The organism is Halobacillus litoralis, assembly GCF_009856445.1.
In the GTDB taxonomy this organism is placed as follows: domain Bacteria; phylum Bacillota; class Bacilli; order Bacillales; family Halobacillaceae; genus Halobacillus; species Halobacillus litoralis.
The window spans coordinates 57,266-172,608 of record NZ_WMFA01000002.1 but is presented as its reverse complement, the minus strand read 5'-3'; the positions used below and the strand labels follow the sequence as shown (position 1 = coordinate 172,608).

Annotated in this window: 113 protein-coding genes and 2 tRNA genes (2 of these 115 running past the window's edge); 38 read left to right on the top strand and 77 right to left on the bottom strand. The window is 43.7% G+C overall.

The window, feature by feature from the left end:
- Both GLW00_RS05980 and GLW00_RS05975 read right to left on the bottom strand, forming a co-directional pair.
- Positions 1 to 1,714: the 5' portion of a hypothetical protein gene (locus GLW00_RS05980; protein ID WP_160912203.1), read on the bottom strand. The gene continues 1,709 nt to the left of window position 1, outside the view; only the first 1,714 of its 3,423 coding nucleotides appear in the window; it begins with the start codon at positions 1,712 to 1,714; its stop codon lies off the left edge, out of view.
- Between the two features lie 231 nt (positions 1,715 to 1,945).
- Complete coding sequence (locus GLW00_RS05975; protein ID WP_160912201.1) at positions 1,946 to 2,833, bottom strand: TIGR01777 family oxidoreductase; 888 nt, start codon at positions 2,831 to 2,833, stop codon at positions 1,946 to 1,948.
- Between the two features lie 205 nt (positions 2,834 to 3,038).
- On the opposite strand from GLW00_RS05975, the gene GLW00_RS05970 reads away from it, so the two are divergent.
- Positions 3,039 to 3,497, top strand: a complete 459-nt coding sequence (locus tag GLW00_RS05970) for a LytTR family DNA-binding domain-containing protein (protein ID WP_160912199.1) — start codon at positions 3,039 to 3,041, stop codon at positions 3,495 to 3,497.
- Positions 3,494 to 3,907: a DUF3021 domain-containing protein gene (locus tag GLW00_RS05965; protein WP_160912197.1), complete on the top strand. Its 414-nt coding sequence runs from the start codon at positions 3,494 to 3,496 to the stop codon at positions 3,905 to 3,907. Before GLW00_RS05970 ends, GLW00_RS05965 begins: the two co-directional genes overlap by 4 nt.
- A 47-nt stretch (positions 3,908 to 3,954) precedes the next feature.
- Here GLW00_RS05965 and GLW00_RS05960 read toward each other — a convergent pair whose 3' ends face one another.
- From GLW00_RS05960 to GLW00_RS05945, 4 genes are all read right to left on the bottom strand, one after another.
- A complete protein-coding gene (locus tag GLW00_RS05960; protein ID WP_160912195.1) occupies positions 3,955 to 4,608 on the bottom strand; it encodes a lysozyme family protein in 654 nt (217 codons plus the stop codon).
- A gap of 150 nt (positions 4,609 to 4,758) precedes the next feature.
- Positions 4,759 to 5,937 carry a type III PLP-dependent enzyme gene (locus tag GLW00_RS05955; protein ID WP_160912193.1) on the bottom strand — a complete coding sequence of 393 codons (1,179 nt, stop codon included), beginning with the start codon at positions 5,935 to 5,937 and terminating at the stop codon, positions 4,759 to 4,761.
- 22 nt (positions 5,938 to 5,959) lie between these two features.
- On the bottom strand, positions 5,960 to 7,885 hold the full coding sequence (locus GLW00_RS05950) for an IucA/IucC family protein (protein WP_335808447.1): 1,926 nt from the start codon (positions 7,883 to 7,885) through the stop codon (positions 5,960 to 5,962).
- A complete protein-coding gene (locus GLW00_RS05945) occupies positions 7,866 to 9,698 on the bottom strand; it encodes an IucA/IucC family protein (protein ID WP_160912191.1) in 1,833 nt (610 codons plus the stop codon). The genes GLW00_RS05950 and GLW00_RS05945 overlap by 20 nt, the downstream gene beginning before the upstream one ends.
- Positions 9,699 to 9,910: 212 nt before the next feature.
- Here GLW00_RS05945 and GLW00_RS05940 point away from each other — a divergent pair, with 212 nt between their 5' ends.
- On the top strand, positions 9,911 to 10,654 hold the full coding sequence (locus GLW00_RS05940) for an IucA/IucC family C-terminal-domain containing protein (protein WP_160912189.1): 744 nt from the start codon (positions 9,911 to 9,913) through the stop codon (positions 10,652 to 10,654).
- 135 nt (positions 10,655 to 10,789) lie between these two features.
- On the opposite strand, the gene GLW00_RS05935 is transcribed toward GLW00_RS05940, so the two are convergent.
- From GLW00_RS05935 to GLW00_RS05920, 4 genes are all read right to left on the bottom strand, one after another.
- Complete coding sequence (locus GLW00_RS05935) at positions 10,790 to 11,938, bottom strand: mannitol-1-phosphate 5-dehydrogenase (protein ID WP_160912187.1); 1,149 nt, start codon at positions 11,936 to 11,938, stop codon at positions 10,790 to 10,792.
- Position 11,939: 1 nt separating this feature from the next.
- Entirely contained in the window at positions 11,940 to 12,377 is a 438-nt protein-coding gene (locus tag GLW00_RS05930; RefSeq protein WP_160912185.1) for a PTS mannitol transporter subunit IIA, read from the bottom strand.
- A gap of 13 nt (positions 12,378 to 12,390) precedes the next feature.
- Positions 12,391 to 14,484, bottom strand: coding sequence for a BglG family transcription antiterminator (locus GLW00_RS05925; protein WP_160912183.1), 2,094 nt, complete (start codon positions 14,482 to 14,484; stop codon positions 12,391 to 12,393).
- Between the two features lie 408 nt (positions 14,485 to 14,892).
- Positions 14,893 to 16,368 (bottom strand): PTS mannitol transporter subunit IIBC, encoded by a 1,476-nt coding sequence (locus GLW00_RS05920; RefSeq protein ID WP_160912181.1) that lies wholly within the window; start codon positions 16,366 to 16,368, stop codon positions 14,893 to 14,895.
- 212 nt (positions 16,369 to 16,580) lie between these two features.
- Between GLW00_RS05920 and GLW00_RS05915 the strand changes: the two genes are divergently transcribed.
- Together GLW00_RS05915 and GLW00_RS05910 are read left to right on the top strand one after the other, a co-directional pair.
- Positions 16,581 to 18,215, top strand: coding sequence for an acetolactate synthase large subunit (locus tag GLW00_RS05915; RefSeq protein WP_160912179.1), 1,635 nt, complete (start codon positions 16,581 to 16,583; stop codon positions 18,213 to 18,215).
- 9 nt (positions 18,216 to 18,224) lie between these two features.
- Positions 18,225 to 19,658: an aldehyde dehydrogenase family protein gene (locus GLW00_RS05910; protein WP_160912177.1), complete on the top strand. Its 1,434-nt coding sequence runs from the start codon at positions 18,225 to 18,227 to the stop codon at positions 19,656 to 19,658.
- A 37-nt stretch (positions 19,659 to 19,695) separates the two neighbouring features.
- On the opposite strand, the gene GLW00_RS05905 is transcribed toward GLW00_RS05910, so the two are convergent.
- The 3 genes from GLW00_RS05905 to GLW00_RS05895 all read right to left on the bottom strand — a co-directional run bounded on the left by GLW00_RS05905 (position 19,696) and on the right by GLW00_RS05895 (position 22,878).
- Positions 19,696 to 21,006 carry a Glu/Leu/Phe/Val family dehydrogenase gene (locus tag GLW00_RS05905; protein ID WP_272482806.1) on the bottom strand — a complete coding sequence of 437 codons (1,311 nt, stop codon included), beginning with the start codon at positions 21,004 to 21,006 and terminating at the stop codon, positions 19,696 to 19,698.
- Positions 21,007 to 21,089: 83 nt separating this feature from the next.
- On the bottom strand, positions 21,090 to 22,064 hold the full coding sequence (locus GLW00_RS05900) for a cation diffusion facilitator family transporter (RefSeq protein WP_160912175.1): 975 nt from the start codon (positions 22,062 to 22,064) through the stop codon (positions 21,090 to 21,092).
- A gap of 187 nt (positions 22,065 to 22,251) precedes the next feature.
- Complete coding sequence (locus GLW00_RS05895; protein ID WP_160912173.1) at positions 22,252 to 22,878, bottom strand: FMN-dependent NADH-azoreductase; 627 nt, start codon at positions 22,876 to 22,878, stop codon at positions 22,252 to 22,254.
- Positions 22,879 to 23,177: 299 nt separating this feature from the next.
- Here GLW00_RS05895 and GLW00_RS05890 point away from each other — a divergent pair, with 299 nt between their 5' ends.
- On the top strand, positions 23,178 to 23,363 hold the full coding sequence (locus GLW00_RS05890) for a YjzC family protein (protein ID WP_160912171.1): 186 nt from the start codon (positions 23,178 to 23,180) through the stop codon (positions 23,361 to 23,363).
- A 58-nt stretch (positions 23,364 to 23,421) separates the two neighbouring features.
- On the opposite strand, the gene GLW00_RS05885 is transcribed toward GLW00_RS05890, so the two are convergent.
- Both GLW00_RS05885 and GLW00_RS05880 read right to left on the bottom strand, forming a co-directional pair.
- Positions 23,422 to 23,646, bottom strand: coding sequence for a hypothetical protein (locus GLW00_RS05885; protein ID WP_160912169.1), 225 nt, complete (start codon positions 23,644 to 23,646; stop codon positions 23,422 to 23,424).
- Positions 23,647 to 23,746: 100 nt separating this feature from the next.
- Positions 23,747 to 24,724: an aminoglycoside phosphotransferase family protein gene (locus GLW00_RS05880; protein WP_160912168.1), complete on the bottom strand. Its 978-nt coding sequence runs from the start codon at positions 24,722 to 24,724 to the stop codon at positions 23,747 to 23,749.
- Positions 24,725 to 24,936: 212 nt separating this feature from the next.
- Between GLW00_RS05880 and GLW00_RS05875 the strand changes: the two genes are divergently transcribed.
- Genes GLW00_RS05875 through GLW00_RS05860 form a run of 4 tightly spaced genes read left to right on the top strand, consistent with a single transcriptional unit; the run spans position 24,937 to position 29,486 of the window.
- A complete protein-coding gene (locus GLW00_RS05875) occupies positions 24,937 to 26,172 on the top strand; it encodes a Zn-dependent hydrolase (protein WP_160912166.1) in 1,236 nt (411 codons plus the stop codon).
- A 15-nt stretch (positions 26,173 to 26,187) separates the two neighbouring features.
- A complete protein-coding gene (locus tag GLW00_RS05870; RefSeq protein ID WP_160912164.1) occupies positions 26,188 to 27,798 on the top strand; it encodes an amidohydrolase in 1,611 nt (536 codons plus the stop codon).
- Positions 27,795 to 28,016: a DUF3311 domain-containing protein gene (locus GLW00_RS05865; protein WP_160912162.1), complete on the top strand. Its 222-nt coding sequence runs from the start codon at positions 27,795 to 27,797 to the stop codon at positions 28,014 to 28,016. Before GLW00_RS05870 ends, GLW00_RS05865 begins: the two co-directional genes overlap by 4 nt.
- Positions 28,017 to 29,486 (top strand): sodium:solute symporter family protein, encoded by a 1,470-nt coding sequence (locus GLW00_RS05860; RefSeq protein WP_160912160.1) that lies wholly within the window; start codon positions 28,017 to 28,019, stop codon positions 29,484 to 29,486.
- 302 nt (positions 29,487 to 29,788) lie between these two features.
- Here the strand turns inward: GLW00_RS05860 and GLW00_RS20645 are convergent, their stop codons facing one another.
- From GLW00_RS20645 to GLW00_RS05840, 4 genes are all read right to left on the bottom strand, one after another.
- The gene (locus GLW00_RS20645) at positions 29,789 to 30,139 is read right to left on the bottom strand and encodes a histidine phosphatase family protein (protein ID WP_237417452.1); all 351 of its coding nucleotides are present in this window, start codon (positions 30,137 to 30,139) and stop codon (positions 29,789 to 29,791) included.
- Positions 30,096 to 30,527, bottom strand: coding sequence for a hypothetical protein (locus tag GLW00_RS05850; protein WP_160912159.1), 432 nt, complete (start codon positions 30,525 to 30,527; stop codon positions 30,096 to 30,098). The genes GLW00_RS20645 and GLW00_RS05850 overlap by 44 nt, the downstream gene beginning before the upstream one ends.
- Positions 30,528 to 30,660: 133 nt before the next feature.
- Positions 30,661 to 32,127 (bottom strand): sodium/pantothenate symporter, encoded by a 1,467-nt coding sequence (panF, locus tag GLW00_RS05845; protein ID WP_160912157.1) that lies wholly within the window; start codon positions 32,125 to 32,127, stop codon positions 30,661 to 30,663.
- Positions 32,124 to 32,405, bottom strand: a complete 282-nt coding sequence (locus GLW00_RS05840) for a YhdT family protein (protein WP_237417451.1) — start codon at positions 32,403 to 32,405, stop codon at positions 32,124 to 32,126. The genes panF and GLW00_RS05840 overlap by 4 nt, the downstream gene beginning before the upstream one ends.
- Before the next feature lie 878 nt (positions 32,406 to 33,283).
- Here GLW00_RS05840 and GLW00_RS05835 point away from each other — a divergent pair.
- Positions 33,284 to 33,586, top strand: coding sequence for a hypothetical protein (locus GLW00_RS05835; protein WP_160912155.1), 303 nt, complete (start codon positions 33,284 to 33,286; stop codon positions 33,584 to 33,586).
- A gap of 193 nt (positions 33,587 to 33,779) precedes the next feature.
- Here the strand turns inward: GLW00_RS05835 and GLW00_RS05830 are convergent, their stop codons facing one another.
- The 8 genes from GLW00_RS05830 to GLW00_RS05795 form a co-directional block, all read right to left on the bottom strand.
- Entirely contained in the window at positions 33,780 to 34,307 is a 528-nt protein-coding gene (locus tag GLW00_RS05830) for a GNAT family N-acetyltransferase (protein ID WP_160912153.1), read from the bottom strand.
- A gap of 60 nt (positions 34,308 to 34,367) precedes the next feature.
- On the bottom strand, positions 34,368 to 34,754 hold the full coding sequence (locus tag GLW00_RS05825; protein ID WP_160912151.1) for a VOC family protein: 387 nt from the start codon (positions 34,752 to 34,754) through the stop codon (positions 34,368 to 34,370).
- Positions 34,755 to 34,803: 49 nt separating this feature from the next.
- A complete protein-coding gene (locus GLW00_RS05820) occupies positions 34,804 to 35,430 on the bottom strand; it encodes an HAD family hydrolase (protein WP_237417450.1) in 627 nt (208 codons plus the stop codon).
- Positions 35,427 to 35,870, bottom strand: coding sequence for a GNAT family N-acetyltransferase (locus GLW00_RS05815; protein ID WP_160912150.1), 444 nt, complete (start codon positions 35,868 to 35,870; stop codon positions 35,427 to 35,429). The genes GLW00_RS05820 and GLW00_RS05815 overlap by 4 nt, the downstream gene beginning before the upstream one ends.
- A gap of 3 nt (positions 35,871 to 35,873) precedes the next feature.
- Positions 35,874 to 36,299 (bottom strand): DUF1801 domain-containing protein, encoded by a 426-nt coding sequence (locus tag GLW00_RS05810; RefSeq protein WP_160912148.1) that lies wholly within the window; start codon positions 36,297 to 36,299, stop codon positions 35,874 to 35,876.
- Between the two features lie 112 nt (positions 36,300 to 36,411).
- Positions 36,412 to 37,953 (bottom strand): methyl-accepting chemotaxis protein, encoded by a 1,542-nt coding sequence (locus tag GLW00_RS05805; protein ID WP_160912146.1) that lies wholly within the window; start codon positions 37,951 to 37,953, stop codon positions 36,412 to 36,414.
- A 133-nt stretch (positions 37,954 to 38,086) separates the two neighbouring features.
- Positions 38,087 to 39,229 (bottom strand): D-alanyl-D-alanine carboxypeptidase family protein, encoded by a 1,143-nt coding sequence (locus GLW00_RS05800; protein ID WP_237417449.1) that lies wholly within the window; start codon positions 39,227 to 39,229, stop codon positions 38,087 to 38,089.
- Between the two features lie 300 nt (positions 39,230 to 39,529).
- Positions 39,530 to 40,693 (bottom strand): iron-containing alcohol dehydrogenase, encoded by a 1,164-nt coding sequence (locus GLW00_RS05795; protein WP_160912144.1) that lies wholly within the window; start codon positions 40,691 to 40,693, stop codon positions 39,530 to 39,532.
- Between the two features lie 175 nt (positions 40,694 to 40,868).
- On the opposite strand from GLW00_RS05795, the gene GLW00_RS05790 reads away from it, so the two are divergent.
- A complete protein-coding gene (locus GLW00_RS05790; RefSeq protein ID WP_160912142.1) occupies positions 40,869 to 41,678 on the top strand; it encodes an alpha/beta fold hydrolase in 810 nt (269 codons plus the stop codon).
- A gap of 241 nt (positions 41,679 to 41,919) precedes the next feature.
- Here GLW00_RS05790 and ilvA read toward each other — a convergent pair whose 3' ends face one another.
- From ilvA to ilvE, 9 genes are all read right to left on the bottom strand, one after another.
- A complete protein-coding gene (gene ilvA / locus GLW00_RS05785; RefSeq protein WP_146813939.1) occupies positions 41,920 to 42,879 on the bottom strand; it encodes a threonine ammonia-lyase in 960 nt (319 codons plus the stop codon).
- 14 nt (positions 42,880 to 42,893) lie between these two features.
- Complete coding sequence (gene leuD / locus GLW00_RS05780; protein ID WP_160912140.1) at positions 42,894 to 43,499, bottom strand: 3-isopropylmalate dehydratase small subunit; 606 nt, start codon at positions 43,497 to 43,499, stop codon at positions 42,894 to 42,896.
- Positions 43,500 to 43,503: 4 nt separating this feature from the next.
- Positions 43,504 to 44,916, bottom strand: coding sequence for a 3-isopropylmalate dehydratase large subunit (gene leuC / locus GLW00_RS05775; RefSeq protein WP_160912139.1), 1,413 nt, complete (start codon positions 44,914 to 44,916; stop codon positions 43,504 to 43,506).
- A gap of 21 nt (positions 44,917 to 44,937) precedes the next feature.
- Complete coding sequence (leuB, locus tag GLW00_RS05770) at positions 44,938 to 46,044, bottom strand: 3-isopropylmalate dehydrogenase (RefSeq protein WP_160912137.1); 1,107 nt, start codon at positions 46,042 to 46,044, stop codon at positions 44,938 to 44,940.
- A gap of 16 nt (positions 46,045 to 46,060) precedes the next feature.
- The gene (locus GLW00_RS05765; protein ID WP_160912135.1) at positions 46,061 to 47,605 is read right to left on the bottom strand and encodes a 2-isopropylmalate synthase; all 1,545 of its coding nucleotides are present in this window, start codon (positions 47,603 to 47,605) and stop codon (positions 46,061 to 46,063) included.
- Positions 47,592 to 48,623, bottom strand: a complete 1,032-nt coding sequence (ilvC, locus tag GLW00_RS05760; RefSeq protein WP_160912133.1) for a ketol-acid reductoisomerase — start codon at positions 48,621 to 48,623, stop codon at positions 47,592 to 47,594. Before ilvC ends, GLW00_RS05765 begins: the two co-directional genes overlap by 14 nt.
- A gap of 24 nt (positions 48,624 to 48,647) precedes the next feature.
- On the bottom strand, positions 48,648 to 49,169 hold the full coding sequence (gene ilvN, locus GLW00_RS05755) for an acetolactate synthase small subunit (RefSeq protein ID WP_089654003.1): 522 nt from the start codon (positions 49,167 to 49,169) through the stop codon (positions 48,648 to 48,650).
- Entirely contained in the window at positions 49,166 to 50,881 is a 1,716-nt protein-coding gene (gene ilvB / locus GLW00_RS05750; protein ID WP_160912131.1) for a biosynthetic-type acetolactate synthase large subunit, read from the bottom strand. The genes ilvN and ilvB overlap by 4 nt, the downstream gene beginning before the upstream one ends.
- Before the next feature lie 459 nt (positions 50,882 to 51,340).
- Positions 51,341 to 52,243: a branched-chain-amino-acid transaminase gene (ilvE, locus tag GLW00_RS05745; protein WP_160912129.1), complete on the bottom strand. Its 903-nt coding sequence runs from the start codon at positions 52,241 to 52,243 to the stop codon at positions 51,341 to 51,343.
- Positions 52,244 to 52,751: 508 nt separating this feature from the next.
- Between ilvE and GLW00_RS05740 the strand changes: the two genes are divergently transcribed.
- Positions 52,752 to 52,877 carry a YjcZ family sporulation protein gene (locus GLW00_RS05740; RefSeq protein WP_160913727.1) on the top strand — a complete coding sequence of 42 codons (126 nt, stop codon included), beginning with the start codon at positions 52,752 to 52,754 and terminating at the stop codon, positions 52,875 to 52,877.
- Positions 52,878 to 53,072: 195 nt separating this feature from the next.
- On the opposite strand, the gene GLW00_RS05735 is transcribed toward GLW00_RS05740, so the two are convergent.
- The 3 genes from GLW00_RS05735 to GLW00_RS05725 form a co-directional block, all read right to left on the bottom strand.
- Complete coding sequence (locus GLW00_RS05735; RefSeq protein ID WP_160912127.1) at positions 53,073 to 53,411, bottom strand: hypothetical protein; 339 nt, start codon at positions 53,409 to 53,411, stop codon at positions 53,073 to 53,075.
- A complete protein-coding gene (locus tag GLW00_RS05730; RefSeq protein WP_160912125.1) occupies positions 53,395 to 53,580 on the bottom strand; it encodes a hypothetical protein in 186 nt (61 codons plus the stop codon). The genes GLW00_RS05735 and GLW00_RS05730 overlap by 17 nt, the downstream gene beginning before the upstream one ends.
- 871 nt (positions 53,581 to 54,451) lie before the next feature.
- Positions 54,452 to 54,691 carry a ferredoxin family protein gene (locus GLW00_RS05725; protein ID WP_160912123.1) on the bottom strand — a complete coding sequence of 80 codons (240 nt, stop codon included), beginning with the start codon at positions 54,689 to 54,691 and terminating at the stop codon, positions 54,452 to 54,454.
- Positions 54,692 to 54,982: 291 nt separating this feature from the next.
- Between GLW00_RS05725 and GLW00_RS05720 the strand changes: the two genes are divergently transcribed.
- From GLW00_RS05720 to GLW00_RS05710, 3 genes are all read left to right on the top strand, one after another.
- Positions 54,983 to 55,837 (top strand): thermonuclease family protein, encoded by an 855-nt coding sequence (locus GLW00_RS05720; RefSeq protein ID WP_160912121.1) that lies wholly within the window; start codon positions 54,983 to 54,985, stop codon positions 55,835 to 55,837.
- 240 nt (positions 55,838 to 56,077) lie between these two features.
- Positions 56,078 to 57,091, top strand: a complete 1,014-nt coding sequence (locus GLW00_RS05715; protein WP_160912119.1) for a TAXI family TRAP transporter solute-binding subunit — start codon at positions 56,078 to 56,080, stop codon at positions 57,089 to 57,091.
- 63 nt (positions 57,092 to 57,154) lie between these two features.
- A complete protein-coding gene (locus GLW00_RS05710; protein WP_160912116.1) occupies positions 57,155 to 59,125 on the top strand; it encodes a TRAP transporter permease in 1,971 nt (656 codons plus the stop codon).
- Between the two features lie 15 nt (positions 59,126 to 59,140).
- Here GLW00_RS05710 and GLW00_RS05705 read toward each other — a convergent pair whose 3' ends face one another.
- Complete coding sequence (locus tag GLW00_RS05705; protein WP_160912114.1) at positions 59,141 to 60,049, bottom strand: EamA family transporter; 909 nt, start codon at positions 60,047 to 60,049, stop codon at positions 59,141 to 59,143.
- Positions 60,050 to 60,588: 539 nt separating this feature from the next.
- On the opposite strand from GLW00_RS05705, the gene GLW00_RS05700 reads away from it, so the two are divergent.
- Together GLW00_RS05700 and GLW00_RS05695 are read left to right on the top strand one after the other, a co-directional pair.
- Positions 60,589 to 62,271: a serine hydrolase domain-containing protein gene (locus GLW00_RS05700; protein ID WP_237417448.1), complete on the top strand. Its 1,683-nt coding sequence runs from the start codon at positions 60,589 to 60,591 to the stop codon at positions 62,269 to 62,271.
- Between the two features lie 327 nt (positions 62,272 to 62,598).
- Positions 62,599 to 62,754, top strand: a complete 156-nt coding sequence (locus GLW00_RS05695) for a nucleoside triphosphate pyrophosphohydrolase family protein (RefSeq protein ID WP_160912110.1) — start codon at positions 62,599 to 62,601, stop codon at positions 62,752 to 62,754.
- Between the two features lie 43 nt (positions 62,755 to 62,797).
- Here GLW00_RS05695 and GLW00_RS05690 read toward each other — a convergent pair whose 3' ends face one another.
- Positions 62,798 to 63,277, bottom strand: coding sequence for a site-2 protease family protein (locus GLW00_RS05690; RefSeq protein WP_160912108.1), 480 nt, complete (start codon positions 63,275 to 63,277; stop codon positions 62,798 to 62,800).
- 309 nt (positions 63,278 to 63,586) lie between these two features.
- On the opposite strand from GLW00_RS05690, the gene rlmN reads away from it, so the two are divergent.
- On the top strand, positions 63,587 to 64,672 hold the full coding sequence (gene rlmN, locus GLW00_RS05685) for a dual-specificity RNA methyltransferase RlmN (protein ID WP_160912106.1): 1,086 nt from the start codon (positions 63,587 to 63,589) through the stop codon (positions 64,670 to 64,672).
- A gap of 213 nt (positions 64,673 to 64,885) precedes the next feature.
- Positions 64,886 to 65,314 (top strand): excalibur calcium-binding domain-containing protein, encoded by a 429-nt coding sequence (locus GLW00_RS05680; RefSeq protein ID WP_160912104.1) that lies wholly within the window; start codon positions 64,886 to 64,888, stop codon positions 65,312 to 65,314.
- 254 nt (positions 65,315 to 65,568) lie between these two features.
- Here GLW00_RS05680 and GLW00_RS05675 read toward each other — a convergent pair whose 3' ends face one another.
- From GLW00_RS05675 to ccmA, 3 genes are read right to left on the bottom strand one after another with little or no spacing between them, the layout of a single operon-like run.
- Positions 65,569 to 66,228, bottom strand: coding sequence for a TetR/AcrR family transcriptional regulator (locus tag GLW00_RS05675; protein ID WP_160912102.1), 660 nt, complete (start codon positions 66,226 to 66,228; stop codon positions 65,569 to 65,571).
- Between the two features lie 32 nt (positions 66,229 to 66,260).
- The gene (locus tag GLW00_RS05670) at positions 66,261 to 67,271 is read right to left on the bottom strand and encodes an ABC transporter permease (RefSeq protein WP_160912100.1); all 1,011 of its coding nucleotides are present in this window, start codon (positions 67,269 to 67,271) and stop codon (positions 66,261 to 66,263) included.
- On the bottom strand, positions 67,268 to 67,981 hold the full coding sequence (gene ccmA / locus GLW00_RS05665) for a heme ABC exporter ATP-binding protein CcmA (protein WP_160913725.1): 714 nt from the start codon (positions 67,979 to 67,981) through the stop codon (positions 67,268 to 67,270). The genes GLW00_RS05670 and ccmA overlap by 4 nt, the downstream gene beginning before the upstream one ends.
- A 508-nt stretch (positions 67,982 to 68,489) precedes the next feature.
- Between ccmA and GLW00_RS05660 the strand changes: the two genes are divergently transcribed.
- Both GLW00_RS05660 and GLW00_RS20925 read left to right on the top strand, forming a co-directional pair.
- Positions 68,490 to 68,978 (top strand): DedA family protein, encoded by a 489-nt coding sequence (locus GLW00_RS05660; RefSeq protein ID WP_237417447.1) that lies wholly within the window; start codon positions 68,490 to 68,492, stop codon positions 68,976 to 68,978.
- A gap of 151 nt (positions 68,979 to 69,129) precedes the next feature.
- Positions 69,130 to 69,417 carry an undecaprenyl-diphosphate phosphatase gene (locus GLW00_RS20925; RefSeq protein ID WP_369126782.1) on the top strand — a complete coding sequence of 96 codons (288 nt, stop codon included), beginning with the start codon at positions 69,130 to 69,132 and terminating at the stop codon, positions 69,415 to 69,417.
- Here the strand turns inward: GLW00_RS20925 and GLW00_RS05650 are convergent.
- From GLW00_RS05650 to GLW00_RS05600, 11 genes are all read right to left on the bottom strand, one after another.
- Positions 69,374 to 69,628 (bottom strand): phage holin family protein, encoded by a 255-nt coding sequence (locus tag GLW00_RS05650; protein WP_160912096.1) that lies wholly within the window; start codon positions 69,626 to 69,628, stop codon positions 69,374 to 69,376. The two genes, GLW00_RS20925 and GLW00_RS05650, sit on opposite strands and share 44 nt — an antisense overlap.
- A gap of 119 nt (positions 69,629 to 69,747) precedes the next feature.
- Positions 69,748 to 70,881, bottom strand: a complete 1,134-nt coding sequence (gene ald, locus GLW00_RS05645) for an alanine dehydrogenase (protein ID WP_160912094.1) — start codon at positions 70,879 to 70,881, stop codon at positions 69,748 to 69,750.
- A 21-nt stretch (positions 70,882 to 70,902) separates the two neighbouring features.
- Complete coding sequence (locus GLW00_RS05640) at positions 70,903 to 72,243, bottom strand: aspartate aminotransferase family protein (protein ID WP_160912092.1); 1,341 nt, start codon at positions 72,241 to 72,243, stop codon at positions 70,903 to 70,905.
- Between the two features lie 274 nt (positions 72,244 to 72,517).
- On the bottom strand, positions 72,518 to 74,104 hold the full coding sequence (locus tag GLW00_RS05635) for a PucR family transcriptional regulator (protein ID WP_160912090.1): 1,587 nt from the start codon (positions 74,102 to 74,104) through the stop codon (positions 72,518 to 72,520).
- Between the two features lie 729 nt (positions 74,105 to 74,833).
- Complete coding sequence (locus GLW00_RS05630; RefSeq protein WP_160912088.1) at positions 74,834 to 75,070, bottom strand: hypothetical protein; 237 nt, start codon at positions 75,068 to 75,070, stop codon at positions 74,834 to 74,836.
- A gap of 15 nt (positions 75,071 to 75,085) precedes the next feature.
- Positions 75,086 to 76,579 carry an NCS1 family transporter gene (locus GLW00_RS05625; protein ID WP_160912086.1) on the bottom strand — a complete coding sequence of 498 codons (1,494 nt, stop codon included), beginning with the start codon at positions 76,577 to 76,579 and terminating at the stop codon, positions 75,086 to 75,088.
- A gap of 93 nt (positions 76,580 to 76,672) precedes the next feature.
- A complete protein-coding gene (hydA, locus tag GLW00_RS05620) occupies positions 76,673 to 78,088 on the bottom strand; it encodes a dihydropyrimidinase (RefSeq protein WP_160912084.1) in 1,416 nt (471 codons plus the stop codon).
- Between the two features lie 19 nt (positions 78,089 to 78,107).
- Positions 78,108 to 79,394, bottom strand: a complete 1,287-nt coding sequence (gene preA, locus GLW00_RS05615) for an NAD-dependent dihydropyrimidine dehydrogenase subunit PreA (RefSeq protein ID WP_160912082.1) — start codon at positions 79,392 to 79,394, stop codon at positions 78,108 to 78,110.
- Positions 79,382 to 80,791 carry an NAD(P)-dependent oxidoreductase gene (locus GLW00_RS05610; protein WP_160912080.1) on the bottom strand — a complete coding sequence of 470 codons (1,410 nt, stop codon included), beginning with the start codon at positions 80,789 to 80,791 and terminating at the stop codon, positions 79,382 to 79,384. The genes preA and GLW00_RS05610 overlap by 13 nt, the downstream gene beginning before the upstream one ends.
- A gap of 130 nt (positions 80,792 to 80,921) precedes the next feature.
- Entirely contained in the window at positions 80,922 to 81,812 is an 891-nt protein-coding gene (locus tag GLW00_RS05605; protein WP_160912079.1) for a nitrilase-related carbon-nitrogen hydrolase, read from the bottom strand.
- Between the two features lie 288 nt (positions 81,813 to 82,100).
- Positions 82,101 to 83,573 (bottom strand): CoA-acylating methylmalonate-semialdehyde dehydrogenase, encoded by a 1,473-nt coding sequence (locus GLW00_RS05600; RefSeq protein ID WP_160912077.1) that lies wholly within the window; start codon positions 83,571 to 83,573, stop codon positions 82,101 to 82,103.
- A 226-nt stretch (positions 83,574 to 83,799) separates the two neighbouring features.
- Between GLW00_RS05600 and GLW00_RS05595 the strand changes: the two genes are divergently transcribed.
- On the top strand, positions 83,800 to 84,663 hold the full coding sequence (locus tag GLW00_RS05595) for an SDR family oxidoreductase (RefSeq protein WP_160912075.1): 864 nt from the start codon (positions 83,800 to 83,802) through the stop codon (positions 84,661 to 84,663).
- A 70-nt stretch (positions 84,664 to 84,733) separates the two neighbouring features.
- Here the strand turns inward: GLW00_RS05595 and GLW00_RS05590 are convergent, their stop codons facing one another.
- A complete protein-coding gene (locus tag GLW00_RS05590) occupies positions 84,734 to 85,414 on the bottom strand; it encodes a DUF4352 domain-containing protein (RefSeq protein ID WP_160912073.1) in 681 nt (226 codons plus the stop codon).
- Between the two features lie 55 nt (positions 85,415 to 85,469).
- Positions 85,470 to 86,837, bottom strand: coding sequence for an alkaline phosphatase (locus GLW00_RS05585; protein WP_160913723.1), 1,368 nt, complete (start codon positions 86,835 to 86,837; stop codon positions 85,470 to 85,472).
- Between the two features lie 220 nt (positions 86,838 to 87,057).
- Between GLW00_RS05585 and GLW00_RS05580 the strand changes: the two genes are divergently transcribed.
- Together GLW00_RS05580 and GLW00_RS05575 are read left to right on the top strand one after the other, a co-directional pair.
- A complete protein-coding gene (locus GLW00_RS05580) occupies positions 87,058 to 87,546 on the top strand; it encodes a hypothetical protein (RefSeq protein WP_160912071.1) in 489 nt (162 codons plus the stop codon).
- A 115-nt stretch (positions 87,547 to 87,661) separates the two neighbouring features.
- On the top strand, positions 87,662 to 88,324 hold the full coding sequence (locus GLW00_RS05575; protein ID WP_160912069.1) for a DUF3889 domain-containing protein: 663 nt from the start codon (positions 87,662 to 87,664) through the stop codon (positions 88,322 to 88,324).
- A 137-nt stretch (positions 88,325 to 88,461) separates the two neighbouring features.
- Here GLW00_RS05575 and GLW00_RS05570 read toward each other — a convergent pair.
- A tRNA-Val gene (locus GLW00_RS05570) sits at positions 88,462 to 88,534 on the bottom strand.
- 172 nt (positions 88,535 to 88,706) lie between these two features.
- On the opposite strand from GLW00_RS05570, the gene GLW00_RS05565 reads away from it, so the two are divergent.
- Positions 88,707 to 90,026: a DUF2254 domain-containing protein gene (locus GLW00_RS05565; protein ID WP_160912067.1), complete on the top strand. Its 1,320-nt coding sequence runs from the start codon at positions 88,707 to 88,709 to the stop codon at positions 90,024 to 90,026.
- Between the two features lie 129 nt (positions 90,027 to 90,155).
- On the opposite strand, the gene GLW00_RS05560 is transcribed toward GLW00_RS05565, so the two are convergent.
- Positions 90,156 to 90,228 (bottom strand) — tRNA-Val (locus tag GLW00_RS05560).
- Between the two features lie 538 nt (positions 90,229 to 90,766).
- Here GLW00_RS05560 and GLW00_RS05555 point away from each other — a divergent pair.
- The 4 genes from GLW00_RS05555 (at position 90,767) to GLW00_RS05540 (ending at position 93,256) form a co-directional block, all read left to right on the top strand.
- Positions 90,767 to 91,495: an alpha/beta hydrolase gene (locus tag GLW00_RS05555; protein ID WP_160912065.1), complete on the top strand. Its 729-nt coding sequence runs from the start codon at positions 90,767 to 90,769 to the stop codon at positions 91,493 to 91,495.
- A gap of 31 nt (positions 91,496 to 91,526) precedes the next feature.
- Complete coding sequence (locus GLW00_RS05550) at positions 91,527 to 92,042, top strand: 2'-5' RNA ligase family protein (protein WP_160912063.1); 516 nt, start codon at positions 91,527 to 91,529, stop codon at positions 92,040 to 92,042.
- A gap of 6 nt (positions 92,043 to 92,048) precedes the next feature.
- Positions 92,049 to 92,471, top strand: coding sequence for a GNAT family N-acetyltransferase (locus tag GLW00_RS05545; protein WP_160912061.1), 423 nt, complete (start codon positions 92,049 to 92,051; stop codon positions 92,469 to 92,471).
- A gap of 107 nt (positions 92,472 to 92,578) precedes the next feature.
- Entirely contained in the window at positions 92,579 to 93,256 is a 678-nt protein-coding gene (locus tag GLW00_RS05540) for a DUF421 domain-containing protein (RefSeq protein ID WP_160912060.1), read from the top strand.
- On the opposite strand, the gene GLW00_RS05535 is transcribed toward GLW00_RS05540, so the two are convergent.
- The 5 genes from GLW00_RS05535 to GLW00_RS05515 all read right to left on the bottom strand — a co-directional run bounded on the left by GLW00_RS05535 (position 93,243) and on the right by GLW00_RS05515 (position 95,335).
- Positions 93,243 to 94,142: an MBL fold metallo-hydrolase gene (locus tag GLW00_RS05535; RefSeq protein WP_160912058.1), complete on the bottom strand. Its 900-nt coding sequence runs from the start codon at positions 94,140 to 94,142 to the stop codon at positions 93,243 to 93,245. The two genes, GLW00_RS05540 and GLW00_RS05535, sit on opposite strands and share 14 nt — an antisense overlap.
- A gap of 22 nt (positions 94,143 to 94,164) precedes the next feature.
- Entirely contained in the window at positions 94,165 to 94,464 is a 300-nt protein-coding gene (locus GLW00_RS05530; RefSeq protein ID WP_160912056.1) for a hypothetical protein, read from the bottom strand.
- A gap of 35 nt (positions 94,465 to 94,499) precedes the next feature.
- Positions 94,500 to 94,715 (bottom strand): hypothetical protein, encoded by a 216-nt coding sequence (locus GLW00_RS05525; RefSeq protein WP_160912054.1) that lies wholly within the window; start codon positions 94,713 to 94,715, stop codon positions 94,500 to 94,502.
- Positions 94,712 to 95,041, bottom strand: coding sequence for a DUF1360 domain-containing protein (locus GLW00_RS05520; RefSeq protein WP_237417445.1), 330 nt, complete (start codon positions 95,039 to 95,041; stop codon positions 94,712 to 94,714). Before GLW00_RS05520 ends, GLW00_RS05525 begins: the two co-directional genes overlap by 4 nt.
- A gap of 63 nt (positions 95,042 to 95,104) precedes the next feature.
- Positions 95,105 to 95,335 (bottom strand): hypothetical protein, encoded by a 231-nt coding sequence (locus GLW00_RS05515; RefSeq protein ID WP_160912052.1) that lies wholly within the window; start codon positions 95,333 to 95,335, stop codon positions 95,105 to 95,107.
- Positions 95,336 to 95,526: 191 nt separating this feature from the next.
- Between GLW00_RS05515 and GLW00_RS05510 the strand changes: the two genes are divergently transcribed.
- The gene (locus tag GLW00_RS05510; RefSeq protein ID WP_160912051.1) at positions 95,527 to 96,024 is read left to right on the top strand and encodes a CotY/CotZ family spore coat protein; all 498 of its coding nucleotides are present in this window, start codon (positions 95,527 to 95,529) and stop codon (positions 96,022 to 96,024) included.
- Positions 96,025 to 96,070: 46 nt separating this feature from the next.
- On the opposite strand, the gene GLW00_RS05505 is transcribed toward GLW00_RS05510, so the two are convergent.
- Entirely contained in the window at positions 96,071 to 96,613 is a 543-nt protein-coding gene (locus GLW00_RS05505; protein ID WP_160912049.1) for a CotO family spore coat protein, read from the bottom strand.
- A 182-nt stretch (positions 96,614 to 96,795) separates the two neighbouring features.
- Here GLW00_RS05505 and GLW00_RS05500 point away from each other — a divergent pair, with 182 nt between their 5' ends.
- Positions 96,796 to 97,806 carry an EAL domain-containing protein gene (locus GLW00_RS05500; RefSeq protein ID WP_160912047.1) on the top strand — a complete coding sequence of 337 codons (1,011 nt, stop codon included), beginning with the start codon at positions 96,796 to 96,798 and terminating at the stop codon, positions 97,804 to 97,806.
- Between the two features lie 54 nt (positions 97,807 to 97,860).
- Here GLW00_RS05500 and fabI read toward each other — a convergent pair whose 3' ends face one another.
- From fabI to mgtE, 3 genes are all read right to left on the bottom strand, one after another.
- Complete coding sequence (gene fabI / locus GLW00_RS05495; protein WP_160912045.1) at positions 97,861 to 98,640, bottom strand: enoyl-ACP reductase FabI; 780 nt, start codon at positions 98,638 to 98,640, stop codon at positions 97,861 to 97,863.
- A gap of 242 nt (positions 98,641 to 98,882) precedes the next feature.
- Entirely contained in the window at positions 98,883 to 100,745 is a 1,863-nt protein-coding gene (locus GLW00_RS05490; protein WP_160912043.1) for a monovalent cation:proton antiporter family protein, read from the bottom strand.
- Positions 100,746 to 100,760: 15 nt separating this feature from the next.
- Positions 100,761 to 102,125: a magnesium transporter gene (mgtE, locus tag GLW00_RS05485; RefSeq protein ID WP_160912041.1), complete on the bottom strand. Its 1,365-nt coding sequence runs from the start codon at positions 102,123 to 102,125 to the stop codon at positions 100,761 to 100,763.
- A 263-nt stretch (positions 102,126 to 102,388) separates the two neighbouring features.
- Here mgtE and prpE point away from each other — a divergent pair, with 263 nt between their 5' ends.
- Positions 102,389 to 103,120: a bis(5'-nucleosyl)-tetraphosphatase PrpE gene (gene prpE / locus GLW00_RS05480; protein ID WP_160912039.1), complete on the top strand. Its 732-nt coding sequence runs from the start codon at positions 102,389 to 102,391 to the stop codon at positions 103,118 to 103,120.
- 58 nt (positions 103,121 to 103,178) lie between these two features.
- On the opposite strand, the gene GLW00_RS05475 is transcribed toward prpE, so the two are convergent.
- From GLW00_RS05475 to yjbM, 3 genes are read right to left on the bottom strand one after another with little or no spacing between them, the layout of a single operon-like run.
- Positions 103,179 to 104,030 carry an RluA family pseudouridine synthase gene (locus GLW00_RS05475; RefSeq protein ID WP_326314714.1) on the bottom strand — a complete coding sequence of 284 codons (852 nt, stop codon included), beginning with the start codon at positions 104,028 to 104,030 and terminating at the stop codon, positions 103,179 to 103,181.
- 19 nt (positions 104,031 to 104,049) lie between these two features.
- On the bottom strand, positions 104,050 to 104,856 hold the full coding sequence (locus GLW00_RS05470; RefSeq protein ID WP_160912035.1) for an NAD kinase: 807 nt from the start codon (positions 104,854 to 104,856) through the stop codon (positions 104,050 to 104,052).
- Between the two features lie 16 nt (positions 104,857 to 104,872).
- Positions 104,873 to 105,511: a GTP diphosphokinase gene (yjbM, locus tag GLW00_RS05465; protein ID WP_160913719.1), complete on the bottom strand. Its 639-nt coding sequence runs from the start codon at positions 105,509 to 105,511 to the stop codon at positions 104,873 to 104,875.
- 133 nt (positions 105,512 to 105,644) lie between these two features.
- Here yjbM and GLW00_RS05460 point away from each other — a divergent pair, with 133 nt between their 5' ends.
- From GLW00_RS05460 to GLW00_RS20460, 4 genes are all read left to right on the top strand, one after another.
- On the top strand, positions 105,645 to 106,229 hold the full coding sequence (locus GLW00_RS05460) for a CYTH domain-containing protein (RefSeq protein ID WP_160912034.1): 585 nt from the start codon (positions 105,645 to 105,647) through the stop codon (positions 106,227 to 106,229).
- A gap of 54 nt (positions 106,230 to 106,283) precedes the next feature.
- On the top strand, positions 106,284 to 106,682 hold the full coding sequence (locus GLW00_RS05455; RefSeq protein ID WP_160912032.1) for a globin domain-containing protein: 399 nt from the start codon (positions 106,284 to 106,286) through the stop codon (positions 106,680 to 106,682).
- Positions 106,679 to 107,566 (top strand): ClpXP adapter SpxH family protein, encoded by an 888-nt coding sequence (locus GLW00_RS05450; RefSeq protein WP_160912030.1) that lies wholly within the window; start codon positions 106,679 to 106,681, stop codon positions 107,564 to 107,566. The genes GLW00_RS05455 and GLW00_RS05450 overlap by 4 nt, the downstream gene beginning before the upstream one ends.
- A 93-nt stretch (positions 107,567 to 107,659) precedes the next feature.
- Positions 107,660 to 107,836, top strand: coding sequence for a hypothetical protein (locus GLW00_RS20460; protein WP_500683504.1), 177 nt, complete (start codon positions 107,660 to 107,662; stop codon positions 107,834 to 107,836).
- 38 nt (positions 107,837 to 107,874) lie between these two features.
- On the opposite strand, the gene pepF is transcribed toward GLW00_RS20460, so the two are convergent.
- The 3 genes from pepF to mecA all read right to left on the bottom strand — a co-directional run bounded on the left by pepF (position 107,875) and on the right by mecA (position 111,753).
- Positions 107,875 to 109,683, bottom strand: a complete 1,809-nt coding sequence (gene pepF, locus GLW00_RS05445) for an oligoendopeptidase F (protein ID WP_160912028.1) — start codon at positions 109,681 to 109,683, stop codon at positions 107,875 to 107,877.
- A gap of 65 nt (positions 109,684 to 109,748) precedes the next feature.
- On the bottom strand, positions 109,749 to 110,912 hold the full coding sequence (locus GLW00_RS05440) for a competence protein CoiA (RefSeq protein WP_160912026.1): 1,164 nt from the start codon (positions 110,910 to 110,912) through the stop codon (positions 109,749 to 109,751).
- Positions 110,913 to 111,054: 142 nt separating this feature from the next.
- Positions 111,055 to 111,753: an adaptor protein MecA gene (gene mecA, locus GLW00_RS05435; RefSeq protein ID WP_160912024.1), complete on the bottom strand. Its 699-nt coding sequence runs from the start codon at positions 111,751 to 111,753 to the stop codon at positions 111,055 to 111,057.
- Between the two features lie 295 nt (positions 111,754 to 112,048).
- Between mecA and GLW00_RS05430 the strand changes: the two genes are divergently transcribed.
- Entirely contained in the window at positions 112,049 to 112,714 is a 666-nt protein-coding gene (locus GLW00_RS05430; RefSeq protein WP_160912023.1) for a TerC family protein, read from the top strand.
- An 85-nt stretch (positions 112,715 to 112,799) separates the two neighbouring features.
- Here GLW00_RS05430 and spxA read toward each other — a convergent pair whose 3' ends face one another.
- The 3 genes from spxA to GLW00_RS05415 form a co-directional block, all read right to left on the bottom strand.
- A complete protein-coding gene (gene spxA / locus GLW00_RS05425) occupies positions 112,800 to 113,195 on the bottom strand; it encodes a transcriptional regulator SpxA (protein ID WP_160912021.1) in 396 nt (131 codons plus the stop codon).
- 286 nt (positions 113,196 to 113,481) lie between these two features.
- Entirely contained in the window at positions 113,482 to 114,069 is a 588-nt protein-coding gene (locus tag GLW00_RS05420; protein ID WP_160912019.1) for a GNAT family N-acetyltransferase, read from the bottom strand.
- 825 nt (positions 114,070 to 114,894) lie between these two features.
- Positions 114,895 to 115,343 carry the 3' portion of a putative glycoside hydrolase gene (locus GLW00_RS05415; RefSeq protein ID WP_160912017.1) on the bottom strand. The gene runs 772 nt beyond the window's last position, so 449 of the gene's 1,221 nt are visible here — the last part of the coding sequence; the start codon falls outside the window, past its right edge; the stop codon is at positions 114,895 to 114,897.

The following is a 115,343-nucleotide window of genomic DNA, read 5'->3' as shown; positions in this document are numbered from 1 at the left end:
CGATATGGAATGAAATGGAATAGCCTTCACTGTAGGCAGGCACCCATTCGAGTAACTTTTGATAAAAAATGACGGAAGCAGCTACCAATCCAGATGGATGCACCCAGACAGCCGTACGAGTCATATCGGCATGTGGGGAGCTCTTTTTCACAAAATAAGCAAGCAGACTGAAAATAAGCAGCATGACCGCACTATACCCGTACTGCAGATCATAAAGGGCGAAGTATAAACACCCCGTCAGGACGAATAAAGACGTATAAAAACTGCTATCCTTCACTGCATGCAGCCACTTGATTTTCGTCCAGATTCCTACATATAAAAACAGGAGAGAAGCGGCTGTAAATAGGAAAAAGAACAAAGGTCCCGTCTGACTTAAATCCCACAGCTGAGCCGCAGATACAAAAAAGAACACAGGTGCTAAATACGTGAAAATCACATGATTCGTCACATTCGATAAGACAAGATAGTTGATCATGATGACAATATAGGCGAGTAGCAGTAGCCATGAACTGGTCTGCTCCTTGATCAAGATGCTTTCATAAGTAATATAGATGAAAGCCAAAAATGAAACGATCCCGCTCGTCAAACGGAATACCTTTTCAATGAATGTATGGTGTCTAAAAGCATATGCGAATCCGAGGTAAAGCAGGCCGACAACCGCATACACAAGAGAATTGATGGCATACAACGGCGTATTCTCGACAAGCTGGTAGACGGCATACACGAGCATCACAGAAAAGACAAACTGATATTCTTTCGTTTTATAAACAAAAACCATCGCCATATAGACACTGGCGGTTAATAACAGGTTGAAACTGTAAAACACTTCGTTTTCATAGAAAAACAGCATCAACGAGGTTGAGATCACGAGATTCAATTGGGCGAAAAATGGCACCTCCTTGAGGAATAACTGGAGGTAACTCCTACTTTTCAACTGAATATAGACGACAAGCAAACCGGCATTATACAACATTAATCCAAGATAAAAAGCATCCAATGATAACGGGAGTGTTCCAAGCATGAAACCTACCGAAAGCGATAGAAACAAGAGCGAAATCCATACATAAAGACGCGAACGATGGACAAACGCATGCCTCACGTATAAAGGGAGCGGAATCGCCGTCCCCATTAAACCGAGCAGGTACCTTCCTTCGCCATTCAAGGATAAATAGGTACCGAAGAGCTCAAAGTAACCGATAGCTACAATCACGATGGGAATGAGCAGACTTCCAAGTGTTAAAAATGCGAAAGCTGTCTGTTTGATCTTCAAGAAACGGCCGGTTCCATAGCTTAAAGCGAAAAAAAACAGCGATACGCACGAGATTGAAACGACCTTCGTAGCCGCTCCCAGCTGATCCCACTGGCTCGTCGCAACGATCAAACCTGTAATAAGCAGGATGGAAACACCTAAGATCAACGTCCACGTGATGTTCCGTTCGCGGATTTGTTCCGGTGAGCGTTCTTTTTTCTTTTTGACAGGTTTGGGTTTCGGTGCTGGTTTCGACTTTTTCTTCTGGGCTGGAGCTGAGTCTAGTTGATCCTCTTGTTTAATGAACGACTGCTTTCTATCTATCGATTCATAGTCTGCGAGATACGCGCCCTGCGCCTGCAGAAGTTTCTTGTATTCTTGATCTGTTATGTACCCATTTTCCTTCAGATGATTCAATTGCTCTCTGAATACCCTCTGTTTCTCTTCCTTTGATAAGGCGGCCATTTCTTTCCCCTCCCAACTACTCCTTTTGTGTAATTTTACACCTAAAAAATATTTCTTGCAACATTTTCCATTAAACTCACTTCCATAAAAGAAGCCAATCAAAAAAAAGAAGGCTGCTCATTACAGAGCAACCACTGCCTTCTTTCGGCACATATATCCATAAGCTATACTTCCATTTTATGTAACTCCATTGTAACATATTTAAAATATTCTCCCAGGACTTTTGATCGTTTATTTCCTTAAGATTTCTTCCAACGTAGATTCAAGAGTTGGATATTGGAACGTGAAACCTGATTCCTCTAATCTTGCAGGTATCACCCATCTGCTCTTCAATACGAGCTCCGATTCTGTCCGAATAAGGGCTGAACCTATCTCGAGCATCCATTTAGGTGCTGGTAAACCGAAAGACCGGTTCGACCTTTCACGGAGCAGACGCATGAGTTCTTCATTGGAGACAGGGTTTGGTGCGGCGCAATTGAATACACCCTCTAACTGTTTGTTATCTTCTATAAACAAACACACCCGATGCAGGTCTTCCACATGAATCCAGCTAAACATTTGCTTTCCGGAACCTTGGGGCCCGCCAAGTCCGAACTTCACTAAATTTTCGTATGGGGTCATCACTCCTCCATGCTTTCCTAAGACAATGGCTGTTCGAAGGGCTACTTTTCTCGTTCCGGGTGTGGGTAAGGCGAAGAAGTTGTCTTCCCAATTCGTAGCCACATTCACCGAAAAGCCGGTTCCGATCTCTCCATCTTCCTCCGTCATCGGTTTGTCATCCGCATGCCGATAAATGGTGGCCGTACTTGAGTTCAGCCAAACTTCCGGGGGAACAGAACATTTCTGGACAGCTTCCCCAAGGATATTCGTCGTCACCACTCTGGAAATCATAATTTCATTTTTATTATTTGTGTTATATCGGCAATTGACGGATTTTCCGGCAAGGTTTATAAGCAGGTCTGCCCCTTCAAGTGCCTCTACAATCCCTTTTTGATCCTGCCATTGAATGTTCCCATTGCCTCTCGAGATGACATGGACTTCATAGCCGAGATCCTCGAATCTTTTTTGAAAATACTCTCCTATAAAACCAGTTCCTCCAGCTAGAATTACTTTTTTCACGGCGCAAAACTCCCTTTTATACTTAAACTCATCTTAAGACCATTCTACGGAATTCATCTATACTTGTACAATTTTCCATCACAGGTGACTCCGCCGATCACACCACTCACCTTCCCCCTTCTGCCACATACCTTTCTTTTCATGACAGAAATCACATGCACATCTATACTATCAATAGAAAGACAGACGGGAGGTTAAAGGGTTAATGAAATTAATCGTAGATATCAATGACACGTACGAAGAAACAAAAGTGACCGTAGAGTGTAAAAAAGTGGATCCATCCGTTAGAAAAATACTCGATGTTTTGGAGGAAGAAAAACATGATTTAGTAATTGGTTATAAAGAAGACCGGCAGCACCTTCTTAAACCGCGGGACGTTGAGTATTTCTACACAGAAAAAGAAACCGTCTACGCCTCTCACACAAAAGGAAAGTACAGAATAAGAGAAAAGCTTTATGAGCTGCACGAATCTCTACCATCCGACCAGTTTATCCGCCTATCGAAATCAACCATTGCCAACCTATATAAAATCAGTCATTTTGAGCCTTCCTTTCACGGAACACTGGTCGTTCATTTTCAGTCAGGCAACAAAGAATTTGCATCCAGGCATTATGTAAAAGAAATCAAAAACATCTTAAAAATGAACAGGAGGAAAGAAAAATGAGAACGTTTTTATTTAGAAGCATGATCGGCATCTTCTTCGGGGCATTTCTTGCGATTATGATGACTTATGCTGTCATTTGGTTCGGGGATGTGGAAACACTCGCTGCAGAAGGGTTCATTCGAAACTCGCTCGGGAGCATGTTCTGCGGCTGGTTCTTCTCCGTCACGCCTTTATATTTTGAAATCACAACGCTCAAACTGTGGCAGCAAACGCTCTTACATTTCATCACGGTCTCTCTGCTTTATTTCATCATCAGCTTCGGCATCGGATGGATTTCATTTCAAATGACCACAGCTATGATCTCCATCCTTGCGTTCTTGATCATCTATCTCTTAATCTGGATTGGATTCTATCTATATTTCAGGTCCGAATCCAGGAAATTGAATGAAGAACTGAATCATATCGAATAAAAAAGCGCCTCGAACCTATCAAAGGTTCAAGGCGTTTTTTTACGGAATCAGGAAGAGGTCGCAAGCAGGTCGCCATCTTCTTCATAGTGGTCAAGCACAGCATCTACGTAATAAATATCTCCATAACAGGCGTCGTATTGTTCCGCTTCCTCTCGGATGCAGCTGTATTTGCCTGTATGTTTTAATTCCTCATATTTCTTAGATGAAAATTCAATGACCAGTTCCTGCGTATATTCGCCACCATTCTTTTTTACAAAATCAATGAACCCTGCACCAAAATTGTACGACTGCAGAGCAAGTTTCACATCTCCGTCAGCGCGTTCCAATGTTTTTGCGAAATAGGCCACTCCCTGCTCGATGGACGTTTCAGGATCTTCAATACAGCCTACTTCCCCACAATGAGATTCAGATGCCTGCATCGGGTCGTCCCCCCGTCCACCAGACTCCTGCGTCATCAAAGCCAACAGGATATCCTTGTATTCCCTGATGCCTTCCTGTTCCGCATATGTTGCCATTTCATCTTCATACTGCAGCACCTGCTGTGGCAGATCCGGTTCCTTTGCCTCTTCCGTCGTCCAGCTGCTCATGATTCCATCTCCAAGCTGACTTTTCATTGTGAAAAATACGAGTCCGAGCAGAAAGAGAGGGAGAAGAAAGGCTCCCCACGAGCGTCCTGTGTTTCTATGACTCTTCTTATTCATCCTTCTCCCCCTCCCTTCGACTAGATTCTATTTATATCTTACCATTTCCTGATAGAATTAACTTTCCATAAGCATTCCATAGAGCCGATTGCGGCAAGCGCTCTCCCATTCTTTTTTTGAAAATCAAAAAACCGCCACGAAATGTGACGGCTATTTCTTTTCATCCAAATAGATAAATTCCGGTGTGGGATGACTTAAAAATTCATGATGCGAAATCGTCCACGCATACGCACCAGCATAATCAAAAATCACAACATCTCCTGCTCTTAGTTCCTCCACATGTTCCCTTCTCACTAGAACATCATTAGGCGTACATAGCTCTCCGGCAATCGTCACTTCTGCCTCTTTCACCCCCGGTCTTTCATAAGGAGCCTCCCATTCTTCAACCGGATGAATGCGGAAGGGGTGATTCATTTTCCAGGCAGCAGGCAGCCGGAGATGATGCGATCCCCCACGAATGAGGGCAAAATGCTGATCATGGTTCGCTTTTACATCGATGACTTCGGTTACGTACGAACCAGCCGCAGACGTCATGAATCTCCCAAGTTCCAGCACCAAAGCAAGCCCGTCCATTCGGGGTTCCAATTTATGAAGTCCTGTGGCGAACGTGTCCCAATCAAAAGGTTCTTCCGGGTTCCAATAATTGATGCCGATGCCTCCACCAATATCGACCGTACGGATGCTCAATCCAAAACGTGTCCTCCAACTCTTCGCTTTTTCCAAGCACATAGAAACAAATTGCACATGGGCCTGAGCTTTCAGATTGTTGGACATGGCATGGAAATGGAACCCGTCAATACTCACATGATTCATCTCCAGCGCTTTTTGAATGATCAGCGGCACCTCACGTTCATCCACACCAAATTGAGTCGGGACGCCGGACATCATATGATGACTTTCCGGAACATCACGACTCAAATTGACACGAATCAGTATCGGAGTGATGACACCTTTTTGGTTGGATAACCATTCGATACGGTTCAAATCATGGAAACTTTCAACGTTAATGGCTTCCACTCCTGCATCAATCGCTTCCTCTATCTCCTCCTGTTTTTTTGCGGGAGCGCCGAAGAGCATAGGTTTTTGATGGGGCACCTTCTGCAGCTCGCCTCCTGAAGCGACTTCAAATCCGTCGACCATCGTAGCGAGAGTTCCGAGAATACGCGGATCCGGATTCGCTTTTACTGCATAAAAAAGCCGGCAAAAACCCGGAAGACTGTTTTTCAATGTTTCCACATGCTTCCGTAACTGACCTAAATCATAAACATAGGCACATACGGGGCCGTCTTGTTTACGCTTTTTATTTTCTATATATTGTTCAATTCTCATCACTGCATCCTCACATTTCCTTTTAAGCTAAAGGATTCGGCACTTCCGTGTAAGCATCCCCTTTACTATTGCTCAACCTCATTTGAGTCAATGACTTATGCATGACCGTCGGCTGGAATAAAAAGGTTCGATCTTCGGCCACTTGGGTGGCCAGATCCTTCACTCGGGACAGCCGATCCAACTCTTCCTTTACCACTCTTTTCACTTCTAACCAAAAGGTTTCTTCCGCTAATCCTGAATATCGAACGAGCTGACGGATGATTTCTCCCAAATGGTTTTGAAATACGGTGTAATACAACTTATTATGCATCGAAGAACGATCGTTCGTCACACTCACTGAATCAGCGGCAAACTTCGGACGAATCCCTTGTTTCCGAAGACGTTCCGGATAAACTCTCGTTCCTCCCCAGTCCCGGAAAAAAAAGCGGGTTAAACGACCATTCCTGAACACAGGAACACTGTTCTGCAGATGCCCTTCCAACGCAACGCCATACTTCACCATCATTGTCATATAGCCGGGGAGGACCTTTTGAATATAATGACAGAAAAACTCCTTGGACGCTTCGTTCCGACTAAGGTGATGCTTCTTCTGAAATTCCTTGACAAGCTCATGAAGAATCGTCAGGCCACTAACTGGAGATTGCGCATACAAGCTCATCCCTGCAACCGCTACTTCCCCATCTTCCAGGTGTGGATGAAGAGATTCACGGATTAACGTCGTCAAATTACGGCTTTTCAACTGCTCCTCAGATCGGAAAGCCGCCCCGCCCCATTCATTTAAGGGGACAAAAGAACCCAAGAGAGGTTCCCTATCTTTGATTTCCTGAATCATTTTTGAAAATACAGTGGAATTCATCGCTGTCTGAGTCGAGATCGAACGGACGGTAGATGTCATCTGGCTGTTTACCGCAAGCTTCAATACTGGTGCTTCATTCTTTCTGGGAGCCACCGTCCGGAACGATGAAGTCGCCTCTGCATTCATCGGCTTTGAAGATAACAGGACCACTTCTCCTTCTTTAATTTCCTTTTGATAAATATCAGGGATGGCATGTTCGAACTGCCAGGGATGAACAGGTAAAATCGTGTATAAATCCTCCACGTATCCACGATCCTTTAGCTCCTTTTTCCCTTCTTCAGATGCTTCAGGAAAACTGGCTTCGAACGATGTACCTGTACTCAACACCAATGGTTTTTTCACGGCAGCCATACGGATAGGAAACGTCTGATGAAACTCCGGGGAATAACGAAAAGTATCTTCATAAGTCAACCCAAGTTTCGTCTTAGCCCCAGGATGAAGATGGTGCCCTTCAACAACGAGCTGCTCGAAAAACAGATGGGCTTCTTCCCCTTTTTCCAACACGTATTCAATGGACGTTCCCACATCAAGGCTCACCGCTTCCCTTCGGACCGTCTGTTTCCATTCCTCATAAAAAGTGAGGGCCAGCGCAAGATTTGCGGTGCCATTATTTAACTCCTCGACAAAGGTTTCAAGATTGGAGTAATCTTTTTTGTTAAACAATAGAAACAAAAGCTCTGTAGCAGAAGATACAGGACGAACCCGCTTGGCCTCCATAAGCAAAGGCACATCCACTTCGACAAAGCGGAATGCCGATCGATTCAAAACAGGGAACAAGATTTTATTCCCCTGTTTTTCCACCATCAAATGGGGTTGCTCTTTATCCCGCTTAGCATCTCCACCTTCATTCATTTTTCTAGACAAAGAGGAACCTTTCTCATCCGACATAACAGCATCCGAATAAACCTCATCAATGTTCTCACGAATAATGGAATTCGCGAGCTTTAACAGGAGGCTTTTTCTTGCTTCGTCCCGGCACCCCCAGAAACGCTCGGCATGAGCAGGATGCGCACTCTTTAAGAATTGATAAACCTTGTCCTCTTCTTTATGCAGGCCAAGGTCTTTCATACGCTCAGTTAAGGGCAGAATCACTCTGTGTCACCTCTTTTCGCCTGGCAAAAGGATGAGGGATTTCCACATATAGATTGTCAGTATATTGGTCTGACAAACGCATTTTCACCAAGGCCTTCATTTTCGTCGGTTTCGTAAGAATTTCCTCTTTATCAAGCAGAGCTTCCGCATGAATTTGTTCATCCTCTTTCATTTGTTCATAAGTTTCGTGGATGACCTGCTCGACTTTCCTCCACATTTTTTCTTCCTTTACAGAAGTTCGTCTGGCAAGTGCGACGATGATCTCTCCTAAATGATTATGGAAAAGCGCATGCGAGAAAACATCCAATAACTCAGACCGATCTTTTGTCAGTAAATTCGTGCTTGGATCGATCGGTTGTTGATCAAAGTACTGCTCTAAGCGTTCGTTCATGATACGGATGCCTCCGTAATCACGAAGTACCGCCTTTTTGGGTGTTCCTTTTTCAAAAATGACGACACAGTTCTGCAGGTGGGCCTCCATGCTGATGCCATATTTTGTAATTAACTGAAGCACACCCGGCAGTACTGTCTTCGCATAATCATAGATGAACGCATCAGGGGAAGAATAGGCACCCGCCGCTTCTTCAACAATCAGCTTGCCTGAAAATGGAGAAGGCGCCAGTAAAGATGCGGCTGGCAGCGCTACTTCATCCCGCCCCATACCTTTCTCCGGGTTTTCTCGCAAAATTGCCGCCGCATTTTTTTGAAGGAAATCCCTGTCTTCTTCCCGGGCGGGCTTATAGTGAATACCGACATCCTCCCCCATGACAGAGAGAGAACGTGACAACCCCTCATCACGATCGAAGATGGTTTGCAAGAGTCGGGATAGTGTCGGTCCATTCTTTGTTGATGCCGCTGAAACAGTCCGGACCGCGCTTGTCATCTGGACATTGACCGCTGTCTTAATGTGATGCTTAGCGCGATCATTGAGAGGTGCAAGCGACCGGAATGAAATCAGCGCGGATGTCGGAAGCGTGACTTCATTAAGCAGAAGAAGTAATTTTCCTTCTATATCTTCCTTATAATAGGTTGTGATGGTATGTTCCCACTGCCATGGGTGAATCGGAATAATTTCATAATCATCAGCCACTAAATCATGAGTTTCACAAACGTTTTGAAAAGCTTTTTTCAACGGTGGGTATTCCTCCAAAAGGATGGACTTTGTGCTCTCACCATTTTTTGATGTCATGTGATAACGGTCTTTATGAACGAGCAGGGGCAGCACGTTCGGTTTGCCTTCCCATTCCGGAGCATACCGGGTGACATCCTCAGGTGTCAGGCCCATTCTTGTTCGGCTGCATGGGTGAATGGTATGCCCCTGGATGACCCACTGCTCGAAAAAAGTCAGCGGGCTCTTTTGAGAAGCTGCATAAGAAAGTGCATCTTCTGCCAGGTTTTCGATTTGTTTTCTTCTATGCTCCGCAACTGTAAAAGCCAGCGCCAGGTTCGTCACACTGTTGAGAATTTCTCTATAAAAATCAGATCGATCATTTCCCGGGAAAAGCAGTTCTAAGCAAGTTTCGGACTTATCGACCAAGGCTTGATTTCCCTCTCGATTCACAAACTGGAGGTCTCCATCAATATCAATGTGTTGAAATATGTAAAGATTGGAAACAGGTACGTGAAGTTCTCCATCGTTAACGGAAAGAACTAAAGTATTTCCATGGTTCTTCCACTCGTGAGGCACGACACGCTCCCGAAAAACCGCTTGAATCAACTGATGTAAAGTAAGGGTATCCGCTTCTTTCAATTTTTCTAAAAAGGTTATTTCGTAACCAGGTAATTTTCTTTGTAGAAGTTTCATGACTTCCATGAAGTTCACCTCCGTGGAGGAATGATGTAGTATTGTAAATCCTCCTATTCCCTAAAACAGTGAATCATAATCGGACTTACTCGCGTTCATAACCTTAGCTTACTCCTAAGTCCATGTCCATTATGCTATTGAAGTTGTTGTAAGATTGGTTTTATTTTATAATTGAAAACAGTTATCAGCAAAAATAAAGCTTACTAACGGGAGACATCGATATGAAACGAGTATTTGAACAAATTCAGAACGATCATCGCATCTTTGTTGGTTCTGAGTACAAGGACCGTTCTCATTACAAAGTCGATGAGCTCATAAAAAATAAAAAAATGATGAAAGAGTTGCTTGATATACAAAAAGGTCGGCTGGATGCCCCTAACCTGGCCATCACTGGCCTTTTGTTTGGAAAAATGTATTCCGTCCTCACCATGGGGTTGTTTGAAACGATGATCAACCATGGAATAGTGATTGATGCAAGCCCGGAAAATATCAGCATTGAAATGAGAGAAAAAAACGTAATGAATTACATGATCGACGATTCGGCTGTTCACAAAATCGCGGACTTGTCGGAAGACAAAATAAAAGAATATGTACACACTTTCATTACTCAGCACCTGCAGCCATTGTTCCAAACCGTTGCTCAAGTGTCCAAATGCAAAACGACACATATGCGTTCCATTGTCTCTCACAACCTTCATCAACGAAAATATGCGATTATGAAAGACCAGGAAGACGAATGGACAGAAACGGTGTTCCGCTGGTTCACTACCCATGAACTGTTCGAGGAAAACCACAGGAACCCTCTTCATTTCAAATTCCGATTCTATCAGGCGGCGAATGGAAAAGAAACTTATGTCCGACGGCACTGCTGCATGAAATATATGCTTCATGACGCTGACAAATCCAAATGTTGCCCTACCTGTCCCCTCATCCCCGATGAAGAACGGGACGACCGGATCAAATAAAGCCCGAGCCAACAGCTCAGGGCTTTATTTTCTTTGCAGAGAACCTGTGTATTAATTGGGATAATATGTAAGACCTGGTACACCAAAATATGTAAGAAAAAAACTCCCCACAGAGTTATCTGTAGGGAGTTTGTTTTATTCGTTCATCTCTTTGTACTTTCCATCTACCAATTGGACTAAACGATGATCTTGGCTTAGTTCAGAAATATCCTGAAAAGCATATCCAGGTCCATTCTCCTGGACTTTATCCTGCAGCTCTTTAGCTTCAGGATCTGCTTCATTTCTGTAGCTCAATGCTGCAGCAATAACTTCTACTAAATGGTTCGGATCCTTTTTCAGCCGCTCTAAATATTCTAAAGCCGGCTGTACAAGACGGTCTTTAGGCCCCAGCTTACGAATCGGACCACGACCAACACGTGTTACTTCGTCTGACAAATCCGGATTCAAGAAACGTTTGATGATTTGTTCTATATAGCCTCCATGCTGGTCCTTGCCGAATCCATACTTCTCGATAAGTACGGCACCTGTTTCACTCAATGCGCCTTCAACCTTTTCCTTAACCCTTTGATCATCCATCGCGTCTTTAATCGTCGAATGACCATAATAGCTTCCAAGATAGGCTGCTGCTGCATGACCTGTATTGACCGTGAACAATTTCCGCTCAATGTATGGTGTCAGGTCCTCCACATAGGTGATCCCTTCCACTTTAGGCTGTGTGCCTTTTATTGTGGGAGTTTCAACCACCCATTCATAATACGGTTCCACTTTAACTGTCAAAGGATCTTCATTGTGCTGATCCGGAACGATCCTGTCAACGGCTGCATTCGGAAATCCGATTGAATCTTCCAATTGATTATGGAAGGATTCATCCATGTTTTCCATGACATGCTGCTTCAGTACTTCAGACCCCCCGATCATGTTTTCGCAAGCAATGACGTTCAAGGGGCCCGCTTGATCCTCCATGCGCTTTTCTAACCCTTCTGCCAGCAGCCTTGAAATGACCGGAAGAATGTTAGGTCCAACCGCGGTCGTGACAAAATCAGCTTGAGTGATAGCTTTCACAACCTCTTGTGGCTGTTTTATACTATTCAAACCACTGACATTCCTAACCTCAATCTCAGAATCGTCTCCGGCCAGTTTCACTTGATACTGATTACGTTCATTCAATAAATGAATCAGCGTTTCATTCACATCAACAAAAACGGTCTCGTAACCAGACTGATCAAGAAGCGCACCGATGAACCCTCGTCCTATATTCCCTGCTCCGAAGTGAACAGCTTTCATCTTACTCCACCTCGCTGAACGTCTGAAGAACTTCTTCCTTCGTTTCTGCTTGAATGAGCTTTTCAACATTTTCTTCCTCTGAACATACAATAGCGATTTGAGAAAGGATTTCCAAATGTTCATTTCCTTTTCCTGCAATACCAATCAGCAGCTTTACGATGTTTCCGTCTCCGAAATCGACGCCTTCTGGTACCGTGACGACAGAAATTCCTGTCTCATTGACGGATTTCTTCGCATCTTCTGTACCGTGTGGAATCGCTACGAAGTTCCCCATGAAAGTGGAAGTGATTTCCTCCCGTTTCAGCATTTCTTCGATGTAAGCCTTATCTACATAGCCTTGTTCATTCAGAATGCCGCCTACATAGCGGATGGCTTCTTCTTTCGTTGACAAGCTCTTGTTCAACTCGATGTTCTCTTTTTTCAAAATGTTTGTAGACATTATAAAAACTCCCTTATTCTTTAGATTTTAAAAATGTGTAAAGTTTATTAGCTATATAATGGAGGATGTTCTCCTCATTTTCGGATTCTAAAATCGTGGTACACTCTGCATCTTCTATAATCAGAGAACTTATGAAGCTAAGCGTTTCCAACCCTTCCTGACTCGGAGCTTCAGGAGCGATCATAAGCAGCATTGTTTTAATGGGCATCTCTTCTCCGTCCATCCCCAGAACTTTCAGTGGTTCCCTCAAAATATGAACAGAAAAGGAAGGTTGTTCAATGGAAGAGCTACGTGCGTGATACAACGCAAGTCTTGTGTCCGGGATACCCAATCCACCCGCTTTTTCCCTTTCCAATAAATGGTTGACGATAGGATTTACTTCTATAACGGTTCCATTTTCTTTCAAAAGGTGAACCGCCTCATCAAGTGCACTTTCCACATGGGCAGCTCCTATATTTGTTACAAGAAGGTGGTCAAGAACTTTTCCAATGTTACTGGCATAGCGTTCATAAGCCCTTACTTTATCTTTAATGACCTGTAGCGACTCTTTATTTTCGTTCGGCTGAGTCTCCACCGGTTTTTTCAATTGTTTCGTCACACGCACTCTTCTGATCGCATGCTCGATTTTGTGAATGTCCTTCTGAGGTAAAACAGGACTTACCTGGACATACGACTCTACGTCAGCAAGAGGAATGGTCGAAACGATTAAGTCATATTGAGAAATATCCATTCCCTTCAGATCAAATAAAGAGTGATGTTCAATCTGTTCAATTTCGTTAAACTTCTTTTGAAGCTTAGCGGCCAGTATTTTCGCCGTTCCAATTCCACTTGAACAAACCACGAGTACATGGATTCCAGCCACGCCTTCCATGTTTAAAAGTGCAGATGCAAAATGCATGACGACAAAAGCGGTTTCTTCACGCGGAAAATGCAATTCTGGAAAGACTTCCTGTATCGATTTTTGGACTTCCTCAAACAAGACCGGGTAATCTTCCTCCATTTGATCAGTAAATGAATTTTCAATTTCCATGTTATGCTGCAATCGGTAAACGCTAGGTTTCAGATGAACAACCAGGTCATTCATTAATCGATCATATTTGTTGAAATCCATCCCTACACGCCGTGAGACCTTAGCAATCAGCTGTTTCGCCTTAAAAGCAATGCTCATACTTGATTCTTCAAGCAAAGAATCACGGTTGTATCTCGCCTTCGCCCCCATCAAATGCATCGTAATATATCCTGTCTCAGCTTCTGGTATGGAAAGTTGAAACTCTCCAGCCAGTTGAGCAATCAAACCTTCTGCAAAAGAATATTCCTTGGTAGAGCGAAGCTTTTCCAACTGCGTATCATCAATGTGAATCTTTTCCCCCTGCTGCATGCGTTCAATCGCTAAAGCAAGGTGGACAACTAATGCAATATAAGCGCTATCAGCCAGAGGATACGATAAATCATTGCGCAACTCATCGACATGGTATTCAATCAGAGCCAGGGTTTCTTTATTTACGATATCCAGCATCTGCGCAGATAAAGAATCTTCAACCGCTTGATTCCCTCCCTGGATGTTCTGTCTGACCATGGAGAAAAAATCCAGCTCGTTCATATGAGTCATAATCAACTGACTGATGGCTTCTCGTATGCCTGACTCTTCCCCGATTACTTCGACGCCATACCCTCTTTTTCGTACAAGCTTCAGCTGAAAGTCCTTGAGGTAATCTTCAATTTTATCGAGGTCGTGACTGACGGTGGCTACCGTGACACCGAGATCATTTGCTATTGCTACAAGCTTGACAGGTTCCCGGGTTTCCAAGAGCTTCGACAAAATCAAGACATGACGTTCCTCAGGCGTATAATCCACGGAAGCCTGCTTGCTTAACTCCAGCCTCAGTGCATTCTTCTTATCTACAGAACCTTTTACCAAAAGAACGCCCCCGGACTCTTTCCTGAGCGACATGTCTCTTTCGGCAAGAAGGTCCTCAATCCCCTTTAGATCCCGATGAACTGTTCTTGTGCTGATATCCAGCTCTTCGGCTAATTGTTTCAAAGTCACTTGATTTTCCTGGTCCAGCAGGCGATCTATAATTTTTCTTTCACGACCTGTTACATACATCTCCGATCCACCTCCTTCAAGGACAAGATTTAATAACTATTGTTTCTATATCTCCATCATAGGTTGCGTCGTAAGGGTTTTCAATGATTAGAAAAGTCATCTTCGTCACAACCGATGTGACAAAATTTAAAAACCTATTAAAAATGGCACTATTTAGGTAATCAACGTCCGTGGCATGTATCCATGGTTATTGAACATTTATCGGTGGGTTTCATGCATTTATCAGTGACTGTTGGTTAGTTATCGGTGACTTTCCTACGTTTATCAGCGGGTTATTGACATTTATCGGTGACTTCGACATTTGAAAATACCCTTTGAACTCTTATTAGCGATTTCAGGACTATTTTAAAAGTTCAAACCTTGAAACAGAACCTAAAGGCCTGATCATGCGATCAGGCCTTTGTCATTTTATTCAGACTTAAGTTCGTTCACGAGTTCATCATACTTCGGACTGTTCAGGAAATTATCAACAGAGATGTGGTGAGCATTTGGTACCCTTTGTACGGCACGTTCCGTCAAATCCTTGTGGGTGATTACGATATCCACATCACTTGGCAGATCATTGATTGCCATGTTCGTGACATCAATTTGAATGCCGGCTTTCTTGAATTTGTTTTTCAAGAGAGATGCACCCATGGCACTGGATCCCATTCCCGCATCACAAGCAAAAATGATTTTATCAACATTGCTGCGGTCTACAGATGGAACGACCTCTGTTTTTCTATCCGAAACCCCTGCCGTTGCCTCTTCTTTTTGTTCTTCCTGTTGAGAATTCAACTGACCGGAAACAGAGCTTTTCTTTCCTTTCATCTGTTCCATCTTCGCTGTAGCTTCGTTCAAATCTTCTTCCTCATCGTTCTTACTGAATTTAAGAATCAAGGAAGCGACGATGAATGATGCCAGTGTCGCAAGCAGAACACCTGCAATTACACCAAGGTGATCGCCTCTGGCGGTCAATGGCATAAGCGCGACAATACTTCCTGGGGATGGAGTCGCCGTCAAACCGACACCGAAAGCTACGAATGTTGTTGTTCCAGTTACACCACCGGCAATAGCCGCTAAAATCAAGGCCGGCTTCGACAAGATATATGGGAAATAAATTTCATGAATACCACCAAAGAAGTGAATGATGGCAGCCCCTGGAGCAGTCTGGCGGGAAATCCCTTTTCCAAAGATACTGAAGGCCAGAAGAATTCCTAATCCAGGACCCGGGTTTGTTTCAAGTAAGAATAGAATTGATTTTCCTAATTCCTGTGTCTGATCCACAGCAATAGGACTTAGAATTCCGTGGTTAATCGCATTGTTTAAGAATAAAATTTTCGCTGGTTCTATGAAAATGTTAACAAGCGGCAGTAAACCCGCATTGACTAATGCTTCAACGGCAGAACCTAAGATGTTCGTCAGTCCTGACATAATCGGCCCGATTACATAATAGCCGATCATCGCAAGAATTGCTCCAACAATTCCAGCAGAGAAGTTGTTTATAAGCATTTCAAATCCGGACTTGATTTTACCTTCAAAAAGTTTATCCACCCATTTGATCGCAAGACCACCAAGTGGACCAATCAACATCGCACCAAGGAACATCGGAATGTCCGCACCTACGATGACCCCCATCGTAGCAGTCGCACCGACGACACCACCGCGAAGTCCGTGAACCAATCGTCCACCTGTAAAACCGATCAATAATGGCAGCAAGTAAGTGATCATCGGACCGACCATTTCTGCTAAATCTTCATTAGGAAGGTATCCATCTGGAATAAATAAAGCCGTGATTATACCCCAGGCAATAAATGCTCCGATGTTCGGCATGATCATTCCGCTCAAAAAGCTTCCGAACCGCTGAACACGTGCTCTTGCACCTGTTTGTTTTTTCTCACTCATGAGAGTTCCTCCTCGTCTCGTTTGTTCTCTTTTTCTGTACTTTTATGATAAAGCGGTTACACCCCTGTTCTCAAGACAATCTAAATGCAGCTTTGTCAAAGGAGACATGACAAATCTAAAATAACCAATTCATCCCTTGTCAAATCAGGATTCTTTTTTCTCATAAGTTGACTCGTCCTTACGCAAAATAAGAGCGACAAGGAGGAAAAAACATGAACGTTGCACAACTTTTGATCAAATGCTTGGAAAACGAAGGGGTCGAATATATCTTTGGTGTGCCAGGAGAAGAAAACATCGATGTTATGGATGCCCTTCTGGACTCTTCTATCGAATTCATTACAACACGTCACGAAACGAGCGCAGCTTTTATGGCGGGCACCTACGGCAGGTTGACAGGTAAGCCCGGCGTTTGCCTGGCCACGCTTGGCCCTGGGGCAACGAACCTTTTGACTGGTGTGGCGAACGCAAATATGGATCATTGTCCATTGATTGCAATTACTGGTCAGGCGGGGTTGAATCGTCAACACAAAATCTCCCATCAATACTACGATCTTGTCGACATCTACGCACCTGTAACCAAATGGAATGCACAGATTAAAACAGGTGAAATCGTCCCTGAAGTCGTGAGAAAAGCGTATCAGCTGGCGATACAGGAAAAACCAGGAGCGACACATATTGATCTACCTGAAGATGTGGCAAGCATGGAAGTGACGGGAGAACCACTTCCCATCACCGGCCATTCCCTTCCGCAAGCCGATGAAAAGGTTATTAAAGAAGCCGTCAGCCTGCTTTCCAAGGCAGAAAAGCCTCTGATTTTAGCCGGGAATGGAATTACCAGGGAAAAGGCAACAGGTGAACTTCAAGCGTTAGCAGAGAAAGCAAACATCCCCGTCGTTCACTCGTTTATGGGGAAAGGAGCTCTATCCTGGAAGCATGAACTCAGCCTTCTTACAGCAGGTTTAAGCGGAAAGGACCATATTACATGTGGATTTCAGGCATCTGACCTGATCATTCCCATCGGTTTTGACATGGCCGAAACGCCACCTCAAAACTGGAATCCGACCGGTAAAACACCAATTTTGCATATCGATACAGAAGAAGCTGAAATCGATGCCTATTACCCTGTAGCCTTAAACGTCGTAGGTAATATCAAAGAAAACCTGAGACAATTAGTTGAAGCAGTTCCGGCAAAAGAAAGAAACCTTGAGTGGGCGAAATCCATTCGCAAAAATATCCTCGATGAGTATGAACAATATAAAGAGGACGAAGCCTTTCCGCTTAAACCACAGAAAATCATTGCGGACTTGAGGAGCATCATGGGTGATGAAGATATCGTAATTTCAGATGTAGGGGCTCACAAAATGTGGATGGCCCGCATGTATCATACCTCAGAGCCGAATACCTGCCTCATCTCGAATGGACTGGCTTCGATGGGGGTAGCGGTGCCGGGTGCGATTGCAGCCAAAATGGCCTCTCCTGACCGTAACGTTGTCGCAGTTTGCGGGGACGGTTCCTTTCTAATGACAGGTGCAGAACTCGAGACAGCCGTAAGACTGAACCTCCCGATCATCATTCTCCTATGGAGAGACGATGGCTATGGTTTGATTGAATGGCATCAGCTGAAAAAGTTCGAGAGACCTTCCAACATTGAATTCGGAAACCCGGATTTTATCAAACTGGCACAATCTTTCGGCATGGAAGCGTTGAGAGTAGATCAAACGGCAGACCTGCGTCATGCGCTGGAAAAGGCCGTTTCCATGAACAAACCTGTGTTGATTGACTGCCCGGTGGACTACAGTGAAAACATGAAGCTCACAGAGAAATTAAAAAATATAACATGTGAATGAGGTGAACACATGAAAATCGGTTCCATTATCAATGGTGAAGAATATCAGGAAGACTCTCGGGAAATCATGATTGTTAAAAATCCTTACAACGAGGAAATCGTGGCAGAACTCGCTTTAGCTAACGAAGACGACTTGAACAAAGCGATTGATATTAGCTACGACACTTTCCATCAGACGATGAAAAAAATGCCTGCCCATGACCGGGCAGATATTCTTTTAAGAGCATCGGAACTTTTAGAAGAGCGTAAAGATGATTTTGCCGAAACCATCACGAAAGAGGCTGGCAAACCACTACAATTCAGCCAGGGGGAAGTGCAGCGTTCGGTTCAGGTCCTCCGCTTTGCTGCAGAAGAAGCGAAGCACATCGAAGGGAAAGTGATTCCGATGGATGCAGCGATTGGCGGCGAAAACCGGATCGGGTTCACGAAACGTGTCCCGCTCGGTGTGGTCGCAGCCATCACACCGTTCAATTTCCCTTTAAACTTAACCTTGCATAAAGTGGCTCCTGCCATTGCAGCGGGCAACACAATTGTATTGAAACCAGCAGAGAAAACGCCGGTCTCGGCCTATAAACTTGTTCAGCTTCTTCATGAAGCCGGACTTCCCAAAGGCGCGCTGAACTTCCTGCTCGGAACAGGAAAAGAAATCGGGGACCCTCTTGTCAAGCATGATAAAATCCATAAGGTTACGTTTACCGGAAGCCTACCTGTCGGACGAACGATCCGTGAGAATGCCGGATTTAAAAAGGTAACGCTAGAACTTGGCTCCAACAGTCCGAATATACTCTTTGAAGATGCTGACCTGGATTATGCAGTTTCTAGTCTAGTCAAAGGGGCTTTTGCTTTTTCAGGACAGGTTTGTATATCGGCTCAGCGAATTTATGTGCACCAGAATATCTACGAACGTTTTTTGAGTGCGTTTATTGAGAAAACAGAAGCGCTGAAGATCGGTGACCCAATGAACGAGGATACGGACTTTGGACCAATGATTAATGAAGATGAAGCACAACGAGCGAAAATGTGGATCGATGATGCGGTAGACAATGGCGCGAAAGTGGAAACAGGTGGTGAACGGGATGGTACGTTATTGAAACCAACCATTATGACAAACGTCAAAAGCGACATGAAGATTATCGCAGAAGAAGTTTTCGCTCCCATCGTTTCTGTCATTCCATTTTCATCAGAAAACCAAGTCGTCCACCAGTCCAACGACTCCATTTATGGACTGCAGGCCGGCATTTTCACCAGGGATATTGATCGGGCCTTTCGTGTAGCCGATCAACTGGAAATGGGTGGAGTCTGGATCAATGAAATGTCCACCTACCGTCAGGACAACCATCCGTATGGTGGTGTGAAAAAGAGCGGTATCGGCCGGGAAGGTGTCCAATACGCGCTTGAGGATATGACTGAACTGAAGTTTTATGGAATAAGGCTGAATGGGTAAAAAAGCTGCTGTCCGACAATCCGGACAGCAGCTTTTTTTATGAAGTACGATCTTTTTCTCCAATCCAGCCACGAGCATCCATCGCTTTGACGAGATGGCTGATGCCTACCATATATGCAGCATCACGCATCCGGCACCCTTTTTCTTCTTTCATCTGTATGACCTTTTCAAAGCCTGTCAACATTTTCTCTTCTAATTGCTTATTGATTTCATCTACTTTCCAGTAGTAATTCATATTATTCTGGACCCATTCGAAATAGGAAACCGTCACGCCGCCAGCATTGCAAAGAATATCAGGAATGACGAAGATCCCTTTTTCTTCAAGGATTTTATCGCCAGCCGGGGTTGTGGGACCATTGGCTGCTTCGGCGAGAATTTTCGCCTGAATGGTCGGTGCCGTTTCTTCTGTCACCTGATTTTCAATGGCTGCAGGGATGAGAATATCAACAGGAAGGCTGAACATCTTTTCATTCGTGATCGGTTCTGCTTTTTCATAAGAGGAAGCATAGTTTTCTCCATTGTTCGTGAAAGCAAGCAAATCCGGAATATCGAGACCACCTTCTTTATAGACGCCCCCTTTAGCATCGGTGACCGCTACAATTTTCACACCCAGTTCATGCAAGAATTTTGCCGTCATGCTACCTACGTTCCCAAACCCTTGAATGGCCGCGGTGGCTTCTGTCATTTCAATTCCCAGAACTTTACATGCTTCCCGTATCGTAAATACGACCCCGCGCCCCGTTGCTTGAAGACGGCCAAGCGATCCACCTAAAACAACAGGTTTCCCAGTCAGCATACCCGGAATGTTGTATCCTCGAAGCTGATCGAACTCGTCAATCATCCATCCCATGACTTTCGGATTTGTATTCACGTCCGGGGCCGGGATATCTTTCTGAGGTCCGATGATTGGAGTGATTTTCTTGATGTAGTTTCGACTCAGGCTTTCCAATTCATTTTCTGATAACTGATCAGGATCAACAATAACCCCACCTTTCCCTCCTCCTAAAGGAAGGTCGATAATCGCTGATTTCAATGACATCCAGATAGAGAGAGCCTTCACTTCATCTAAATTTACATCTGGATGGAAACGAATCCCACCCTTGGTCGGTCCGAGAATATCCATATGCTGTGACCGGTACCCGGTGAAATTTTCAATCCGTCCATCGTCCATCCTAACCGGAATGGAAACTTCAAACACCCGCATCGGTTTTTTCAACAAATGATAGATGTTTTCATGAAGCCCCAACGTCTCCACCGATTCCTTCAGTAGACCCTTCACAATCTCATAAGGATTGTGACCATGCGTCATAATATCCGACTCCACCTTATCGTACTGATCCTTACCCATACTCCCACCTCATCCTTCCATATTTTTCCTTACCAAGTCATACATTTTCTTCCACACCAGGTCTTACAGTAATTCCCAAACCATTAAACTTCATTTTTATCTGGGTCCCAAGATAATTGATGATCATCTTCATCTGATTCAATAATCACTTCTTTTACCCCGCGCTGGTTTAGAATTTTTTTCTCAAGGCCACCAAGAACTTGATCGATTTTTTCTATGGACATTTCCGGATCGAACTCCAGTTTCAATTCGACATGCAGTTCTTCCCCTTCTTTCATCACCATTAGCTTTTTGATATCGCGAACTTCAGGGTGCTCAAAGACAAACTCTCCGATTTTCTCTTCCATTTCTTCATCCGCCACCCCTAACACGCCGGCTGCATTGTCTAAGAATATACGCCCAACTACATAAAACAGCATCACACCGATGATGACAGACGCATAACCTTCAGCTGTATGAAATGGTGTATAGGTGGCAATAAGAATGGAAATCATCGCAATGAGCGCCCCCGATGTCGCGACCATATCTTCAAGGAAAACCAGCTTTGTCGCCGGTTTTGCTCGACCGAGATTGGCGAGGCTCACTTTTACAACCTCCATTCCTTTGACATCTGCCTCTCCGATGTCTTTGACAACTTCTTTCATGGCTTTGTACAAAACAAAAGACTCTAGAATTGCAGCAACTCCTAACACCGTTAAGTTCAGCCACAGCCAGGAGCCTGCTTCAGGAGGATGAAGAATGTGATGAATACCTTCTTTGATCGTTTCATAAGCCAAAATGCCAACGATAATGACAGCACCAAGCAAAACCAGGTTTACAAGCCGGGCAAACCCATTTGGAAATTTGTCAGTCGGTGCTTTTTTACTAAGGGCAGAGCCTATAAATACAAAGAATTGATTGGCCATGTCGCCTATGCTGTGCATCATCTCCGCAAACATCGCCACATTTCCAGTAATGAAGTATGCTATGCCCTTGATCACGGCAATCGTAGCGTTAATGATGCTTGCCCATAATGCCGGTTTATTTCCTTTTTTCAATAAGACAAACAACTCTCTCATCTCTAACCCCTTTCCGACCCCAGCTTCTCCCCATAGTTTCCCAAGATTGTACGGAAATCATTCCATAAAATGTCTGACCAGGTCTTACAGATTCTTCCGCACCAGGTATTACATTTTATCCCAATTAAAAAACCAAATAAAAAAAGGCATCCCGATTAGGATGCCTTTTTTTATTCTTGATCATGAATTAGAAGGAAGCAGCTGTAGATGCGGCTTCTTCCAAGCCTTCTTCGATGATTTTTTCTGCGCGATTAGGGAATTGGTTATGCCCTTCTACCACTAGGGTCGTAATATCTTTAACTCCCCAGAATTGCAGGATATTTTCAACATAATTCACAGCCATCTCTGCAGATTTCGCCGGACCTTCTGAATAAACACCGCCGCGTGCATTTAACAGGGCTACCTTTTTATCCGGAAGCAGTCCCTCAGGTCCTTCTTCTGTATAGCGGAACGTCTGACCAGCCTGAGCAAGGTAGTCGAAATACGTGTGCAGCACAGCAGGAATGGTGAAATTCCAAAGCGGGAAGGCAAAAACGACTTTGTCAGCTTCAAGGAACTGATCCAAGTAGGCTGTCACCGTATTCGTCGCTTCGATTTCGGCTTGAGTAAGCTCCATACCTTTAGCAAGCTTAAACATGCCATTGATCTTATCATTGTCATAGTAGTCCAGGTTTTCCTCGAACAAGTCGAGTTCCTCTATTTCATGTTCCGGGTGGACCTTTCTATAGTTATCCAAGAATGTGTGATAAAGTTTGACGCTCACAGACTGTTCCATTGGTCTGGAATTAGCTTTTACGAAAAGTACTTTTGTCATGGTGTGAACCTCCATTTATATATATTAGTTGTTACAGCAACTGTAAGTGAAAAGGAAACGAATGATAGCTGTTCGAACACAGGATCATTTTTATGTCCGTAATTCGAGATGTTGCTACACAAACTATCCAACGTGATACATCTTATAAACTTATGGTGTAGTTGTCAAACGACAAGTCCTGGAATTAAAAACTCCTCCAAATGTAACATTTTTACAAAAAGAGGTTTTCACTCTGACGAATGCGGATATATAGCTTATGTGCGCACAACAAAAACAAATTAGAAAGGATGTATTTCTAAATGGCTGATCGTTACAAAACAGGTGAACAAGCTCCAGAAGCAGGTACTTACGAATTTGATGGTTTAGTGGATGGTCGTAAAAATAACAATGTAACAGAGGATGAGAAACATATCGAATTAAGCAATGGCGATACGTTCCCACCTCTTCGCTCCAGTAAGGAAGCCGCGTACTGGAAAAAAGCATAATCATACACACTATGTCACATAGAAAAGTCCTGGACATCCCCCTGCCCAGGACTTTTCGTCATTTTTTTTTCCCATTTATCACTTTTAATGCTGGCGCCTGTTTTTCGTCTGGCTGACGCTCGAACGATGTAATCGTCGCCCCGATTCCAATGGTGAGTGAACCATCTGACTCCACACGGAACAACGTACCGGGCTCTTTGACTCGGATGGATTGGACATTGTGTCTGGCAAACACCTGCTGCAGGTCTCCGATCAGTTCATCTTTTCCATATGTGAAACCCATTTTGTCACTCCCTAAATGATCCTCTATTACTAGTAGGATATGTAAAAAGAGAGACAAACATGCTCGTTAATTCTGTGACCCTTCTTAAGTAGGCGATTAATCATAGAGGAGACTTCTCATAACGGGCCTTATATATTTCAAGCGCCATAAGATGAGTGGCTTTTGCTCTTTGTTGTGTTTGCTCTTTTACCTCAGGAAATTTCTCAGCTTCTACATAATCCGCAAGCACATCTATGATGTCATCTAATAATTTCGCTTTAAAATAAAGCTTCATCCGCTTAACCACAGCATCACCTGCAAGTACTCTCACTTTTTCCTCCCACATCGGCCACTCATCGGTACCAAACCAAGGCCAAAGCAAAGATGCATAATCCGCTGCGGCGTCACCAAGAGTAAGATCATCCCAGTCAATGATACAGAACTCCTTCTCATTCACTAAGATATTTTGCTGACTCAGGTCATTGTGAACGACATCTTCTGCTGGACGTTGAAAATGAATGGACTGTTGAATTTCCTTTTCCAAATCATCTGTCACTTCGTGAAACCAATCAAAGGTGTTCTTTTTTACAAAAGGTAAGCTTGCTCTATGAGAATTGATGATATGCAGATCTTCCCGTAATCGACGGATATACGTTTCGGTCATGGCATCAGCACAAGTCTGCTCCCCCGCTTCAAGCTCTTTTTTCAGCTTTGAATCTCCATGCAGCTGACTTACTTTTGATAGGATTTCATCCGTACCCGCACCCCCGTCCCACGCTTTTCCTTCGAAAAAGTCAAACACAAGGCCATAAGGGCGGCCCGGGATGACGGTTTTATGGATTTCCAGCAGCAGCTTAGGTGCATGGTAATTTTCTCTCAAATAATCATGAAGACGTGTCCATTGTTTCAGCCTGTCCATATGGTTCTCTTTGGCGAATTTCACATGCATGCGTTTCTTCCCATCGCTAATTTGATAGGACTGGTTCACAAAACCACCAGGATTCCATATATACCGAATGATGATTTTTTCAGTATGCAATCCAAGTCCTGCTTTGTGCGCCCATTGCTTCAATCGTGTGGCATTCTCTTGAGCATTCATTCTTGATCCCCCTCTTTATATCTCTTCTTCAATAAACGGCACTCTTCCTCCTCTCAAAAAACCAGTCCTCTATAAACTTGGCCTCCTAACCGACAACTTGTACAAAATGACCTCTTTCTACCGCTCCTTCCTAACGAACCATTTAACATTTTGTCAATTGTCAGACAATTATGAACTTGATATAGTTAGTTAAAACAAGGAGGAGATCCAACTTGAAGATTAATCAAAAAAGATTTCAGGAACACATCGAAACCCTGGCCAAAATCGGAAAGATTGGAGAAACAGGGGTCTGTCGACTCGCACATTCAAAAGAAGACCGAGAAGCTGTCGATGTTGTCCGCGTTTGGATGGAAGAAGCCGGACTGGATGCCCATATCGATGGATTTGGAAACTTAGTTGGTCGTATCGAAGGAAAAGAAAAAGATAAACCGATTCTCATGTTAGGTTCACATATCGACTCCCAGCCCTATGGCGGCCGCTTTGACGGAACGCTAGGTGCTTTAGGTGCTATCGAAGTTGTACATACCATGAAAGAAGAAGGCATTACTCCCAATCGCTCGATTGAAGTCATCTGCTTTGCAGACGAAGAAGGTTCCCGATTCAATAAAGGCGTCTTCGGCGTTCGCGGGATCATCGGTCAGCTTGAAGATGGTGAACTCGAGCGAAAAGACAAAAATGGGGTCACCCGGTTGGAAGCACTCAGAGAATTTGGTGTCGAGCCTGATCTGAGTCAAAGCCCTGTCTACAAACCCGGGGACATTGAAGCATTTCTTGAACTCCACATTGAGCAGGGACCTGTTCTCGAATCACAAGACAAACCTGTGGGAATCGTATCCGCCATTTCCGGTCCGATCTGGCTGACCGTGACGCTTGAAGGATTTGCCGGACACGCAGGATCCGTCCCGATGAATTTAAGGCAGGATGCATTCTTAGGAGCCTCCATTATTACAAAAGAGTTTAATGAACTTGTCCGCAATGAAGGCACGCCGAATACAGTCGGTACCGTCGGCAGTGTCCAGACTTTCCCGAATTCCCGCAACATCATCCCTGAAAAAGTCGAGTTCACGATTGACCTTCGTGATATAGACTTGGATGCCCGCACAAAACTCGAAAAGAAACTCTACGAAGTCATCGAACATACGAGCAAAGAACTGAACCTTGAATACTCGATCAGTGAAGATACCCGCAGTGATCCACGCTATTGCGCAGACTGGATCAAAGACATCATGAAAACAGAAGACGAACAACTCGGTTACGATTCGCCAACTTTAATGAGCGGTCCTTTTCACGATGCCTTATTCATGTCCTACATCAGTGATTACGGAATGATTTTCGTACGATGTGAAAAAGGGATCAGCCACAACCCGCTGGAATATGCCGAAATGGAAGACATGCAAAAAGGGGTGGAGCTTCTTTATCATACCGCTCTGAAAATCGCTCAGTCCTAGATGGAGGGAGAAAAAATGAGAGCAACCAAAGTATTCATCAACGGAGAAGTCATAACCGCCGATCAATCGGGTACGGTTTATGAAGCTCTTGCTATCAGAGGAGAGCGGATTCTCCAGGTTGGAACGACGTCCGAAGTTATGGAACGGTCCGATGATAACACAGAGATTATTAATTTGAATGGGAAAAGTCTGCTTCCCGGATTCAATGATGCCCATGCCCACCTTGAGTTGTACGGTACCAATCAGCTCGGGGTAAACATGAAGCAGGTGAATTCCATAGACTCTATCATTGAGAAACTTCAAACACGGGCAGAGCAAACACCTTCAGGAGAATGGGTTCGCGGCTGGGGATACAATCAAAACAACCTGCTCGAGGATCGCCATTTGACCAAATGGGATTTGGACAAAGTGTCCACCTCCCATCCAATCATTGTTGTGCGGACCTGTGGTCATATCTCATGTGTAAACAGCAAAGCTCTGGAAATGGCAGGTATCCATTTACAAACACCAAACCCACCTGGTGGGACCTATCACAGGGATGGTGACGAGCTTACTGGACTATTATTGGAAGCCGCTCATATGAAGATGTTCCAGCTTGCCGATTATTCAGAAGACGAGGTCATGCTCGGGCTCCAAATGGCCTCGGATCGCTTTTTGCAAAATGGAATAACAAGTCTACATGATGCAGGTGGATATGGCACAAAACATATCCGTTATTTACAAAAGGGTGCACAAGAAGGAAAGATCAGACAACGCGTTTATGTCATGTATGCCTCCCTCTTTGATTCTCCATCCGTTGTCAAAGCCGGAGTCGAAAGCGGAATCATGACAGGACTCGGTGACGACACGTTTAAAATCGGTCCTGCGAAAGTTTTCATTGATGGAAGCAGCAGCGGCCCCACATGCAAAACCCGGGAGCCGTATACAAGTAACCCAAATGATTCTGGCATTTTGTATATGGACCAAAACGAATTGGACCAACACCTCCTGCCCGCCCATAAAAAAGGCTGGCAGATTACCGCCCATGCCATGGGGGATGAAGCCGTACATATGCTGCTGACCACAATTGAGCGAGCGCTCAATCACAAGCCATCTACCGATCACCGTCACCGACTTGAGCATGCAGGAATCACTCCTCCTGACCTTGTAGAAAGGATAAAAGCGACGCGTGCTGTTCCCATTCCAAACCCTGCATTTCTTTACGAATTCGGAGATGGATATATCAACGATTATGGTGAAAGAGTCCACTACTTCTTCCCGTTAAAAAGCTATATAGAGCAGGATATCCCTTTTGCCATCGGTTCCGATAGTCCCATAACAACGGTGAATCCACTGATCGGTATCCATGCAGCTGTCAATCGGACAAGCAAACACGGCCACCCTGTCGGTCAAAACCAATCCATTACGGTCGAAGAAGCGATCCGCGCTTATACATGGGCAGGGGCTTATGCCAGCGGTGAAGAAGATTTGAAAGGAACCTTAGAACCAGTCAAGTACGCAGATTTCGTTATTCTCGACCAATCCATTTTGCGTTGTCCCTCACAGAAAATAAAAGACATCCAAGTAGAAATGACAATTTTAAACGGAGATATCGTGTATGAAAAACAAAAGGAGGATGCCCATTGACGAAGCAAAAGTTTATTAAAATTTATTGTCTTTCTCTAGCCATTCCATTTTTACTTCTCGTCTTCCCGTTGTTCTCCATCGCCAACAGGGAAACCCCATTCATTATCGGTTTACCTTTTTCGGTATTCTGGGTCATTTTTTGGATCGTTGTCACATTCATCATCGTCTTATTCCTTTACAAAATCGACCCTGACAAAGACGAAAAGGAGGTCCACTAAATGGCACAATGGCAAATTGCAATGATCATGATGATCGGTTATCTCGTCGTCGCTTTATTCATCGGTGTATTAGCCGGACGTAACCAGGACAAAAGTTCACTAGAAGAGTTCACGACAGCAAAAGGGAATCTCGGGTTGTTCGTCATGTGGTTCCTCATGGGTGGAGCCGTTTTCAGTGCATTCTCTTTCCTTGGGGCACCAGGGTGGGCTTTTTCACGCGGTGCACCTGCCTTGTACATCATCACATACACCGCTTTCGCCATCTTACCTTGGTATATCATTGGACCGAAAATTGGAGCCATCGGCCGCAAACATAACATTTATACAGTCGCTAGTTTTTTACAGCTGCGCTACTCCAGTCGTGTGATCGCCATGATTATCGGTATCGTCGCTCTCCTGGCTTCCATCCAGTACTTGGCCACACAAATGAAAGGGATGGCCTATATCTTCAACATCATGACAGAAGGACGAATTCCTTTTTGGCTTGGAGCATTGCTTTCTTATGGAATTGTCGTCGTTTACGTAGCTACAGGCGGGCTGCGTGCTGCTGCTTGGTCTGATGTATTTCAAGGGATTCTCATGATCGTCATCTCCTGGACAGTCGGACTAACGATCGTCAATCAGCTTCATGACAGTGTCCCGAACATGTTCCGGAATTTGACGCAGGACAATCCAGGGTTTCTGCAAATCGGTGCGGAAGGTTCTACGATGTCTACCATGGCTTACACCACCACGATTCTTGTATCGACCATCGGTTTTCTCATGTGGCCGCACTTGTTTTCAAAATCCTACGCTACCAAAGCGCGGACGATTAAAAAAACCGTACTCGTCTATCCGATGTTCGCCTTGTTCCTAATCCCGCTTCTTTTTGTCGGATTCTCTGCCGTTAACGTCATCCAAGCCGATCAAATCGGTTCTCCGGATGAAATCCTGCCCTACCTGATCACAACCGTTCTCACGTTGCCGGGGTGGGTGTACGGTCTTGTCGGAGCTGGGGCCCTTGCTGCTGCTATGAGTACTGCGGATGCTATCACGCACAGTGCTTCCCTTGAGTTCACAGATGGTTTGATCCGCAACGTAAAAAGAGACCTTTCATCAAAAACGACGCTTTTAATTATGAGAATCGGCGTCTTCGTCATCGGAGGTCTTGCCTATTTTATTACTGTGTTTGGTGGGCAGGGATTGATTGCCCTCCTACTTGGAGCCTACGGATCTATCGTTCAATTCGCCCCAGGTGTCTATGGTGCTTTGTATTCCAAAAAAATCACGGCACCTGCTGTCATTACCGGGTTAATATCGGGGACTGTCGTCAACTACTACTTCCAGCTTGTCGCGGACTCCCCACCATTGGATATTAATCCAGGTATCCTTGGCTTGATCGTTAACGTTGGACTCGTCGTTCTAATCAGTGCCTTTTCTCAAGGAAAAGAGATGCCAATGGCAGAGGAATATAGAAAAATAGGTTCATAATAAAAAGGACTCAGCGCTTAATAAGCTCTGAGTCTTCTCATATAAATAAAGAATTGGCTGACGAATACAAAGAGATAAGCCGGTCTTCTTTATTACACGTTTACCCTTATCCAGCCCGTCTCTTTCGGAAAGTCTTTACGAGTCAATGTTTTTCTTTCCATCCATTGCCTGTAAGCTGTCATTGTACCATCATGTGTGACCACGAAAACACGGTCTTTCCCTAGCTGCTTACACCAATGAATCAATTCAGAAGCAGCATCTACAAATTCCTTTTCAGGGATTGCATTGATCCCCTCCGCCCATCACTTTCCACCTAAATGGAAGTCCGGAAATTCCCCAGCCACCCGGTCTTTAGTCAAAATCTGATCACAGGGTAAAATCTCCCACTCTTTTTTTTGCGGAAACATACGTGGGCCCACAGCAGGATTCACCATCACCCTGCATGGAATACCTTCACTCCAATGAGCAGCTGTTTGCAAAGTCCTCACTGTCGGACTGACGATGAGAAAATCTTCAGAAACCAGCGGCCACGTTTCCTGCAACTTTCTCGCCTGGTTCTCTCCACGAATGGTCAATTCCGGGTGCAGGTTATGTAATCGATCAGGTTTTTCAGTATGTTCCCCTTCCCCGTGGCGTACGAATACCAGCTCCATCATTGGCCTCCTTTTTATACTTTCTACCCATTTTCCTTACATAACTAAGAATATGATGTACGATGACATACACAAAAACACACCCTACGATAAAAGCCGAAACCCATAATCCCTCTCTCATTTCCAGCGAGGAAGTGAGCAGAACGATGCCGCTTAACACCAAACCTATGAACATATAATAAGAAAAGCTTTGCCACCATCTTCGCTTACACCGTACACGTTCGATGAATATAGACAGAGGGATTCCCAGTAAAAAGTAAACGAGGAGAGTGTACAAAAAAATAAGAGTTGAAACATTAAGATCTCCTGCAGATAGTACGTTCAAAGCAATGGCTACGATAGTGGACGAAATAAAAGCAGCTAAAACCCCCGTATAAATGTTCTTCATTCATTAAACCTCCGTCCTGACTTTAGAACCTAAGGTGTTATTTCCCGAGCAATATTTATCCAAACCGTAACACAGTCTATCCATTGTTTTCCACAAAAAAAAAGGATGGAGCAACCTCCATCCTCTTTCCTATTTATGCACTCCACATTTTTTGGAACACACGTTCCTGGATTTTCTCATGCCGTTTCATAGTCAATAAGCTAAACAGAACATAAGCAAGCAGACTTAAAAGTACGGGCAGGACCACTGTATGCATCCCAAACGCCTGCGGCATAAAGCTGTGAAATAGAATATAGCTTCCCACCCCGGTCAAAATAGAAGCAATGGCTCCGCTGGCATTTCCTTTTTTCCAATATAACCCCATGATGACAGGCCAGATGAAAGCTGCTTCCAGCCCACCAAAAGCAAATAAATTTAACCAAATTAGTAAATCCGGCGGCTGAATCGCCATGGCAAATACGAGAATACCTATGACAGCAGTGACGGAAATACTCAGTCGTTTCACCTTCTTCGCACTTGCTTCAGGATTTACATAATTCATATACACATCTTTCACCACCGCTGAACTAACAAGCAGGAGCAGTGAATCGACGGTCGACATGATCGCAGCCATTGGGGCTGCAAGAACAATGCCTGCCAGCCACGCCGGGAGCACCTCCATTGCAATCCGCGGCATCACCGTGTCACCGACTTCAATTCCTGGAAGGACAGACCTTGCGAAAACCCCTGTCAAATGCATGCCCAGCATGATTACACCAACAACCACAGTTCCAATAATTAAGGCGCGGTGCATCCCTCGTGAGCTTTTATAACTCATGGCACGGACGGCGACTTGCGGCAGACCCACGACACCAACCCCGACAAGGATCCAGAAAGAAGATACATAAGCCGGCGTAAGGGAACGATCCGCACCGTATGGTGAAATTAAATCCGGATTTTCTGCAGCAAGATCAGAGATAATATTTCCAATACCCCCTCCTGCGAGAATCGTACCAATCAGGATAATCATCGTACCGAAAAACATGATGACTCCCTGCACAGTATCCGTAATCGCTACAGCACGGAACCCGCCGATAATGACGTACACAAGCACGGAAACGGCGAAAATGAACAAAGCAGCCGTGTAGGAAAGCCCTGTAAAGGATTCAATCAGGCGGGCACCTCCGACCCACTGCGCCGCCATTGCGGAGAACAAGAAAATAATAATACTTGCCGCTGATAGGATGACCACCCATTTACTCTGATAGCGTTCCTTCAGGAAGTCCACAAGTGTGACGGCACGGATTTTCCTTGCCATAATGGCAAATTTCTTTCCAAGGACGGACAGGACGAAATAGCCCGTCGCAAGCTGGGTCATGGAAAGCAGCACCCATCCTAGACCGACTGTGTAAGCGACTCCGGGGCCACCGACAAAACTGCTGGCACTTCCATAGGTGGCAACCATCGTCATCGCTAATATGAACCCACCAAGCTGGCGGCTTCCTAAAAAATATTCCTGTACAAAATCTGCACTGGACTTTAAGTATTTCGAAGCATAAAAGCCAATAAAAAAGATGATGACTAAAAATAGTAACAGTGGTAAGACAACGCCCCAGTTCATTCTTCCTCCTCCTCATCCAGCTGAACTTCTTTGAATAAAAATTTGACTGCGAGAATGACGAGAAGGAAGATCAGGACTGTGACGGCAATACAACTATAAAAAAACCAGGCGGGAAAGCCGAAGATGTAGTCATACTCCTCCACAGGACCCGAGCCGAGGCCATAAGCAAATCCATACCAAAGAACGAAGTTCACCACAACCAGAGTAACTCCAATCAATGCTTCTTTATTCGCAATTTTGTACCGCGGATCTTCCATCCGCTTATCTTGATGATTCATAGAATATTCCCCCTTGCCTAACCGAACGTCTACCTATTCCTGTATTTCTTCCATTGATGCATTCATGTTTTCTTCTTTTCCAAGCTTACCGAAAAATCACTGGTCTGTCTGCACCCTTTTTTTCATAAATACGTGCTACTCCTCCCATTTCAAACATAAAGTATGAATGTTCCATTTTTAAAGATAAGCTCCCTTTAGTGGAAGACTCAGTTTCGAGATGATTGTAAGGTTCTAGGGGCTCCGGGAAAAGGTTCGCTTTCCATGGGGCGGGCGGTGAGCCTCCTCAGGCTACGCCTTCCGGGGTCTCACCTGTCCCACACGTCCCATAGGAGTCTCACCGTTTCCCTCCACCCCTTTACCTTTTAAGTGTCTCGAAACCACTTCTAAAAGGGCAGCTTGTATGGTTGAGGGAAGTGGATGATTAGACAACATGTATTCTTAAACAAGGTTCCAATTCTTCTCCCCTAGGCGGGCGTATAGTGTGTTGTATCAAACATTTCCGTTTGCTAAACGGCAATGGGGTAGAGTTTACATCATTCACTTCTCATAACCATACAAGCTAAGTTTTCCAGTAGTGGTTTCGAGACTCTGATATAGCAAAGGGGCGAAGGGGAATGGCGAGACTCCTGCGGGAAAAAAGTGCAGGGTGAGACCCCACAGGACGCAGTCCGAGGAGGCTCACCGCGCTCCCGCGGAAAGCGAGTCATTCCCCGCAGCCCCCATGCACTCAACAAACGTCTCGAAACTGAGTCTTCCACAATCCTTCCACTTTAATAAATAAGAAACATGTCTATTTTTAATTAAGAAAACTTTTGCTTGCTTTACTGTCTGCATCATGTAAAATGGATATATTCATAGATACAAAGGGAGTGCGTGGAATGAAGAGACACTCGGCCTTGTTCATAGTCATCCTGCTTCTTAGTTTCTCTTTGCCGTTCACATACGGTGAACACCACAGCGGCTATTTCAAAGGCGACGTCCAGGAAAGCACTCTACTTGAAACACCGTCCTCAAACGATGATCCAACGGACAAAACATTTGTCCTCCCAGCTTTATTTGGTCTTCTTTTGATTGTACATTTGTGTACCAAAGTCACACCAACATTCGTGAGGACTTTTCGCAAGTTATTTTTTCTGAATCCGGTATTCTATCAATCCAATTATGTGATCCAATACCTTTGATGTTGTCCAAATAAGCCAACACTCAAAGGAGGTTTCACCTATGTTATGGTTCAGAATGATTATGATCGGTATGTTCTCCTTAACAGCCATGTCCTTGTTATCCTACCAGGGAACAGAGATCTACCATGCTTTCCTAGAATTCTTCAGCAAAAAATAATTTTAAACCCATACGCCGTTCAGGCGTATGGGTTTTTCATAAGGTAAATTCCAGTTGGATATCTCTGGGTTCGCGATAATAAATAGCTGAGTTCAGTTCCTGAGCTGGTAGACATCCCATTTTCCGGTAAAACTTCTGGGTTTCCAGAGAGGGATGGGCGCCAATATACAGTTTCTCCGCCCCCAATGCTTTAGCAGCCGCGCAAGCTTCCTGAAAGAGCCGACTCCCTAAACCGGTTCCCCTAAGCTCCCTGGTCACGTGTATGTAGGAAAGTTCCCGGTATATGGACATTTCTCCAAATGGAGCCGCTTCAATCACAGCAAACCCATGGACATTATGTCCCTTCATTGCTGCTACTACAGCTCCTCCACTTTTTATCACCATCCGGATGTGGTGGATGATTCTCTGTTTATCTTCTTCACTCCAATGCTCTTCAAATGAATCCGGTTTTTCGTTAAACCTGCCCGATTGTAACACCCATACACGGTCCGTTTTTTGATAACGGTCAAAAGAATCAAGCATGTGAATGTGAACGTCGCCCGTTTTCAATAGAATAATGTTCATTTCCTCTCCCACCCAATCACGGCTTCAAAAAGGAGCCCCGTCATGGCAGCCCCGTTTATCTTATTTATAAAGAAGATTCAATCGCTCTTCCTCTTCTTTCTTGTCATGATACTCATAAAAACCTACCCCGTTACCCCAAGGATCTACAAAAGTCCCCCATTTGACAGGAACCTCTTCACGTGAATGGATCTCAAAGCGGGCAATGTTCAATTCCTGAACCAAAAGGTCTCTTGTCGCCTCAAGATCTGTAACACCTATTCGAAAAGGCCCACTATTCTTTGAGGGTGTGCCCTCTGCCAATTGCAGCCAGAATCCAGGAATGACCTCCCATTCAACGAAACCTTCATGAGGGATGAAATCAGGCTTCTTTCCTAACAATTTCTCATACCATTGTTGTCCTTCTAATAGATCAGGCACACGAATTTGGTTGGTTACTTCGAATAGCACGAGCGTTCCTCCTTAGTATTCATCTTTTGTAAAAGTGCTGGGAGTTCAGTCAGTTGGGAAATGGAATGGAAACCCAATGATTCTTCCTCTTTCCTATCCTTTTCCAAACGGCTGTCATCCCCACTTTTTCTGCGGCCTGGACATCGTTTTCCAAATGATCCCCCACATATACACACGCTTCTGGTGGCATTTTCATCTGTTCCATCGCTCGTTCAAATAGTATGGGATCAGGCTTTTTCACACCTTCCCATTCTGAGATGAGGATGGTTTCGAAAAAAGATTGAATACCCAAAGCCTTGATGTTGTCCATTTGGAAACGTCCTTTTCCATTTGTAATGAGCCCCAGGCGAAAGTGGTTTGCGATTAAGTCCAGTAATACTTCCTGCAGTCCTTGAAAAGAAATACAATGTTGACTGAAAGACGCATGATAATCCTGATAGAGTTCTTCTTCTGTTTCCTTGCCGAACTCGAGTTCTTGTGCAAGTTGTTGATAAACATAATCCTTAGCCACGTACCCTTGCTCATCCAATGCTATGAATCTTGAGACGTAAGTTTTTCTCGGTACAGACTTGAGAGACTTCTTATAACGGAGGTATTGATGAGTAATAAATTGTTCGACAGAAGCATCACGATCCAAAAGCGTCCGGTCCAAGTCGAAAATGACAGCTTTGATCATAGACGATGTCCTTCTTCTCTCGCTTTTCGATAGCCGTAAAAGGAACAGTTCTCTTCTACTTGAAAACCACAAGACTCATAGAAAGAAAAATTCTCATTCGACGTATGCGCAAACCAATCCCCATGTGGAAGTTTTTCCATACATAGAGAAATGAGTTTATGAGCTAGTCCTTTTCCACGGTATGGTTTTGAAACAACCAAGTCCATTATTGTTGCCATCATGACCCGATCAGAAACGACTCGAACCATTCCTACCATTTCTTCCTGATCCCAAACCGTAAACGCCCAAGTCGAGTTCTCAAAGATGAGAGAAAATTTTTCTTCCTGCCATGAAGGGCCTCCCTGGGACCAGCCCACCTCTTCAAACAGCTGTTTCACGCGTTTGGCAGGCAATCCACTGGTGCCTTCACGAATCGTTAATCCATGGAAATATTGATACATTGATTATTCCTCCGGATACATTCGCTGCAAGAAGGAGACAGATTGAAGGATCAATTTCTTTAAAACCTCTTCATCAATGTCTTCCACCTTGTTAATGTACACACACGCTTTACCACTCTTGTGTTTCCCGAATTTCTCAAGAAGCTCTTCACGTTCCGGATCACCCGTTGCAAAATAAAGACTGATTTTCGCTTTTCTTGGAGAAAAGCCTACCAGAGGGGCGTCACCTTCATGTCCCGACTTATATTTATAATGATAAGAACCGAAGCCAATGATGGAAGATCCCCACATCTTCGCCTCATACCCCGTTGTTTCAGTAAAAATATCCAACAATCGGTAGGCGTCTTCCCGCTTTTTTGAATGATCCACTTCTTCAATGAATGACATCACACTTCGCTCATTCTGCTTTGTCTTTTGTTCATAAGCCATTTCTCCCACCCCTTTCCCCATGTTCTATACTAGTTCCACCATCTGCCCTCTATCTCCTGTTAAAAAACAAAAGAAAAAAAGAGCCCCTGCAACGGAACCCCCTTTTCACTCATCAACTGACAACTTTCAACTTCGGTTTTCCACCCTCTTGGCTTCCACCCATTACTTTTGTAATATGCTGGACGTCCTGAACCATCTTCGTCATTTTCCTTGTTTCTGAGGCCATTTTGTCAACACGCTCCAGCTGCTGTTTGGAGAGGCGCAAAATGTTTTGGTTTTGACCTTTTCCTTCTTTTGTAAACTGGAGTAAACTTTCAAAAGAATGGGAGAATAGATCGACCGTTGACAAAAGCTGTTGACTCGATGCACTGATTTCATCTGTCTGCTTTTCAACCTCTTCTGACTGCACTAGGATTCCCTTGAAATTTCCTTCCATATTCGTCACATGCTCGAGGCTCGTTTCCATTTTCCTTCTTCCATCACTCGCATGAATACTCGCTTTTGTTACATGCTCACCAATCGCATCAACAATCGAGAAGATGCGTTTCGTTGCATGACCAGACTGTTCCGCAAGCTTCTGCACTTCTTGTGCAACAACGCTGAAACCTTTTCCATGTTCACCCGCCCTGGCTGCTTCAATAGAAGCATTCAAGGCCAGCAATTTCGTATGGTCCGTGATCGAGGCGATTTCCTTTGTCAGTTCACTGATGTGATTCGAGTAGGTTTGTAAGGCTTGGATGTTATCACTCGTTTCCGTGAAGCTGTTTTCTGTAGAATGAAGGTGGGTCGAAATTTCTGCAAGGGAAGCCTTTCCCTCCTGGGTTGCTGCTGAGGTCTTTTTCGCCTGACCGGATACAACCTCAATACTGCTTGTAATCTGTTCCACAGCGGCTTGTATATCCGATAAATTCAGAGCGCGGTTCTCTGCCTCCTTCACTTGTTCCTCAGCGTTCTGACTCCGCCTTTGCAACAAACCTTCCATCTCATTAAACGATCGTGAAGATTGGTGTGAAGTTTGATTCATAACATCTGTTGTATTTTTCAACGACTTCCCAACCGACTGCAATTGATGAAGGAGCTGATCCGCTTCTGCTTGTTTTTTCTGAGAAAGTTCGGTTAACTCTTTTACATGTGTGTTCTTCTGGAGTATTTGATAGGAGGTTCCGGCACTCGTCAAAATCAAATAAAAAGCATGAAGAGAGAACATGAACCATGAATAATTTTCCGTTCCATAAAAGAAATCCATTCCCCAAAACATGGTCACAAAATGAAAGAGTGCAAAAAGGAGCGTCATCACTGCTATGATTTCTGTTCGATCATAAAAAGCAATCAATGCAACCACAAGAAAGATAGAAAAATGATAGACAACCATTCCTTCACCATTCGTAATCATCCCTATGCTAATGAACGTGAATAAGAGACTCATGAACCACGGGATTGCTGCGTGGTTCCGTTTTTTCAGATAGATGAAGAATGTCATGCCATATAAAAGAAATGGCACAGCCAGGTATGTATATAAAAAAGGAGTATAAGCCTTAAAATCATCTACACTCCAGTTCAGTTGCAAATTTCTGTGAGTCAGATGAATGACCATCATCAACAATAAGCCAACAGCTCCAAACATGAGCATCGTCCGATTCTTTTTTTCTTCCATACTAACCACCCTCAAATGATAAGACTTTGGATTACAAGTACCAATAAAGGATAAAACTTTGAATTCAAAGCTTTTCCCGCTCTAATATATATCCCTAGTCAAAAAAAATAAACCTCCTGAATGTGGAGGTTTATCATGATCCATGAAGTTCTTCATAAATTTCAGTCACCCAAAAGTGACGCGGGAAAATGAATAAAGTCCAATAATCCTGCCATCCCGGTGTTTCGAGCTCTTGTTTTTCCGCAGGAGGTGTGGGTTTTTCCTTTACCTTTTCCATCTGAGATGAATAGATCTCATCACCATCTGAATCGGTAACGGAGAGCATTCCTGACTCATCGATTTCCGCCCGAACAGTCTTTCCTTTCTGATGGGTGTAAGAAATCTCCTCAGGCAGTTGATAGTCTTCTTTTACACCCGGAAATTTTTCCTCCGGTTTTAAAGTAGACGTTTGATAGTGTTCAAATCCATAGTCCAGAAGTTTCTTCGTATCTTCATAGGACAAATCCTTCGTGCGGCTTTTCATTGTGATCACAATCAAATCCATATGATCCCTGCTCGCACTCGTAGCCAACGTGAAACCGGATTGAGGAACATATCCTGTCTTCCCACCAGTCACACCCTCATATGGGTCTTCCCTCATTAAACGGTGATGCGTGTATAGCGTGGCGTCCCACTTCTCTCCGTCCCAATCCAAAGTCTCTAACCCATAAATCTCATTGAACGTCTCATTTTTTTGGGCATATTTTGTAATTTGAGCCAGATCTTCCGCTGTCGTCCTATGTTCTGCGTTGAACAAACCGTGTGGGTTCTTGAAATCCGTCTGCTCCACCCCGGCCTTTTCTTCAAGATAAGCATTCAAGTCTATAGAGAACTGTTCGACACTCCCGCTCAAATGCTCGGCAATCGCAACACCAGCATCATTTCCAGAGTTTAAAAGCAGCCCCTGGATAAGCTCCTTTAATGTTGCCTGATCGCCTTCTTCAAGAAAAACACTGGAACCTCCTGTTTCATAAGCCTTTTCACTAACCGTGACTGTCTCGTTGAGATCCCCATTTTCAATGGCATAAATGGCTGTGGCAATCTTTGTTAAACTGGCCGGGTACATGCTCGCCTCTGCATTCTTTTCATATAGAACTTTTCCAGTATTCGCTTCAAGAACCATGGCCGCTTCACTATTAATGGATGGACGATCCGTTTTAGACTGTGCCACCGTTATGTTTGGATTTATACTAAATGTGGTATATATTGCTGCAATGATTATCATAAGTTTCTTCATTATAATGATGACTCCCCATACACAGATATTGATTTCCTTAAATCCGCTCTGATTTAAACCATGTATCAGTATAAACATAATTGTCGCAATTTGAAGAAAACACACGGATTTTTAAATAAATTGTAATCCCTCTGTAAACTACTTGGCTATTTCCTGAAAATTTTCCAACAGTTGTTTCTTCAAGGGTGTGACAATCATCCTCCGTATCGTGGCGGTTCTGATTTGTGAAGCCCCACTCGGTCCACACAGAAATAATGATAAATAAATGGAGGGGCTCTATCTGAGCCCCTCCATTTGTGATTAAAGTGAGCGTTGCAGAATATCTACAACTGTTTCACGGTTCATTTCTTTGTACGTCCCGACTCCTGGTTTGATAAATGTTTTTTCAACAATATCATTAAAAGCTTCATCATTGATGTCATAGTCCTGAAGAGTCCTAGGTGCTCCAAGGGAATTCCAAAAGTGGCGGAGTGCCTTCGCCCCTTCTCGCGCAACCTCTACATCTGTCTTGCCTTCAGGGTCAATGTCGAAAACATTGGTGGCCAGCTGTTTCACTCGGCTTGGATCATCTTCCAATACATGCTCAAGCCAGTTCGGGAACAGAATGGCAAGCCCTCCGCCATGAGGAATATCATAAATGGCGGATACAGCGTGTTCGATACGATGTGTAGCCCAATCCCCGCCATCTGTCCCATTCATCAAAGTTCCATTAAATGCAGTTGTACTTAAGTACATCATCGTTTCACGGTGTTCATAGGAATGAAGGTCAGCGATCAACTTCGGGCCGGTTTGAATTGCCGTTCGCAAAAGAGACTCAATGAAACCATCAATCATTGGTGTGTTTGCAGTCCTATGGAAGTAGTGCTCCAAAGCATGGGACATGCTGTCGACAATTCCGTAAACGGTCTGGTTTTCAGGTACAGAGAAGGTGTATGTCGGATCAAGGATTGAAAACGTCGGGTACACATGAGGGGACCCCCATCGGAGTTTGTCTTTCGTTTCCCAGTTCGTAATGACAGAAACAGCATTCATTTCAGACCCTGTAGCTGCAAGGGTCAAAACCGTACCAATCGGCAGAGCTTTTTTAATAGGAGCCTCCTGTGTGATTAACTTCCATGCATCCACGTCACTTACTGCCCCAGCAGCAATAGCTTTTGTACAATCGATGACGCTTCCACCACCAACAGCAAGCAAAAAGTCGATGCCTTCGTTTTTACAGATATCGACACCTTTTCGCACTGTTGTCAGTCGTGGATTCGGCTCAACGCCCGATAGTTCATAAACAACAGCCTCAAGCTTTTCCATCTGTTTCATCACCTCATCGTACACACCATTCCGCTTAATACTGCCACCACCATAAACAACAAGAACCTTTGCTTTTTGAACTATCTCATTAGAAATTTGATTAAGTTGTCCCTCGCCGAAGTAAAGTTTGGTAGGGTTATATTGTAAAAAATTATTCATCGTTTCACCTCATCTATTTTTATAGCTTATCTATTGTATCATTCCATAATAAAAGCAGATATCGATGAATTTTGATGGTACTTATCTAAATTTTTGATGACCTCCCATTGTGCTGTTTTAAATGGAAGAAACGGGGAATATTCTTCATAACATAAAAAAAGGAGTTTTTATACAAATGTCACTCTATATCGAAGTAGATCATGACCGACATATCGACTTATTCGTTGAAGATATCGGAGATGGCCAGCCTATCGTATTCCTCCACGGGTGGCCACTCAACCATCAAATGTTCGAATATCAGATGAACGAACTACCTCAAAAAGGCTACCGCTTCATCGGCATCGACCTTAGGGGCTTTGGTAAATCAGATAAGCCTGCTTTTGGTTATGATTACGATACACTTGCCCACGATGTAAAAACCGTTGTAGAGTACCTGCAACTGGAAAACTTCTATTTAACCGGCTTTTCTATGGGCGGCCCGATTGCTATACGCTACGCTACTAAATTCGCCAACAAGGAATTGGCACAGTTGATTCTTGCAGGCCCTGCTGCTCCGAGCTTCACTCAAAGAGAAGGCTATTCCTACGGCATGAATAAAGATGAAGTGGACGGTTTAATCGAAGCACTCCAAAACGACCGTCCAGCTGCATTGAAAGACTTCGGCGAAGGTTTCTACCATTCTGATATCTCGAAACCTTTCGGGGAATGGTTCCACATTCTTGGTCTTGAGGCATCCGCACACGCTACTCTCGCATGTGCCGAGTCTTTAAGAGATGAAGACCTGCGGAAAGAAGTAAGTCAAATCGAAGTCCCTACCCTCTTGATTCACGGCAAACATGATGAAATCTGCGATTATGCATTTTCCGAAATATTGAATGAGAAGATTCCGAACAGTACACTCGTTCCTTTTGAGAACAGTGGACATGGAATGGTTTATGATGAAAAAGAAAAATTCAATCAAACACTGCTTGATTTGTTGAAATAAAAGAAAAGGAGAGCCAACTTCTCGTGCTGGTTCTCCTTTTCTTTTTTATCCGTGGACTAATTAATATCATACCGATAACAACATTGAAAAAACCAATAAATGTCCAAAACCCGCTGATAAAAGCATCAAAGTCATCGATAAATAGACAAAAACCACTGATAAATCTCCAAAACGACTGATAACTATGGGTCCTCAACTAAAAAAGCCAGGAAGAGCACAGACACTCTTCCTGGCTGCCATCTTAAGCGATGACCACTTTCTTCGGATTGGCTAGCTTCTGGATCAGCGGCAATCGGGATAGATCCATGTTTCCTCCACTCAAGACAACTCCGCATTGCTGTTGTTCAAACGTGTCACACGTACTAAGAAGGCCGGCGAGCGCAGTTGCTCCTGCTCCTTCGACCAACGTTTTTTCACGTTCGAGCAGCATCAGCATGGCTTTTGCGATTTCATGTTCTTCCACCGTAATCACTTGATCCACGTATTTTTGGATACACGTGTAAGTGAGTTTACCTCTTTCCTTCACGGCAATTCCGTCAGCAATCGTCGAGACAGATGTCAGTTTTTCAGGTCCTTTTTTGTACAGAGCATTGTACATGGACGGAGCTTTTGCGGACTGGACACCAATGACTTTGATGTCCGGCTTCAGCTGTTTGGCTGCGAACGCAATGCCTGCGATCAGCCCGCCTCCCCCGATCGGAACGAACAGACGGTTTAGATCCGGCTGCTGCTGCAGCATTTCAACAGCGACTGTCGCTTGTCCTGCCATGACATCATAATCGTCGAACGGATGGAGAAAGGTAGCACCTGTTCTTTCCTGTTCAAGCAAAGCGGCCTGGTAAGCTTCCTGGAAGGACTCGCCGGTAAGAACGACCTTCGCTCCGTACCCTTGCGTCGCTTCCACTTTCGCTCTCGGTGTTCCTTCCGGCATGAAAATCTGCGCCTGGATGCCCCGTTTCGCTGCAGCAAGAGCAACGCCTTGGGCATGGTTACCGGCAGATGCTGCGATGACACCGCGGGACGCTTCGACTTCTGTTAGACAGGCAACCTTATAGGACGCCCCTCGTACTTTGAAAGCACCTGTTTTTTGCTGATTCTCCATCTTCAAGTAGACGTGCTGCCCGGTTTTCTCATTGAAGGTTGTTGATGTTTGCAATGGGGTGCGGTGCACCACCTCCTGCAATTGTTCCTGTGCATCCATTACTTTAGCTAGCGTTAAGAAATCCCCAACGTCTTCACTCCTTTGTTTTGTTTTTCATACTGGTCGATTTTGACTTCATACGTCAAAGTGACAGCAATTTCATCCCAGCCGTTCAAAAGCATTTCCTTGTGATAGGACTGGATGTCGAAGGACACTTCAAGGTCACCGTCATCAATGATCTGTTCTTCCAAATCGACCTTCACTTCATACTTCTCTTTCGTCGCCTTTTCCATCAGCTGATCTACAACCGGCTTCGGCAACTGAATCGGGAGGATTCCGTTTTTGAAGCAGTTGTTGTAGAAAATGTCGGCGAAACTCGGGGCGATGACCACTTTAAAGCCATAGTCCTGAATCGCCCATGGTGCGTGTTCCCTGGAGGAACCGCACCCGAAGTTTTCACCGCCGACAAGAACAGAAGCACCATCATACTTTGGGTCATTCAAAGAAAAATCTTCCCGAAGTGTTCCATCCTCGTTAAATCGCCAGTTATAGAAGAGGAACTGGCCGAACCCCTGGCGTTCAATCCTTTTCAAAAATTGCTTCGGAATGATCTGGTCGGTATCGACATTCGATCGATCCATAGGGTAAACCAGACCACGATGTTGTTTGATCGGTTCCATCTCTTCACCCTCCTACCGTACTGGCGTATTTTCTAACATCGACAAAATGACCTTCCAACGCTGCCGCTACTGCCATTTCCGGACTGACCAGATGGGTACGGGCACCATTTCCCTGGCGTCCCTCGAAATTACGATTGGAAGTGGAAGCACAGCGTTCGCCAGGTGGGACGATATCATCATTCATCGCTAGACACATGCTGCAGCCGGCATCGCGCCATTCAAATCCTGCAGTCAAGAAAATTGTATCCAAACCTTCCGCTTCTGCTGCATCTTTGACGGATTTGGAACCAGGAACGACAAGAGCTCTCACACCTTCATGAACGTGACCGCCACGCACAATTTCAGCCGCTTTGCGCAAATCGCTTAATCTGGAGTTTGTGCATGAACCGATGAACACGTGCTCGACAGGAATCGATTCGATGCTCTGGTTTGCTTCAAGCCCCATATATTCGATAGCACGTTCGATTCCATCACGATCCTCTTCCACGGAATCAGGATCAGGGACGCGACCACCGACAGGAACACATTGGGAAGGATTCGTTCCCCATGTCACCTGTGGTTCAATCTCGTCGGCATGAATAGTAAGCGTCTGGTCATATTCTGCACCTTCATCAGAAGCTAAAGCAAGCCACTGCTCAGCTGCTTCATCAAAAGCTTCCCCTTCCGGCACATAGCGTTTGCCTCGCATGTAATCGACCGTCGTTGCATCAGGACTAATCAATCCAGCTCTTGCTCCTGCTTCGATAGACATATTGCATACCGTCATGCGTTCCTCCATTGAAAGATTACGGACCGCTTCACCGGTGTATTCAATCACATGGCCTGTGCCGAATCGGACACCATACTTCCCGATAATAGCAAGGATTAAGTCCTTCGCAGTAACGCCTGTTCCAAGCACCCCATCAACATTGACTTGCAGGGTTTTCGGTGGTGCCTGCCATAAGGATTGGGTCGCAAGCACATGCTCCACCTCACTCGTACCTATTCCGAAAGCCAGTGCACCAAACGCGCCATGCGTGGAAGTATGACTATCCCCACAGACGATCGTTTTCCCCGGTTGAGTAAGCCCAAGTTCAGGCCCGATGACGTGTACGATTCCCTGGTCCGGGTGGTTGATGTCCGCCAGACGAACCCCGAATTCTTCGCAGTTCGCTTTCAAGGTTTCCATCTGTTTCTTGGAAACTTCATCTTTGATGACATTCCGATGGACCGTCGGTACGTTATGATCCATCGTCGCATACGTACGATCCGGTCTCCTCACTTTCCTTCCGGCCATCCGCAATCCTTCAAACGCCTGGGGAGAGGTCACCTCATGAATCAGATGCAAGTCGATGTAGAGGAGGTTCGGCTTCCCTTCTTCTTCATGGACGACATGCTGATCCCAAATTTTTTCTACGATCGTTTTTGGATGACTCATTCCGTTCCGCTCCCTTCCTGTTTATACGTAACAACGCATGATATTTTCTGTGGTATCACTTGTGCTGATTTGATCAACCACTCGTCGAGCCAATTCACTTCCACTGACGACGGTACCCCCGACAAGATCAATATCTGCCGTGTGGTATCCCTCATTCAACACTTCCTGTACAGCCGCTTCCACTTGTTCTGCTTCCTCTTCCATTCCGAAAGAATGCTTCAGCATCATGGCTATAGAAAGAATACTGGCGAGAGGATTCGCTTTATTCTCTCCAGCGATATCAGGAGCAGAACCGTGCACCGGTTCGTAAAGTCCGACGCCTGTTTCATTTAAACTGGCAGATGGCAGCATGCCGAGCGATCCCGTCAATACAGAGGCTTCGTCACTCAAGATATCTCCGAACATATTCTCTGTCACAATGACATCAAAGTAAGCGGGATTCGTTACTAACTTCATTGCAGCGGCATCTACAAGCATATGTTCAACCTCTACATCTGGGTACTGCGCTTTTTTCTCCTCCACAACTTCCCGCCACATCCGGCTGGACTCGAGAACATTCGCTTTATCGACAGATGTGAGGTGCTTTCTCCTCACTTTGGCACTTTGGAAAGCCTGCTCCACGATTCTTTCAATCTCCTGTCGATCGTAGGCCAGTGTATCCACAACCGAGTTCCCGTTGTTTCGTCTTTCTCTTGGTTCACCAAAGTACAACCCTCCGGTCAGCTCGCGGACGATCAATAGATCGCTTGCCGCGACGACCTCCTGTTTCAAGGGTGATGCATGGAGCAACTGCGGAAACGCTTTGACAGGACGGAGATTTGCAAACAACCCGAGTTGTTTACGAATCCCGAGCAGCCCTTTTTCCGGCCTCATATGACCAGGAAGCTGATCCCACTTCGGACCACCGACCGCTCCAAGGAAGATGGCATCTGCTTTTCTTGCAGCTTCGACTGTATCCTCCGGGAGAGGAGTTTCATGATTGTCGATCGCCACTCCCCCGATGTCATGATTCTCAAAAGTAAAAGTGTGCTGGTATCGATCTGCGACCGACTGCAACACATTCTTTGCTGCTTTTGTCACTTCTGGACCGATTCCGTCTCCTGGCAAAAGTACGATATGTTTTTCCATGTGCATCCCCCTTTAGTTATACTTGGACTTTTTGATAATTCACCATTTTACTTCTATATAATGTGCGGTTCACAGCGTTCAAGAAGGCATGAGCCGATGCTTCCAGAACATCCTGCGCAGATCCCCGGCCGGATGCTTTGACTCCATCAACCGTTAGTTGAACGTGGACTTCTGCTAAAGCGTCGCGTCCTTTACCAATCGAACTCAATTGATAGTCCTGCAAATGAACATCTGCATCAATCAAGTCATCCAGCGTATTGTAAATCGCTTCTACGCTTCCTTCACCGGTATTGGCTTTCTCGACTTCTTCTCCATCCGGTCGTGTCAAAAGGACGGTCGCGGTCGGACGGTTGATGCTGCCATATTGAACCTGGAAGGCTTTCAACTCGTATTTAGGCTGATCTTCGTTTTCCGTCTGAGTATCTGTCAAAATGGCGAATAGATCATCATCCGTTACTTCTTTCTTCTTACCTGTCAGTGTCTTGAATGATTCAAAAGCTTCCTTCAGCTTGTTTTCGTTAAGATCAAATCCGAGTTCTTCCGCTTTTTGTTTGAACGCATGCCTTCCGGAGTGTTTTCCTAACACCATTCGATTGGAATCGATGCCAACCATCGCTGGGGTGATAATTTCGTAAGTCGTGGACTCCTTCAACATGCCGTCCTGATGGATCCCGGATTCGTGAGCAAAAGCGTTTCGTCCTACGACGGCTTTGTTGCCTGGCACCTGCATCCCTGTCAGGCGGCTGACGAGATCACTGGTACGTTTGATTTCTTTCAGCACAAGACCTGTTTCAAAGTCGAAACGATCTTGACGGATTTTCAATGCAACAGCAATTTCTTCAAGTGCTGCGTTCCCCGCACGCTCGCCAATTCCGTTAATCGTCCCTTCAATTTGCCTCGCTCCGTTTTCAATCGCGGCAAGGGAATTGCTTACCGCCATTCCCAAATCATCGTGATTGTGTGTCGACAAGATTGCCTTGTCGATGTTGGGTACGTTTTCTCTTACATATCGGAAAAGACGGCCAATTTCGTCAGGTGTGGTAAAGCCGACCGTATCCGGCAGGTTGATGACACTCGCTCCTGCGTCGATCACCTTTTCAATGATTCGGACGAGAAAATCTTGATCGGATCGGAGCGCATCTTCTGCGGAAAACTGCACGTGTGGAAACTTCTCTTTCGCATAAGCGACCATTTCCACCGCTTTTTCCACCACCTCATCGGGTGTCTTCTTCAGTTTGTGAGTCATGTGAATCGGGGAGGTAGCGATAAACACGTGCAACCTTGGCTCCGCTCCGCCTTTTAATGCTTCCCATGCAATGTCAATGTCACGTTTGTTGGCTCTCGCTAAGCCTGTTACCGAGCAACCACGGACGGTATCAGCAATCTCTTTGACCGCTTCAAAATCGGCTTGAGAGGAAGCGGGAAAACCCGCCTCCATGATATCTACACCTAAACGTTCCAGCTGTTTGGCAATTTCCACTTTTTCCAAACGATCCAAATTGACACCAGCGGATTGTTCTCCGTCTCTCAAGGTTGTATCGAAAACATTAACGTGAGCCATGTGTGACCACATCCTTTTCTTTGGATTGGGACTTCTTGACAAACGGCATCAGTTCACGGAGCTCTCTACCCACCTTCTCGATTTGATGATTGTTTTCGCGCGCATTGATTGCATTGAACTCCGGACGGTTTACCTGGTTCTCCAAGATCCATCCTTTGGCAAATTTCCCTGTCTGGATGTCTGTCAGTACATCTTTCATGCGTGCTTTTGTACTTTCATCAACGACACGTGGACCGGATACGAAGTCACCCCACTGGGCTGTATCGGAGATGGAATAACGCATACCCTCAAGTCCGCCTTCGTACATCAGGTCAACGATCAATTTGAGCTCGTGCATACATTCGAAGTAGGCTACTTCCGGTTGATAGCCGGCTTCTGTCAACGTTTCAAAACCAGCTTTCACAAGACTTGAAAGTCCTCCGCAAAGGACCGCCTGCTCACCGAATAGATCCGTTTCCGTTTCTTCCTGGAAGGATGTTTCAAGGACGCCTGCCCGGCCACCGCCAATTCCTTTCGCATAAGCAAGCGCAATTTCTTTCGCTTCCCCAGTGACGTCTTGCTCGACACCAATCAGTGCCGGTACCCCTGCGCCTTCTTCAAATGTACGGCGGACAAGGTGTCCTGGTCCTTTTGGCGCTACAAGGAACACATCAACATCTGATGGAGGAACAACCTGGTTGAAGTGGACATTGAATCCGTGAGCGAAAGCGAGTGCTGCTCCGGACTTCAAATTCGGTTTGATGGACTCTTCATAGACTCTCGGCTGATATTCATCCGGCAGAAGAACCATGACCACGTCAGATTCCGCTACAGCATCGGCCACACTTTTCACTTCAAGTCCGTCCTGTTCTGCTTTATCCCAGGACTTACCTTTACGAAGACCAACAACAACGTTATGTCCGCTTTCCTTCAAGTTTTGTGCGTGGGCATGACCTTGAGATCCGTAACCTACAACAGCTACCTTCTTATTTTTTAGTACCTCGTCTTTGATATCGTTGTGATAATATACGTGTGCCATTTTTACATCCATCCTTTCGGGAATTTATTTTAATAGAGAGTAAGATTTGAATTCTGCTACTTGCGGCTGATGACCGCGGGTGAATGCGGTTAAGCCTGTTCTGGCAAGTTCTTTTATGCCATAAGGCCTTAACAGATCGATGAGCGCATCGACCTTATCCGATTTACCTGTCACCTGAACCGTGACGCTTTCTTTACTGACATCAATGATTGATGCACGGAACGGTTCGATGATGCCCTGGATTTCGCTGCGGATCTGTGGGTTGCTGATCACTTTCACCATCGCGAGCTCACGGGCGACAATCGCTTTGTCTGTGATGTCGGAGACTTTCAGAACATCGATTTGCTTGTTCAGCTGTTTAGTCAGCTGCTCGAGCTTGCGGTCATCCTCCACTTCCACGACGAACGTCATTTTCGAGACGCCTTCGGTCTCTGTACGTCCGACAGAAATGCTTTCAATGTTGAATTGCCTTTTGGCAAGTAATCCTGTCACTCGGTTCAGCACGCCGCTTCGATTATGGACGGTTGCTGTGACGATTCGCTTCATCGTTTCACCCCAATCATTTCGTGTAGTCCTTTTCCTGGTGCAATCATCGGATAGACATTCTCTTTTTGAAGGACACGGCAATCAATGACTGCCGGTTGGTCATCCCCCAGTACTTTAGGCAATACTTCTAAAAGTTGTTCCTGGGTTTCAATCTTATAGCCTGGGACTTGATAGCTTTCTGCTAGTTTCACAAAGTCCGGCTGTACATCGATGATGGATTCTGAGTATCTTTCACTATAAAACTTCTCCTGCCACTGCCTTACCATTCCTAACGCCTGATTGTTGACAATGAGCACTTTGACAGGCAGTCGACGTTCCTGCAGAACCGACAGTTCCTGAAGTGTCATTTGAAAACCACCGTCTCCGACAACAGCTACGCAGGTGGAATCCATGTCGGCCAGCTGTGCTCCGATGGCTGCCGGGAACCCATAGCCCATCGTTCCAAGTCCGCCTGAGGTGACCCAGCGGTTCGGCCGGTCAAATTGATAATATTGGGCGGCCCACATTTGGTGCTGCCCGACATCTGTCGTAACAACCGCCTCTCCCCCGGTATATTCATAGACTTTCTGCATGAGCCATTGAGGAACGATGAGTTCATCCGGCTGATCGTGCCAGAGTGGATAATCGATTTTGTTCTGACTGATTGCATCCATCCACCCTTTGTGGTTCAGCCCTTTCACAGTCTTAGCGTTTAAAGCTTCCAACGCTGCTTTACCATCCGATACGATAGGAATGTGAGTCGGAATGTTTTTCCCAATCTCAGCAGGGTCAATATCAATATGAGCAACCATCGCGTTCGGTGCGAAGTGCTTTAGATTACCTGTCAGTCTGTCGTCAAACCGCGAGCCAATATTGATCAGCAGATCGCATTCGTATAGAGCGGTGTTTGCGGAATAAGTTCCGTGCATCCCAGCCATTCCAAGGGACAAATCACAGGAACCCGGGTAACTTCCAAGTCCGAGTAGCGTAGTCGTAACAGGCAGTTGATAGTTTTGAACAAAGGTTTTCAACTCTTCTGAAGCGCCGGCATGAATAACACCAGACCCTGCAAGGACCACTGGTTTTTTTGCTTCGACCAGAGCGTCGTGCAATTTGCTGATCTGAAGAGGATTCGGCTTGACGGTCGGCTGGTAGCCCGGCAAATGAAAGTCACGCTTTACTTCCTTTGCATAAACCGTTGAACTGATGTCTTTCGGTATATCCACAACGACTGGCCCTGGTCTTCCAGTCGTCGCGATATGAAAAGCTTCATTCACAATTCTTGGCAGGTCCTCAATCTCCTGAACTTGATAATTATGTTTGGTAATTGGAGTCGTAATTCCCATGATGTCTGATTCTTGGAATGCATCGGTTCCGATAACACCTTTCGCTACCTGACCGGTAAAAATAACGAGTGGAATGGAGTCCATCATCGCATCCGCAATCCCAGTAACTAGGTTTGTCGCTCCTGGGCCGGACGTCCCGATCACAACTCCTGCTTTTCCGGATACCCGGGCATATCCCTCTGCTGCATGAATCGCTCCTTGTTCATGTCTTGGCAGAATATGATCAAAGCTTCCTTCCGCCCGGTAGATGGCATCATAGATTGGTAAAACTGCGCCACCTGGATATCCGAATAACGTTTCGACACCTTGACCGATTAAAGCTTCCACGAGTAAATCGGCTCCTGTCTTCGTCGCGGTCTGCTGTTCCGCACTTGCCTGTGCCTTCATTTTTTCATCCCTCCTGTATTGACCCTATCTTTTTATGAAAATCGAAATGACCATTGGTGCCTTTCCGATTCAAACCTTTCGCCTTTCGAACAAAAAAGAGACCTTCTTCCTCCTCAGATTCCCGCAACACAACAACAGTGTCGTAAGAATATGAGGGGTGAAAAGGTCTCTCTTTACTTCCACGGTACCACCCTCATTCGTGAAGCTATTTGTATTAAGCTCCACCTCATGGGATTCAATATGAACCCCTTTTGATAACAGGTGCGGTGAGACACCTGGTCCCGCCTACTGGATGAACGTTCGGCGTGGACACTCAAGGATGATGTCAGAATAAGATGTATTTCCGGGCTTCCAGCAACCCCGGCTCTCTGGGAATACATGCACTTATTCCTTTATTCCTTTCATCGTGTTCATGTGATTTAATTTTCAAATGCCTCAACTCTGCTCGGCGTTCCTCTACTAACTAACGTTCGCTTGATCTTTGCTGTACACTTTGTATCCATCTGTAGTTGTTACTTTTCTGAATTCTGAAAGCAAGTGGTTTGTGACAACACCTGGCTTCCCATCTCCAACTTTTCGCTGGTCGACTTCTACGACAGCGATCACTTCTGCCGCAGTGCCTGTCAAAAATACTTCATCAGCGACGTAGACATCGTGTCTCGTAAACGGCTGCTCTTTGACTTTGTAGCCTTTTTCTTCAGCTAAATCGATGATGGCGTTTCTCGTGATTCCTTCCAAAGCACCTAGATAAGTCGGGGGTGTCAAAATCGTTCCATTCTTCACGATGAAGATGTTGTCAGCAGAACCCTCGGTCACATAACCTTGGTCATTGAGCATAAGCGCTTCATCAACCCCAGCCTGATTGGCTTCCATTTTTACAAGGATGTTATTTAAGTAATTCAACGATTTCACTTGGGGCGGTAACACGTCCGGGCGATTTCTTCTGCTTGATACAGAAGCTAGCCGGACCCCGCGTTCATATAATTCTTTCGGAAACAAAGCGAGTGCTTCAGCAATGACAACCAAGCGTGGATTTGCACAGCTGGAAGGGTCCAGACCCAGATTGCCGGCGCCTCTGGAAACGACGACACGGATATATGCGGTTTCCAACTGGTTGCGGCGGACGGTTTCAGCAATAATCTCTTCGAGTTCCTCCTTGCTTTGTGGAATCTCGAGCATGATCGACTTCGCTGAATCATAGAGACGGTTCAAATGTTCATCAAGCTTGAAGATGTTGCCTTCGTATACGCGAATTCCTTCGAACACCCCATCTCCATATAAGAAACCGTGATCATAAACGGAAACGACGGCTTCTTCTTTCTTCACGTATTCGCCGCTCATATAAATCCATTGGCTGCTCATTTTCAGCACTCCTTTCTTTTATAGTTTAATGTTTGAAATGACTAAAGAATGATAAAGAAAATGTGGACCCTTCTGGTAAGTGATGATCTTACATTTTCAGGGTCCCAATCTCAGGTCTTTCACATGAATCAACCTGACGATTGAAGTAATCGATGTGGTTGATTGAGGACTACTTTAAACCCATTTCGAGGGAAGGTCAACAGGTTTTCTTCAAATTTTCTGAACACTCTAAAGATTCGATGAATAGGTGAAGCGCTTACACCGTTGGGAGGCTTGGCATCACGTGTCTTTTTCTCTTTTCTTTTTTTCTTTTTTATCTCAAATGAGGCGAAATCCAGTGGAAAATTTCCAATCATCAGCAGGGTGTCAAAGGGGCCATTCATCTTCTTTTTATAAAACACTTTCTGTCAAAGAATGTCTCAAATTAATAAAAGTAGACATCCGCCCTGCCTTCGAAGCCTGTCCCCTCATACTGTGTCGTATAGGATTAAAAAAGGTGGTGAAAGATATGGGCTGGTATGGTGGCTGCGGCGGTTACGGCGGCGGTTACGGCGGTGGATACGGAAGCACTTTCGTATTGATCGTTGTATTGTTCATCCTTTTGATTATCGTAGGAGCATCTTTCTACAACTAAAAAACCTTTTCGTGTGAACCACCTTTACCCGTTATAAGTGGTTCACACAAAAGCGGATGGTATCCAAACACCTTTCCGCTGATCAGGTGTGTATAAAAAAGAACCAGAGGTCATCACCACCTTCTGGTTCATTGTTCGTTATCTTTGCAATTGAAAGAATTCGGGAGAAAAATTGTTTTCTCAATATAGGTTTGGTTATAATAGACGTCGAGACATATTCTCTACAACCTCTACCTGTAGAATGTCTCCCTCTTTCAAAACCAGAGCGTCTACGCTCTGGCTTTTTTTATGTACACAAATGTTTATTATATCAATATAATGAGCATACTCTTTTTTGTAGGCCGGTTTCATCATGTATTTCATCGCCGCACACCGGCCTGCATAGTAAGCATAGGTAGGATATCCATGATTTTCAACGATAACGATGAAACAAAATAAAAAAAGAAGCGATTCGCCAATGATCGATGGCCGGTTCGCTTCTTTTTTTATGTAACGCCCATTATGGAATGGCTGGGTTTTAATTTTCCACCGCACTCTCTCTTTGATACTCCAAGTTGATGAAAATCTGCTGCAACTCAGGCAAAGTCATCTCCATCGTCCTTTTTCCAAAGGCATCCTCCGTGTAACCTAAATCCCGCAATTGATCAATCAAATAGAACCTCTCTTGATATGCACCTTCGGGGGGATAAACTGACGTGAGCATCCAATCAACTCCTGCACAAAGATTATTTTATAAGTTCTTTCTATTCTCATACCCCTTATTCCTCTTTTAAATCACACAAAGTTATCTAAATTATCTGATTTTAATAAAAGGATTAGATATGGACCTCTCAAAGAAGCACTAGATCAACAATCTTTAATAAGTTCTTCCTCTTTATTAAATTTTGTTAAGTTGTATTTTCACATAAGCTCCCTTTAGTGGAAGACTCAGTTTCGAGACTTTTGTGTAATTCTAGGGGCTCCGGGAAACGATTCGCTTTCCATGGGGCGGGCGGTAAGCCTCCTCAGGCTCCGCCTTCCGGGGTCTCACCTGTCCCACACGTCCCATAGGAGTCTCACCGTTTCCCTCCGCCCCTTTATCATGGAATAGATTCTCGAAACCTACACTAAAAGGGCAGCTCTTATGATTTTGATAGGCGGATTTTAGAACCCCTGGACTTATAAGTAAGGTTCTAATCCTTCCCACCCAGGCAGGCAAAAAGGGCTTTGTATCAAGCGATTACGCTTTCTAAACGTCCATTGGATAGAGTACATATTATCCATTTCCTTAAACATATAAGCTAATTTTCTAAGTAGTGGTTTCGAGAACCTACTATGATAAAGGGGCGGAGGGGAATGGCGAGACTCCTGCGGGAAAAAAGTGCTTGGTGAGACCCCACAGGACGCAGTCCGAGGAGGCTCACCGCGCTCCCGCGGAAAGCGAGTTATTCCCCGCAGCCCCCATCCACTCAAAAAACATCTCGAAACTGAGTCTTCAAGAAACCTGCCATTTAGTTGAATAAGTAATTTTCAGAGATCCTATAGCACCGAATAATAGGGGAAATAAAAAAAAGCCCATGAGAGGGCTTTTTTCTTTATATGTTGCCGAAGAACTTTTCCGCTTTTTCCAGAAACGGCTCTTCCTCGGGCGTGAGCTCATACTCTTCAACAATCGCATCTACCGGACACACCGATACACACGCACCGCAGTCTATACAAATATCAGGGTTGATGTAGTACTGGTCTTCCCCTTTTTCAATACAATCAACAGGACAAACGTCAACGCATTCGCCGGCTTGTTCGCCCTGGCACGGTTGTGTAATGACAAATGCCATATGTATCTCTCCCTATTTCCTTAATATATCTAGTTTCTCGAAAAGCAGGTGGTTTTGTCAATCTTTGTCCTACATTTTTATCATATCTCAACGGACAGGTCGAAGGATAGGAAAAAGGCACTCCTTTGTACCTTTGTCAAAGGTAGTAGAGGCTAGTAGAATAAAAACAGTTGAAAGGCCTGGGCGGTGATGAAAACGCAAGAAGTCTGATTTACGAATGTATGTTTCACTCGTCGTTTATGAATCCATCCTGTCTCAGCTCTTTTAATTGAAAAGGAAGGAGGGATATCCATGTGTTCATGGATACAGCCTTTTCGTGGTCTTATCGTTTTGTTGGTCCTCTCTATTTCCATACTTACCGGCTGTACCGACACCAAGCCTGAAGAAATCTCTGAAAGTCAAAACGAACACTCCCAAGATTCTGTAGAGGGTGCTTCCATAGAAAAAGAAGATGATGCACCTACAGAAAAGGGATCTAACGCTTCCGCAAAAGAAGAAAACCTGCCCGGAGATGTTGTGGGCACCGTTACGAATGTAGTAGACGGAGACACCATCGACATTATGATGAATGGCAAAGAGGAGCGTGTTCGTTTGTTACTTGTCGACACGCCCGAAACCGTTCATCCTGACAAGCCTGTCCAGCGGTTTGGACCTGAGGCAAGTGAATTTGCAGAAGAAAAGCTGTCGGGGAAAGAAGTACGTTTCGAATATGACGGACCGAAGCGCGATCATTATGACCGGCTTCTTGGTTATATTTGGGTGAATGGTGAGAATTTCAACCAGCAATTGCTAGAAAAAGGACTTGCTCGATATGCTTATGAATATGATCCACCTTACGTTCATTCAGTATCTATGAAAAAAGCAGAAACGCGTGCCAAACAACAAGAGAAAGGAATTTGGAGCATCGACGGTTACGTTACGAACGAAGGATTTAGCGAAAGAGAATCCTTTAGTTCTGAGGAGTTGCCAGCCTCCTCCTATGAGGGAAATCTCCCCTATGACCTTCACGGACCAGATCGGGACTGTAGTGACTTCTCATCACAAAAAGCAGCACAAGCCTTTTATGAAGCTGCTGGAGGACCTGCTCAAGACCCCCACCGCTTAGATGGGAACGATCAGGATGGGGTTGTTTGTGAAAGTTTATAAAGGAAGCCAAAGGAGGATGCCAAATAAGGGCTTCTCTCATTTTGGTTCATTAAAAGGAGCCCTTAAGGGGAGCTCCTTTCTTTTAATCTTTACTGGGTTTCAATTGTCTCAATTTTTGTAATATTATTGTAATTCATCCATAAACAAGGTAAAATCATGTAAATATAAGGAACTTTTTGATTTAAATGGGGTAAAAATAACCTTTTAAATCAATCTAATTTCATAATAGGGGGTCTTCAAATGAAAAAGTATTCATGGCTAATGTTCATTCTCCTCTTCACTGTAAGCCTTTTCTTGAGCGCTTGTGGTGAAAGTGGGACAAGCGGTTCCTCAGGAGATGACGGCGGAAGTGATGGTGGCGAAGAAATGACAAACCTGACAATGGGAACAGGTAGTGTCGGTGGAGTCTACTATCCGCTTGGAGGAGAAATGGCAAACCTCTTTGCAGACAATATTGATATGGAGGGTTTTGACGTTAGTTCCGTTGAATCTGGAGCTTCTGTCGAAAACATCGCCAAAATCCAATCAGGGGACTTCCAACTGGGGATTGCTCAGAATACGACCATGATCAATGCGGTTGAAGGAATGGGTGAATTTGAAGGTAAAGATGTCGGTAATGTCGGCGTCATCGGTTCCCTGTATCCTGAGGCACTACAAGTGGTCACATTGGATTCTACAGGTATTGAGTCCATTGAAGATTTAAAAGGAAAAAAAGTAGCTGTCGGACCTCCAGGCGGGGCAACTCGTGAAGCGGCTGAGATGGTTCTTTCCGCATACGGCATCGAAGAAGGTGACTATGAAGCGTTTGAAGAAGGTTTTGGAGATGCGAAGAGTAAACTTCAAAATAATACGATTGACGCCTCTTTCGCCGTTGTAGGAGTCCCTTCCTCAACGACAGATGAATTAGAAGCGGCTACAGGAGAAGTTAAGTTTCTGAACGTTGAAGGCGATGCTTTAGAAGAAGTGACTTCCAATAGTCAGTACGAAGCTTATACAGTCGAACCTGGTACGTATGAGTGGCAGGAAGAGCCTGTGGAAACCATTACTGCATTAGCGCTTCTTCTTGGTTCAACAAGTCAGGTCAGTGAAGATCTAGCATATGAAATGACGAAAACACTTTATGAAAATGCGGGTGATATGTCAATCGCTCAAGCGAAGCTGATCACGCAGGATAGTGCTTTGACAGGTGCTCAAGAACTCCCGCTTCACCCTGGATCAGAGAAATATTTCAAAGAAGCAGGCATTTTAGAATAAAGAAAGCAAGCGGAACCGGACATTGTTTTTGTCCGGTTCTTTATAACGTTGATTTAGAAAAGAATGGAGGTAAGAGGCGTGACGAAAAAAGATAACAAAGAAGTAGACAAACAGGAAATGATGAAAAAATACGACAAAGAGAGCACATTCCGTACCAACCTCGGACCCTGGGGCTGGGTGACTTTGATCCTTGGGAGTGCCCTGACTATTTTTCAGCTTTACACCGCTTACCGTGGAGCCTATGTTTCACTTATACAGGGTGCCATTCACCTGGGTGCCGCTCTATGCTTAGTCTACCTCCTCTATCCGATTAAATCTTCTTTAACGGGCAGACGAGGCATTCCATGGTATGATCTTATTTTTGCTGCCATCGCTCTTTATGCGAACTTTTATATCATTCAAAATTATGACCGTCTCATTAACGATGCGATTATCTTCGGATTCACCTATATGGATCAATTTGTTGCAACAGCCGGCATTCTTTTGTTGCTTGAAGCGACAAGGCGAGTCGTCGGCCTTCCTATTGTCATCATTGCGATCGTCGCCCTGCTCTATGGGATGTTTGGAAATTTCATTCCTATCATTGGTCACGCAGGCAATGACTGGCCTACGCTCGCAACGAAAATGTTTTTCAGTTCCAGTGCTATATTCGGTATTCCCATTCAAATATCGTCGACCTATATTTTTCTCTTCCTTTTTTTCGGAGTCATTCTCGTCAAAACGAACATTGGTCAGTTTTTTAATGATCTTGCCCTCCGCTTAACAGGAAAATATACGGGCGGAACAGCAAAAGCTGCTGTCGCAGCAAGCGGGCTTCAAGGAATGGTAAGTGGAAGCTCAGTCGCTAATACCGTGGGCTCTGGATCATTTACGATTCCGATGATGAAAAATGCAGGGTTCAAACCTCACTTCGCCGCAGCATCAGAAGCTTCCGCCTCCACCGGTGGACAGCTTATGCCGCCGATCATGGGTGCTGCCGCATTCATCATGGCGTCTTACACGGGGATCCCTTATAACGAAATCATCGTCATTGCGATTGTACCCGCTCTTTTGTATTTTTCAGGGGTCTTTTTAGGTACACACTTTGAGGCAAGAAAACAAAACATCCGCGGACTTTCAAAAGAAGAACTTCCTAAAACAAATAAGCTTGTCAAACGTCTGGACTTATTTCTTCCGCTCGTCATCATTATCGGATTTCTACTTGCCGGACGTACACCTACTTATGCCGCTTTATTTGCAATCGTCACGGCTTTTGTTATCAGCTTTTTCCGTAAAGAAACACGCATGTCCTGGAAAGGGATCATTAAATTGCTTGAAGAAGGAGCTCGTGTCGCCCTTCCCGTCATTGCTGCCTGTGCGACTGCAGGAATCATAGCAGGAACCGTAACGACTACCGGTCTCGGACCTAAAATCGCAGGAGGTATCATTGATCTTGCTCAAGGGCAGTTTTTCCTGGTCATGTTCTTTACCATGATTGCCTGTATTATTCTGGGAATGGGTCTGCCTACCACAGCAAACTATGTCGTAACTGCTACAATGGCAGCGCCAGCTTTGTTAGCGTTTGATGTGCCAGTCATTGCCGTTCACATGTTTGTCTTCTATTTCGGAATCGTCGCAGATATCACTCCTCCCGTTTGTCTCGCAGCTTATGCTGGAGCGGGTATTGCCGGAGCCAATCCGATGAAAGCTGGTGTAACCGCGGTAAAACTTGCGATTGCCGCTTTTATCATTCCTTATGTGTTCGTTACCAATCCAATTTTATTGCTGCAAGGAGACGTCAACGCATTTAACTTAACCATCAGTGTCCTTACAGCCTTATTAGGCATGGCAGCCATCAGCTCTGCACTGATCGGATATTTCGCAACAAAAGTCACGTGGATCGAACGAATCGCCCTTGTCTTTTGTGGACTCATGCTCGTGTATCCGAACCTAATCATATCTCTCATTGGTTTAGGAATTTTTGGAGCCGTTTCTGCTTTCCAATATGTAAAGAACAAAAAAGAAGATTCATCCAAACAAAAAGCTGTCGTATGATTGAAAGCCAGGCCTTTATAAGGTCTGGCTTTTTTCTGCCGATTTCCTTTTCAACCATAATCCCCCTAGCTCATTAAGGAAAATGGCAGCTATGATTAAACCCACCCCCGCCCACTGAACCAAAGATACAGATTCTGATAGGATGATCATGGCTGAAATGATGGCAACTGGAAGTTCAATAGAACTCAAGACATTGGCAAGTCTCCCAGAAATCAACGGAGCACCCTGAGCAAAAAATAATGGCGGGATGACTGCTCCTACGAAAGCCACTCCTGCACCGATGCTCCATAATTGCATATCGAATAACGGCAGTGTGGGCAGGTCTTGTACAAATACAACCAGCACAAGAACCAACGATCCAGTTACCATCAGGGCACTTCTTACAATAGGGTTGGTCTTTGTCGCCACCTGCCCGCTGAAAAAAACAAACCCCGCATAAGAAAAGCCTGAAAGCAGCCCAAGCAGAAGCCCAGCCATTGGAAGCTCAAAGAAGCCGCCTCCGATTACACCTGACGCACAAACAACCCCTAAGAGTGTGACCACCAATGAAAGAAAATTGATGGAGGTAGGGATAACTTTTGTAAAGATCCATTCGTAAATCATTCCAATCCACACGAACTGGAAAAGTAGAATGATAGCAATAGATGCTGGCAAATACTGCATAGCACCATAATAGAAGATACTGGTCAAACCAACGGATGTGCCCGTCAACATAATTTTGAACAGATCGCCTCTGCTTGTCCCTCTCCATGAAATCTTTTTAAATAGGCTGATTCCCCACAAAAATACAAAGGCAATCAACATTTGGACAATATTCAGTTCACCAAGTGTGTAGCCGAAAGAAAAACCTGTTTTCACAAAAATCGGGGTGAGCCCAAAGCTGGCAGCCCCTATGAGAACCAGAGTAATCCCTTTCCCTTTCATTTGTTCCCTTCCCCCTTTCTACGGCAGTCTCTACTTTCGCCCCACCATATCAACCTTCATTTCCATTAAAAAAGGCCCCTCTCTAAAAGAGCGGCCCTTTTCTATGTTTAGGAATTATACGATTCTCTTAATCAATCTTCCTATCGTACGTGGAATGAATAAGAGAATATCTACGATAGTATGGATTACCGAGCGAATCAGTTTCATTTTCATTCCTCCTTTATTTGAATATATAAATACATACCTCAGTTTTAGAAAGGTGAAACTCCACAGCGACATTTAGGGTAAATGGACCCAAAATCAAATGAAACCTCCCCATATAGGAAGAAATGGGAGTGAAAGTCCGGAATTGTCTCTCATAGCTGATGAAAGTCTCGAAGGATTATTATTGCGTTTGATCAACGAAAGGTCCTTCCCAATCCCTTCAGCCCATGCCATTCTTACCCTTTTCGGTATAAATTACCATTTTACCATAAGTGGTATAGACAACTAGAATCCAAAACCTTATGATTGAATTATCTGAAAAAGGAGGTTTTGAGTTGAAAAAGAAAAAAGTATCCCCTCTGTTAATAACGACTCTGGGAGCCACCCTGTTAATCCCGAATACGATTCTCGCAGGACCTGGTCCGAATATAGAGAAAGGAGTAAAAACAAATGTCCATACAAACTCAAGCACTGTCCATCCTGCATTTTCCTGGGATCAACCAGGGCCTTCCTCACCCATCCTGCATCCAGGATCCGTTCGAGGAGCTGGCATGAGAAAAGAGCCTTTACAAGAAATTGATCCTCTTCTACTCTCTGCTATAGAAGACAACGTGATGCCCGGAGCCGTAGCTCTTGTCGCAAGGAGAGGGCATATCGTTAAAGAAGAAGCCTACGGGTACGCGATGAAGTATGAAGACGATGAATTCACTCAATCAGAGAATCCCGTCCCCATGACGAAAGATACCATATTTGATCTCGCTTCCATTAGCAAAATTTTCACATCCACCGCCGCTATGATTTTATATGAACAAGACGCGTTCGAACTAAGCGACCCAGTCGCAAAGTACCTCCCTGAATTTGCCGAAAATGGTAAGGAGAGCGTAACGATTGAACAGCTTCTGACACATACCTCAGGCTTCAAACCCTGGATTCCCCTTTATAAAGTAGAAGGTGACAGAAACGACCGTTTACAACATGTCTTACAATATCCCCTCTCTAATGAGCCTGGATCAACCTATACTTACAGCGACTTAAATATGATTACATTAGGAGCTCTCGTCGAACGCCTCTCTCATATGCGATTAGATGAATTTGTAGAAAAATATATTACCACACCATTAAAAATGGAAGATACGATGTATAATCCAGATGAGAAATTAAAATCCCGTATTGCTGCAACGGAAGACCAACCATGGACGAATCGGGGACTTGTGTGGGGAGAAGTGCATGATGAAAGTGCCTGGTCACTGGATGGTGTAGCTGGTCATGCAGGAGTTTTTTCCACGGCCAATGATTTAGCCAAACTCGCGCATATGTTTTTAAATGAAGGTACTTATGGAAACACCGAGATTCTTAAGCCTGAAACCGTTAAGCTGCTTACTGAAAATCGTATTCCCCAATTTCCAGGTGATGACCACGGGTTAGGGTGGGAACTCCAACAAGGGTGGTATATGGATGCCCTCTCGAGTCCAAGCACATATGGACATACGGGGTACACAGGAACCTCCATCGTGGTCAACCCTGCAAATGAAACAATCGCTATATTATTAACGAATCGTGTCCATCCTACAAGGGACACAGTTTCTACGAATGGGGCGCGAAGAGGGTTTGCACGAAAAGTAGCGGATGCTATTCCAATTGAAGTGGATAAAAAAGCGAATCCATGGTTTGCAGGTTACGGAGACCAAGCGAAGAAACAGCTGCTCGCAAAAGTGAATCTCAGCGGAACGGCTTCCCTTTCCTTCCGTACATGGTTTGAAATTGAAAGTGGGTATGACTTCGGTACATTAGAAGTATCAAACGATGGGAAGACCTGGACAACACTGGATCGATTTACAGGCGACAGTAATGGATGGGTCTCACAAAATGTTGAACTACCATCCGATACTACACATATCCGCTTCATCTATGAAACCGATGGAAGTGTTAACAACCGCGGCTGGTACATTGACGATCTAGAAATAAACGGAAAAGCAATAGAGGTAAAAAGTGATTCATGGGAAAAACGACCCTATTAATGATTGAAAAAATGCAGACAAGTGCCCTCCCACTTGTCTGCATTTTTTCAAAAGATAACCTATATCACCAACTATATAAAACGGTATGAACATTTTATTGTTTTCTTTTTCCTGGAAACGGTTAAGGATGGGTATAGCCGAAAGGAGAGTGGAACATTGACAGAGCACAACAAACTAGTTCGAGATCACATTCCTAACTTACTGAGAGATTCGGGGAGAAATATCCGTACTCGAACTCTTAATAAAAAGGAGTATGATGATTCATTGAAAAACAAATGAAAAGATGAAGTTGAAGAATATTTCCACACGGTTGAAAACGAAGAATCATTGACCAAACTTGCTGACCTTCTGGAAGTTATTCATGCCTTATCTTATACACATGGGGCAACCTTCGAAGAACTTGAACACATTCGCCAACATCGCAGAAAAGAGCGTGGAGCTTTCCATAATCGTACCATGCTTCTGGATATTGAAGACGAGTGATCATAGGTAAGGGGAAAGCCTGCATGGCTTTCCCCTCTTTCTATTAATCAATCGGATCTTCAGCTTTTCCATAACGAATGACATCATAGATGGCCATGCCGTCGCTCGGCTTGCCATCCCCATTTCGATAAGGAAATAGTGAAAAGAAGATGAAGTATACAGAGAAATAGGAATACTGGTAGAAGAACAAATCAACAGGAAGAACATCCTGGGTGATCAGTACATTCAACATCAGAATGATGGCCAAATTAAAGATACTTCCAGCAAGATAGATAGACACATGCGCCCATGTCTTATTGTAGGAAAGCTTCTCATACTGACACCAGCCCTCCATAAAGTACATACGTCTCACTTCCAAAGGACCCACATAGAACAATAATTTCCCCGTACCGATACAGTAACGTATCTTCCCTCCAAATAAACGAGCGACTAGGACATGACCTGTTTCATGAACGAGTGTGACAAGAGGTAGAATCAGAAAGAAATTTATGATAAACATAGGAATATCATTCAAAGTAAACATAAGCGTTCCTCCGTTATGGTGTGAATTGAAGTTCTGAAAAAACACCTTCCCTTTATTTTAAAAAGATAACGCAATTGCAGAAAATTGCTTCCATAGCCTCAGTAAGGGGACAATGGACATCATAGGTTTTGATTTACGGTCATTGCACATAGAACTGTTGAAGTAACCTCTTTCTCTTTACATTTCTTCACTCAGAACAATCCCTGCCTGCAAATGTTTGCAAAATTTCAACATTCCTCATCCTGTTGTTTAAGTTGCCCATTTCGAGTATGATGGGAATAGCGATTTTTTTTAAAGAGGAGCGTATTTATGAAACGATCCATTTACGGATTGACGTTTGACCAACTGACTGATTGGCTTATAGATCATGGTGAGAAAAAGTTCCGTTCCAAGCAAGTATGGGACTGGCTCTACCAAAAGCGTGTGACTGATTTTTCACAAATGAAAAACGTGAATCAATCTTGTATTGATGTTCTTAATGAACATTTTACGATTGAGACACTTTCTGAAGAAATAAAACAAGAATCAAAGGATGGTACCGTCAAGTTCCTATTCAAATTGGATGATGGTAACGTCATTGAAACTGTTCTGATGCGTTTCAACTATGGACTGTCCGTATGCGTAACCACACAGGTAGGCTGTAACATCGGGTGCTCCTTCTGTGCAAGTGGAATTCTTCGTAAGAACCGGGACCTCTCCAGTGGTGAAATTGTTGAACAGATCATGCAGGTCCAACAGCACTTGGATCAACAGGGTAACGATGAACGCGTCAGCCACATTGTGGTTATGGGAATTGGTGAACCGTTCGACAACTATGACAACTTGATTGACTTCTTGAAGGTCGTAAACGATCAAAAAGGCCTTTCCATTGGAGCACGTCATATCACCGTCTCCACAAGTGGAATTGCACCTAAAATGTATGAGTTCGCAGATGAAGGTATCCAGATTAATCTGGCCCTTTCCATTCATGCACCAAATAATGAACTGCGTACACAGATTATGAAAATCAACCGTGCCTACCCACTCGAAAAATTGATGCCGGCGATTGATTACTATCTCGAAAAAACAAACAGACGCATTACCTTCGAGTACATTCTACTCAAGGACGTCAATGACCATAAGAAAGAAGCGGAAGAGCTTGCTGAATTGTTGAAGGATAAACGTCATTTATCCTACGTCAACTTGATTCCATATAACCCAGTCGCGGACAACCCTTATGAGCGAAGTGAAAAAGAAGCGATCCTTACGTTCTATCAAACGTTGATGGACCGCGGAATTAAATGCGGGGTGCGTACGGAACATGGAACTGATATCGATGCCGCCTGCGGACAGCTGCGCAGTAAGCAGATCGAAAAAGAAAAAGCACGCAAAAAGAAAAAAATGCCAATGAACTAAAAGCATGGGGCTCAGGCCCCATGCTTTTTTAAGCCTATATGTTTATTCAGACAGTCGCCCCTTCACATTAAGAGAACCTATTATCATTTTATATTGAATAAAATTCAACAAATACTCAAAATATGGTTTTATTTGTAAAAATATAGGCAATAGAATGATATACAAAAATATCCAAGGGGTGATGGAAATCTATCAAAAAGGGGTTTTCACGTAATGAAAAGATTCTTGATTTTTTTGTTTGTTTTGACTTTGACTTTTGGCAGCGCAGGGTTCGTAAGTGCGGACAGTCATGATGGAGACAAGGACTGCAGCGATTTTGACACGACAGCAGAAGCAGAAAAATATTGGGAAGAAAATGGTTACGATGAAAACAACGATCCGGATAGACTGGACCGAGATAAAGATGGCGTCCCATGTGAAAGTTTAGGTGGCAGCTCTTCAGCTGACGACTATGGTGAGTCAGAAGCATCAGAAGATGAAGCCATGGAAGATTCTGAAGAAAACGGGACTCAGGAGGAATCCTCAGAGGAAGAAGGCGGTGAGCTCCCTGAAACTGCAACACCGTATGCTACATATGCATTACTCGGGATGGGGCTGTTTCTATTGAGTGGTGGACTGTTGTTTGTACGTAGGGAAAATTAAATGGCTTTAACCATCCCCCTAATTCAGCGGACCATTATGGTTCGCTTTTTCTTTTACTGTATTTTATTTATCCTGACAATAAAAAACAAAAATCCACCTTAAGATCTTAAGATACCCAAGCAAATGGCAAGCACTCCAGAAATCAGGTAAAGTCAAGGAGCAATAATTTGAACGTGAAACAATCAACCCATTCGCTGCTGTGAAAATGAACAAAACCAGAAGAAGGTCTATCCTATTATAGGATAGACCTTTTTTCAGCTCTTTGCCAAACCGTGCATGATGAAATCGATGGTATAATCGATTTCATTTTCGTCATCCCAATTCAGATCAGGCGCAATAATAAAACGCGTAACCAAAAAACCCATGACGGTGGATATGATCATACGTATGATGGAAGTATTAGGGATTTCTACAAGCTTCCCTTTTGCTTTCAATTGGTTCAAAGCGTTTTCGAATTTCGGAAAGATTTCTTCAAGGAACACATCTTGAAACCTTTCCTGAAGCTCAGGATGAAAAGCCATTTCCTGAATCACAATTCGCAAAAGCGGAGCGTTTTCCCTGGCAAATTCAAACCGATTCTTCAACAGCGTTCTCAATAACCCTTCTAACTCCTCGGGAGGCTCTTCAAACACTTTATTGGCAAAGTGAGAAGCAAAAAATGGGAGTGTAAACTTTGTCATAAATGGTGTCACAATTGAAATCAAGAGTTCTTTCTTCGTCTTATAATGACGAAAAATCGTGCCTTCTGCAACATTCGCTCTGGCCGCAATTTCACTTGTGGAAGAAGATGCGTACCCCTTCTCAGCGAAAATCTCTACGGCTGCTTTTAATATTTGTTCCTGTTTTGGTGTTAACTTCCGATCTTCCTCTGTAGTCTGATCCAATGTCTCCACCAACTTCTTAAAATCAGTCATACAAGCATCCTCCTAAGGCTTTCCTTGTACCATTATAAACGGCGATGCTTCTTCAATGCGAATATATTTAACGTCGTGAACAGAGCGGTAAATCCAAGCAGAATGTAAATTTCCCATTGGATATCCGCAAAAGAAGCATCACGCAGCATAATCCCTCTCATAGCTTCGGCACCATGCGTCAAAGGCATTATATCACCAATTATCTGTACCCATGTTCCAAGGCCTTCTGTCGGGAAAAGACCGGAAAAGAACACTTGAGGAACAATAATTATAGGAATGAACTGAATCATCTGAAACTCATTTTTGGCAAATGCCGAGACCAATGTACCCAGGCTTAAAGCAGCTAAAGCAAGTAATATGGTGACAATGAGCACATATAGGAAATTACCGTCCATAAAGACCTCCAGGATGTAAATGGAAAACAACGCGATGATGAGGGACTGAACAATAGTGAACAACCCAAATCCTGCGAGATAACCGAACACGATTTCAGACCGTCTGATTGGTGTAGCCAACAACCTTTCCAATGTGCCCTGTGTGCGTTCTCTTAAAAAAGAAACACCGCCTACGATAAATACGAAGAAAAAGACAAAAAAGCCGATGAGGACAGGTCCTACGTAATCAAACAACCCCAGATCCTCTGACCCATGGTAATACTCTACGTCCACCATGTTTTGCTGATCCTCCCGTAGGGATTGCAATTCTTTTTGTATGGCGCCTGCAGCATTTGGGTTACTCCCCTCAAGAAGCAGTGACATTTCCTTATTCTCAAAATATAATACCGCGTCCAATGTCCCTTCTTCCAGCTTTCCTTCTGCTTTAGAAGAAGATAGCGTTTCAATATCAAGAGTGTCAGACGACAATTGTTCAAGCATGGTTTCTGGAACGTCTACGGCTCCTAGTTCCAGTTTGGAATCATCATGATCCAGGACCATCCACATAAGTGACAAAACAAGGAGTGGTGCCACCACCATAAGGGCAACGCTTCTTTTATCTCGTTTAAACTGGATAAGGATTCTTTTCATTACATGGAAGGTATTCATTTTGTTTCACCTCCATAATGCAGAAACACTTCTTCCATAGATGTTACATTCACCTTTTCCTTTAATTTCTGCGGAGTATCAAGGGCAATGACTTTACCACTTTTAATCAGAGCCAGACGATCACACTTTTCCGCCTCGTCCATGACATGCGTGGTTACGATAATCGTCACTCCTTTTTCCTTTAACTCATAGAGTTCTTCCCAAATGGAACGTCGCAGCACAGGATCTATCCCGACAGTGGGCTCATCAAGAATGATCAGTTCAGGTTCATGAACAAGAGCTGCCGCTAAGGACAACCGCCTTTTCATACCTCCGGAAAATGTTTCGACGGGTTGATCTTTGAAAGAGGACAAGTCAACCATTTCTAGTACATCTCTGATTCTTTCCTTCCTTCTTTTTCTGGATAGGTTATAAATGGAGGCGAAAAAATCAAGATTCTCCCATGCTGTCAATTCTTGATATAAAGCATCCGATTGCGCCATGAATCCATAATTCTTCATCTGCGCAAGATGACGTAATGCTGTCCCTTTAAGTGAAATGGTTCCTTCTGTAGGTTTTAATATTCCTGCTATCAACTTGACTAGTGTAGTCTTCCCTGCTCCAGAAGGGCCCAGTAACCCAAAAATTTCTCCGCTTTGAATGGAAAGATTCACCTTATCAATAATGGTGTTTTTACTATAACGATGGATGACATTCTGCATTTCAACCATGGAATTCAATTCGACCCCTCCTGTGTGAGTGATTACTCACTTTAATTATACACAGATGCACTTGGATGTAAAGATGAATGATACAATTCCTGTCATTTACTTCAGAAAGCATCTGTTCCAACGAAGGAAAGTACTTTTTAAAACGGTTTATTCTGTTCAATCAAAATTAAATATTATATATCTATCCGCATTTTCAACTGCTATAATATTCTCAATCATGAAGGGAATATGCGTTCGCAAATAATGAAAGGGGTATAACGTTGAAACAAAATGATGATCGCCAGACCCTGTACTATCTGTTTTCAGTAATAACGCTCGCGACGTTTTTTGGTGTCATTTTTTTGGCAGGATGGCTGTCAGGTGCTGACTGGGACACCTATTCCATTGAATTCAGTTGGAGTATGTTGAATACTGATGCACTTAAAGATATATTCACAAATTGATTTCAGGTTCTATTTTGTGAGCTTGTCCTATACAATACATCGATCATCTTTTGGAGGAGAAGTTCATGGAAGAATGGATCATTTGGATGATGGAACAGTTCGGGTATCTGGGGGTTTACGCATTGATGGCGATCGAAAACCTCTTTCCACCTATTCCATCAGAAGTTATTCTGCCACTCAGTGGGTTTATGTCAGTTAGGACGGATTTAACGGTGACGGCTGTCGTCATTTATGCGACTTCAGGTTCTTTGACCGGTTCTCTTCTTTTATATGGAATCGGGATGTCCATCAGTAAACACAAATTGGAAGAATGGGTGGATCGTTACGGAAAATATCTGCGGCTCACGAAAAAAGATGTAAACAAAACATTCCAATGGTTCGAGAATTATGGATATTGGGCAGTCTTTTTCTGCCGTATGCTTCCACTTGTCAGAAGTTTTATTTCATTCCCTGGTGGAATGGCACGTTTCTCCCTCATCCCTTTTCTTTTCCTTACCTTTTCGGGGCAGTTTGATTTGGAATACAGCTCTAATCTACACTGGGGTCGTTCTTGAAGATTCGTGGCGTGATATTGTGCACTATATGAAGGTGTACTCCATATGGACGTATGGCATCATCACTGCAGTCGCTTTCCTTACCATTTGGTGGATGCGTAAGGGAAAAGGTGTCCGTTTATGGAGATGATCCAGTTTATTAATCATCAGTATGGGATTGAGCCAAGGAACTGCAACGAATTTCACTTTCATCAAGGCGGTCCCAATTATGCTCGTAGCGAGTATGCTGTCCCTTGTTAATCAACCAGCCTATTTCCAATGGTCATTTGATCCTTATTTTGCAGTCGGTTTCCTATGTGCTTTTCTTTTTGCTCTCTTATCTATTCGTTTCTCTCTAAAATTGCTGCGATCTGTTTTCTATATTTTTAAGACAAAAAGGACTGAGCTACAAGTACTCAGTCCTTTTTCCCATCTTCATTTTTCTCTAAAAAATACTTAACTCCTGCCACGGTTCCGATGCCAAGCAATGCATACTTCAATCCTTCCACCGTTGCTGAAGGAGAGATGCCCTGCTGCCAATAGGAAAAAGCAACTCCCAGGACAACAGCTATGATGGGGATGTACCGGTTTGGCACGCGTTTAGTCTGCCTCACTGCATATAACAACACAGCAAGTCCCGCATATGGGGTGAAGTCAATCATGAAATCCATGGGATGATCTCCTTTAATATAGAATAAGGGCTTATTCCATGTTATTCATGATAAGAAGATTGAAGTACTTTCTGCAAAAAAATAACGTCCCGCCTAACATTTTGGCGAGACGCTATTCTTCATGAAACAAATGACTTCGGTCCAAGTGCTTTCTCCACTTCCATATAGTCCAGCCCATGAGCTTCTGCCACTTCACGATAAGTTACACTTCCATTGACAACATTGACTCCTTTCAGTAAGGAGCCGTTTTCCATGCATGCTTTTTGAAACCCTTTGTTCGCAATCTGCATAGCATAAGGAACCGTGACATTCGTCAGTGCGAGGGTTGATGTTTGCGGAACAGCTCCTGGCATATTACCAACTGCATAATGGACAACTCCATGTTTCACATAAATTGGATCATCATGAGTGGTGACGTGATTAACCGTTTCGACAATCCCACCCTGGTCCACAGCAACATCTACAATCACACTTCCCCGACTCATCGACTTCACCATATCCTCTGTCACAAGTTTTGGCGCTTTTGCCCCTGGAATCAAGACAGCTCCGATCACTAAATCGGATTCTCTGACAGCTTCACTCAAGTTCAAAGGGTTCGACATAAGTGTGTTGATCGAAGATCCGAATATATCATCCAGCTGCCTTAGCCGGTCTGGGCTTAGATCGATCATCGTCACGTCTGCCCCCAGCCCGATCGCAATTTTTGCAGCGTTTGTCCCTACAACTCCACCACCAATAATGGTTACTTTCCCTCGTCTCACCCCGGGAACACCCCCAAGAAGAATGCCTTTTCCACCATGGGTACGCTCTAAATACTGTGCACCTTTTTGAGTGGCCATCCTTCCGGCCACTTCACTCATTGGTGTGAGCAGGGGGAGGGATCCATTTTCAGATTGAACGGTCTCATAAGCAATAGCGACCACTTTTTTTTCTGCCAATGCCTTTGTCAATTCTTCATCGGCAGCAAGGTGCAAATACGTAAACAAAATCAATCCCTCATAAAAATATCGGTACTCTTCTGCAAGCGGCTCTTTGACCTTCAGGACCATTTGCTTACTCCATGCTTCTGCCGCTGTACCTACAATTTTCACTCCAACTTCTTCATAGTGCTGATTAGAAAAACCAGAACGCTCCCCAGCATTGGACTCCAGAAAAACTTCGTGCCCTTCGCTGATTAAGTTAACCGCACCAGCTGGAGTGATTGCTACGCGGTTTTCATTATTTTTAATTTCTTTCGGTATCCCTATCTGCATGTTAGGAACCTCCCATCAAGGTCATATCGAATGAATCGCTTCTACCACGTTATCAAGCAAATAAGTCAAATCCTCTTCTTCAATAGATAATGGAGGAGATAGAGTTATAACATTGTTAAATCCAGCCACTGTCATCCCATTTTTCCCAATCAGAATACCCTTATTTTTACAATAAGCGATGATTTGATTCACTTTCTCCACGGCCAGTGATTCCTTCGTTTCTTTGCTCTCCACCATCTCAATTCCAATGAGCAAGCCCTTCCCTCTCACATTACCCACATGGTTATGGTTCTGAAGACGGTTGTGCAAATCATTGATTGCCGATTCTCCCAAATCGCGCGAACGCTCAAACAAGTTTTCTCTTTCCATTATTTCAATATTTTTAAGTGCAACGGCGCACGCTGCCGGGTGACCACCGAAGGTATTAATGTGACGGAAAAAGTCATACGTATCATCTCCACAAAATGCTTCATACACTTCCCGTTTGACGGCCGTTGCTGAAAGAGGAAGATAGGCACTCGTAATTCCTTTCGCCATCGTAATGATATCGGGCTTCACCCCATAGTTCATAAAACCGAACGGCTTACCTGTACGGCCGAACCCACAAATCACTTCATCCACAATCATGAGGGCCCCATGTTTTTCACAAATGGATTGAACCTCTTTCATATACTGTTCCGGTGGGACAATCACTCCACCCCCAGTTATGATCGGCTCCATAATCACCCCGGCAATCGATTCACTATATTCCCATGTCATCACATCATCAATTTCCTTTGCTCCCCACCGATCTTTTTCACTATGATCATTCCGATATTCATCAGGTGGAGACACGTGTAGAAAACCGGGTCCAAGAGGCTCATATTTGTACTTCCGCTGTGCTTGACCCGTTGCTGCTAACGCACTAGTGGAATTTCCATGATAAGCTCGATACCTTGAAATGAATTTCGTGCGGTAATGGTCTCCTTTTTGCTGATGATACTGACGAACCATTTTAAATGCAGCTTCATTTGCTTCCGATCCACTGTTTGAGAAAAAGACAACATAATCATCCCCCAGCAGCTGATTGATTTTTTCTCCTAACTGAATCGCTGCTTCATGACTTTGTGTAAGTGGCATATAAGAAAGATCCTTGATCTGTTCGTAAGCTGCTTTCGCAAGTTCTTCTCGTCCATATCCTACGTTCACACACCATAAGCCTGACATGGCGTCTAAGAACCGGTTCCCGTCTATATCAGTGATCCAGGAACCTTTTGCACTTTTTGCTACCATTGTTGCATCAGGATTATAAGGTTTCATGGAGTGCCATACATATTTCTCGTCTTTTGAAAGCATTTCGCTTTTCACATCAGCTTTAGTCAACGGAGATTCCTCCTCAATGTTCTTTTGTTAGAATTATCTTAATTATCTAACATCTGAGATGCGCTTTCATTAGACATAGTGTCAAACAGTCAACTCCCCACTTTCACATAATGACAAGAGAACTTATTGTTGAAGACTCAGTTTCGAGACACTTATAAGGTAAAGGGGCGGAGGGAAACGGTGAGACAGTCTTCAACTAGAGGAAGCCTTAGTAGGAAAAGAGGGGTGAAAAAACACTTATTCAGAAGAAAAGAATAAGTGTTAAGGGTGGTGGTTAGGTTACGGCTCTTTGATATTCATGAGCGAGAAGTGCAAATTCGATGACCTGCCTTTTTTCACATTCCATAAAGTCAGGTCCCAGCAGTTTTTCTAACTTCTCAAGGCGATGATATAACGTTTGACGCACTACAAATACTTTGGAAGCGGTTTCTTTTTTAGATCCATTGCACGCCAAATAGACCCTTAATGTCTCAAGGAGGTTCGTGTTATTCTTTTCATCATACTTGATAATCGGTTCTAAGTACTCCTCCACCAATCCATCGAGGTTACTGTGCTGATGGACAAGGGAAATCAATCTGTACATGTGTAAGTCATCATAAAAGAATTTGGACTGACTTTCCGGAAGCTTCTCCTGTAAAGTTAAAGTCTCCTGGGCGGTTTGAAAGCTTTCATGAAGCTTGGAAAGTTCTTTGACGTATTTCCCCCCGGCAATTTGAAAAGATGAGATACTAGAGTCATTCAATAGACTAATCTTCTGCAGCCTTACAACCCCGCGTCTGATCCTTTCCTTCCAATCTTCTGCTTCTTTTCTATTCAACAGAATAAAAGTGAGCTGATGTCTCTTCTCCACCGGAAAAACATAATAGCCGTTTTGATCAAAGATATTGTGAATGAGCATATTCATATATGTCACATCAGGGTTCGATTTCTGTCTATCCACCATATTTAACTTAATGGTTAGAACAATGGCTCCTTTAACGGTTTTATCCAATTTGTACACAGCGAGCCGATCACGAATCTCCTCTTCCTCATGCTCTCCCTGCAACCATTCCGTCAGCCATTCCGTTTCTTTTGCTTTTCTTTTTTCTTCAGTATAAAGTTCCCTTAACAAGTATTGTGCAAGCGCAGTCCCCGTCCTATCTAATAATAAAGATTCGAATTCACCGAACTCTCTACGGTTGGACAATAAGTAAATATTCGCAAATTCCCGATCGAATACTTGCACTGGTTGTTTTAAAACCCTTCTCGATCCGATGTCAGGCTTGCTCAGCTCCATCAATACTTGCTCGCGTTCTTTCTCTCTCAAGGTCGGGATCGTAACGACCGTATGATCTTTGGCAATATAGACGAGTTGGCAATTCACATATTGCTGCAAGTTTTTTAGAATCTCAAAGTAATTATCAATGGATAATAACCGTTTGTTCAGACGCTGCGAATAATCTTCTAAATTCGTAATAAACTCATATTGCTGATTGATGAGATCCGCATGAATATCCTGGGTGATTTCCACAAAAGAAACCTCTTCCCGGAATAAGATGATCGGAAAATCGTTGGCTTCGGCAAAATCGATTGCTTCCTGGCTTATGTAATCAACGAAACTCCCGATTTCGATACAAATTCCGGCTACTTCTTTTTCTATCAATTGTTTTAATAAGTGGAGAAAAAGCTCATCATCATCCTTCCAACCAAATCCTGTTGAAAGGACAAGCTCTCCACCTTTCAGGTTCTTTCTCACTTCGATCATCTCATAAACGTGAACCCATTTGACCAGCCGGTCGATGCCCTTATGACCAGCAATAACTTCAGCAGAAGCGAAATGGTCCCTTTTCAGGATGTTTTCAATCGACATGTGTTCGTTCATTGAATGACCCCTCTTTTAAAGTACAACAATTTGTCAGAAAAATCTAATAGATTGTGAGATTTTCTTACAAAAAAGTTTAATAGTCCTAGTGAATCTAACACGTGCCTGATCTTCAACAAACTGGCAGGATGGTGGAAGATTCATTTTCGAGACTTTCCAGGGTTCGTTGCCCGGGTTGAGCCTCAGGGGTGGCTGGGAAGCTACTTGCTTTCCTGTGGGGGAGCCCCGAGCTCCTTTCTCCCACGGAAGTCTTTCAGCTTCCCAACCACCCCATTCAGTGAAGGGGCTAACGAACCCTTATACCAAGTAGGAAGGTCTCCCACTATCCTACTTGGTATAGGTGAAAAACGCTTTGTATCAAGCTTTCAGGGTTCAAGTAACTCGGATTGGGAGTATGATCCTTATGCTCTCATCACAAAGAATAGCTGATTATTCAGGAAGTGGTTTCGAGACACTGATATAGCAAAGGAGTGGAGGGGGATGACGAGACTCCTACCTTAAGTGTGCAGGCGCCGGAACCGGATAACTAGGAGGAAAAAAGTGCTTGGTGAGACCCCACTGGACGCAGTCCGAGGAGACTCACCGCACTCCCGCGGAAAGCGATTCATCCCCCGCAGCCCCATCCACTCAACAAAAGTCTCGAAGCCGAGTCTTCCACAATCTGAAGCTTATACGGAAGATGTAGATGAAATAGAAAAAGAGGATTGGCAGGGAGCCAATCCTCTTTTTCTATTTAACACTTTGTTTTTTCTGTTGCTGGACGAGAATGGTAGAGAAATACTTCCTCGTATCCGGGTGCAGGATGTGCAGCCGTTCTTTCTCACTTTTATCAGATTCGTTTCCTTTATATTGAAACTCGACGAATGCCCCACTTAAATTTTCAGTGACTCCACTAATGACATAGCCCTGTTCCAATAAAAAGTCGATCTTTTCGCGTTCTGCTTCAAACTCGCGATGGTCAGACATTTCAATTCCTCCTTGTTATGCATCCATTTTTTGTGTGGATCCTTCTGTTCCTGTCTTACGCCCCAGCTTTTCTTCTACGAATTTCTCACCGATTACCCAGTCACGACCGACGGTTATGCCAAGGTATTCATCGTCGCTTGGGTTATCGATTTCTGCCTGGGGATGCTTTTTGAAATACCAATGCTTGGCTAATAAGTAATAACACAGGGCACCTACGCCAAATCCGACGAAGAAAGAATATGTGGAGAAAGTGTACGCAAAAGCACTTCCAATGACCCATGAAATGATACCGGCCCAGTTGACACCTCCATCGTAACGGAATTGCCCCCCTTGTTTATACAAATCATAGACGTTCATTCTTCGTTTTCTCAATAAATAATAATCGGCAAAAATGATGCCTACGATAACAGAGAGAATGGCTGCGGCTATTAATAATACCGGAATCAATAAATTGAAAATACTCCAGGGCTGAATGACTGTTCCTACAAGACCAGCAATGAAAACGCCGGCCCAGAATGGCAGCTTCGGTCCACCGACATTTGAAAAGATGGTAGCCGCAGGTACGATGTTTGCTGATACGTTTGTCGACCACTGGGCAAGAACGATCATTAACAGAAGGATACCTAAGACAAGTCCACTGGCTGATTCCTGTAAAGCGACGACAGGGTCAAAGTTGGAGACAGCAATGTAGGAGACGGCACCTAGAACCACGATGAATGTTTGTGTCAAAGGCAGGGCTACAAGGCTTCCTACGAGAGCCCCTTTGTTTCTTTTTACCCAGTTACGTTCCAGTTTCGGTGCTTTTATAAAACGGGAGATGGAAGCTATATCAGCTGCGAGTGTTGACCAATAGCCCATATTCCCAACAACGACGACCACAAAAGCTGTAAAAGCTGCTCCTCCGGTTACAGGGCTTTCCACCCAGCTCCATATGTCTTTCCCCTGTTCAGAAGCTGTTCCTGCAAGAGTAAAATACATCCATACTCCAATCAAAATGATGATCGGGGCTGCCAGGTCGGCGAACTTTTCTACCGCTTTGATTCCTAATGCCGTGTTGAATAATTGGAATAAAGCAAAAAGAATATAACAAACAAACCAATTATCAAAACCGAATAAAATGTTTAAAATTCCATTGATAGCTGTTGAACCGAAGAACGTATTAATCCCGAACCACATGGATGCAGCCACTCCACGAACGATAGATGGAAAATGGGTACCTATCGTCCCAAAAGGGGCTCTCATGTAAACAGGGAAAGATATCCCGTGTTCAATACCAATATCAGCCGTTACTGAAATGGCAAGACCGATTAAAATCGTTCCCAACAATGTACCAAGCACGACCCAGATCAAAGATATTTCCTGTACACCTGCTCCGCCTATAGCAAAAGCTGCCAGTACAACAGCCATCCCGACCCACATAAACGAAAAACCAAGAGTGCTGATTTTTTTCTCGTTGTGAGGAATGGGCATTAAATCAGGGGACATTAAATGGTTTGTCTTTTTGTCCATGTTTTGGACTCCTCCTACCTATACCTGTTTTTTAAAAGGCTGCCTGGCTTTCATTGAAGCGAGGCAGCCTACAATTCATGGCAATCGGACAGGTTACTTCTGATAAAGTTCTTCTTTGGAGGATGTCAGTTCCCCGTAACGGGAACGTTTCAAGTAATTTCCTTTCCCTAGTTTCCCTACAAATTCTTTGTTCTTAATGACATAGTCACCACGGGACAGGACACTGACCGGCTGCCCAGTCACTTTCATTCCTTCAAAAGGATTGTAATCCGCAGCCATGTGACTCGTTTCTACAGAGATTGTGCGTTCCACATTCGGATCGAAAATGACGATGTCCGCATCTGCACCGACTGAAATCGTACCTTTTTGTGGGAAAAGACCGAATGTCTTTGCAATTTTCGTTGACGTAATGTCTACAAACTCGTTTAGAGAAATTCTTCCTTTTTTGACCCCTTCAGAGAAAAGGATGCTGACACGATCCTCAATGATCGGTCCACCGTTCGGAATCTTTGTGAAGTCGCCTTTTCCTAAGTCTTTCTGACCCTTAAAGTCGAAGGAGCACTGGTCGGAACCAAGCGTTTGCAGATCTCCTGTTTTAAGCGCCTTCCATAACACTTCCTGGTGGTGCTTTTCACGAAGAGGCGGAGACCATACATACTTCGCGCCTTCGAAATCCGGTTTTTCTAAGTAACTTTGATCGAGGACCAGGTATTGCGGGCACGTTTCACCCATAACGTTATACCCTTTTTTACGTGCTTTCGCGATGGCCTCCACCGCTTCTTCGCACGTGACGTGAACCACATAGAGTTGGGAGTCAGCGAGACCCGTTAATTCTGCAGCACGTCCTGTCGCTTCCCCTTCCACTTCCGGCGGACGAGTCAGTGCATGATAAATCGGGTCGGTTTGCCCTGCTTCCAATGCCTTATTGACCAAATGATCGATCACATCACCGTTTTCAGCATGGACCATGACTAAGGCGCCTAGTTTTTTTGCTTGTTCTAATGTACGGAATAGGGTGCCATCATCCGCCTGGAACACATTTTTATAGGCCATGAAAACCTTGAATGAGGTAATCCCTTCATCTTCTATGACACTTGAGAGCTGCTCGAGAACATCATCGTTCATTTCACCAATCATTAAATGGAAACTGTAATCGATAACGGATTTATCCTTTGATTTCGCGTGCCACTGATCAATGGAATTTTGTAGAGGTTTTCCTTTGTCTGTCAGACAGAAGTCGATGACTGTGGTCGTTCCCCCGTGCGCAGCCGCAATCGTACCCGTTTCAAAATCATCTTTACTGACTGTTCCTCCAAATGGCATTTCAAGGTGCGTATGCGGATCTATTCCACCAGGGAATATGTAGTTTCCTTCCGCATCTACAACTTCCGCTGCTGAGTCGTTCAAGTCTTGACCGATTAAGGCAATCTTTTCATTTTCGATAAGAATATCTGCTTTATACGTATCAGCGGCTGTCACAATCGTTCCATTTTTGATGATTTTCTTCATCTTATCCCTCCGTTATGTTTTATTTTATTAAATTCACATCACATGAAGAGGCGGCACCGATGGCTGCTTGTCTTTCATTCCATGTCATCGGTGGCTTGCCGTTCGCATACTCGACCATGTCTATCGCGCCATCAACAGGACAAACAATGCTGCAGAGGTTACAGCCGACACAATCCTCTTCACGCACTTTCAAAATGTCATTCCCATCAGCATCTTTTAACATATCGATACACTGGTGGGAAGTGTCCTCACAAGCAATGTGGCACTTATTACAGTTGATACACACATCGTTATTGATTTGTGCAACGACCTGATGATTAAGGTCCAAATTGCCCCAGTCGCTGTACTTCTCAACTGACTTCCCGACAAGATCCATGACGGAATCAATGCCTTTTTCATCGAGATAATTGTCGAGCCCATCGACCATATCCTCAATGATGCTGAAACCGTGATGCATCGCAGCTGTACAGACCTGGACACCTGTTGCGCCCATCAGCATGAACTCGACCGCTTCTCTCCAGCTCGATACGCCGCCCATTCCGGAAATTGGAACATTGATTTTCGGATGACGGGCACATTCAGCTACCATGTTTAATGCAATAGGCTTAACGGCAGGACCACAATACCCTCCGTGGGCTCCTTTTCCAGCTACGTTCGGAATTGTATCCCATGAATCGATATCAACCCCAGCTAGACTGTTGATTGTGTTAATCATACTGACCGCATCCGCACCGCCATTAACAGCTGCTTCCGCTGTAAAAGTAATATCTGTAATGTTCGGGGTAAGCTTTACGATGACAGGCGTTTGCGCGACTTCTTTCGCCCACATTGTCTGCTTTTCAACGAGTTCAGGAACCTGCCCGGACGCTGCGCCCATGCCGCGCTCCGCCATCCCGTGTGGACACCCGAAGTTCAACTCCAATCCATCCACGCCGACATCTTCGACACGTTTGACAATTTCATGCCATTTCTCCTGTGTCGGTTCCACCATCAATGAAGCAATGATCGCATGATCCGGGAACCTTTTTTTCGTTTCGTAAATTTCTTTCAAGTTCACTTCTAATGGACGGTCTGTAATCAGCTCGATATTATTGAAACCAGCCACCTGTTTTCCGTTAAACCCTACGGCAGCAAAACGGGAGGATACGTTCAAGATCGGTTCACCTAACGTTTTCCAAACAGCACCACCCCACCCTGCTTCAAAGGCGCGCTGGACCTGATAGCCTGAGTTTGTGGGAGGCGCAGATGCGAGCCAGTATGGATTCGGTGATTTAATTCCTGCAAGATTCAAACTTAAGTCAGCCATGTATGTTCCTCCTTGTTGAAAGATTTATAGGCGTTCGTCGGTTCAGGTGCCAGTTGTTTGTGAATCGCCATCGCTGCTTCTTTTCCTTGTTGAGCGGCGGTTACCACCATCGCTTCTCCCTGCCCTTTGGCAAAGATGACATCACCCGCTGAAAAAACTTTCGGGTTCGATGTCTGCATTGTTTCTGGATTTACTGTGACCACGCCACCTTCATGATCCAGCCCGAACCCTTCAATAAGATCGGTATAACGGCTTTGACCAATCGCTTTGATAACAGCATCCACTTTCATGACAAATTCAGAGTTTTCAACAGGAGAAGGTCGTCGTCTCCCATCTGCATCCGGTTCACCGAGGGCCATCTTCACACATTTCAGGTGTGTGACTTTTCCGTTTTCATCGCCGATAATTTCAACAGGTTGAGTGAGCCAGTTGAATTCGACATCGTCCTGCTTCGCAAAATCATATTCGAACTCATATGCGGTCATTTCATTCCTTGTCCGGCGGTAGACGATCTTTACATCGCCAGCACCTTTTCGAGCGGCGCAGGTCGCTGCATCAATAGCTGTGTTACCAGCTCCGACAACGACGACATTTTTCCCAAGGAGTTCATCGGTGATTGGACCCGATTTCGTACTTTTCACGAAATCTATCGCGTCGTGCACACCCTCCAGATCCTCTCCATCAATACCGAGCATCGGAACATTTCCCATTCCGATTGTCAAAACGATCGAATCATAATTATTGGTCAGCTCTTCAAAAGCAACATCTGTGCCTACACGAGTATTGGTGCGGATTTCGACATCAAGCTTCTCGACTTGGTCGACTTCCCAGCGGGATATATCTTGTGGAAGCCGGAAAGAAACAATTCCGTAGGTGTCAAGACCGCCTGCTTCAGCTTCGGCTTCAAAAATTGTCACGTCATAACCAAACCTGGCAAGTTCTCTGGCTGCCGCTAACCCCGCAGGGCCTCCTCCCACAACCGCAACTTTTTTCCCGTTCTTCTTGCCAGGCTTGAACAATAATTGTTCGTTTTTGATCGCCCAGTCTGTCGCAAATCGTTGTAAATCACCAATTAAAATCGGTTCAGTGGAATGGTTCAATACACAAGCGCCTTCGCACAACTCTTCCGTGGGACAAACACGGGCGCAGGTCGCTCCCACAGGGTTGGAAGACATGATGGTTGTCGCCGATCCTTTTAAGTTGCCAGAGGCAATCTTTTTAATGAATTTCGGGATATCGATCCCTGTCGGACAAGCTTGGATACAAGGTGCGTCGTAACAATACAGACATCGGTTCGATTCTTCCATCGCTTCCTGAGCATTCAGTCCGTCATGGACTTCCTCGAAGTTCACCTTCAGATTTTCTAATGAAATTCCTTTGCTCTTTAACTGGGTCAAGATGTTTCCCTCCTTTAATAAAAGAGAGGCTTTTGGATAGGCCTCTTAATAAAAAAGTTCCACATAGAGAAAATGGTTCATTTTCTTTTGCTCTATGCAGAACTTCTACTTTGTGTCTGATGGATAGGTTTTAAGGGAGAAGCTCAACCATGTTTTCGTAAGTTTCCGGACGACGGTCCCGATAGAACTGCCATGTGTCACGTACTTCACGGATAAACTTCTTGTCCATTTCTGCAATAAGGACTTCATCTTGATCACGGCTGGCCGTTTCGACGAAGTTTCCGCGCGGGTCGACAAGATAAGACTGTCCATAAAATTCACCCATATTCCACGGCCCTTCATAACCGACACGGTTGATGGCACCAAGGTAATACCCATTGGCTACCGCATGAGCAGGCTGCTCAAGCTTCCATAAGTATTCAGAAAGTCCGGCTACAGTCGCTGATGGGTTGAAGACTACTTCAGCGCCGTTCAATCCCAGTAATCGAGCCCCCTCTGGGAAGTGGCGGTCATAACAGATATAGACTCCAACTTTGGCAAAGGCCGTGTCGAATACAGGATAGCCGAGGTTTCCTGGCTTGAAGTAATATTTCTCCCAAAATCCGTGCCCCTTGTCCCCTACAGCTACTTGTGGAATATGGTGCTTACGGTATTTTCCTAAATAAGATCCATCCGCATCTATGACCGCAGCTGTATTGTAGTACGTTGAAATCCCCTCTTTTTCATAGATAGGAAGAACAATGACAACGCCTAACTCCTTCGCAAGCTCCTGGAAACGTATCGTCGTTGGACCATTTGGAATTTCTTCCGCGGAATCGTACCACTTCGGGTTTTGCTCCGAGCAAAAATATGGACCATAGAAGATTTCCTGAAGACAGATGATCTGCGCCCCTTTTTCCGCTGCTTCTTTCACTAGTTTGATATGCTTCTCTATGGAATGTTGTTTGTGAACTTCTACAGGCTCACTTCCATCCACATCATGAGATGCCTGGATCAAACCTATTTGGACTTTATCAGACACTATAATTCCTCCTTATGTAATCCTGTTTTGTTGTCCATTCATCTTGAAATCAAATCCCCCAAGATTGTGATTTCTTAAATTCAGACTCACCTCCTATAATTGAATTTTCTTTATTTACTGAATTTTTAAATAACTATTTTCACTTTACATGAAAAATTGAAAAATTCCATTATACATAATGTTAAATGTTGCATGCTTTGTTTAGATTTTTTGTAAGATTGGCAGGAAATTTGTGGATGTCAAGTGGAAGGTGCGCGGAATGTTCAAAAAAGTCCGCGCACCAGATCATCAGTACCAGCGTTGAGTCAGCATTTTACGCTTCGTATAGAAATTCAACCCATCCTTACCATTGGCATGGAGATCGCCATAGAAGGACTTTTTATTTCCAGAGAACGGGAAGAACGCCATTGGGGCAGGAACGTTGACATTGACACCAAGCATTCCGGCATCCATCTCTTCTCTGAATTGTTGTACAGCTTTTCCGCTTGATGTGTAAATAACAGCACCGTTAGCGAACTCAGATTTGTTGGACGTTTCGATCGCTTCATCAAGTGTATCGGCACGAACAATACTAAGAACAGGAGCAAAAATCTCATCTTTCCAGATCTTCATCTCATCAGTGACGTAGTCAAAAATCGTTGCACCAAGGAAATAGCCGGACTCATTCTCTCGAAGTTCTACTCGACCATCACGGACAAGCTTTGCATTATCCTGCTCCCCGGCTTCGATATAGCTTAGAACACGCTCGCGGTGGGAGTCACGGATCAACGGTCCGAGGTTTGTTTCCTCATCTAACCCATTTCCTACATTCAATTGATCAGCGGCTTCTTTTAATTTAGCGACAAGATCATCAGCTACATCGCCGACGGCTACAACGACAGAACAAGCCATGCAACGCTCGCCCGCGCTTCCGAAAGCGGCATTGATGATCCCTTCTACCGACTTATCTAAGTTACAGTCCGGAAGAACAATGGAGTGGTTTTTCGCTCCAGCTAGTGCTTGAACACGCTTGCCGTGGTTGGCCGCTGTTTTGTACACATATTCAGCTACAGGCTGGGAACCGACGAAGGAAATCGCGTCGACTTCGTCATGCTCAAGCAATCCGTTCACGACGTCATGCGCACCATTGACAACGTTGAGAACGCCCTTTGGAAGACCCGCTTCATGAATGAGCTCTACTAGCATTTTTGCAAGAATCGGAGTACGTTCGGATGGCTTCAATACAAATGTATTTCCACACACGATCGCGAGTGGGAACATCCACAATGGCACCATCATCGGGAAGTTAAATGGTGTGATTCCACCTACAACCCCAACGGGATAACGATACATTCCAGAGTCAATGCCTTCCGCAATATCAGGAAGAACGTCGCCCATCATAAGACTTGGAGCGCCGGCTGCGAATTCGACACATTCAATGCCTCGCTGCACTTCCCCTGTCGCATCTTTCATGGTCTTTCCATTTTCCTGTGTGAGTGCTTTCGCCAGTTCCTCACGATTTTCTACTAATAATTGATGATACTTAAACATCACTCTTGCCCGCTTCGGAACCGGCACCTTTTTCCAAGTCTTGAATGCCTCTCTTGCTGATTGAACCGCTTTATCTACATCTTCTTTCGACGAAATGGGAACTTGTGCAATGACCTCTCCTGTTGCAGGATTGGGTACGTCCTCCACTTGCCCGCTTTCCGACGAAACCCACTCGCCACCAATGAAGTTCTGAATCGTTACCTGGTTCTTTTTCGAGAAAGTTGTCTCCATTTTTTCACCTCTACTCGTAGATTCTGTTCCTTTACACCCTTCAAAATATATTATAAATTCAGAAAATTTACACATCAATGGACGAAGTGTCAAATCAAAATCCTCCCATTTTAACACAATGACCTTTTGGTAAGGGATATTTACGATTTGGGTAAAACTGGATGACCTGGGCATCCTAATATTGGGTGACCAGGTCATCCAGTATTTTACATACAGGAGGAGTATGATGAGCAAGCAAAAGAAGGAAATTCAGCCTAAGCAGCATCAGGATCGGCAGCCAGGTTTTGAACATGAAATGAAGCCGCATCCGGAATATGTGGATCCAAACTATAAAGGAAGTGGAAAATTAAAAGGGAAAGTAGCGGTGATTACTGGAGGAGATAGTGGAATTGGACGGGCAGTAAGCCTTTATTTCGCTAAGGAAGGCGCAGATGTTGCTGTGTTATACCTCAACGAACAGGAAGATGCTGATAAAACCAAACAGCTGATTGAATCGGAAGGTCGCACGTGTCACCTATATAATGGAGATATCGGAAGTGCAGCGTTCTGTGAGGAAACCGTCCAACGGATCAAATCAGACTTCGGAAAGATTGATGTGCTTGTAAACAATGCAGCGATGCAATTTCCACAAAAAGACCTCATGGCTATTACGAATCAGCAGCTTGAAAAGACCTTTCGCGTGAATTTCTTCTCCTATGTCTATATTGCTAAAGCAGTTCTCCCTCACTTACAAAAAGGAAGCACGATCATTAACACATCATCAGTTACTGCCTATGAAGGCAATGAACAATTGATTGATTACTCTTCAACCAAGGGAGCCATTACGACATTTACGCGTTCTCTAGCCAAGTCATTGGTAAGTAAAGGCATCCGTGTGAACGGCGTCGCCCCTGGACCTATTTGGACACCATTGATCCCTGCCAGTTTTGATAAACAAAAAGTGGCGGAATTCGGTTCCACAAACCCCATGGGCCGCCCAGGACAACCGTATGAGCTCGCTCCTGCTTATGTCTATTTAGCAAGCAATGATTCCAGTTACGTGACAGGTCAAATGATCCACGTGAATGGCGGCATACCGGTGAATGGGTAACCTATGATGAGCAACAAAAATAAGCGGTCCTCCATCTTAAGAAGATGGAGGACCGCTTATTTCTTCTATTCTATTGTTTGCCAAACTTAAATGTTTTTTCCCATTCTACTTCTATTTTTTCTCCTTCTGCCACCGTATTACCTTCCTCATCCAAAACATCACTGGTCTCTATGATCACAGTCTCTAATTCTTCCCAATCCTGTTCGAGGACGAATCCCATTTGCCCTACTCGTGTTTCGCCTGGTTCGTACTCTCCTTTCAGCTTTTCCAAATAAAAGTCGTCATTGAATCCCAGCTTCTCACCGGTATTCGTCTTCAAGACTTCCACAGGCGCTACATTCACTTTCTGATCTCCCGTATTTTTTATAGCGACGGTAAACTTTATATAATTAAAATTGGTTTCATTGTGAGTAAAGGCATGGAAATAATCCACCAAGTCAGGCGATGGAGAGTAATTGAGCACTTTCACATCCTTTACCACCATTTGGACCGCTCCCACTTCTACATACTTCTCCATCTCTTTAATAGCTTTAAGGGCTATCTGCCCATCCATATCCTCCGCCTGGTCCCCTACTTCCTTTAGCTCCTGATCATCAGGGGCTTGGGGATTATTTTTATACTTCGTTTGTTCCGGGATTTCAAATAATGGAGCTTGATTCTCCGACTCATTCCCTTCTCCAGCCACCTGGTTTGAACAACCAGTGAGGATAATGGAAATAGTTAAACTCAAGAATAGCAGTATATATTTCAACGGTTTTCTCTCCTTTTTCTAAAAAAGCCTCCCTATGGAAGGGAAGCTTTTTCCTTTATTTATGTGCCTGCTTTTTCATCTTTCCATTCTCAATCAAGTTCATGACCTTTTGTCCAACTTCATGGTTATCATGCAGTCCTGCGAATTGTTGAGACTGAGGCCCATAACCGTAAACAATTACATCTTCCCCTGTGTGGCCGCCTGTTGTCCAACCTGTACCGGAGCGAATATCAAAAATGTGCTCAATGGCATTATCAATCTCCGTGACTGATCCATTTTCTGCTGCATCTTTGACGGATTGAACTTCATCGTCTGTTAATTCAAGGTCAATATATTGCTGTAACGTTTCTTCAACCCCTGCACCTTCTGCAATCTCAGAAGCCATAAAGTCAGGTGTACGTTCTGCAGCTTTTAAAGGTTCAGGATTCCACTGATATTCTCCATCACGACCCATGGTCATTCCGCCTGTTGAGTGGTCAGCTGTCGTAACAACCAATGTATTCTTGTTGTTCTTTGCAAACTCAATAGCTTCTTCGTAGGCAGCTTCAAAATCCTGCATATCACTCATAGCCGCTACTACATCATTATCATGACCAGCCCAGTCAATCTGACTGCCTTCAACCATGAGGAAGAACCCATCTTTGTCTTTACTCAGCCTTTCCAGGGCGGTAGAAGTCATTTCCTCCAAAGAAGGAGCATCTGAAGAACGGTCGATCATTTTGTCCATCCCTTTAGGTGCAAACAAACCGACGATTTGTTCATTGGAATCTTCCATTAGTTCCTCACGAGATTCCACGTAGCTGTATCCATCTTTCTGGAAGTCATTGGTCAGATCGCGGTCCTCCCTTTCGAAATAAGAAGTACCTCCCCCAAGCAATACGTCAATTTTATGTTCACCATTCACTTTTTCATCAAAGTAATCATCGGCGATATCATTATAATTGTGTCGGGATTCATCGTGAGCACCGAATGATGCAGGTGTAGCATGATTGACTTGAGATGTAGCTACAAGACCTGTTGCTTTTCCTTTTTCCTTCGCCAGTTCAAGAGCAGTTTTCACTTCATTCTTCTGCATGTCCACCGCGATTGCATTGTTGTAGGTTTTAATTCCGGCTGCCATTGAAGTTGCAGCAGCAGCGGAATCTGTAATACTCTCTTCCGGATCCCAGGAATAAGTCTCCTGCATTCCAATTAAATGTTCATCAAATGCCGTGTTTTCTGTATAAGGAGTAGCAGGATCATCCTTGAAGTAACGGTAAGCGGATGTGTAGTTAGGCCCCATACCATCCCCAATTAGAAAAATAATATTCTCTACCTTTCCTTTATCTTTATTAGGTTTTGCAAGAACTTCATCGTTAAAGGTAAAAGCAGCCCCTCCAAGAATCAAAGATGTGGATAGAGCCACAGGCAATAATTTTTTCATATACTTTTTACTAAACAAATGTATTCCTCCTCGTTATATGTCGATGCAATACGCATATTACTTGGAGAATATGAAACAATGGTTAAAAAACTGTAAATCTAGCGTTAATTAACAAATTAAGACAATTGGAATAGGTACATGGTTTGGAAGTTAATTATCACCGAATGATAGGTTAGGCGTGATATAATAGGTCAAAATCTATTAAAGAGGGTGTGTAATCATGAGGAAAAGCTTTTGTCACTGCTTTAGTAACAAGGAAGAAATTGATCAAGGAATCAAAGATCAGGTTACATATCTGGCTTTTTGTGTCGTATCTGGTGAGCATGGAGCTGTAGAGTTCAGTTTTCGTACCAGTTATATCGATCGTGATTCGGCCGCACCCTTCATGAAATTTTACGACGTTTGTGAGGAACTTGAGGAGGATAACAAGATGTCAAGAAGAATAAGGGTTCACAGCAAAAACCCTCTTGCCCAGGGTGATGCGGAGCCAACAGAAAAATCTTTTTTGCGATCTCCTGAACGCTTCTACTCCTATAAGATAGGACTTGATTTAGATAAGCTTCAATCATTTGAAGACAATCCAAACAAGTACTTAAGGACCATCCATTCAAAAAAACTGTACGATGAAATGAAGGCTGTATATAAGAGCATCTTTAAATATCCACCTGATGCATTAAAAGATGATCACTGGGTAGTACTCATAGATTAACCTGCTTTACATATGTTGTTTCAACGGAAAACCGGAGTACATATTGAATGTTCACACAAAAACCAAAAATGACATAGGCTATTGAGGATCTAAAGTAATGACAGGGGGAAAATGAATGTACGCCAATTTTAATCATGGCCCATATGGTTATGGCTATCCTTATGGGGCAAATCCCTATCAGGCTTATTCTCGCTATGCCTATCCTCAAGCCAACAGAAACCCAGCATACTCCTATGGCTATAGTGTAAGACAACCGGTGCGCGGCCAGGCCAGCTGGACAGAAGGCGGAGAAGTAACCAAATGTGGCATTCCATGGTCGAATAACCGATACATGACAGCGGCTGTCGGTCTGAATTCACCTTACCAATGCGGACAGACAATCAAAGTGAAGAATGTCACCAATCAAAGAGTCGTGTTAGTCACGGTCGTAGACCAGGTCCCTAACTACCCGGAAAATAAAATCAACCTTCACAGAAAAGCCTTTGAAGCCCTAGGTGCAAGTGTAGAGCTTGGTGTCATCAATGTAGAAATCACACCGAACCCTCAATTAGAAGAAGAAAAATGGGGCAAATATCTTTTAGAGATTGCTCAATCGGCCTACCCGAATTATAATGCTACCGATTACAGTAAAGTGAGCCAAACCCAGCAGAACGGTAACGTGAAGGAAGTTTACAAGTTTGTTATGGAATCCCCTCAGGAAACAATGAGTATCGAAGGGACGGTCATCTATAACCCATCGACAGACCGAATCATATCAATCAACTTCAACGAAGTATAAAAGGTTTGAAGTATTACAGAGACAGTACAGATCTGTCTCTTTTCTTTTGAGAGTAAATAGATATTCCATCCTAAAAAAAGAAATGACGCAGCCTCTCCCTGGATGAGAAACTACGCCATTCCGGCACTTAGTATGGATGATTCCGATTGGGCTCGAACCAACGACCTCCACCCTGTCAAGGTGGCGCTCTCCCAGCTGAGCTACGGAATCGTATGTAGAAATTTGTCGGCTGTTTTGCTGACAAATAATAATATACTACGGAACAAATAAAGTGTCAATAAAATTTTAAGAGTTTTTTAAGTTTACGTAAATGCATCTTTTTATGCCGGCCAAATTCGGTCATACTAAGAAACATACACTATACGAGGAAGTAGGTTTTTCAATGAACAAAGGTAAGGTTTGGATAAATATTAGAGACAGTTTTTGGTTTCTCCCTACGATATACAGTATCCTTTCAATCATTGCTGTGGCGATAACCGCTCTGATTGATCAATGGATCATTTCAGAATATAAGAACAACATCCCTTCTCTCTTTTTGACGAAGGCATCGGTTGCCCAAACGTTATATGGCTCGATGGTGACCTCTATCTTAACGATGACCACGATTAGTTTTTCGACCATCATGGTGGTACTGACAACGTACACTACTCAGTTTTCACCACGCACCTTACAAGACTTCATGAAGAGTCGTGTCACTCAACATGTGTTAGGTGTCTTTTCTTTTGGCTTTATTTTTTCTCTCATCAACCTGTTTCTATTGGGTAAAGAACCGGGCCTAGGTTTGGTCAGTCCCCTCTTTACGGTTATCGTCTCTATTATTTGTTTAGCGTTCTTCATATTGTTCATTCACCATTCGTCTCGTTTCCTAAAAGTGAATAACTTAATTGGCTCCATAAGAAAAAGCACCTCTGCCCTTATTGAAAAAACATTTGAAGAAAAAAATTATCATACAGCCACCGAATGGGATGACAACGAACTAAAAGCGCTAGACCAATCAAAAGCCCGGGTCATTCCAGCTGAGAAATCGGGTTATATTCAGAATGTTCAGTACGGTGCCCTTATTAAGTGGGCAAAAAACCACTCTCTCATTCTCGAAACAAGCTTTTTAATGGGAGACTATATCCAAAAAGGAATGCCCCTTTTTTATTATTGGAAAGATTCAGATCGAGATCTTGAAAACCCTGGGTCATGCGCAGCCTATGTCTTAATCGGCAATGAGCGGATTGATACACAGGATGTCGAGTTCTCTATCCAAAAACTTGTGGAGATTGCAGTCAGAGCCATCTCTCCAAGTCTGAACGATCCTCATACAGCGACCAACTGCATAAACCGTATTGGTTCTCTTCTTATAGAGCTCGCCTCTGTTTATGAGCCGATCCGCTACTACATTGATAGTGATGAGAAACTTCGCTTAATAGCACAACCGAAATCCTTTGAAGAGTATTTGTATAAAAGTTTCTACCAAATCAAAATATATGGCTATCATGACATATCTGTTATGAATAGTGTCGTCGAATCTTTGTACAAAATCGCCGCCATGCACGATCAGGCCATTCAGGAGGATGTTTGGATCTTCGGAAAAACAATTATCAATGCTGTAATAGTAGAGGAATTGGATAACCTCGACTTCAAGAGGTTTAATCATGAAGTGAAAAAATTAGCAGAAGCCTGTAATAAAAACTTCCGTTTACAAAAGTCATAGTTAAACAAGGCTCGGGACGTCCCGAGCCTGACAGTAACCCATAGACTAATTCGTTTCCACTTTAAACTCCATCATTTTAAAAGGCACAAAAAAAGAGAGCATTCATATGAATGCTCTCTTTTTTATTAGTGATTCCGATTGGGCTCGAACCAACGACCTCCACCCTGTCAAGGTGGCGCTCTCCCAGCTGAGCTACGGAATCGTATGTAAGAAGTTTAACTTGCTGACAAGAAATAATATACTACGAAATGCGAACCATGTCAACTAGCTCGTGCTAAATAGCAGGCCCATTCCTTCACTGAAGCTCCGGATTGTGGAAGAATCCGTTTAGAGACGATGTTGTTGGGCGGATGGGGATCGAAAGAATGAATCGCTTTCCGCAGGAGCGCTTACCCCGGATCCTCAAAGGAATCCATGTCTCGTTTAAATAATGAATGGTTCCTGGCCATTGATAAGGGGTTAATACATAGCTCGAGGAGGCTCATCACTCGTCCATGGAAAGCGCACCGTTTTCCGGAGTCCCTAACACCCGTAAAAGTCTCGAAATCCAGTTTTCCACAAACCTTCTAGTTAACGAAACATGATTAAATTACATAAGAACATTTTACCTGAAAATCCAACTATCATCTTTTCAACTTTTTCGACAATTATATGATAAAATGAATAGTGGAACGTTTATACGAAAATTTTTATGGGAATGCCTAAAGGAACTTTCCATGCTGTAAGGAGGTGGTCGGAAAATGGGTAGAGACGGATCCATGACAGAATATACCATTGATAGTCAATACTTAGAGGAGACAATGACACTAAGGGTGTACACCCCGAAGAATTTCTCTCCATTATACAAATACCATTTCTGTATCATGCAGGATGGAAACGATTATTACTCGATGGGACGCGCGGCCACATTGAGTGACAAGCTCCATAAAGAACAAGAAATTGAGAACACTATTTTCATCGGTATCCATTATAATGACAAATATGACCGCCAGGACAAATACCATCCAGACGGAAAGAAACAAAGCGATTACGTGAATTTTCTCATTCGCGAAGTTGTCCCTTTCTTAGATGAAGAATTGCCTGGTTACTGCATGGGCAGAGGACGCACGCTTGTCGGTGACTCTTTAGCAGGAACGCTCGCGTTGATGACAGCGGTGAAGTTCCCGAACATATTCGGCAATGTCATCATGCAGAGTCCTTATGTCGATGAACATGTAAAAGAGGTCGTGCAATCCACCAAAGACTTTTCTTCCTTGACCATTTATCATACCATTGGGTTGGATGAAACAGATGTTGAAACGACTGAAGGAGCAAGAAAGAATTTTCTTGTACCTAACCGTGAACTGCGCGATTTTTTAAATCGCCAGCCACTCGCCTACACGTATCATGAATTAGACGGTGACCATACTTGGGGCACTTGGCAGAAGGATTTTGAACGTGCTTTATTGAAGATGTTTGGTAAGGAATAGCGATATAGAAGGAAACAGGAGGGTTAGTCCAATGAGATACGGAATAGCAGTTTTTCCATCAAAAAAAGTACAGGATGTGGCGAATTCATACCGCAAGCGGTACGATCCCCACTATGCATTGATTCCCCCACATATCACGATGAAAGAAGCTTTTGAAGCAGAAGAAGAAGAAATTGAAAATAGAATCATTCCTGAATTGAGTGAAATTGCTAAAAACACACAGCCTTTTTCGTATGGCGTGTACAAGGTGAGCTCTTTCTCTCCCGTTACAAATACGATTTACTTAAAAATTGAACCGTCCGATGAGATCTTTGAACTGAATGACAAATTGCACGCTGGTGAACTTCCCGAGGAAAAAGATTTCGCGTTTGTCCCACATATTACAATTGCACAAAAACTTTCGGATGAAGAGTTTTCTGATGTATATGGCAGCCTGCGCATGCTGAAGTTCGACTTGAATGATAAAGTGGACCGCTTCCAGTTGCTTTATCAACTCGAAAACGGAGCATGGAGTGTGTACGAAACCTTCCGTCTCGGCAAAGGGTGATGCTCCTTGGATATCATTAAAGTTAAGAATAAACAACAGAAAGACGACGCTTTCTATGTGAGACGCGTTGTCTTTGTAGAGGAACAACAGGTTCCTTTGGAAATAGAAATCGATGAGTTTGATGATTCCGCCATCCATTTTGTAGGGTATGAGGGAAAACAGCCGGTCGCCGCATCACGACTACGTTTTGTTCATGGATTTGGAAAACTTGAACGAATTTGTGTCCTAAAGGATTACCGGGGCCAATCGTTAGGTAAACAAATCATTGATTCTATGGAAGAAGTCATCCGTGATTATGCTTATGATAAAGCCAAATTGAACGCTCAAACGCAAGCAGAGTCATTCTATGAATCTCTTGGATATGTGACCATTTCAGACACATTCATGGATGCCGGCATCCCTCACGTAACGATGGTGAAAAAATTATAAAATGATAAACGAAAAAAACTCCGGGATTCCGGAGTTTTTTTCGTTTATCCTCAGACCCTTTTGTCTAAAATGATGCGTATAGGCTACAGATAAGGGTCGTGAGAAGTATGGAATACTTACAAATTACTTTGGAAACACTTTTTGGTTTTACTGCACTATTTATTATGACAAAATTGCTTGGAAAAACACAGATCACCCAAATTACGGCATTTGACTTCATTTCTGCTCTCGTCCTTGGAGAACTGGTCGGTAATGCTTTATACGATGAAGAAGTCGGAATTCTTGATGTCGGCTTTGCCATCCTGTTGTGGACTATTCTCATCTTAACCACGGAAGTGATCACCCAAAAATTCAAAGGAACACGTAAGATATTGGAAGGAAGCCCTTCCCTCGTCATATATAAAGGAAAAATCGATCGTGATCAGTTGAAGAAGAATAAGCTGGACCTTAATCAACTCCAGCACTTGCTGCGCTCTAAGGATGTTTTTTCTATACAGGAAGTTCAATATGCTGTCCTTGAAACAGATGGTACAATTTCTGTGTTGAAATCATCCCAGTACCAAAATGTCACTCGTGATGATATGAACTTAGCCCCTCAACCCGTTCCTCTCCCTCGTACGATCATTAGTGATGGAGAAGTCGTATGGGATAATCTCAAAGAAGCAGGTTTGGATGAGAAGTGGCTAAAAGATCAACTGAGAGCACAGAACTTCAACGATCCTGCTGAAATCATGTACGCGGAACACAAAGAAGGCGAGCCGGATTTATACGTTATTGGTCTGTGATAGAAAAACTCCACGTATTGTTCATGATGCGGTCCTCTACGAGGCCCGCTTTTTTTAATCCAATCAAATAGGCAGTGACCGCCGTTCTGAATAACAGCCATTGGGATAAACCCTGGGCTTCGACATTGTATTGGTTACACATCGCCCTGACGATGACTTCGTGTGCAACCAGTCCCTCTTCAGCAAGGTATTGATGCAGCCAGGCAGACAGCTGTTCATGGTAATCCATGTTGTTTTGTATCGTCAGCATAGGATTGGCTTCAAACTTCCCATGACCAGGAACCGCCCCACTGCATGGAATTTGAGAGACACGGTCTAAACTGTCCAGTGTCAAACTGACATCCGTCAAAAAAGGAATTTTGTGCTTCTTCAGCGTATCTACACTAAAATAGCAGTCAGCCGCATAGAGAATTTCATGGACTTTTAAGGCCAACTGATGATAACTATGACCAGGAAGATGGTAAGCTTCCGCTGTTAGCGAACCAAACCCTACTTTCCCTTCCCCCACGACTTCATCCACCCGAACCGCCGGACCTTCCAAAAATTTATTATGTAACTCCGGAAGCGGGTCATTCCCTCCGAATAAATAAAGAGGTTCCATGCTTGGATTTCTTAAAATAGCTTCTTCAAATACAGGAGCGACGGTATGTACATTATAATTTTCCTGAACAAAGCGGGCTCCTCCATAATGATCTGCGTGGGCATGGGTAATAAAAAGGTGCGTCAAAGGAAGATTCCTTTTCTCAAGTTCCTTGAGCACCTTTTTCACGGATGAAGCATCGATTCCTGCATCGATGAGTAACCCATCCTCCCCATCATGTACGTATCCAATATTAACGGAACTCTGATAATAATAACACCATTCATTCAACTGCTGAAAAGACATAACCACGACTCCTTTAGCTTTTTCATACAGTTTCGCTAAAGTGACGCCCTTTTCCTGTCATACGAGAAAGAATCTTCTCTGTCCCACTTCTCTGAAATGAAGGGTAAAAGCCGTTTACTGCATGGGTATTCGCGGGTATGTGGATTGAACTCCTCCGCTGGTTACCCAAAGGGTCCTGTTCACGAGTTTGATTGTGTTTCATCTTGTTATCCAACGTGGCTTTGAGAATTCTTTCAAGGACAAAAGGTGAACGCTCATGCTGGGTCGTTCTGATTTGATAATCCTGGTACTGATAGTGATTGACAGGCAGAATATATCCCATCCCGACGCCTCCTTTGATTATCTATACCTTTTTTCCTACTCAAAGAAACGTTCCATCTTTCCCATTTGTTTGTTTAGAAACTTTTCCATATCCGTCATCCGCTTCGAGAAGCGACGATCCCAGGCCTGAAAGTCCTTTTCCCATCCGTTGAATTTCTTTTCAGGATGTTTAATGATTCCATTCATTTTCGACGTTTCCATATCAATTTCCTTTAATACTTCAAACAAAGACTTTTCTTTTTTATCCGTCACTGTCGGTCGACCCACGTATAAATGATGGATTGCAAACCAGCCAGAGCGAGTAATAGCACCAGCCACTCTCCATACGGAATTATTATATAGAAGAAAAGCATTATGAAAGCAGACCACACACCCACACACCATTGACAACTGAGTCCTTCACCGACAAAACCTTTTGGTTCCACCCATTCTTCTTCAATGCCGTGCTCATTCTGGATGACCTTCACGTCTATAAAAGGTCGGCGTACCCATTCCATGATGTAATCTCTGACAATGAGACGTGTCAGACGAAAAGTGGCCAGTGCCAGCAATACGATTTCCATCACACTTAACATCATTTTCCCTCTCTCCCATGAAGAAAAAGCCACTACGTTCCTTGTAGTGGCCCATTCTTTATTTACTTAGAACCAACGGAATCCCCCACGGCGGTCGGAAGATTCATCTTCATGGCGACGTTTACTTGAACTGCTTTCATCTCTTACATCTTCTTCTCTACGTCGTTTCGGTCCGCCGAAAAATGGATCGACACGGTCGTCACGGTCATGACGGTCATGACGCTGAGGCTCGATGACGACATTATCCGCTTTAATGACAAGGTCTTTCACATGGATGACCTTCTTTTTATCAGACATTCCATTCACTCCTTATTCGAATTCACTTCTACTCTATGGCGTTTGCCCCTGTTGGGTATAGTCTCCTGCCCATGAAAGACAAAAAAAGTCCGGATGAAGAGAAAAGAGACAAATGCCCACACCGACACGGACACAATTCATATTCTAGTAAAGACAATACGTCAATGCGTATGGAAAGGGGAAATTAGAAAATGAGCTGTGGAAAAAAATACGATTCAGGTTCATGTGTGATTGATATTCTTAAAGATATCGTCGATGCACAGAATGACGTCATGCACGATTGCACAACAAGCTGTGAGCGTTCAATCGCAGACCTTTTAGGTGACACTGGTGGAGGTTCCGGGTTTGATACGGTTCCTGTCATTCTTTACTGCAAAGATGGATGCACACCTTTTAAAGGGTACGGTTCAAAACGAAGTGGCGACGACTGTGAAGTGAAAGGAAGCTTCTTCTTCAGAGTTAAATCTGTAGATGACGATGGTTGCGCCATCCTTGAACTTCTTTTTGCTGACCGCTGGCATGATGACGACGATGACGACGTGGAAGGATCCAGACATCACAGAGGTTTCGATCCAAAATCACCAGCTGACCAAAGCTGCAGAAACCTTCGTGCTTCAGGAATCTGTATCACAGTAGACTTGAATTGCTTCTGCCACGTAACATGTCTACCGGCAGCAGCAACTCTTTAAGATTCACAAAAAACCGCGCACAAACGCGCGGTTTTTTTATCATTCATTAAAACCCTAGAAGCCTAATATCTTTAATTTCCTCAAACACTACCTCCCGCTGAAATGGGCGTTGGAAAACCTTCATATGCACGACTCCATCTACATAGTCCGTAATATACCCTCGGTAGCTTTCATCCTCTGTAGAAACTTCACACTTCATTTTCGGTACGTGAGGGGAAAGATTGAAGAAATATAAAACTTTTTCCTCAAGCGTCATGTCATGGAAGCGCTGCCTGCGGTCGCGAGGTGCATCCTTTTCTTCTGTACTTACAGAGGAAGGGTCACCTCCCTTTTCTTTACCACTTGTCTCCACCTCATCGGATCTGTTCAATTTGGCCAGCTCTTGACGGTGGGGGGAGTTCTGTCTGCGCATCCGTATTTCATGCTCAGTCGATGGAGTTTCTGCCTGCGGCTGCTCTGTCTTCTCTTCTTTTTTAGAAGGCCGTTGGCTTCGAAAGCTTGTTTGCATGGGAACTTCCGCTGGTTTCAAGCCTTTAGGCTGAACAATATAAAGCATCGGCTGCTTAGCAAGTCTCTTTTCTTCTGCCATCAAGATCTCTCCTTTTCCATTCGGTCATCATTGTATATATATGCCCAAGGTGCAGACCATGTTCACTTCTGTCCTCATTTGACAAAACCTCTCAAAATTTTACACTAATTTAACAGAACCCGATTATTCTTTTATCTTACGATTGATAAAGTAAATGTAGACCACAGATTAGGAGTGTTTTCATGAGCCTTGCTCAACATCGAGAGCATATGTCATCAGAAGATGTATTTGCTACATATATGAAGGAAGACAAGCTTTTCATGCATTATCAACCCCTCGTCGATATACATAAAGAATGTGTGATCGGTTACGAAGCGCTGACAAGATTCCCACCGAACGCTTCCTTTAACAACCCCGTCGAGCTTTTCCAGTTTGCCGATCAAACGAACCGATTATTTCAACTCGAAAAACATACACGAGAGCTTGCCATCGATTCAATTGCCCACCATCTGCATGAGGAACAGCAATTGTGGGTGAATTTAACTCCGAATGTCATTCATGACGAGTCTTTCACTCCAGGTTTCACACATACCGTATTAAAAAATACAGGGGTCACCGCAGACCAGATCGTCTTTGAAGTTACGGAACACTCCGCCATTTCTGATTTTCAAGGCTTCCGAAAGCTTCTTGAACATTATAGGAAACAAGGATTTAAAATAGCGATTGATGACGTGGGTGCAGGGTATTCCTCACTGCAAATGATATCTGAATTAAAACCGGATTATTTAAAAATTGACCGGTCTCTAATTACCGATATCGATCAATTTCGGGAAAAACAATACATGGTGGAGGCATTACAACACATCGGAAAGAAGTTAGGCGCAGGGATTATTGCAGAAGGAGTGGAAAGAGAAGGCGAATGTCTTCGTTTAATTCAAATGGGAATCTCTTTTATGCAAGGATATTATTTTGCAAAGCCAAGTTATCCCCCTCCCCCGTTGCCAAGATCCATTACTGCACAATTGAAGCAAGAAAGAAACAGTAAAAAGTTTCCTTTGAAAATTGATAAGTGGACTACATACTCTGAGATATTGACATGGATCTCTTCTTATCATGGAAATTATGATAACCACTTCGCCCTCATCCAAGGATCTAATGGAAATAAAGTGCTTCCCATAACGGAAGTGGTGCGGTTGGTTGCCTCCTGTGATAATAAAATGGAAGGAAAGATATGGCCGCATCTTCGATTGTGATTCTCATAAAAAACCCGTTTCTACACCAGGTAGAAACGGGGTTTTGGAATTGAATCAATAGGCTACAATGCTGAATCCGGAATCTACGTGAATTACTTCTCCGGTCACACCTCGGGATAAATCACTCATTAAATAATAACCGGTGTCACCGACTTCTTCTTGGGTAACAGGACGTCCCAATGGTGCCCGTTCCTCAATCACTTTAAGAATTTGATTGAAATCTCCGACTCCCTTAGCGGAAAGGGTACGGATTGGACCGGCGGAAATAGCATTCACCCGAATGTTATGTTTACCGAGGTCGTTCGCTAAGTATTTGACGCTGGCATCCAGGCTCGCTTTCGCTACACCCATGACGTTATAGTTTTTCACAACTTGTTCTCCACCAAGATAAGTAAGGGTTACGATACTTCCTCCATCCGCCATTAACGGTTGAGCCGCACGAGCGACGGCAGTGAGAGAGTAAGAACTGATGTTGTGGGCAGTAAGAAAACCGTCCCGGCTTGTGTTTAAGAACTCATCTTTTAATTCTTCACGATTCGCGAATGCGATACAGTGCGCAAGGCCGTGAATCGTCCCTACATCTTTGCTGATCTGTTCAAACGTCTGGATGATCGCTTCATCGTCTGTTACATCGCATTCATAGACGAGTGACTCCTCGCCACCTTCCAAAGTGTCAGCAAGATCCTGGACCGACTTTTTGAAACGCTCTGATGCAACTGTAAAAATTAAACGTGCTCCAGCAGAGTGAAGCGAGCGGGCAATTCCCCAGGCAATGCTTCGTTTGTTCGCCACTCCCATGACGACATACGTGCGTCCTTCTAGTGAAAAGTTCATATTGAACACCCTCCTTGAGGTAGTAGTATAAGAATTAGTATTTGTTATTAGTACCTGCTCCTATTTTAAACCATAAACTTTCGAAAAACAAACCTCCCTTTATCCATTCCCTATTTCCACTCACATAAGCCCACTCCCTATCCAAAAACAAGAACACAAGTCTTCAACTAAAGGGAGCTATAGTGGAAGAAGGGAAATATAAAAAACCGCTCCTTCTCGTGATGAGAAAGAGCGGTTATAGGTTAACACCATTCACAATATTCCAGTTCCAATTTCAGTTCTTCCACGTACTCATGAGAGCCTGTAACGATCAAACGGTCACCCATTTTCAATTCTGTATCCCCGTGAGGGACGATGGAATCTTTCCCGCGGAAAATACGGACCATGATCACATCACCAGTAAAAGGAAACTCACGAAGGTGAATACCATTATAAACCGAGTTGTTCATATTGATTTGATAAAGCGCACTATCCTGTTTGGTTAATATATCGACAACATTTGGCGCTTCAATCATCGCTTTAAGAAGTGCTTTTGATGATAAGAATACGGAGAAAACATTGATATTGAGATCTTTCATTTCCTGAGATAAGTCTGGTGACTCCACTCGGACAATGATTCGCTCTACTCCTTGTTCTTTCGCAAACCGGGCGATCTCAGCATTTCTTTCTTCATCGCCCGTAGAAGCGACTAACAAGTCTACCTCGAAAACTCCAAGTTCTTTCATCTTTTCAACATCATATCCATCTAACTCTTTGATATCAAAGCAATTACGGCTGATCCGCTCATCAATTTTATCCATTTTCGTATGGTATAGATGAGTTTCATAAGCATGAATGTCCAGTTCTCGAACCACTGGTAAGGTCATGCGGTTGGAACCGATAAAGGAAACGATCGTCTTATGGTCTTCATCCTCAAAACGTCCATAAATCTTTTTGAAGACAATCGGTGCCACAAGACATGTCAGGACAGCCACTAGAATCAGGGCTCCTTCCATTTGGTCATCGATCATTCCTTCCCGCTTCCCAATGGCTGCCGCAGCGATCACAAGGGAGAGTGTGGAAGTAAGAATAAAGCCTGATCCAAACACCGTTTTCTTATCGTACCACTTACTCAAAATTAACGCAGGGACAATCTTAGAGACGAGCAAGGCGATAAATAACAGTGGAATTAATATGAGAACACGGGAATCTGTAAATAGACTCCATATATCAATTTCCACACCAACCATTACGAAGAAGATTGGAATTAAAAAGCCATATCCGAAACTGTCCAACCGTTTGACCATCTCCGGGTTGGGAGACAGCAGGGAAACGAGAGTACCTGCTAAGAAAGCACCAAGGATGTTCTCTGCCCCTACCGTTTCCGATAAAGCGACTAGCAGAAGGATGAGTGTGAACACAGCTCGCGTATCGATCTGGATGGTCCCTTTGGCCATCGTCTCGACAAACGACTGATGACGGAACTTTTTGCCGATGTAATAGAAAAGAACACCCGCTGCAAAAAGTAGGAGCAATAACCATGTGTTTCCACCACTCTCTCCGTAAATGGATACGAAGACAGCCAGTAGAATCATGGTTACCAAGTCGGCGATGACCGCAATAAGAAGGATGGTCTGACCAATTGTTGTCTTCATCATCTGTGCATCCTTCAACGTCGGCACGACCACTCCTAAAGATATAGTTGAAATGATCAGCGTCATCAAGAATGCATTATCAATGAAACCTGCCCAAACAAACATGTAAGAAAGGGCTAAGGAGATAATGAAGATTCCTATAAAGACAAGGGTCGCAACCCATACAGGATTCGGAGCACCTGTTCCTTTGTTTTCCGGCTTCGCTTTTTTCTTTCTACTTGCAAATATAGAAAAATCAATTTCCAACCCACTGAGGAACATCAGAAAAATGAACCCTAATGTTGACAGGATCTCTAACCAGCTTCCTTGTTCTACTATGTCAAATCCACTTTGGCCGATAATTAATCCTACGATGATTTCTGCTACTACAACCGGAATGATATTCAATTTAAAACGGTGTAGTAAAATGGGAGTTATGAATGCTGCGATAATTACAATAACTAGAGAAGTTACTGATGCACCATGTTCCATACTCGCCCTCCTTCCTTAAATCAATAAATTCATGAAAGCTGTCGCGAGTCCAAAGTAAATCAAAATGGAAATCAAGTCATTCACCGTTGTGATGAATGGACCTGAAGCAACAGCAGGGTCGATCTTTAAACGATGCATAAGAAGGGGAACGAGAGAGCCAGCCAATGTTGCTACAACCAAGGTCATAAAGATGGACAATCCAACTAATGCGCCTAGATAGAAGTTTTCATGCCATATATATACAATAAGAGTAATCAATACACCACAAGAAAGCCCGGTAATGATGCCGGTCCCTGCTTCTCTCATCATCATTTTCCATTTCCCTTGCTTTTCAATTTCCCCGGTAGCGATACCGCGGACAGCAACGGCTAGTGCCTGCGTTCCAGTATTTCCCGCCATTCCGGCAATCAGCGGAATGAAAATAGCGAGAATAGCTACTTGATCCAAGGTGTCCTCAAAACGCCCAATAAGACTGGCTGTCAAACTTCCCAAGAAAAGTAGAATGACAAGCCAGGGCAAACGCTTTTTGGCTGAAGCAAAAGCATTGTCATCAGGGCTGTCTACGTCAGAAACGGCAGCAAGTTTAGAATAGTCATCACTTGCTTCTTCTTCCATGACGTCCATAATGTCATCGACGGTGATGATTCCAAGAAGATGGTCCTGGAAATCAACGACTGGTAAGGCAAGAAAGTCGTAGTCGCGCACCATACGTGCCACTTCTTCCTGGTCTTCACCGACTGAGACCGATACCACTCGTTCATTCATAACGTCTGATATCAGCCATTCTTCTTCAGATATAATCAAATCCCTCAACGAAATAACACCAACGAGCCGTTTATCTTCATTAATGACATATGTGTAATAAATCGTCTCGGCATCCGGGGCTTCTGTTCTGAGATGAACCATCGCTTCCTTGATCGTCATACCGGCTTTAACGACAACGAATTCTGTTGTCATGATAGAACCAGCGGTTTTTTCTTCATAATGAAGCAGGTCTTTAATTTCGTCAGCTGCATCATCATCCATGATCGTCAAGAAACTCGCCACTTTATCTTTATCTAATTCGTTCAAAATATCAACAGCATCATCCGTCGACATTTCAGCGAAGACTTGCGCAGCAAAAGTCGGGTCCATTTCAGTAAAGAAAGGTTCAATTTCATCATAATCGATGTGCTCCATGACATCTGCAACCTCTTCCGGAGAGAGGTAGGTATAAATCTGCATTCGGATTTCTTTATCCAAATCTTCAAAAATACGGGCCTGGTCATATGGATGCAATTCGAGAAATTCTGCACGAAACTGGTCGATATGATCATTGAACAAGGCATCTTTAATATTCGTCCAAACTTCTTGGCGCTCCTGGTCATCTAAGTGTTCCATAAGCAACCCTCCCCAGTGTCTATTTCGTTTTTGACCGTTTAATCTTAATGGCGTTACACCTGTTTGTCAACGAAAGTTACTCAATTTTTCAACAGTCAAATTCCTCACATAAATGTAGTTTAACAGAAGGAATCAATGTTAGGGAATATACTCCCCGTATGTTTAGTATTTCGAAGGCTTGGGAAAAATATCTTCCATATATAGGACAGCGTTCAATCTATAAAGAACCAAGACCATTATTGAGCGTAAAAAGGAGAATGACTATGTACTACGACATCATCGGGGATGTCCACGGCTGCTTGGACGAGTTAATTCAGTTATTTGAAAAACTCGGCTACGAATGGACCGATGGCCTGCCGGAACATCCAGAGGGACGTACACCTGTATTCGTAGGGGACATAACGGACCGAGGCCCTTCTTCCATAGAATGTATTACCTTCGTCTATCGTTTAGTGACGGAAAGAGGGGCCCATTATGTCCCGGGAAATCATTGCAACAAATTGTATCGTTTCTTTCTAGGGAATCCAGTCAAGGAAAAGCACGGATTAGAGACGACCGCTGAGGAGTATCGTTCCTTGTCAAAAAAAGAACAGATGGATGTTAAACAACAATTCAAGCATTTGTATGAACAGGCCCCCCTGCATTTGATTTTAAAAGATGTGGATGCCGTTGTTGCTCATGCCGGGATCCGAGAAGAAGATATCGGTCATAAAAGTAAAAGTATCGAAACGTTCGTCCTCTATGGGGACATTACTGGTGAAAAGCTTCCAGACGGTCGTCCCGTCAGAAGAGACTGGGCTCAGCATTACAAAGGAGGACGATGGATCGTCTATGGACATACACCAGTCCGCGAACCCCGTTTTGTTAACAAAACCGTTAACATAGATACAGGGTGCGTGTTCGGAGGCAGACTGACTGCTTTCCGACTGCCCGAAGAAGAAATTCTCAGCGTCCCATCAAGCATGCCTTTTGTAGAAGAAAAGTTCAGATATTAAAAAGCAGGAGCACTTATGGCTCCTGCTTTTTTAGTCTGTTCCTCGGAAGTCCTGCTTTTCAAGCAAATGCTTCCCATTCTCTTGGTGGTTCAGATGTGAAAGTCATCTTTTTCTTCGTCCATGGGTGGATGAAATGAAGCCGCTCACAATGCAACGCCTGCCCATCCATACCTTCCACCTTTTTCCCACCATACAATGTGTCTCCAGCTAAAGGGTACCCCTTATAAGCCATATGAACACGAATTTGGTGCGTCCGCCCGGTGAGAAGTTTAAAACGGACCCTTGAGTAACTTTCCTCTTGATGAACAAGGTGATATAGAGTTTTTGAGGGCTTCCCTCTTGAAGATACGACCCTTCGGATGATCGAGTCCTCTGCACGGTCGATTGGCTCATCAATCAAACCTTCCTTAACTTGTAATTCCCCTTCGACAATGGCCACGTACTGCCGGGAAATCAAGTCTAAGTTCTGGGTAAGAAGTCTATGACTATAAGCGTGTTTAGCAATCAACATCAATCCTGACGTATCTCTGTCCAGCCTTGTGACAATATGAGCGGTACAAGGATATCCTCTTTGTTCATATTCAAATAACAGGAAGCTTGCAATAGAAGGCTCTTTTTGGTCAAAAGGAGGAACTACAGGTATGCCGGCGGGCTTATTAAGGACCATGATATCTTCATCCTCAAATACAATCGGTAATGGGCCCTGGTGAGGGAGAATCGCTCCTTTTTCTTCTTCAGGAAAAACGACCACAACTTCATCGCCGGCTTCTAATGTACGCCACATTTTCTCCTGAATTCCATTGATCAACACGACACCATCCATACGTACCTTCTTGATCAACTGCCTAGAAAACTCACCTGCCTGCAGTAAAAAATCACGAATGGAATAACCAGTGTAAGCATCTGTCACCCGCCAACTCTTTGTCACATTACTCTGAGTAGTCATCGGCCACAAAGGAATCGTGGACACGTTTCCAGAATGGGAACGGACGGAACCGCGCAAACCGCACTTTTTCTTCAGCGACGCGGCACTGAATTGATTTTACGTCTTTATAAGTACGAGTGATGTGATCAATGGTGAAAAGAAAGCTGCGATCATGCTTTGGCTTGAACATGCACGTATGATGGCTGGGTAAAATAAGCGGGGAACCTATAGTACGGAACACACGGTTATTAATGGAAGCCATTTCTGCAATTTGAAAAGCTTCAAGTGATGGATGCAGAATCGCTCCACCCAGCGCCTTATTATAGGCTGTACTCCCAGATGGTGTAGATACGCAGAGCCCATCTCCACGAAAAGTCTCAAAATGATCACCTTTGATTTCAATGTCCATAACCACCGAACCTTCAGAGGTTTTGATCGTACACTCATTCAGTGCAAGATATCGGTCTTCTTCTCCCCCGCTTTTCGGACGGATGGTCACTTCCAGAAGTGGGTACTCGACCACCTGAAACGGTGTCTTCGCAATCTCAATAATCAGCTTTTCTAATTCCTCGGGCATCCAATCAGCATAAAAACCAAGGTGCCCGGTATGTATTCCTATGAAAGCTGTTTTATCCAACCGGTGAACATACGTATGGAATGCTTCCAGCAATGTACCATCTCCACCGACAGAGATGGCAAGGTCGGGTTCATCTTCATCGTATTCCAATTTAAACTCCGTCAAATAGTTTTTGATTTTCGAACGGATTTCGTTCGATTTTTGATCACCTTTGGAAAGGATCGAGAACTTCATCGGTCCACCCACTCCTTTAAGTTTTTCTAGGGTTCTTCTTTTGTTCTTCTTTTCTCAAAAATGCTCGCTGGGCTTCTTGGATCTCACTTTTAATTTTTGACATCTCTTCATCGAGCTGAAAGGCAGCTTCACCGGCACGTTTGAGCCGTGATTTTATTTCTGATGGTATTTTCCCCGAATATTTATAATTTAATGAGTGTTCATTGGTTGCCCAAAAGTTCATCGCAAGGGTACGAATTTGAATTTCTGCCAATACTTTTTTCTCTCCATGAATGGTTTCCACAGGGTAACGAATAATGACATGAAAAGATCTATACCCGCTTTCCTTTTTCCTTGAAACGTAATCTTTCTCTTCGACAATCTCAAAATCATGGCGGTTCCGAAGCATAGTGGCAACGGCATAAATATCATCTACAAATTGACAGACTACTCTCACTCCGGCTATATCCTGCAGTTCTTCCTCGATGTTTTCAGGATTAATGGCTTTTCGTCTAGCCTTTTCAATAATGCTTGATTTCGGCTTCACGCGTCCGGTTACAAATTCAATAGGAGATTGCTCCTCCTCATATTCAAACTGCCGGCGCATGCCTTTTAATTTAATTTTTAATTCCTCCACTACTTGTGCATAAGGTGCTATAAATATATCCCAATTCATCAAGCAACCACCTTTATGTATCCAATCTTCATAGTAAATATGTGCGTTTTCTTCATCATTCATTGTATCATAAAGTTAGCCTGCAGAATAAGCAGAGCGCCTGACATTATACTACGATCAGGAGGTCTTAACTATGGCACAGGAAATTGAAATCGAATTTAAAAACTTATTAACAAAAGACGAATATGAAAAAGTTTATCATTTTTTACCATTCAAATCAGTTGAACTCAAGGAGCAAACCAATTATTATTTTGAAACAGAAGACCTAAAGCTAAAACAGCAAGGTTCTGCTTTGAGGATTCGTCAAAAAAATGCTCAATGGACATTGACTCTTAAACAGCCCCACACAGAAGGTCTGCTTGAAACTCATGATTCACTCACAGAAGAAGAAGCTAACCTTTGGATTCAAAACAAAATGACAGAAAAGCTTCACGTATCTAAACAACTGAATGATCTGGGTATCTCCTTTGAAGATCTTTACTACCTCGGTTCTCTTACAACGAGACGGAAAGAACTTGACTACAAAGGGACCACCGTCGTCCTTGACCACAGCCTTTATTATGACAAGGAAGATTATGAACTGGAAGTAGAAGCCGGATCTAAAGAGGCTGGAAAGAAAGTGATGGAAGAAATTCTGCGCACATGCAATATTCCTAACCGTGAAACAGATAATAAGATCAAACGTTTCTATGACAGAAAGCAACTACAATCAGAATAGTTGCCGTGCTCTAGCCCTCATTGCTAAAATGATGAACAGACAGGAAGGGATGTTATGCAACCACGAGAAACGTTTTTTGAGGAAATTGGAAAAGAAAAAATTGATGAGCTTGTAGAAGCTTTTTATAAACGTGTAAGTAAACATCCGGATTTAATTCCCATCTTTCCGGATGATCTTACAGAAACGATACGAAAACAAAAACAGTTTTTAACCCAGTTTTTCGGTGGACCTCCACTGTACGTTGAGGAACATGGCCATCCGATGTTACGGGCAAGACACCTGCCCTTCAAGATCACCCCTACAAGAAGAGATGCATGGTTATCCTGCATGTCCGGTGCTATGAGTGAAGTGGATATTCAAGAACCACATCGTTCTTTCATGTTTGAAAGGCTTACGATGACAGCAAATCATATGATGAATTCACCAGAAGATGAGAAAGGAGAATCGATGTGAGTTGGAAAAGTTTAAACAGTGACAGCGGAAAAACAGGAACAGCTAGCGGTTTTTTCGATTTACTGAAACGACCGATTGAGATCTATGTTTTCATTGATCCCTTGTGCCCTGAGTGCTGGTCACTGGAACCATTCCTCAAAAAGCTCACGATCGAATATGGACGTTTCTTTACTCTCCGGCCGATCATCAGCGGAAAGCTTGCTTCTTTGCACCAGAATAAGATAAAGAAGCCTGAAAACTTAAAAGAGGCATGGGACAAGACCGGTTCACGTACAGGTATGTGCTGTGATGGGGATGTATGGCTTGAAAACCCAGTATCTTCCCCACTTGCCACGGCTCTAGCAGTCAAAGCAGCTGAATTGCAAGGGAAAAAGGCGGGAATGCGCTTTTTAAGAAAGGTACAGGAATATGTGTTCTTGGAAAAACAGAACATCTCTGATGAATCGATTTTAATTGAGTGTGCAGAAAAATCCCATCTTGATGTTACTGAATTCAAAAAAGATCTCCACGGAGACGCTGCCAGAAGAGCTTTACAGTGCGATTTAAAATTAGCTCATGAGATGGATGTGGATTCCACTCCAACTATTGTCGTCTTTAATGAATCAGAAGAAGATGCCGGCTTGAAAATTACAGGACTATACACTTACGACGTTTATGTGAAAGTGTTGAAAGAAATGCTGCAAAAAGATCCAAAGCCTGGCATAAAACCAGCTTTGGAGGATTTCTTGCAACACTATCGCTTTGTCGCCAACAAAGAGATTGCAGTCGTTTATGACTGGACAGAACAAGAAGCCAAACGGGAAATGAAAAAGCTGGTACTGAAGCAGAAAGTGCGGGAAGTGCCTGTTAAGCATGGTGCATTCTGGCAATATATCGAAAGTTGATCAAACTCCCGGAAACGGGAGTTTTTTTCTATGTCAAGGAGTCATGTGGACCCATACACCTCCATAAAATGAACCATGGAGGTGTATGTGGTGATGAAAATTTGGATGATCCTTCTCTTCGTTATCAGTGTTGTATTTCTATCTGCTTTTCATTTGTTTGCACTCATGAATTTATATCCAATTTACATCAGCTCTCCTTTATTACTCATGGCGATTTACTTCATTGTATCCATTCCATCCCATAAGAAAACTTTTCGTGGATTTAAATAAACCCACAGAACCATTTGTTCTGTGGGTTTATCTGTGTATTACTTTCTTAGAAGTTGTTCCATTTCATTTAACTTTTCTTCAAAGACATCCAGTGCTGATAAGATCGGATCTTTCGATGTCATATCGACGCCAGCCTGCTTGAGAACCTCAATTGGATAATCGCTGCTACCCGCTTTCAAGAAGTTCTTATAACGCTCCACCGCCGGTTCCCCTTCTTCAAGGATTTGACCTGCCAATGCCTGTGCAGCCGCATAGCCGGTAGAGTATTGATACACATAATACCCCATATAGAAATGTGGAATACGTGCCCATTCAAGTCCGATTTTCTCATCAATGACAATATTATCCCCGAAATATTTCTTATTGAGATCATAATAAATTCCTGTTAGTTTTTCAGCCGTCAAAGCTTCTCCATTTTGGGCTTGCATGTGAATCTCATGTTCAAACTCCGCAAACATCGTCTGTCGGAAAACCGTCCCACGGAATCCTTCTAAAAAGTTATTCAACAAATAAAGTTTCTCTTTTTCACTGTTTGTCTTCTTAATCATATAGTCATTAAGAAGCGCTTCATTGCAAGTGGAAGCTACCTCGGCCACGAAGATGGAATAATTGCCATAACGATATGGCTGGTTTTTATGTGTGTAATAGCTATGAAGGGAATGCCCCAGTTCATGAGCTAAGGTGAATAAATTGTTCACATTATCCTGCCAGTTCATAAGGATATATGGATTCGTTCCATAGTGTCCGGATGAATAAGCACCGCTTCGTTTCCCCTTATTTTCTTCTACATCAATCCAGCGATTTTCAAATCCCTCTTTTAAGATATTGACGTATTCTTCTCCTAACGGTTCCAGGCCTTTAATGACTAAGTCCTGAGCTTCTTCGTATGAAACTTCCATCTCTGCATCTTTCACAAGCGGAGTGTACAAGTCATACATATGAACTTCATCAAGATCCAGCACTTCTTTTCGCAGCTCTGCATAGCGATGCAGAAGAGGCAGTCTCTCGTTGACCGCTTCCAACAGGTTATCATAAACTGATTCAGGAATATTGTTGCTGTCCAGCTTCGCTTGTCGTGCCCGGTCATACTTCCTTACAGAGGCATTGAAGTTGTTCTTCTTCACATGACCACCCAGCGTGGAGGCAAATGTGTTCTTGAAGGATCCAAACGTATCGTACATCGCATCAAACGCAGATTTTCTCACTTCCCGATTATCGGACTTCAGAAAATTGATATAACGCCCGTGAGTGAGGTCCACCTCTTCTCCTTTTTCATTTTTGATGGTCGGAAAAGTAAGATCCGCATTGTTTAAAGCTCCGAATGTCTGTGAAGGATTGGCACCAATCTCTGAGAAACCAGCCAACAATTTCTCTTCTTTCTCACTCAATACATGTGCCCGTTGGCGTGTGATTTCATCCAGTGTATGTTCATACAGCTCTAGGGGCTCATAAGATTCAATAAAGCTCTTCACTTTCCCCTCAGGAAGAGCGAGAATCTCCGGAACGATAAAGCTCATAGCCGAGGCGATCTTCGTATATAAGTTCTCAGCTTTAGCATTCATCTCCTGATAATGAGCATTGGTTGTATCCTGGTCATTCCTCATATGAGCATACGTGTATAACAAGCCTATCTTATGGGAGATTTTATCCTGGAAAGAAAGCAGATCATAGAGCTGTTCTGCTGATTCCCCAAGTTTACCCTGGTACTTTTCTAATTCAGGAAGCAGCTTCTTCGCTTCTTCTAATTCTTTATACCATTCTTCATCTGTTGCAAACATGGCTTCAAGGTCCCATGTTTTTTCAACAGGTATTTCTTCTCGTTTTGGTAGCTCTTTCGCAGACGACATCCAACATCCTCCTTCAAAATAATTCGTCACCCTAAAAATTTCTCTATTCAGGTGTAAATCCCTTCCTAAATCTTAATTCTTTGTAAATTTTTCAACTGTTCCAACGTCCTGCGATCATCTTCCAACGCATCTTCCACTCGTTTATGGAAGGAGACCTGTTTGCTCTTGATATAATTATTCTTCCCTGTTTTTTCTATGATATTTAATTGAGTAAGTAAGTCTAAATATTGTTGACTTAAATGAGGGGTATATCCATTGGGAGTGGAAGGTATCTGGATGAAAGGGAATTCGACACGAGAACCTAATGGGAGGTGTAAGAAGTGATCAAGGATTAAGCGTGTCTGCCATACATAAGGCCTTATCCCGGTTTGCACTTGGCCTGGGATAGGCAAATAACAGATGCTTGGGATCAGCGAAAAATGATATCCTCTTAAATAAAGATATTGACGATAGTTCCGTTCTTCAGAGCTTACCTGGCTCTGATAAACAGTCCTATTTTTATACCATAACCTCTTCACTTCACTTAAGAATTGATCTTCCATGTTACTAGATGGTACAGAGGAAAATAACTGAGGGAAATTGAGGCTAGTGATAATGGAAGAGAACGTATTCGCAAACACCCGTCGTCCACCTGCGGATTTAGTATTCGAAGTTACCCAGATGATATTTTTTGAAGCATGAAAAAAGTACAGTCGATAGTCATCATTGAAGTGATAAAGGAAAGAGCGTGCAAAATCACTGAGGGAATAATGATTGAAGTTAGAGGAATGAAGATGTTTTGCACCAAGAATCCAAAGAGGAAAAACCCCTGCATCCCGGTAGGAGAGCGTTCTTTTTTCAATTTCGCGCCTGGGTACCGAAGCACACTGATACTCAATGGCGATTCTTTTATCATTGGCCATTAAATATAAGTCCGGTCGTTGTCTTATCTCTGGCAAGTACTGTTCGAGGTAAACGTCATACCCTTGATTTTTCAACCAATTAAACAATCTCCATTTCCCTCGACTGTGTTCGACGGTCTCTCCCCCTTTCATCATCGTACAATCGCTTTTGGGAAGATGGGAAAAGTGAGGAATCGTCCGTGGCCCAGATCGTATTTGTAACATTTCATGACAGACTGGACAAAAATAAGGCGACTTTCTTGCCAGTTCAATCTCCTCTTGCCTCAGCTGATACAATGATTTTAGGTCTCCATTTGTATCCAAAGCATACAACACCTGTTTAAACACCTCCTCCCCTCTTATTCGACATAATCCTCCAATATTCCTGCTCCATAAAAACTGATTACTTTCAAACATAAGCGGAAAAACCTTACTAGGTACAGCTTTTTAAATCAAAAAAATAAGCACACATAGTTGTGTGCTCGTTAAATTAATCGACAGGAAAATATTCTTTTATTGATTCCAATGCTTGCTCGTTGAATATCGTCTTTCCATACTCCTCTAACCTGTGAATCGTAAGGGATGACTCATGTCCATATTCCATAAGTTGACTCAACACATTTTCTTGATCGTCATCACTCATATTTTCATCGTTGAATTGAATATATAAATAGTAACGATCTTCAAAATGGAATAAGCGCTGCTCCATTGCTTCAGCAGGCAATACGTAGTGGCTCAGTTGGATCACATCTTCAAAATCATTAAACTTGAGTGTGAATGTCAGAGGTTCATCTGACTCCTCCTGATCCTCATCATATTCATTCTTATGATCATAGTCCTCGGAAGAATGGAATTTATCATCAAGCAGTGATTCCAGCTTTTCATCCACCGGAACATCAATTGCCTTACCGTCCTCATTCGGAAGTTCGAGCTTTTGGCCATCCTGGGATACCTGGGCTTTCGTCACGATCACTTCTAGTCCTTTGTCCATCGCCTGGACCTGAATCCACAACGGACCATCAGCCTGGAAGTTTTCCTGATCGTTCACTTCATCCATCATTTCCCAAAAGAGCTGTTCACTGCGTTCTCGGTTATACCAAATTTCTTCTCTGTCAAAACCTCTTTGTTCTACATCTTGATATGTCACGTAAAATTTAACGGTATTTTCATTAATGCGTTCGATTTCCATACGTTTCTCTCCCTTCTTGTCATGTTTTAAGGGGGAAGGGAACACTCACCCTTGCGTCGCTTATAAAACCTTACCCGTTAGGCCAAAGCTTCAACCGTAATGATGTGTAGAGATAAGGGTTGATGTAATTCTATTGTATGACAGCAATGGCTGTTTGGAAAACAAAATGCTCGAATTCAGCATATAACCATTTGTGTCATGAATAAACATGGAAATAGGCCCTCATTCGGTTGATTGACTTTTTATTTTAGCTTATTCCCTTAGGTTTGTCACTACATAGCAGGAGGATTTTTTAATGAACTGGGACTTGCTTGAACCATTACTTATCATTATCAGTATTGATATCATTCTTGGCGGTGATAATGCCGTAGTCATAGCACTGGCGAGCCGCAATTTACCGCCTGAGCAAAGAAACAAAGCGATTATTCTTGGGACAGGCTTAGCGATCGCTGCCAGAGTCCTTTTGACTATGGTTGCACTTTATCTTCTCCAAATCCCTTTCCTTCAATTAATCGGGGGATTGCTTCTCTTTTATATTGCCATGAAACTGCTAACTGATACAGAAGAGACCGACAACATCAAAGCAGGTGACAGTCTGGCAGCAGCTGTAAAGACCATTGTGTTTGCAGATATCGTGATGGGTTTTGATAATGTACTTGCCATAGCAGGAGCCTCTCACAACAACATTATTCTTGTCATGATTGGGCTTCTCGTATCTGTCCCTATTATCGTTTGGGGAAGTCGTATCATCCTCGTGCTCATGGACAAGTTTCCACTCCTCATTTATTTCGGAGCAGGAATTCTAACTTACACAGCTGCCGAGATGGTCATGGAAGACCGCTACATCCTCCAATACATGGAGGAATACCCATTCATCCATCAGTGGTTTGCAGTGGTTATGGTAATTGCAGTCGTTACTCTAGGTTATTTTTCCAACAAAAGAAAAGGCACGGCATTCTAACGAAAAAAACACCCATTTTCTTAGTAAGCATAAGGGAATAAAAAAAGCTGTAATGGTAAGATTACCATCACAGCTTTTTTATTTATTAATTGACTAAGCGTTGTGCTTCTTTCAATTGGAATGTGCGAACACTTCTAGGTAAGAAACGTCGAATTTCATCTTCGTTATAACCTACCTGCAGACGTTTGTCATCCAGAATAATCGGGCGGCGTAACAAACCAGGGTTATCCTGTATCAAGTCAAAGAGATCCTGCATAGGCAGCTGATCGAAATCCACCTTCAGTTTTTGGAATACTTTTGAGCGTGTAGAGATGATTTCTTCCGTCCCATCCTCCGTCATACGGAGAATTTCCTTAATCTCATCCAACGTTAACGGCTCAGAAAAGATATTTCGCTCAGTATAAGGAATATCGTGCTCTTCCAGCCATGCTTTAGCTTTTCGACATGATGTACAACTTGGTGAGGTATAAAGTGTAACCATACAGAAACTTCACTCCTCAATATTTTATGGTAGAACTTTAATTGCTTATTTTTATTTGTAATCAATATAATCTAACCATGATTCTACTATAACACACCTGTCAAGTTTTATCTATAAAAACACGAACATATGTTACAGAAAGCAATTATAAATCGTTTCCATGTACTTATACCACGTTTTATGTAGTGATAAACACCTTTTTTATAGAAAATATAAAAACACTTTATTTTCAACTACTCGCCTTCCATTGAAAATACCCACCATAATGAAAGGTGGGTATGTGTGATCAGTTTTTGGTTTTATCCAGTTCTAAAATGTTCTTTGTATCACGATCTTCATCGTGAGTTAGAACTTCATCAACATGCTGATAGGACTTTCCATAAAATTCTTTGTCCTTATACGTGTGGATTTCTGTATACATCTCTTTCATTTGCTCATAGATCTGTTCTTCAGATGCATCTTCTGGAGACCAGTAAAGGATTTCCATCTGATTGAGTTCGTTTGTAACAACAGAACGCCTTGTATAACCGATGGATTTTGCGTGCTTAAATCCTTCACGTTGATAAAAGCGGAGTCTTGCTTCAGTATCCGAGTCCTCATAGTCGACAGGTTCAACTTCAAGGATGATCGGCTTCCCTTTCGCCTTCATTTTTTCGATGAGTTTATGACCAAGTCCTTGACCACGCGAAGCAGTGGAAACGTATACATAGTCGATAAAAAGAAAAGAATCGAATTCCGCGTACATAAGGACGTGGTTTTCTCCTTCATCTTTGTAGTACACATTACTTTTTTCTTTTAATAATGCTTCCATGTGTTCTTTCGATTTCATTTCCTCTACTGGGAAATACTCGTTCAACTTCTCATACCAATTCATTGATCTACTCCCTTATCATTAGTCATCTTCTATTATACCGAATAATCATTCAGTTGTTAAATGCTATTCTAAACACTTCTTTTGCATTTGTAATGTCAGCTGTGTATAGAATGTGGAAGATTCCTTTAATGTATGCTTTATTTATCCATTTCCTAAAATGTCCTCGAAAAAACGTCCTTCCACCGTCCACCCTTTAGAAATTACAGGTAAGCTCCCTTTAGTTGAAGACTCAGTTTCGAGACTTCTGGTGGGTGGAAGGGGGCTGCGGGGAATAGCTCGCTTTCCGCGGGAGCGCGGTGAGCCTCCTCGGACTGCGTCCTGTGGGGTCTCACCAAGCACTTTTTTCCCGCAGGAGTCTCGCCATTCCCCTCCGCCCCTTTGCCAAGGGAGATTCTCGAAAACACTACTTAGAAAATTAACTTATATGTTTATAGGAAATGGATAATATGTACTCTGTCCAATGGACGTTTAGAATGCGTAATCGCTTGATACAAAGCCCTTTTTGCCTGCCTAAGCGGGAAGGATTAGAACCTTATTTATAAGTGCAGAGGTTCTATAATTCGCCTATCAAAATCATAAGAACTGCCTTTTAGTGTTGGTTTCGAGAACCTATTCCATGGTAAAGGGCGGAGGGAAACGGTGAGACTCCTATGGGACGTGTGGGACAGGTGAGACACCGCCCGCCCCATGGAAAGCGAACCTCCGAACCTTTTCCCGGAGCCCTAAACTCTCACAAAAGTCTCGAAACTGAGTCTTCCACAATCCTGCCATTATCTCTAAAAAGGAAAAAGGTGTGGGATCTTTATGATCCCACACCTCCTTTTACTAATCTAAGGGTGTATAGTCTACGTTTTTCGTATAGTTATTTCCAGCATTCCATAGAAGGAATTCGTTAATTCCGTTTTCATTCAGAGCACGAATTTGAGCTTCGACTTCTGCTTTTCCATATTGCTTCGTCGGCCCGGAGTAAAGCCATGGTGCTTCAAAATCCTGCAGCCATGGACGGGACGTTGGCGAGTTTTCCAGCGCAGCCAATACCTCGTTCTCTACTTTAGCATATTCGCTTATTAGACGGTAAGGTTCAGTATCCGGTTTAGAGATTCCAAAATACGGCCCCCAGTGACTTGGATAAATCATAGAAGATATAACATCAACATTTGATGAGATTTTAGAGAAGTTCTGTCCGATGTTCGGTGCTTCTGTGATGGTTGCTGCATAACCAAAAATATCTACGGAGACATCCACGCCATAGTACTCCAATTCTTTACTGGCAT

What these genes read in the sequence shown, in the direction of transcription:
- GLW00_RS05970 (WP_160912199.1), top strand. Translation starts at nt 3,039, where the DNA reads ATGAAATTAATCGTAGATATCAATGACACGTACGAAGAAACAAAAGTG.
- GLW00_RS05965 (WP_160912197.1), top strand. Translation starts at nt 3,494, where the DNA reads ATGAGAACGTTTTTATTTAGAAGCATGATCGGCATCTTCTTCGGGGCA.
- GLW00_RS05960 (WP_160912195.1), bottom strand. Translation starts at nt 4,608, where the DNA reads ATGAATAAGAAGAGTCATAGAAACACAGGACGCTCGTGGGGAGCCTTT.
- GLW00_RS05955 (WP_160912193.1), bottom strand. Translation starts at nt 5,937, where the DNA reads ATGAGAATTGAACAATATATAGAAAATAAAAAGCGTAAACAAGACGGC.
- GLW00_RS05945 (WP_160912191.1), bottom strand. Translation starts at nt 9,698, where the DNA reads ATGGAAGTCATGAAACTTCTACAAAGAAAATTACCTGGTTACGAAATA.
- GLW00_RS05940 (WP_160912189.1), top strand. Translation starts at nt 9,911, where the DNA reads ATGAAACGAGTATTTGAACAAATTCAGAACGATCATCGCATCTTTGTT.
- GLW00_RS05935 (WP_160912187.1), bottom strand. Translation starts at nt 11,938, where the DNA reads ATGAAAGCTGTTCACTTCGGAGCAGGGAATATAGGACGAGGGTTCATC.
- GLW00_RS05930 (WP_160912185.1), bottom strand. Translation starts at nt 12,377, where the DNA reads ATGTCTACAAACATTTTGAAAAAAGAGAACATCGAGTTGAACAAGAGC.
- GLW00_RS05925 (WP_160912183.1), bottom strand. Translation starts at nt 14,484, where the DNA reads ATGTATGTAACAGGTCGTGAAAGAAAAATTATAGATCGCCTGCTGGAC.
- GLW00_RS05920 (WP_160912181.1), bottom strand. Translation starts at nt 16,368, where the DNA reads ATGAGTGAGAAAAAACAAACAGGTGCAAGAGCACGTGTTCAGCGGTTC.
- GLW00_RS05915 (WP_160912179.1), top strand. Translation starts at nt 16,581, where the DNA reads ATGAACGTTGCACAACTTTTGATCAAATGCTTGGAAAACGAAGGGGTC.
- GLW00_RS05910 (WP_160912177.1), top strand. Translation starts at nt 18,225, where the DNA reads ATGAAAATCGGTTCCATTATCAATGGTGAAGAATATCAGGAAGACTCT.
- GLW00_RS05905 (WP_272482806.1), bottom strand. Translation starts at nt 21,006, where the DNA reads ATGGGTAAGGATCAGTACGATAAGGTGGAGTCGGATATTATGACGCAT.
- GLW00_RS05900 (WP_160912175.1), bottom strand. Translation starts at nt 22,064, where the DNA reads ATGAGAGAGTTGTTTGTCTTATTGAAAAAAGGAAATAAACCGGCATTA.
- GLW00_RS05895 (WP_160912173.1), bottom strand. Translation starts at nt 22,878, where the DNA reads ATGACAAAAGTACTTTTCGTAAAAGCTAATTCCAGACCAATGGAACAG.
- GLW00_RS05890 (WP_160912171.1), top strand. Translation starts at nt 23,178, where the DNA reads ATGGCTGATCGTTACAAAACAGGTGAACAAGCTCCAGAAGCAGGTACT.
- GLW00_RS05885 (WP_160912169.1), bottom strand. Translation starts at nt 23,646, where the DNA reads ATGGGTTTCACATATGGAAAAGATGAACTGATCGGAGACCTGCAGCAG.
- GLW00_RS05880 (WP_160912168.1), bottom strand. Translation starts at nt 24,724, where the DNA reads ATGAATGCTCAAGAGAATGCCACACGATTGAAGCAATGGGCGCACAAA.
- GLW00_RS05870 (WP_160912164.1), top strand. Translation starts at nt 26,188, where the DNA reads ATGAGAGCAACCAAAGTATTCATCAACGGAGAAGTCATAACCGCCGAT.
- GLW00_RS05860 (WP_160912160.1), top strand. Translation starts at nt 28,017, where the DNA reads ATGGCACAATGGCAAATTGCAATGATCATGATGATCGGTTATCTCGTC.
- GLW00_RS20645 (WP_237417452.1), bottom strand. Translation starts at nt 30,139, where the DNA reads ATGGAGCTGGTATTCGTACGCCACGGGGAAGGGGAACATACTGAAAAA.
- GLW00_RS05850 (WP_160912159.1), bottom strand. Translation starts at nt 30,527, where the DNA reads ATGAAGAACATTTATACGGGGGTTTTAGCTGCTTTTATTTCGTCCACT.
- panF (WP_160912157.1), bottom strand. Translation starts at nt 32,127, where the DNA reads ATGAACTGGGGCGTTGTCTTACCACTGTTACTATTTTTAGTCATCATC.
- GLW00_RS05840 (WP_237417451.1), bottom strand. Translation starts at nt 32,405, where the DNA reads ATGAATCATCAAGATAAGCGGATGGAAGATCCGCGGTACAAAATTGCG.
- GLW00_RS05835 (WP_160912155.1), top strand. Translation starts at nt 33,284, where the DNA reads ATGAAGAGACACTCGGCCTTGTTCATAGTCATCCTGCTTCTTAGTTTC.
- GLW00_RS05830 (WP_160912153.1), bottom strand. Translation starts at nt 34,307, where the DNA reads ATGAACATTATTCTATTGAAAACGGGCGACGTTCACATTCACATGCTT.
- GLW00_RS05820 (WP_237417450.1), bottom strand. Translation starts at nt 35,430, where the DNA reads ATGATCAAAGCTGTCATTTTCGACTTGGACCGGACGCTTTTGGATCGT.
- GLW00_RS05815 (WP_160912150.1), bottom strand. Translation starts at nt 35,870, where the DNA reads ATGTATCAATATTTCCATGGATTAACGATTCGTGAAGGCACCAGTGGA.
- GLW00_RS05810 (WP_160912148.1), bottom strand. Translation starts at nt 36,299, where the DNA reads ATGGCTTATGAACAAAAGACAAAGCAGAATGAGCGAAGTGTGATGTCA.
- GLW00_RS05805 (WP_160912146.1), bottom strand. Translation starts at nt 37,953, where the DNA reads ATGGAAGAAAAAAAGAATCGGACGATGCTCATGTTTGGAGCTGTTGGC.
- GLW00_RS05800 (WP_237417449.1), bottom strand. Translation starts at nt 39,229, where the DNA reads ATGAAGAAACTTATGATAATCATTGCAGCAATATATACCACATTTAGT.
- GLW00_RS05795 (WP_160912144.1), bottom strand. Translation starts at nt 40,693, where the DNA reads ATGAATAATTTTTTACAATATAACCCTACCAAACTTTACTTCGGCGAG.
- GLW00_RS05790 (WP_160912142.1), top strand. Translation starts at nt 40,869, where the DNA reads ATGTCACTCTATATCGAAGTAGATCATGACCGACATATCGACTTATTC.
- ilvA (WP_146813939.1), bottom strand. Translation starts at nt 42,879, where the DNA reads ATGGATGCACAGGAACAATTGCAGGAGGTGGTGCACCGCACCCCATTG.
- leuD (WP_160912140.1), bottom strand. Translation starts at nt 43,499, where the DNA reads ATGGAACCGATCAAACAACATCGTGGTCTGGTTTACCCTATGGATCGA.
- leuC (WP_160912139.1), bottom strand. Translation starts at nt 44,916, where the DNA reads ATGAGTCATCCAAAAACGATCGTAGAAAAAATTTGGGATCAGCATGTC.
- leuB (WP_160912137.1), bottom strand. Translation starts at nt 46,044, where the DNA reads ATGGAAAAACATATCGTACTTTTGCCAGGAGACGGAATCGGTCCAGAA.
- GLW00_RS05765 (WP_160912135.1), bottom strand. Translation starts at nt 47,605, where the DNA reads ATGGCTCACGTTAATGTTTTCGATACAACCTTGAGAGACGGAGAACAA.
- ilvC (WP_160912133.1), bottom strand. Translation starts at nt 48,623, where the DNA reads ATGGCACACGTATATTATCACAACGATATCAAAGACGAGGTACTAAAA.
- ilvN (WP_089654003.1), bottom strand. Translation starts at nt 49,169, where the DNA reads ATGAAGCGAATCGTCACAGCAACCGTCCATAATCGAAGCGGCGTGCTG.
- ilvB (WP_160912131.1), bottom strand. Translation starts at nt 50,881, where the DNA reads ATGAAGGCACAGGCAAGTGCGGAACAGCAGACCGCGACGAAGACAGGA.
- ilvE (WP_160912129.1), bottom strand. Translation starts at nt 52,243, where the DNA reads ATGAGCAGCCAATGGATTTATATGAGCGGCGAATACGTGAAGAAAGAA.
- GLW00_RS05740 (WP_160913727.1), top strand. Translation starts at nt 52,752, where the DNA reads ATGGGCTGGTATGGTGGCTGCGGCGGTTACGGCGGCGGTTACGGCGGT.
- GLW00_RS05730 (WP_160912125.1), bottom strand. Translation starts at nt 53,580, where the DNA reads ATGCTCACGTCAGTTTATCCCCCCGAAGGTGCATATCAAGAGAGGTTC.
- GLW00_RS05725 (WP_160912123.1), bottom strand. Translation starts at nt 54,691, where the DNA reads ATGGCATTTGTCATTACACAACCGTGCCAGGGCGAACAAGCCGGCGAA.
- GLW00_RS05720 (WP_160912121.1), top strand. Translation starts at nt 54,983, where the DNA reads ATGTGTTCATGGATACAGCCTTTTCGTGGTCTTATCGTTTTGTTGGTC.
- GLW00_RS05715 (WP_160912119.1), top strand. Translation starts at nt 56,078, where the DNA reads ATGAAAAAGTATTCATGGCTAATGTTCATTCTCCTCTTCACTGTAAGC.
- GLW00_RS05710 (WP_160912116.1), top strand. Translation starts at nt 57,155, where the DNA reads ATGGAGGTAAGAGGCGTGACGAAAAAAGATAACAAAGAAGTAGACAAA.
- GLW00_RS05705 (WP_160912114.1), bottom strand. Translation starts at nt 60,049, where the DNA reads ATGAAAGGGAAAGGGATTACTCTGGTTCTCATAGGGGCTGCCAGCTTT.
- GLW00_RS05690 (WP_160912108.1), bottom strand. Translation starts at nt 63,277, where the DNA reads ATGTTTACTTTGAATGATATTCCTATGTTTATCATAAATTTCTTTCTG.
- rlmN (WP_160912106.1), top strand. Translation starts at nt 63,587, where the DNA reads ATGAAACGATCCATTTACGGATTGACGTTTGACCAACTGACTGATTGG.
- GLW00_RS05680 (WP_160912104.1), top strand. Translation starts at nt 64,886, where the DNA reads ATGAAAAGATTCTTGATTTTTTTGTTTGTTTTGACTTTGACTTTTGGC.
- GLW00_RS05675 (WP_160912102.1), bottom strand. Translation starts at nt 66,228, where the DNA reads ATGACTGATTTTAAGAAGTTGGTGGAGACATTGGATCAGACTACAGAG.
- GLW00_RS05670 (WP_160912100.1), bottom strand. Translation starts at nt 67,271, where the DNA reads ATGAATACCTTCCATGTAATGAAAAGAATCCTTATCCAGTTTAAACGA.
- ccmA (WP_160913725.1), bottom strand. Translation starts at nt 67,981, where the DNA reads ATGGTTGAAATGCAGAATGTCATCCATCGTTATAGTAAAAACACCATT.
- GLW00_RS05660 (WP_237417447.1), top strand. Translation starts at nt 68,490, where the DNA reads ATGGAAGAATGGATCATTTGGATGATGGAACAGTTCGGGTATCTGGGG.
- GLW00_RS20925 (WP_369126782.1), top strand. Translation starts at nt 69,130, where the DNA reads ATGGGATTGAGCCAAGGAACTGCAACGAATTTCACTTTCATCAAGGCG.
- GLW00_RS05650 (WP_160912096.1), bottom strand. Translation starts at nt 69,628, where the DNA reads ATGGATTTCATGATTGACTTCACCCCATATGCGGGACTTGCTGTGTTG.
- ald (WP_160912094.1), bottom strand. Translation starts at nt 70,881, where the DNA reads ATGCAGATAGGGATACCGAAAGAAATTAAAAATAATGAAAACCGCGTA.
- GLW00_RS05635 (WP_160912090.1), bottom strand. Translation starts at nt 74,104, where the DNA reads ATGAACGAACACATGTCGATTGAAAACATCCTGAAAAGGGACCATTTC.
- GLW00_RS05630 (WP_160912088.1), bottom strand. Translation starts at nt 75,070, where the DNA reads ATGTCTGACCATCGCGAGTTTGAAGCAGAACGCGAAAAGATCGACTTT.
- GLW00_RS05625 (WP_160912086.1), bottom strand. Translation starts at nt 76,579, where the DNA reads ATGGACAAAAAGACAAACCATTTAATGTCCCCTGATTTAATGCCCATT.
- hydA (WP_160912084.1), bottom strand. Translation starts at nt 78,088, where the DNA reads ATGAAGAAAATCATCAAAAATGGAACGATTGTGACAGCCGCTGATACG.
- preA (WP_160912082.1), bottom strand. Translation starts at nt 79,394, where the DNA reads ATGGCTGACTTAAGTTTGAATCTTGCAGGAATTAAATCACCGAATCCA.
- GLW00_RS05600 (WP_160912077.1), bottom strand. Translation starts at nt 83,573, where the DNA reads ATGGAGACAACTTTCTCGAAAAAGAACCAGGTAACGATTCAGAACTTC.
- GLW00_RS05595 (WP_160912075.1), top strand. Translation starts at nt 83,800, where the DNA reads ATGAGCAAGCAAAAGAAGGAAATTCAGCCTAAGCAGCATCAGGATCGG.
- GLW00_RS05585 (WP_160913723.1), bottom strand. Translation starts at nt 86,837, where the DNA reads ATGAAAAAATTATTGCCTGTGGCTCTATCCACATCTTTGATTCTTGGA.
- GLW00_RS05580 (WP_160912071.1), top strand. Translation starts at nt 87,058, where the DNA reads ATGAGGAAAAGCTTTTGTCACTGCTTTAGTAACAAGGAAGAAATTGAT.
- GLW00_RS05575 (WP_160912069.1), top strand. Translation starts at nt 87,662, where the DNA reads ATGTACGCCAATTTTAATCATGGCCCATATGGTTATGGCTATCCTTAT.
- GLW00_RS05565 (WP_160912067.1), top strand. Translation starts at nt 88,707, where the DNA reads ATGAACAAAGGTAAGGTTTGGATAAATATTAGAGACAGTTTTTGGTTT.
- GLW00_RS05555 (WP_160912065.1), top strand. Translation starts at nt 90,767, where the DNA reads ATGGGTAGAGACGGATCCATGACAGAATATACCATTGATAGTCAATAC.
- GLW00_RS05550 (WP_160912063.1), top strand. Translation starts at nt 91,527, where the DNA reads ATGAGATACGGAATAGCAGTTTTTCCATCAAAAAAAGTACAGGATGTG.
- GLW00_RS05540 (WP_160912060.1), top strand. Translation starts at nt 92,579, where the DNA reads ATGGAATACTTACAAATTACTTTGGAAACACTTTTTGGTTTTACTGCA.
- GLW00_RS05535 (WP_160912058.1), bottom strand. Translation starts at nt 94,142, where the DNA reads ATGTCTTTTCAGCAGTTGAATGAATGGTGTTATTATTATCAGAGTTCC.
- GLW00_RS05530 (WP_160912056.1), bottom strand. Translation starts at nt 94,464, where the DNA reads ATGGGATATATTCTGCCTGTCAATCACTATCAGTACCAGGATTATCAA.
- GLW00_RS05520 (WP_237417445.1), bottom strand. Translation starts at nt 95,041, where the DNA reads ATGATGTTAAGTGTGATGGAAATCGTATTGCTGGCACTGGCCACTTTT.
- GLW00_RS05515 (WP_160912052.1), bottom strand. Translation starts at nt 95,335, where the DNA reads ATGTCTGATAAAAAGAAGGTCATCCATGTGAAAGACCTTGTCATTAAA.
- GLW00_RS05510 (WP_160912051.1), top strand. Translation starts at nt 95,527, where the DNA reads ATGAGCTGTGGAAAAAAATACGATTCAGGTTCATGTGTGATTGATATT.
- GLW00_RS05505 (WP_160912049.1), bottom strand. Translation starts at nt 96,613, where the DNA reads ATGGCAGAAGAAAAGAGACTTGCTAAGCAGCCGATGCTTTATATTGTT.
- GLW00_RS05500 (WP_160912047.1), top strand. Translation starts at nt 96,796, where the DNA reads ATGAGCCTTGCTCAACATCGAGAGCATATGTCATCAGAAGATGTATTT.
- fabI (WP_160912045.1), bottom strand. Translation starts at nt 98,640, where the DNA reads ATGAACTTTTCACTAGAAGGACGCACGTATGTCGTCATGGGAGTGGCG.
- GLW00_RS05490 (WP_160912043.1), bottom strand. Translation starts at nt 100,745, where the DNA reads ATGGAACATGGTGCATCAGTAACTTCTCTAGTTATTGTAATTATCGCA.
- mgtE (WP_160912041.1), bottom strand. Translation starts at nt 102,125, where the DNA reads ATGGAACACTTAGATGACCAGGAGCGCCAAGAAGTTTGGACGAATATT.
- prpE (WP_160912039.1), top strand. Translation starts at nt 102,389, where the DNA reads ATGTACTACGACATCATCGGGGATGTCCACGGCTGCTTGGACGAGTTA.
- GLW00_RS05470 (WP_160912035.1), bottom strand. Translation starts at nt 104,856, where the DNA reads ATGAAGTTCTCGATCCTTTCCAAAGGTGATCAAAAATCGAACGAAATC.
- yjbM (WP_160913719.1), bottom strand. Translation starts at nt 105,511, where the DNA reads ATGAATTGGGATATATTTATAGCACCTTATGCACAAGTAGTGGAGGAA.
- GLW00_RS05460 (WP_160912034.1), top strand. Translation starts at nt 105,645, where the DNA reads ATGGCACAGGAAATTGAAATCGAATTTAAAAACTTATTAACAAAAGAC.
- GLW00_RS05455 (WP_160912032.1), top strand. Translation starts at nt 106,284, where the DNA reads ATGCAACCACGAGAAACGTTTTTTGAGGAAATTGGAAAAGAAAAAATT.
- GLW00_RS20460 (WP_500683504.1), top strand. Translation starts at nt 107,660, where the DNA reads ATGAAAATTTGGATGATCCTTCTCTTCGTTATCAGTGTTGTATTTCTA.
- pepF (WP_160912028.1), bottom strand. Translation starts at nt 109,683, where the DNA reads ATGTCGTCTGCGAAAGAGCTACCAAAACGAGAAGAAATACCTGTTGAA.
- mecA (WP_160912024.1), bottom strand. Translation starts at nt 111,753, where the DNA reads ATGGAAATCGAACGCATTAATGAAAATACCGTTAAATTTTACGTGACA.
- GLW00_RS05430 (WP_160912023.1), top strand. Translation starts at nt 112,049, where the DNA reads ATGAACTGGGACTTGCTTGAACCATTACTTATCATTATCAGTATTGAT.
- spxA (WP_160912021.1), bottom strand. Translation starts at nt 113,195, where the DNA reads ATGGTTACACTTTATACCTCACCAAGTTGTACATCATGTCGAAAAGCT.
- GLW00_RS05420 (WP_160912019.1), bottom strand. Translation starts at nt 114,069, where the DNA reads ATGAATTGGTATGAGAAGTTGAACGAGTATTTCCCAGTAGAGGAAATG.